Genomic DNA, 115343 nt, shown 5'->3' with positions numbered 1-115343 from the left:
CCCTATGACCAGAATGCCAATAAGGGTCTGGCTCTGCTGGCTTTTATCGGTATTCTCTGGCTGACTGAAGCGATTCATATCACCATTACCGCACTTTTAGTTCCAGTGATGGCGGTGTTACTCGCCATGCCAATGGCCTCTGACGGGGGACTGGTTCCCATCACCACACAAGCCGCTTTGGCCACTTTTGCCGATCCTGTCATTTTCCTGTTTTTTGGTGGTTTTGCGCTGGCAACGGCATTGCATATCCAGAAGCTGGACCGGAAAATTGCCATGTGGATTATCTCCATGTCTGGTGGGCATTTGGGTATTTCTGTACTGGCGATTTTTGTGGTGACGGCGCTGCTGTCCATGTGGATTTCCAATACGGCCACTGCTGCCATGATGCTGCCTTTGGCCTTAGGCTTGCTTTCACATCTGGATGTCAGCAAGGATCGTAAAACTTTTGTCTTTATCCTGCTCGGCATTGCCTATTCGGCCAGTATTGGCGGGCTGGGCACCATGGTCGGTTCCCCTCCGAATGCCATTGCCGCCAAGGCACTCGGCTATGATTTTGCCGACTGGATGAAAATCGGCTTGCCGATGATGTTCATTATTCTCCCCGCCATGCTAGTCAGTTTATATCTGGTACTACGTCCAAAACTAAATCACAAAGTACAATTTGTGACCGAAGATATTCCCTGGACCGGCACCCGTATAGCCACCATGATCCTCTTTCTCTGTACTGCAATTGCCTGGATTTTCAGTAAAAAATTCACCGAAATTTTTGGTATTTCTCAGCCGGATACCTGGATTGCAATTTCGGCTGCCTGTATGGTGGTAATTCTAGGTACCGCAAGCTGGAAACAGATTGCAGAAAATACCGACTGGGGGGTCTTGTACCTATTTGGTGGTGGTCTGACCTTGAGTGCCATTCTGAAGGATTCAGGCAGTTCGCTGGTACTGGGGCAAACTCTGGCCAATGCCTTTGGTGATGCCTCCCCGCTGATGATTATTTTTGTAGTCGCCACTTTTATTATCTTCCTGACTGAATTTACCAGTAATACCGCTTCGGCTGCCCTGCTGGTACCAGTATTTGCCGCAATTGCGGATCAGATGGGCATGCCCAAAGAAATTCTGGTGATTGTCATTGGTATTGGTGCCTCATGTGCCTTTATGCTGCCGGTAGCTACCCCGCCCAATGCGATTGTTTTTGGAACCGGTCATATCCAGCAAAGCGAAATGATGAAAGTCGGTTTTGTACTGAATATTATGTGTATCTTTATTATTTCACTGTTTATTTACTGGTTCTTCCTCTAAACCAAGTCCAATAAAAAAGCACGTTTTGGCGTGCTTTTTTATTGGCAAGTATCGCTGCTTTTTAAGCAAAATCCTTGCTCAAAGCAGATGCATTAAACTCAGATAATTTCTCTAAAATCATCTTATTCAGTTCTGCTTTTGATCTTAAGTTGATTGAGTTCCTGATTCAGTGCAGCAATGATATCGGCACGACTGATAATTCCCACCAGCCGTTGTTGACTGACCACCGGAATATAATTAAAAGAACGTTCAACAAAATAAGGCACCAGATCCTGAATCGGCTGGGTCGGCTGCACCGTGACGACTTTTAAGCTCATAATATGCCTGACCTGATCTTCCCAACTGCTGCGAATATCTGAAGCACGCTTAAACCATTCCACCACGTCATACATGGCCAAAGTACCGACCAGTTTTTCTTCTGCATTGACCACGGGCAGGCTCATCAGGTTCATCTGTTTAAACTTGTCCAGCGCATGATGAATATTGTCATTTTCATGCAGCGTGACCACATCTTTGGTCATAATATCCTGACAAGTAAATTCATGCACCGCGCGCGCATTGGCAATATCCTGTGCTTCCAGAATAATCTTTTGCAGGTCATATTCACTGATATCCAGCAATTCTGTTTGCTGGTCTAGCACGTCCTGAATATCCTGCGGCTGAATGGTAACTTTCTGGGTCGGGGTTGGATCTTTAGAACGGGTATTCAGTTGCGCCTGCTGCGGATAGCTCTTGCCAATCATGCGGTTAAATACAATGGCGATGATCATCAGCAGCAGTGAATTTAAGAGCACCGGATAAAACACAAAGGCATAGCCCAGATCATGTACCGCATTTCCGCCCAAGACCGCAGTAATCGCGACCGCACCACTCGGGGGATGCAAGGAATCTGTGGTCATCATCAGCATAATCGACAGAGCGACGGCGACACTAAAAGCTTCAGTCGGATTGGCCATGAATAATGCACAGGTTACGCCGACCACAGCCGCAATGGTATTCCCCACCATAATATTCCAGGGCTGTGCCAGAGGACTGGCCGGCACTGCAAACAGCAACACCGAAGACGCCCCCATCGGTGCAATATACCAGGCCTTAAAATCACCCAGAATCCACAAACTCAGCAATGAAGATACGGCCAAGCCGATCAGGGCACCGATGCCGCATAACAGACGGTCTTTGAGCGGAAGGACTTTGAAGTTTGGTTTTAAGGTATTGAGCCAGTCTAGATTTGAGTGAAACACAGTCTACCTGATTTACTTTTTATCGATTTTCCGCATTATAGAACCAAGCAGCCTTAAAGGTATATTTGTTTTATATCTTTTAATGTTGCATGTATGCCTACTTTTTAGAAAAAAAATGTCGGCATGATTGCTTATTATCAAAATGGTTTTGAATAGCTAAGGCTTTATGCTTCTGCATATTCCAACAACATCATGACTTACAATGAAGCTGATAAAACTGTTTAAAATCATGTTATTTTGCAGTAATTTCAGTAGGCTTTGATAGCGGATTTTCATCTGATTCAGAGCGAATAATCGGCTCGATTTTAATCAGCTCGACCTCACCATAGAAGGTCGAAAATGCCACATCTCCGGCATCGACGCCAGTGCCAATCCGAATTAAATTTTCTACAGGCGCCAAACGGGTCGGATCAAACAGTACCCACCCACCCTCTAAATAAGCTTCAAAAATGGCGTGAAAATCGGGTAAAAACTTTTCGATTTCGACATAACCGACCACCATGCGTGCTGGAATGCCTAAAGCACGACACAGCGCAATACCTAAATGAGCAAAGTCACGACAGACGCCCGCCCGATGGATGAGCACATCTGTTGCAGTACTAAACTGATCCGTGCTGCCAGAAACATAAAATATATTGTTATAAATCCATTGTTCAATCGCTTTGACCCGCGCATAACCCGGCGTCATCCAGCCAAAGGACCGATTGGCCATTTCTGCAAATAAATCCGAATTACAGTAACGGCTGGCCAGCAAATAAGGCAGCACCGCATCAGGCAAATCCGGAATCAGCACTTCATTCAGATTATGCTGCGCATCTGCATTGATCACCGGATGACGTTCAACTGTCGCGTTATAATGAACTTCAAAGACATCACAAGGTTGGACATGCAGACGTATATAACGATTTTGATGATTTAAATCCTGGAATTCACGCCATACGACAGGCATATTAAATGTCAGTTGTTGTTCAAGAATAGTTTGATCGGAATGATGTGCCGCCTGAATCAGAAAAACAAATTCTGTGGTCTGGACAACCTTATATTTTAAATGACATTGAATTTGATAAGTGGTCATGAATTTCCTTATTTTTAAGCATTATTATATTGTGTGAATATTAAACTAATTTTAGGATGCTAATCGTATAAGATCAGTTGAGCTTTATAACGCTCCGGTTAATCGGATGCCATATATCTGATTTATTCTTGATTTTTAAGTTAGCCTCAATTGGCCAGTAAAGCTGAAATCACGACAGATGCATAGATGACTCTTCTTGTTTAAAGGTATTCTGGATTTTTTCAAAAAAGGTTCCACACATTAACCCTTTGCCACTCCCCTGCAAAGTCCTTATAATTGAGCACAATTTTTCTCTAATTTTAAGTGGATGACCATGAGTCGCGCCATATCGCATATTGATACCTTCCAAGGCTTAATTCTTGCCTTACAAACTTACTGGGCGGAGCAAGGCTGTGTAATTTTGCAGCCTTACGACATGGAAATGGGCGCAGGAACATTCCATACAGCGACTTTCCTTCGTGCTTTAGGGCCTGAAACCTGGAACGCAGCCTACGTTCAGCCGTCACGTCGTCCGAAAGATGGCCGTTATGGCGAAAACCCCAACCGTCTGCAACATTATTACCAATTCCAGGTGGTACTGAAGCCAAACCCGGACAACATCCAACAGCTCTACCTTGACTCGCTTAAAGCGATTGGAATCGATCCACTGGTACACGACATTCGTTTTGTCGAAGACAACTGGGAATCGCCAACCCTCGGCGCTTGGGGTCTAGGCTGGGAAGTTTGGCTCAACGGCATGGAAGTGACGCAGTTCACGTATTTCCAGCAAGTGGGTGGTGTTGAATGCTACCCGGTAACAGGCGAAATTACCTACGGTCTTGAGCGTCTTGCCATGTACTTGCAAGGTGTAGACTCGGTTTACGATTTAGTTTGGACCAAAGGTCAGTTCGGTACTGTGACCTATGGCGATGTGTTCCATCAAAATGAAGTTGAGCAGTCAACTTATAACTTTGAATATGCAAACGTTGAAAAAATGTTTGAGTTGTTCGATTTCTACGAAGCTGAAGCAACACGTTTAATCGAAGCTGAACTGCCATTGCCTGCTTATGAGCAAGTGATTAAAGCATCACACTGCTTTAACTTATTAGATGCGCGTGGCGCGATTTCGGTGACTGAACGTCAGCGTTATATTTTACGTGTGCGTACTTTGGCACGTGCCATTGCAAATAGCTATGTAGCAGCGCGTGCGAAATTGGGCTTCCCGATGGCTGAACCTGAGCTTCGTGATGAAGTTTTAGCGCAGTTAAAAGCACAAGTTGAAGCGGAAGCAAAAGTTGAATCTAAGGAGAGCAAATAATGTCTAAACATACCGTTTTGTTCGAATTAGGCTGTGAAGAACTTCCACCGAAAAGCCTTAAAAAATTACGTGATGCATTGCAAGCAGAAACCGTAAAAGGCTTAAAAGATGCTGGTCTTGCTTTTGATTCTATCGAAGCCTATGCAGCACCACGTCGTTTAGCATTAAAAATTACCAATGTTGATGGCGCGCAAGCTGACACGCAAAAACGTTTCGACGGCCCTGCAAAGCAAGCAGCCTTTGATGCGGAAGGCAACCCAACCAAAGCGCTTGAAGGCTTTATGCGTGGTCAAGGCATCACGGTTGATCAAGTATCGACTTTCCAAGCGGGTAAAGTTGAAAAAGTATGCTTCTTGAAAGACGTGAAAGGTCAAAGCCTTGACGTTTTACTACCACAAATTTTACAAAATGCTTTGGACAATCTTCCAATTGCAAAACGTATGCGTTCTGCGGCAAGCCGTACTGAATTCGTACGTCCCGTAAAATGGGTGGTGTTGTTAAAAGATAACGATGTGATTGATGCAACCATTCAAGATCATAAAGCGGGTAACGTGACGTATGGTCACCGTTTCCACGCGCCTGAAGCGATCACTTTAGCGCATGCTGACGAATACCTTGCGAAGTTAAAAGCAGCGCATGTTGTGGCTTCTTTTGAAGAGCGTCAAGCGATCATCGACCAACAAGTGAAAGCATTGGCGGATGAAGTGAATGCCATCGCAATTGTACCAAGTGATCTTCGTGACGAAGTGACTGCATTGGTTGAATGGCCTGTTGCGCTACGTGCAAGCTTTGAAGAACGCTTCCTTGCTGTTCCTCAAGAAGCATTAATTACGACGATGCAGGACAACCAAAAATACTTCTGTTTGGTGAATAGCGACAATAAACTTCAACCGTACTTCATTACTGTGTCAAACATTGAGTCGAAAGACCCGACACAAATTATTGAAGGTAACGAAAAAGTGGTTCGCCCACGTTTGTCTGATGCTGAATTCTTCTTCTTGCAAGATCAAAAGCAACCGCTTGCGTCTCGTAAAGAAAAACTTGCGAACATGGTGTTCCAAGCAGAGCTTGGTACGCTTTGGAACAAGTCTGAACGTATTGCAAAATTGGCTGTTGCGCTTGCGCCTATTACAGGTGCAAAAGCGGAAGATGCTGAAAAAGCGGCACTTCTTGCAAAATGCGATTTAACCTCTGAGCTTGTGGGTGAATTCCCTGAACTTCAAGGGATCGCGGGTACTTACTATGCGCGTCTTGAAGGTGAAAATGCTGAAGTGGCTGAGTCTTTAGGTGAGCAGTATTTACCTAAATTCGCGGGTGACGTTTTACCGAAAACCAAAACAGGTACAACCATTGCCCTTGCCGACCGTTTAGACACATTGACGGGTATTTTCGGTATTGGTCAAGCGCCTACAGGTTCTAAAGACCCGTTTGCACTGCGTCGTTCTGCGATTGGTATTTTGCGTCTTGTCACTGAAAACGAGCTTGATGTTTCAATTGAAGATTTAATCAAACTTGCACTTGCTGCATACGGCGATGTATTGAAAGATCACGACAAGACTTTAGCTGATGCTGTTGCATTCCTTGAAGGTCGTTACCGTGCCAAATACGAAGATCAAGGCGTTGCAGTTGATGTGATTCAAGCAGTTCAAGCGTTATCGCCTAAATCACCGCTTGATTTTGACAAGCGTGTCAATGCGGTCAATCACTTCCGTGCCTTGCCTGAAGCTGCTGCCCTTGCTGCTGCCAACAAGCGTGTTGCCAATATTCTTGCAAAAGAAGCTGCACCTGAAGGTGAAATTGTTGAAGCAAGCCTGGTTGAAGATGCTGAGAAAGCATTGTTCGCTGAACTTGCGAAAATCACACCTGTGGTTGAGCCGTTATTTGCTGCCAAAGACTACACTGCTGCACTTTCAGCTTTAGCTGCACTTCGTGCGCCAGTCGATGCGTTCTTTGACGGTGTAATGGTGATGGCTGATGATGCAGACCTTAAAGCAAACCGTTTACGTATGCTTGCTCAGCTGCGTGATTTGTTTACGAAAGTCGCTGATATTTCAGTGTTACAGCACTAAGTTCCGATTTAATAAAAAACCCGCTTTAAAGCGGGTTTTTTATTTCATACTTTTCATCAATTTCAGCCATTAAGCTTTTGAAATAGTCATTTTTTTCATTAAGATAAAAATTATATATTCGTCCAGCTCGTTCATCATTGCTCCGCATTGCTTTTCTCATTAACTCGATTGCAACTAGATAATCTTCAATTTCATTAAACCAATATTCACCATGTAATAATCGATTTTCTAAAGATTGTTTTAACGCTAAATATTCTCTCTGGATATTATCTAAAGCTGTATAAGCAAATAGTTTATTCTGCTCATCATAAATACTATGAATTTTTTCAAACCAATAAGAAATTGGCAACAAGCCAACTAATTTTTCATTTTCAAATTTCTTTTTAACTTCATTTTCCATAATAATTATTTCTTTATTCAGTCTTCTCAAGAGAACAATTACTTCTTGAGTAACTCATAAATAGAAATTTCTTCATAAACTGTATCTTCTTTCTTTTTAGAATATCTCAACAAGTCAAAACCAGATTTATTAATTGTGATACGAGAAATAAAATTATTAAATTCATCCTTATCTTTTTCGCTTCTTCCTCCTTCATTATTTAGGATTGTGTGCCCAATCGAAGCATTCCGAACCTTACGGATCTTTTTCAACTCACTATTTGCTTCCCATTGAACTTTGAATACTTCATATAGATGCTTCAAGCTATCTTGTTGAAGAATGAAACATTGTAAAATTCCATAGCAATGAATGTATTTAAGCCCTGTTTCTTTAGGAAACTCCGTTTGCAGATAATCCTTAAAGGCTAAAGATGTGTCTCCTAACACATCTAAAGCACTGCATAGCATCCACCATCTGTGCTTATCATTTAATAATTGGTAATGAAGAACTCCACAATTAATATAATTACGCAGCTGATTTTCTAAATTTTCTATTTGATCTAAAGAGTCTAGTAGATGATCCATACTTATATCTATACGGGTAGAGTATTCTTTAAAATTAGTTTTCAAATCATAGGCAATTTCATCTGAATTGCCTATACTCAACCTAACAACACTCAACAAGAAAGAATCATATGAAATTTAAAGCTCTTATTTTGACGGGTCTTGCGAGTATCGCAGTTACAGCTTGTACATCTGCACCAAAAATCCCGCAGCTTGAAGTTGGCGTCTTACAGGAAGTACAAAACCTCGAAGTATCTCCAGAAACCACCAACAACAAGGCAAAACTGACCAAGTTCCTCGACAAATGCGTGATTGAATTTACCGGCGATCTTGGCAATAACCGTGTCGTTGAACAATGGTCATTTAAAGGCCTTACCCTGATGGATGCAGGTTCAGCAACTTTCCAGCGCGACGGCACCAGCACTGCACAAAAGTTTGATCTACATGCCAAAAATGTACAAAAAAACTTTATTTCACTCCGCCATCACTTTGCCAAAGATGCATTAACTCAATGTGACTAAGCATCCTGCCCTGTTTTTATTCAGAAAATGGGGCAATTCTTTATCTAAAATAAATAAAAACCGGTTTCATATCTCACCGCGCCGTCTTTCATTACAAAAAAGCTAAATTGTACTTCTTGGAAGTGCTCGCGAATCCATCAGATCTTCATTGTTTTCGTGAAATTATCCGCTACACTCAAAATCAAACAAAAGATCGCTATTTGACTACTTCGAGGTCGATCACATTATGATGATGAAAAAAGCTATTATTCTCGGCACTGCATTTTTAATCTGCATTCCGGTATTGACACAAGCTGCAACCGAATCAGAAGCACAAACCAGCAAACCTATTGCGCCATATGGCACCAATCCAAATCTCTTGCATGTCTTTGCCTATAAAGCTCAGGAAGGCGTCATCAATACCGCAGAAAAAGTCGGTGAAGTGACTGAAAAAGGCATTGCCAAAGTCAAACCAGGTGTAGATCGTGCTTGGGGAAATACCAAGGCAGCGGCTTCAGAAACCGCACAAAAAGTCGATCAGGGAGCTACGCAAGCAGCCCAACAAACCAATCAGAAAATCCAGCAAACCAAAGAAGTGTGGCGCGCCAACCCTCAACAAGCAGCACCGATTGTGCAACAGCCTTTGAGTGAATCCTCTGCGCCTCAGCAAACCACAACACCACAGATGCAACCTCAATCCGGTTCCGGCACTGCCACCAGCTATGCAGTGACTGATTTATAAGAAAAGCCCGTCATGGGCTTTTTATTTATCTTTCAGCAAAAAATATTCACTTCAAGAGAAGGGTTAAAAATCAATTCACCTGCCGTATCGGCTGGCCATTTTTAAAAGCTTCAATATTTTCGACCATCTGATTCACAATGCGCTGCCGTGCATCAACACTGCCCCATGCATTATGCGGCGTCACAATCAGGTTTGGGATTGTTGCATCGAGTAGGACATTGCCTTCTTTCGGTGGCTCCACCGTTAAGACATCAGTCGCTGCACCAGCAATCTGACCCTCACGCAGCGCCTGCGCCAAGGCTGCTTCATCGACAATACCACCACGCGCACAGTTAATTAAAAATGCGCTTGGCTTCATCGCTTCGAGTTCAGCATGACTGATCAAATGTCGAGTGTCTTCAGTAAGTGGACAATGCAGACTGAGAAAATCAACTTGAGCAAGCAACTCGGTAAATGGTACACGGGATGCATCTGCTGGACGGTTTGGCAGCGCCGCAATGAGAACTTTCATGCCAAAAGCTTCAGCCAGTTTCGCCACCGCATGGCCCAGTTCACCATAACCGACAATGCCCAGTGTTTTTCCGGCCAGCTCGACAATTGGCGCATCCAGCAAACAGAATTGTGAAGATTTTTGCCACTGGCCTTGTTGTAGCGCACGTTGATAAGACAGAAATGAAGTGGCCAGATTGAGCATTAACATTAAAGTATGTTGCGCAACCGCAGACGTTCCATAGGCCTGACAGTTACAGACCACAATGCCGCGTGCTTTGGCCGCAGCCAGATCGACATTATTGCTGCCGGTCGCAGAAATCAGGATCAGTTTCAGTTCAGGAGATTGCTGAATGGTCGCAGCATCAATCAGTACTTTATTGCTAATAATGACCTCAACCTCGGCCACGCGGGAAGCAATCTCGGCTGCCGAAGTCGTTGGATACAACACAAGCGGATCAAAGGCTGCATGCAGTGCCTGAAAGTCCAAATCCTGTTGGTCTAGAGAAGCATAGTCTAAATAAACGGCTTTCATGGCTGTTCCCTCAATCCTGTTGAACCATTGATCTTTATCATTTAAAACAAGTCATTGAGGCTTTTCAAGCAGTTTCCGCTCTGCCAATCTTAATCTAGCGGTTTATCGAGATGATTGCGCAATGAACGCCGGATTTTATAGATCACATACACCGCCAGAATGATCATGAAAATAATCGATGCACTCATCATAATCACGGCTGGATGTACACTTTCTGCATGTGCCAGATTGGGCAGCGCTAAACCGACCATGAAACAGACTTGTATCATCTGGGCAGATTGCATCATATAGAGACCCCCTGGTTCGTTTCAACTATCGGGAGCAGTACGGGTGGATATTATTTGTACCGCCTACCTCTATATTATGCCTAGCCAATCACATGTCAAGTAATTGTTTTTTATTAAAAAATAAAGCTAGTTTATCTCATTGTGCGTCACAAACTGCGTATTTTTGTCACTTTCATCGATAAAGGCCGCAGCGCCATACTCATTGGTACTTAAATTCAAGTGCTTATAGCTGAACATATAATAATCGCTATAACGTTTCATGAGAATCGGGTGCATGCCCAGACTGAGTTCATCCTGCTCCTTGATCAGTTTCATGACATGCCGGTCATTCATCACCACCAGATAACGCTCATCATTCAAGCTGATGCTCAATAGGCCATTGCCTTTGGCATAAATCGGAATCAGGAATTTATGGTTCAGGGCAATCGCGCCTTCTGCATAACTTTCGATTTTATGACTGATGACATTAAATACCAGACCATGTCCATATTGATCCAGAAGCAACTGACGATTTTCCTGCGGCAAATTGACATGAATGCCGAGCTTGAGCAGGTCATGCTGATCGACCTGTTTATTTTGCAATAATTCTCTTAAGATCACCTGTTTCTGGCTGGCATCAAAAAACTGATTATCCAGTTGCAGATCATTATTTTTCAGGATACGCCCCAAGGCCATACGATGGCGTGGCAAAACATTTTCAATGACTTTGCGATAATAGAACTTGCTGTTTTTCTTGACCCGACGCATTTTCTGGTAAAAATAACTCGGTTCGTAATCATGTACCAAAAAGTCATACAGCAATTCGGAACTGGCCAGAACGGCAATGGCATCATGTCCGGTAAATGGCAAATGCAGCACATGATGCTGCGGAATCAGGGCCTGTAATTTCAGATAATGCGCACGGTCTTCGGCACAATACGGATCATAAACAATAATATATTCGCACGTGCTATCGATATCTTCGGCTTCAACCCGCATTCCTGCATTCAGCTCTGGTTGATAGAACATATTATAGCGGGCATCGTGTACATCATCCGGATTGATCGAATATTGCGGCACCATCGCCACCACGCGCTGCACGCCTAAGGCGCGGGAATACTTGATCGCGGCATAGCCACCCATCGAGCCACCATAGGCAACCCGCTGCTGAAACGGCGCAATCAGTTCAGCCACTGCCTTTAACATGTTCCACATGGAACCTTGCGGGAACCAGGACTTGTGCTTGGGCATAATACCCAGAACATTGAACTCGAATTTCTGTAGCGACTTTTCTGCATTGATGTTGAGGCCCTTGGCACGGGTAATCAAATCGCCAAATGAAAAAATCAATTCTGAAGATGACCCCGGCATAAAAATCGCGCGTATATGCTCATCTTCAAAAACAATCTGCTTGTCCATAACTTTCCCGTGCTGGTAAATCGAACCCTTCCACAACAATTCAATCAATGAATGCTGTCAAAAAAGTGAATATGCTATTTTATATCGATCAAAAAGATTAAAAAGCGCAAAATATGACACAATCATTACATCCGGCAGCAAAACGGGGTTTTAGTGCATCTGCCGAGCTGTATCAGCAAGTGCGTCCCGATTATCCGGCAGAGATCAGTCAGTGGCTGGCCGATACTTTGACTTTGCCTGTCGATGCGCGTCTTTTGGATTTGGGCAGTGGAACCGGCAAGTTTATTCCTTATTTACGCCCGCTCAGTAAAAACATCATCGCTGTCGATCCGGTTGCGGAAATGCTGGCACAATTAAAACTGGCCCATCCGGACATTGAGGCTGTTGAAGGCCTGAGCCATCAACTCCCCTTGCCTGATCATAGCCTGAATGCGGTATTTTGTGCACAGTCATTTCACTGGTTTGCGAATGCAGAGACCTTACAGGAACTCAACCGAGTCCTCAAACCCGATGCTTATCTGGTTCTGGTCTGGAATCAGCGGGATACCCGGGTAGCCTGGGTTCAGGCACTGGCAGAGTGTATCGCCCCATTAGAAGGTGATACCCCGCGTTATCATAGCGGAGCGTGGCGCAAGGTATTTGAACAACAAACCCTGTTTCAGCCGTATGCAGAAATCAGCATGACTCGGCAACAACAGGGCAGTGTGGAGCAGGTGGTATCAAAACGGCTACTCTCGACCAGCTTTATTGCAGCCATGCCAGCATCCCGGCAAGCACAGCTCAAACAACAGTTTGAACAGATTATCTGGGACTATACAGCCAAAGGTATAGAGGAAATGATTGATTTTCCTTATATTACTCATATATACGTATTTAAAAAAACTAATTAAAAACAGGAGTCAATCATGCATAAAATATCAGGAATGACACGCACTGCCCTGTTTGCAGCAGTCATGCTGCTCATGGCATGTGACCAGAAAACATCAGAAAGTACCGAACCGGCTGCAGACAGTACGGCTTCAGATCAGGTGATGCAGGAACTGAAAACCGAGCCGCTGAAAGACTTCCCCAAAACCACTGAGGATCCACATGATATTGCAGTACTGACCGATTATGAGCAACGTTTTCAGGAAATGAGTGCGGAGCTGGAAAAAGAATTAAACAGCATGCGTGATGAAGATAGCTTGAGTCCGGAGTTTATTCAGCAACGCCAGCGCGATCATGTACAGTCAGCCCTGAATATGCTGAAGGATTTAGAACTGAAAACCGAACAGGGCCGTTATATTCAGGGCATGATGTATCAATATTGGCAACATCAGGACAAATTGGTAAATAGTCCTGAGACTCAAACCAAAACAGTGAATGAGGCCAGTGAAAGTGTCAAAGGTTTAGGGAAATATCTGCATGCGCAAGAGCAACTAGAACGCTGGCGTTCGCAATATCCGGATCTGAATGCCAACACAGCACCTGCCCGCCCAGCCAGTTAATTCCATGGAGCTCATTGCTTGCACCCAGCTTGACTAAAATACACAGCGAACATCTAAGCTCAACGGGTGCATACAGGCACCTTGAATAAGCATGATACTGTCCAGGCTTGGTCTGCATTTCAGAATAAGGGCTTTTTCTCCCTCAGCATAAAATGACTTAGCTGGCCTTTAGGAACTGATGCACCCCTTGACCTGCCGCCCGGCCTGTAGCAAAACAGGCTGTCAGCAGATAACCTCCAGTCGGTGCATCCCAGTCCAGCATTTCCCCACAAAGAAATACATACGGATTGGATTTAAGTTGGAGCTGTTCCGACAGCACTTCACGCTTGACCCCACCTGCACAGCTAATCGCTTCTTCAATCGGACGAAAGCCTGTAAGTGGAATGGTCAAATGTTTTATCTGCTTGGCTAATTCAGCAGCATCTTGCCACCAAGTCTTGGCCACCAGTTCACGCACCAAAGCCGCTTTGGCACCATCCAATCCGGCTTTACGCCAAACATTGCTTAAAGACTGCTTCTTAGTCGGCTGTAATTTTTTCGCCAATTGCCCCACACTTTGGTCAGGAAATAAATCCAGACTCAGTTGCATTTGCTGACCTTGTTTTAGCTGTTCGCGTAAACCTCTTCCCTGCTTATAAATCAAACCACTTTCAAGCCCATAATGACTGATCACAATGTCACCCGTGGTTTTTTCACCTTGCCCGACCCAGGCTTCTACACGTTTTAAAGGCTGACCAAAGACTGGCTGCATGAACTTGGACCATGGATATTCCACCCCGGCATTACTGGCCTGAAAAGCCTCAATCTCATCGGGTTTTAACCAGGCTTGCCATGCGCCGTCACTGCCCAGTTCTGACCAGGATATTGCGCCACAGGCCAAAATAATTGCATCAAATTTTTCAGTGCGAAGTTCATTATTTTTTAGATCGTGCAGCTCAAGCTGTTGCTGATGCTGATGCAGTCGGCTGACTTTATGCCGGTAATGAAACTGGATGCCATGACTGGCCAAGCGCTTGAGCCAGGCACGCAGCAAGGGAGCAGCTTTCATCTCTGTGGGAAATACCCGACCGGATGAACCAATATAAGGCTCAATGCCTAGTTCCTGCATCCAGTTTTGAATCCAGACAGCATCCCACTGTTTGACCCATGGCGACAACCAGTCCACCTGATCATAACGCTGCACAAATTGCTCAACCGGTTCCGCATGAGAGATATTCAGGCCGGTTTTGCCTGCCATCAAAAATTTACGTGCAGCAGACGGTTTTTGCTCATAGACGTGCAGCTCATAATCAAACTGACTAAGGACTTCTGCGGCCATTAACCCGGCAGGGCCAGCGCCAACAATGGCAATACGTTTGCTCATCTGATTATTCCGCGATGCTAGCATTCTGCCCTTGCAAAGGCTGGAAATCATCAAACCGTGTCACATAAGCTTCAGGTTTAGTAATAATAAGTTGCTGACACAATTCCCCACGTTCCAGATATTTAATTTCAAAATGGGTGCGTGCTGAATCCTGGGCAATGACTTCTTTAATAAAAGGTAATTTCCACAGTTGTTCTGCCTGCTGTTCTGCTTCTTCGATATAGGCAGGAATATTACTGGCCAGTGTAATGGTTCCACCCGTCTTTAAACGGGAAAGTAAAAACTCAAAAAATGGCATATTGACCCAGCGCTGCGCCGGATTATGCGGTTCCGGATTTGGATACAAAATAAAGAATTGTTCTACCTGCTCTGGATACAATGCATGCACGATCCACGGCAAAGCATCGGCATGAACGGTCTGTAAATTGGCCTGACCTTCAATCCCGTGCTGTTTTTGCATGGCCAGGAATTTTTCGCGGGTACGTTCAATCGCAATCAGTTGAGTATCGGGGTGGGTTTTGGTAAATAACAAAGCATGTTTGCCTTTACCCGCCCCGACTTCGATGCAGACCGCTTCAGGACTGATGCTTTGAAAATCACGGGGTGCATGCATACGCTGTGCTTGAAATTGACGAATCGGCATAATCAGATCAAACTAATAAAAACCGCATAAGTCTACCAAGTGCGGCTATATTTGCCTAATCGAAGCTTTATTTTTCTTTGGAGTTGATCTCATGCCCACTACTTTAAACTGTCCGCGCTGTGGCAAACTGACGACCTGGGAAGAGAATGATTTCCGTCCTTTCTGTTCAGAACGCTGCAAGATGATTGACCTGGGCGCATGGGCCAATGAAGAATATAGCTTGCCCACTCAAGATGCACCGCAGGCGGACACTTCTGAGGATTAGAAGTTCTGTGCAGTAAAAAAATATTTCCGAACTGAAGACTATGTAGAAAATTAGCCAAAAATCACATAAAGTTTATAAAATCACCCTGAAAAGCCAACACGAATTAACACCATTCATCGTGCCTTAGCATTATTGTTCTACTTTAAATCTTCACATTATTTTTAGAGCAATAATATGAGCTATATTATTTTAAAAGTCATATTAGTTGGGGTGGGTCTACTGGCACTTCTCTCTCTGGGAGTCGGTATTTTCCAACAAGATAGCTTGTTTATTGTACTGGGTGTGCTTTTTGCTTTTATGGCTTGGCTAATTCACATGCAAACCCGTCAATTTAGCAGTGATCCATTTTCAAAATAAAAGACCAAGGATACTTGGTCTTTGATTCACGTCGATATTTAACCCGCTTTGCCTGCAACAAAGGGATTATGCTGCTTTTCAAAACCAATGGTGCTGATCGGTCCATGTCCTGAAATAAACTGGGTTTCATCCGGCAGGCTAAAACATTCACGCTGAATTGAATCCAAGAGCTGCTGATGATCGCCACGCGGGAAATCCGTACGGCCAATCGAGCCTTTAAACAGCACATCGCCCGTCCATAACAGGGCATGATTGCTATTATAAAACATCACATGGCCCGGGGTATGCCCTGGCGCGAAACGCACTTCAAATTCTTCATCACCGAGCTTCAGTATTTCCCCCCCTTCCAGCCATTGTGTCACTTCAACTTTTTCTGGAATCGGAAAACCATAACGTGCTGAAACCTCCTGAATCATGTCCAGCCAGAAAGCATCTTCCTTATGTGGCCCAATTACTGGTACATTCCAGGCTTTTTTCAAGGCGCCTACTGCACCTGCATGATCCAGATGTCCATGGGTCAGCCACAAAGCTTTTACGGTTAAGCCCAGAGCTTCGACCTCAGTTTTGAGTTTTTCAGCTTCGCCCCCTGCATCAATCAAAATGGCTTCTTTCGTGTCCGTATCCCAAATGATCGAACAGTTTTGCTGAAAGGCAGTAACCGGAACAATTTTGACTTGTAACATAGGGCAAAAAACCTCGGAAAAATTAATGAGCAAGCGTTTGTGTCAATGCATCCAGATTAGCCTGTAGCAAACTGTTCAGCAATCGCAAATGATCTTCACGGCTATTTAAAGCAGGAATATAACGATAACTGCCTCCCCCCAGAGATTTAAAAGTTTCGGCATTTTCTATGGCCAGTTCCTCAAGCGTTTCCAGACAGTCAGCCGAGAATGCCGGGCTCATCACCTGCACGGATTTCACCCCCTGTTTGGCCCAGTCTTCCAGCAAAACATCGGTATAGGGCTTAATCCATTCCTGTTTGCCAAAGCGTGACTGAAAGCTAATCGCATATTGCTCTGCACTCAGCCCTAACGCCTGTGCAACCAGTTGTCCGGTAATACGACAACGATCGGCATAAGGATCGCCTTTGTCGGCATAAGGCTGCGGAATACCATGAAAAGACATTAACAGTTTTTCCGGCTGACCATGCACTGCCTGATAGTCACGCACGCTTTGCGCCAGAGCCTGAATAAATAAAGGATGTTGATAATAATCCCGAATGATGCTCAAACCAGGCAAATTGCGTTGCTTCACCACCCATTTTGCCAGGGCATCATAGAGAGGTGCAGTCGAAGTAGCAGAATATTGGGGAAATAGTGGAAATAAGATCACATGGTCCTGCGGCTGTTCAGACACTCTGGCCAAAACCTGCTGAATATTCGGATTGCCATAAGTCATTGCTGGCACCACATTCAACTCAAACTGCGGATAGAGCTGGGTCAAATGGGTTTTGACTGTATTGACCTGCTGCAACAGGATTTCACGCATCGGTGAATCCTCTCCCCAGACCTGTGCATAGGCCTGTGAAACCCGCTTAGGCCGAAATGGCAAAATGAATAAACGCAGGATTATTTGCCAAATGGGTTTCGGAATTTCAATCACCCGCTGATCAGACAAAAACTGCTTCAGGAAACGGCGTACTGCTGGAATCGTGGGCGCATCTGGCGTACCCAAGTTGGCCAATATAATCGTCACTTTAGCTTTAGCAGGAGAAGACATTCAGTTTATCCGTCATGGTATCAACCCCTGTACTTTAACAGTTTTTGATTGATTCTCTATATGGATTAATACACTGACTTAGATTGAAAAGTACGATCTAAATCCAGCAAACTGCTGTCCAGTAATTTTTGAGCTTTCGGCGTAATCTGCCAGAGCATGCGCTGGCGGTCATCCCGACCTGATGGCACAATCCAGTCATTCTGGCGCATCTGAATTTTCAAGCTATGCAAGGCACGAATATTCATCTGGGCACGAGCCACGGCATGTGCACGTGGCATTTCTGCCCGTGCATCTTCCAGACCGTTTTCATTTAAATATTCATTCATCCGCTTGGAGAAAAACTCTTCCGGTGTCGGATTGACAAAGGTAGAGCCCAGCAGGGCCAATAATTGCGCCCAAGTCAGCTTCTTCTGAACTTTAATTTCCTTAAAGTTTCCATCCTGATAAGCCTGCATCCGGTATTCAAAAGAAAAGACTTCATGCATGGATACTTTAGGCAGGCTCAGGAACGGATCTATTTCCGCCGTTCCACCATCACGCTCCAGTTGGCTCACTTTAGCCTTGAGCTGATCAATCTCGTCATGCAGCGCCTGGGTATTTTGCGGACGCACCCATCCGGTCACCGGATAACGCTCCAGCATTTGCGGCATATTAAAACGTACTGCCATTTCCAGATCGCGCAAGCTGCGATAAGTAAAGACCTGGTCTACTTCCTGCTGCAGTAATTGACGGAATTCCTTAAACTTTTCCCGCAATTCCGGCTTGGTATCATGTAATGAGCTTTCACGTGATGCCGGATCGTCATGCATAAACACAATAATCGGTTTTTGCTTGGTCACTGCATAGATGTATTCGAGGTGCATATAACCGACACCCGAGACAGACTGTTCCCCATACTGACTGCCTAGCAAAATCACTACATAGTCACAATCATCAATCTGGCGGCGTGAAAAAGCAGTATTCAGCGGCGTACGCTGTTCCAGTCCCCAAGAGAAGAACCCCATACCCACTAATGTTTGAGACAAAATGATACGTTCCGGCTGCATTTCTGCCCCAGAGGTTGAGATGAACACTTGGTATCGTTTATCCAGCATGGGCTATCCTCTTCTCCTGTACATTTGCATAAAAAATGCATGAATTCATGCATTTTGACACAATATGACCACCCCAAAATGAAAAAATATCGTTCTTTTAAAATTATAAAAATGAGTTTTAAACTGCACTCATATTACTGATCTGCCATTTTAAACCGGCAGGAATCAGGTGCTGCAAAACCGGCCGGAGCTGTTCAGCATTCTGCCCACTCACCACCAATTCAATTTTCACGCTTTCTTTACGCTCATGCTCAAATAATAACTCATTTTTAATTAAAATTCGGGCCGTTTGTCTCGCAACTGCGAATCCTGAGTCAATTAATGTCAGCTTTTGACCAAAAATATACTGAATTGACGCTTTTAGGAAGGGGTAATGCGTACATCCCAGTACTAAATAATCAGCGCCTTGATCCACAACTGGTTGTAAAATCTCTATTAATGTCTGTAAACAGGCTTCACTCATCTGCTCTCCAGCCTCAACAAAAGGTACCAGTTCCAGACTGGTCACAGGCAGGACTTTAACCTGAGCCGGTTCGGCAAAACGGGAGATCACATCTTTAATCAGTTGCCCGCGAAAAGTGGCCGGTGTTGCCAAGACCGCAACTGTTTTCGACCGGGTATTCAAGACTGCAGGTTTAAGTGCTGGCACCAAACCGATAATTGGAAAGTTCTCGCCATAATAGTCACGCAAATAATCCAGACTAAAGGCAGAGGCCGTATTACAAGCCACGACTGCCACTTTACAGCCCTGACGATACAGCCATTCAATCGCCTGAGCAGTCAGGCTACGGATTTCCTGATCATCTCTCGGGCCATAAGGCACATGTGCAGTATCGGCATAATAGACAAAGCGTTCATTCGGCAGATGGCGGGCAATTTCCAGAGCCACCGACAAGCCGCCTACGCCCGAGTCAAAAATACCAATCGGCGCATCTGCTGTTGCGTTGGGCATCGGGTCTAATAGCGGAGAAATGGGTTGAATGGCGCTCATAACGGTCTGAATTGCGGTGTCAAAAACTCTAGCGACCAAGCTTAAACCTCAGGTGCTCAAATGCAAGTCTAAATCGCCACTTTTCAAACTTAAAACGGCTTCACCTGCCGGATTTTCATCAAGCTCTCCCATCTCGACCAGATGCAAAAATGCGGCACGCTGGATCAGGGCATTGATTCCAAAACGTACATGCACATAAGGTCGCAACTCATCTTTATATTCACGCATAAAGATCGGATGTTCAGCATCCACAATAATCAGGTCTTGGGTTGTGGTGCCCAGTTGCAAATAGCTCAGTCCATTAATCTCGACCTGATCGACCTGATTGACCAATAAAGGTTCATCTTCCACTTCAATTTCAATCATTTCTACCGGTGTTTTTAGGTAGAATTTTCCCTGCTCTTTCCAAAGGACGGTTGCAAACAGGTCAATCATGGCTTGGCGTTTGATCAATTGACCTTCGTGCCACCATTCTCCATTGGCCAAAACCTTCAGATCCATTGTGCCACAATGCTTTGGCTGCCATTGCTCCAAAGGGGGAATTGACCTTTTGTGACCGCCCTGTGCATCTTTTAAGTATTGCGCGATATCCATTAAATTTTTATCATCAGGAGAAGTTACTTTTTTCGTCAGATGTTTGCTGGGTACTGGCTTATCCATAAAAGAAGACCTTAATGACGGAAAAATAATATGTTTCAGCCAATTGGCTAAAACTCGGTTTAAAACTATACTAGCCCAGATTATCAAAGACACCAGTATTTTTGTGTCTAGGAACCAAGAACACTTATGGCAGCACCCAATCATCCGATTATGGTTGCCACCGAATAGTAATATGAGGAGTCCTACATGGAACACATCGAACGTGAATCGATGGAGTTTGACGTCGTCATCGTCGGCGCAGGCCCTGCGGGTCTATCTGCTGCGATCAAAATCCGTCAACTTGCAATTGAAAACAACTTAAATGATTTGTCCGTTTGTGTCGTAGAAAAAGGCTCCGAAGTTGGCGCACATATTCTGTCTGGTGCTGTGCTTGAACCGCGTGCCATTAATGAATTGTTCCCGGACTGGAAAGAACAAGGCGCACCGCTCAATGTGCCGGTGACTGAAGATAAAACTTTCTTCTTGCTTTCAGATGAAAAATCACAAGAAGCACCACACTGGATGGTGCCAAAAACCATGCACAATGATGGTAACTACGTCATCTCGCTCGGCAACGTGGTGCGCTGGTTAGGCCAAAAAGCTGAAGAACTGGAAGTTTCAATCTTCCCGGGCTTTGCCGCCTCAGACATTCTGTATCATGCAGATGGTACGGTAAAAGGCATCCAGACCGGTGACATGGGCATTGGTAAAGATGGCGAACCGACGCATAACTTTACTCCGGGTTATGAACTGCATGCCAAATATACGATTTTTGCTGAAGGCTGTCGTGGTCACCTCGGTAAACGTCTGATTGAACAGTTCAATCTGGCCAAAGATGCAGATCCACAGCATTACGGGATCGGCATTAAAGAACTCTGGGAGATTGATCCTGCCAAGCACAAACCGGGTCTGGTGATGCACGGCGCCGGCTGGCCATTGAATGAAACCGGTTCTTCAGGCGGCTGGTGGCTGTATCACGCTGAAAACAATCAGGTGACTTTGGGTATGATCGTGGATCTGTCCTACACCAACCCGCATATGTATCCATTCATGGAAATGCAGCGCTGGAAAATCCATCCTTTAATCAAGCAGTATTTAGAAGGCGGCAAGCGTATTTCTTATGGCGCCCGTGCCGTGACCAAAGGTGGCTTTAACTCGTTACCGAAGTTCACTTTCCCGGGTGGCTCACTCATTGGTGATGATGCCGGCTTCCTGAACTTTGCCAAAATCAAAGGCTCACATACCGCAATGAAATCCGGCATGCTCTGCGGTGAAGCGGTATTTGAAGCGATTGCGGCTGGTGTGGAAAAAGGCGGTGATCTGGCGGTTGCACGTGTGGTTGAGGGTGACGATTTCTTTGTTAAGGAACTCACCGCTTATACCGACAAGTTCAACAACAGCTGGCTCAAAGAAGAGTTATACAATTCACGTAACTTTGGCCCGGCGATGCACAAGTTCGGTCAATGGATGGGTGGTGCATTTAACTTTATCGACCAGAACGTGTTCAAAGTACCATTTACCCTGCATGATCTGGTGCAAGACCATGCTGCACTGAAAACCCAAGCCGCTGAAAGCTTCAAGCCAAACTATCCAAAACCGGATGGCAAGCTGACTTTTGACCGTTTATCTTCTGTATTTGTATCGAATACCGTGCATGAAGAAAACCAGCCTGCGCATTTGAAACTGACTGATCCGTCCATTCCGGTTGAAGTAAACCTGCCTAAATGGGATGAACCGGCGCAGCGTTACTGCCCGGCGGGTGTCTATGAAATCATGGAAAATAATGATGGTTCAAAACGTTTCCAGATCAATGCAGCCAACTGTGTGCACTGCAAGACCTGTGACATTAAAGATCCGTCTCAGAACATCAACTGGGTAACACCGGAAGGTGGCGGTGGTCCTAATTACCCTAACATGTAATTAGTATCCGAATATGTAATTCGGCTAGTCCTTGCGCGAGCTCATACCCTAACATGTAATGTTAGGGTAATCTTGCGAATGAGGAATATATTCCGCAAGTTCTCATATCCGAATATTTAAGCTCTCATGAGAACAAAATAAACCCGCTTTCGAGCGGGTTTATTTTCTGGAGAATGACGATAATATTATTTTTAAAATCGAATAAGAACTCTTATCAGATCATAAATTTCAAAAAAATTTCGGCCAATTTAACCGCCCTTTTTCACCAGATAATGAAATTCTTTATTGCCGTTTTCATCCAGTCGCTCTTCCTGCAACAGCAACTCATGTCCCAAGTGCATGCAAAATTTTGGAATATCCCAAGAGGTTGAATTATCGGTAGCAAACACCTCAACTACATCACCGGCTTTAGATTTACGAATGGCCTGATGCAACATCATGACTGGCTCAGGACAGCGTAAACCTCGGGTATTTAATTGCAGGCTTGGGATAATTTCAGTTGGGGACATCGATAGACTCAAGAGTGGAAGACTGAAAATATTTTAGCATAATCCCGCTCGGGCATTGCGGCTTTGCCAAAGTACACACGACTAAACGCAGCCCTGACTGATACGATCATGCCTGCACATCATATTTACAATAGACAAGCGTATTTTCTGCGGTATGATAAAACCACGTTTTTTTAGATATTAAGAGTCTTCAGGAAAAATCATGCACGAGGAATCAGGCCCGTCGTGGGGTATGCGCGGCTTACGTAAATGGCTGGGAACTGCACCCGAAACTCGCGACGAACTGCTAAAATTAGTACAAGATTCACGTCGATTTTTAGAACCCGATACTGTTGCCATGCTTGAAGGTGTACTTGACCTTCCGGCAACCAAAATTCGCGAAGTCATGACGCCTCGCACGTCGATGATCAGCTTACAGGAAGATGACCAACTGCTGGATATCCTGCATGTGTTGGTCGAATCTGCGCATTCGCGTTTTCCGGTCTTTTCCTCCGATCAAACCGATAATGTGGTCGGCATTCTATTGGCCAAGGATTTATTGCCTTTTCTGACCGAACCAACCTCCAAAGTCGATATTCGCGCACTGATGCGTCAACCCTTATTTGTGCCAGAGAGCGCCCGTTCCGATCAGGTGCTGCGGATGCTGAAAAACACCCAGACCCATATTGCCGTGGTGATTGATGAATACGGCACCACCTCGGGTCTGGTCACGCTGGAAGATATTCTGGAAGAAATTGTTGGTGAAATTGAAGATGAACATGACAATGCCGATGAAGAGGCGCAGTTCATTGTTCCGGATAACGATCCAAACACCGCCAATACCTGGATAGTACAAGCTCTGACCCCGATTGAGCATTTCAATAATATGCTGGATGCGAATTTTTCTGACGATGAAGTGGAAACCATGGGTGGCTTGTTATTACAGGAAATTGGTCTGGTGAACGATCTTGAAGGCCAGACCATTGAACTGGAAAACTGGCAATTTACCATTCTTGAAGCAGATTCACGCTCTATTCACCTAATTCGAGCCGTGCGCCAATGAGAGCGTATTTCGACAAGCTGTTGAGCTCTGATCAACAGCAAAAACCGTTGCCGCTGATCTATCCTGTTTTAATTGCCTTATTTGCAGGTGCTATCTTCAGTTTGGCACTGGCTCCCTATCATTACTGGTGGCTGGCTATCCTGTCTCCAGCACTGCTCTATGCCTGCCTGCGTGGACGTAGTGCCAAACAGGCCTTTGGAATTGGCTGGGCCTATGGAATTGGCCTATGGTTTGTGGGTGCATTCTGGCTGTATACCTCTATTCATGTCTATGGCGATACCAGTGCATTTCTCAGTGTTGTAATGATCTTGATCATGGCACTGGTGATGGGCCTGTTTAGCGCCGTTCAAACCTTTGTCTATCGCCGCTTTTTCCCGGAGACCCCTTTGACCTTTGCCCCGCTTTGGGTTCTGTTTGAATGGTCTAAAACCTGGGTCTTTACCGGTTTCCCGTGGTTGTTTGCCGGCTATGCTTTTACCGAACGCTACCTAGATGCCTATGCACCTCTGTTTGGGGTGTTTGGAGTATCTTTTGTGGTGATTATTCTGGCCTGTGCACTGGTCGAAATTCTGAACCGACGTCTGTTCTGGGTGGTTCCTGCTGCAATTTTACTAATCGGTGCCTGGGGCGCGGCTCAATTGAGTTTTGTGCAACCAAAGAATGAAAAACCGCTTACGGTTTCTCTGATTCAGGGCAATATTCCGCAAGATCTGAAATGGCTGACTGAATATCAGGTAAAAACTTTATTGATTTATGCCAATCTGAGCAAGACCGAATGGGGCCGTGACCTGATTGTCTGGCCAGAGTCCTCGATTCCGATGTTCCAGACCGATATTGAAGCTTTTCTCGAAGCGATGAAAGTACAGGCTGAAAAATCCGGTACTGCATGGGTCACCGGCATTCCGTATTGGGACTTACCAGAATCACAAGCTGCGGGTTATCCGAAATATTACAACAGCATTATGGCCACGGGTGATGAGTCGGAGGGTTTGTATAAAAAGCAGCGCCTGGTGCCCTTTGGTGAATATATTCCGCTGTCAGGCTGGTTAAGCTGGGTATTGCCAGGTCTACAGAATGATCCCTCTATGAGCGGCTTTACCCGTGGGGCGGACAATCAAAAGCCCTTGAATGTGAAAAACCATCCTTTAGGTTCCGCAATTTGTTATGAGGTTGCTTATCCAAACTTGACACGCCGCAATGCCAGTCAAAGTGACTTTTTAGTTACGGTCTCGAACGATGCCTGGTTTACCGGCACGGCAGGACCTTTGCAGCATCTACAAATGGTGCAAATGCGCGCCAAGGAAAATGGCCGCTGGTTTATCCGTGCCACCAATACCGGCGTGACCGCCTTTATTGACCACAATGGCCATATTGTGAAAAAAGCCCCGATGGATCAGGAAGCGGTACTGCGGGGTGAACTTCCAGCCATGCAAGGCGAAACACCTTATATGAAACTCAGTGATTGGCCGGTGATGATCTTTTCAGTTTTACTTTTGCTGGTGGGATGGCGCTTCCGTCCCCGTAAAGTGGATGTCAGTTTTAAGTCGAGAAGATAATTTCTTCAAGTCCCTCTTTTACAAAGGGAGATTTAGGTGAATTCCTAGATATAACATCTTATCAATCTCTCCTAAGCTCCCTTTACGAAAGGGACGGACACTCAAGGCAATAAAAAACCGAGGTCAATGCCTCGGTTTTTTATATTTCAAATTTTAGAACTGAACTGCTAGATAAGAAATCATACTGGCGAGGGATAACATTGGAAGATAGCGGTAAGTTTGCACCATCATATTTTCGAATACAGACATCTGCCGTTGTTTTAATTGCAATACCGAGGCTTTCAATGCCGACCAGAAGCACAATGCAAATAATGAACTCATCAAACTGATGGCAAAAAAACCTACCATAATCTGGCTGCTACCCTCGGTAGTCTGCCATAAATGCAGAATGCCCTGACTAATCGGTAACATGCTTAAAACCAAAAGAATAGATTTCAGCATCGACCAATGAAATTGGTTTATTTCATCCCCTAAGATTAATGCTTTCATATTCTTCTCCGTTGGCTCGTCAAGTGCCGTTCAGATCATTATGAGCCTTTTTGGGTAAATAGAAAGTCTATATTTATTCATATTTTATGATAATTGTAATAGATAAATATGGGAATAATTCTTATTATAACTCGCATATACAACTCATTAATTAATTACAATAAATATCAAAAACTTAGATTATAATTTATAATTAAGCGTTATTATCACTTCACTTAGTATTGAAAACATCTATTAAGTGAAGTGATATATTCCATCTATTGAGAGTTTATATTGATTCTCAATCAAGGCTGATAATAAATATCAGCATCGGTGCCTTCACCACCCGACTGACCATCTGCACCGAATGAATACAGATCAAAAGTACGACCATTGGTGCCCGGCATCACATATTGCAGATCATTATCCCAACTGTCTTTAGGATAGCCGCCCTTGACATAGCCGCCCGGCAACCAGTTTTTCGCAGTCGCAGGCTGGTTCACCAGTGCATCCAGACCACCTTCCTGCATGCTTGGATATTTGCCATTGTCCAGCTTATATTGGTCCAGTGAACCAGCAATACTCTGTAACTTGATCACAGTGGTATCCACTTTGGCCTTTTCACCGCGTCCCATCACGTTCGGTACAATCAGTGCAGCAAGCACACCGAGAATCACAATCACCACCATCACTTCGATTAAGGTAAAGCCCGTCTGTTTATTTAATTGATTCCTTTTCATTCAATCTCTCTCATTCATTTACATCATTCACAACATTCAATTTAATTTTAATACCACAGGAATTTTAACTTGATTCTGTTTAAATCATATTATTCATATTGACGATTGGCAGCATCACCGCAATCACAATGACCAAAACAATACTGGCCATTAGCACCAGCATTAAAGGTTCCAATAAGGCCAGTAAAGTCGAAATCAGCGTGGTGACTTCCCGATCCTGCATCTGTGATGCACGCTCCAGCATGCGATCCAGTTCGCCCGAGGCTTCGCCACTTTTGATCATTTGTACCATCATCGGCGGAAAATAACCACTGCGCTCCAGCTGGGTTGCCAGGTTGCCGCCTTCGGTGACTTTTTCCGCTGCCAGATTGACCGCATCACGAATCACCCAGTTATTACTGACTGCAGCGCCAATCCGTAGGGCATCGACCAGAGGCACGCCTGACTGGGTCAAAATGGATAAGGTACTGGCAAAACGTGCGGCATTAATCCCGCGTGATAATTTTCCAAATAAAGGCAGTTTCAGGGTTAAACGGTCGAAGGCATAATGCCCGGCTGTGGTTCTTAAGAATCGTATCAGCAGGGAGATGCCCAAGAAACCGCCAACCAAGAGAAATGGCCACGCAATACGAATAAAATCACTGGCTTTCATCAAGGCGACCGTAATCCACGGTAAGGCATCTTTGCTTTGATCAAAAGTCTTGACGATATCTGGCACCACATAAGTCATCAGCCCCATCACGATGGCAAAAGACATCAGCATCAAAATAATTGGATAGACCATCGCGCCTTGAATTTTTTTCTGCATGGCAAAACGGTTTTCGGTATAGTCAGCCAATTGATCCAGAATCAGATCCAGATGCCCGGAACGTTCACCGGCCGCAATGGTGGCAATATACAATTCTGGAAACCGCCCGGACTGTTGCAGACCCTGCGCCAGACTATGCCCCTCCAGAACCTTGGAACGCACCGACATCAGCAGATTTTGTACATGTACTTTTTCGCTTTGCTTGCCGACGGCGCGGATGGCTTCTTCCAGCGGAATCGCGGCGGCGACCAGGACAGATAATTGCCGGGTCATTAAGGCCAGATCATAAGCGGTAATGCTTTTTTCAAACCATTTCCGCCGATCATGTTTGTCTTTTTTCTCGACAGGATCAACAGAGACCGGAATAAGTGCTTTATCCCTTAACTGTTGCCGGATCTGACGTGCAGAATCCCCCTCCAGCACGCCTTTTTGCTGCTTTCCTGAAGCATCAAGCGCAATAAACTGATATGCAGGCATTGTAATGCTCTAATTTTCCAAAATTTTGCTTAACGCTGTTGCGTCAGACCACCGAAATCATTCATATTCTTTGATATAAATTATCTGCTCACTCTACCATAATCGAACTTTAAGCACGACGAAATTTCTTCAGGATATCCAGCGCCAGATATGCAAAATTCTCATACCGATTCTAGTCCACTTTATCGCGTACGCGTTGCTGTACCTGTGCATGTATTCGATTGTTTTGATTACAGTATGAATGCAGAACAATTTGAGCAGGCCCAGGTCGGCGCACGCGTATTGGTGTCTTTTGGACGACAGAATCTGGTAGGGGTGATTATCGAAAAGCTCTCCGCAGATACTCCGGTCGACCCACGTTTTAAACTCAAGCCTGTCACTGAATTGCTGGATGAACGTGCCATCATAGACCCTAAAGCTTTAAGTTTGTTGACATGGTCGGCACAGTATTATCAGTTTCCGATGGGTGAAGTGGTGCACAGTGCCCTGCCAACGCTGTTACGCCAAGGTAAGCCTTATAACCTGCTGGCTCGCACCTGGAAACTTCTGAACCCTGATGCTGAAGCTAAAATACGCCGTTCGGAAAAGCAGCAGGAAGCCTACCGGATTTTAAAACTGCATCCGGTTGGCACCACTGAAAATGTATTGAATTTGGCCGGAATTGAAACTGCGACCTTAAAAGCACTGGAGAAAAAAGAGATTTGTATCTGTGTGCTGGAGCCACAAGATTTCAGTCCACAGCCGATGCAATTGGCGCAAATGCCGCTGACCGCTAATCCTGAACAGAAACATGCCATTGATCAGGTATTAAAGTATCGCAATCAATATCAGGCTTTTTTACTGGATGGTCTGACCGGCAGTGGTAAAACCGAAGTCTATCTACAAATCATGCAACAGGTGCTGAAACAGGGCAAGCAGGTTTTGGTGCTGGTGCCGGAAATTGGTCTGACCCCGCAAACGATTAGCCGTTTCCAGTCGCGTTTTCAGTGTCATATCGCGCTATTGCATTCAGGCCTAAATGATACAAAACGTCTGCAAGCCTGGCAGGCAGCAGAGACTGGCAAAGCTTCAATCATCCTCGGCACACGTTCCGCCATCTATACCCCCATACCGAATTTGGGTCTGATCATTCTGGATGAAGAACATGATTTGTCTTTTAAGCAGCAGGAAGGTTTCCGCTATCATGCCCGCGATGTGGCGCTGTACCGCGGCCATTTACAGCAATGTCCAGTGCTGCTGGGATCAGCGACACCAAGTATCGACAGTTATGCGCTGGTTGAACATGGCAAAATGCTGGTGCTGGAGCTGAATCAACGTGCCGGCACAGCCTTAATGCCGAAAATCCATATTCTGGATTTAAAGGTGGCACAGAAAAAGCATGGCATCAGTCTGCAACTGATTCAGGACATCAAAAAGCGTCTGGAGAAAAAAGAACAGGTACTGATCTTTTTAAACCGCCGTGGCTATGCCCCCGTCCTGCTTTGTGGCAGTTGTGGCTGGCAGGCACAATGTCCGCACTGCGATGCCAATTTTACTGTGCATCGCCAGCCTTATCAGCATCTGCATTGCCATCACTGTGGCACCATTCACCGAATGCCGGAGCACTGTCCGCAGTGTCAGCATCAGGAACTGGTCACACTGGGTATGGGCACTGGCAAGGTCGAAGAACATCTGAATGAACTTTTTCCAGATCATGAAGTGATTCGGGTCGATCGCGATTCCACCAGCCGGGTGGGTAGCTGGCAAAAAATCTATGACAAGATTCAAAAAAGTGAACCCGCGATTCTGCTCGGCACCCAGATGCTGGCCAAAGGGCATCATTTTCCTTATGTGACGCTGGTGGCGATTCTGGATATTGATTCCGGTCTGCTCAGTGTGGATTTCCGTGCCACCGAACGTACCGCACAACTGATCGTTCAGGTCGCAGGCCGGGCTGGACGTGGTGAACACAAAGGCGATGTCTATTTGCAGACGCTCAGACCGGATCATGCCCTGCTGAATACCTTGGTCAATGAAAATTATCGTGTGTTTGCCCAGCAGACCTTAAAGGAACGGCAAATTGCCCAGATGCCGCCTTATCGTTATGCCATCCTGATTCGCTGCGAATCCAAGGATCAGGCACAAAACACCGAATTCTTACAGAAACATGCGGCATTCCTCAGGCAATATCCTGATCTGGCGCTGGACATCTGGGGGCCCATTCCTGCGCCGATGGAACGTAAGGCTGGGCGCTATCAGTCGCATATGGTGCTTTTGTCAGCAGATCGTCCACGTTTGCATTACTATGTGCGCAGCTGGTGGCAGAATATGCTGCAGGACAAACCTTCCAGCATGAAGCTGACGCTGGACATTGACCCGCAAGAACTCAGCTAAGAGAATTGCATCTGAGTCCATGTCCGGGACATACGCATCAACGTCTGGATCAAGCATAAAATTTAGGACAGGAAAATGTCGATACTGTTACAAATAACACTGGTTTTGGTGGTCGCACTTTTAATAGTGCCACTGAGTAAAAGGCTCAGACTACCAAGCGTACTGGGCTATCTGTTAACAGGACTGATCTTAAGTCCCGGTATTTTGCATCTGATTCAGACTCCAGACCTGATGAACAGTTTCATGAACGTCAGCCTGTTGGCACTGCTGTTCTGGATCGGGCTGCAACTCAGACCACAACGCATCGCCCAGATCAGTCAATCTCTGTGGATGACGGCTGCTTTGCAGGTACTAATGAGCACCTTGATTTTTAGCCTGCTGGCCTGGATTTTTCTACAACAAAGCCTGCTGGCCAGTATTGTGATTGGACTTGCTGGCAGTCTATCAGCCATGACCTTGGTGATTCAACAACTCCACAATCAGGAACAGTTTGCCACCAGCTATGGTCAACAGACCTATTCAATCCTGCTGCTGCATGCCCTGCTGGCCATTCCTGTGATTGCCGCCATTCCTTTATTTAGCGGAATTCCCTCGACCGAACACGGAGTGGCTTATTTTGCCGCAATGATCACCACTTTTACCGGCTTGTTCCTGTGTAATCGCTATCTGATGCAGCCACTATATCGCTGGATTGCTAAAAGTGGCAGTCACGAACTGCACACGATTGTGGCGATTGCGGTAACTTTGGCACTGCTGCTCTTGATGAATACGCTTGGACTGAATCTGTTTCTTGGCGCTTTATTTGCCGGGATTTTACTGGCAGATTCAGATTTCCGGCCCGCGGTAGAAAGCACCATTCGGCCTTTTCAGGGCTTATTGATTGGCTTAGCTTTTATGAGTCTGGGTATGTCACTGCAACTGCCCGATCTGTTGAATTTCCTCTGGATCATTTTAGGTGGCACTTTCACTTTAATCTTGGTCAAATTTGCCATGACTTTGGCCTTGGCACGTTATCATCAAAATAGCTGGCGCAACAGTAGCTTGCTGGCAGCCAGCCTGGCACAAGGTGGCGAGTTTGCCTTGCTGGCGCTGGTGATTGCGGTATCCGACCAGATCATTGCAGCTAATCTGCTGTCTCCCTTGCTCTGGATGGTGAGTTTCTCATTATTACTTAGCCCGGCATTTTACTGGTTATTACACAGTCAGGTTTTACCGCGTCTGGATCAAAACAATCATCTGGCTGCGACCTTTGAAACCGATTCCAGTCCTCAAGCCAGCCCCCCTATTTTGCTGATTGGATTTGGCCGCTTTGGACAAATTATTGCCCGGATTTTACTGCAACAACAGCATGCATTTAGTGTCATGGACAGCAATGTGCCAGCCACTGAACTGCTTGCGCAGTATCAAATTCCTTTCTATCAGGCCGATGCGACAGAGCCAGAAACTTTGGCACATGCAGGAATTGCGATGGCCCAGCAAGTGATTATTGCCATTGATGATATTGAAGATTCGATGCTGATCGTGCGGTATATCCGGCTGAATTATCCTGAAACTTGTTTATGGGTACGCGCACGTGATCGTCATCATGTGCATCTGTTACAGGATTTAGGTGTAGAAAAAATCTGGCGTGAAAACTACTTTTCAGCACTGGAAATGAGTCAGGCTTTGTTAAGCCAGTTGAATACTGCTCCGGAAGAAAGTCAGCAACAGATTGAATACTTCCGCGCACATGATGAAAAATTACTCAACAGTCAATACCATCTAGATTCGGATCAACACGCAAGTTATGAACATCACCGCAGTAGCTTGGCAGAACTCGAACATCTGTTTGCGCAGGATCAACGCAACAAAGTTCAAAAAACAGATACACAGCCGCAACAGGATACAAACGGCGCAGGAATTGATGCGTTAAGAGATGATCTGTCATAACTTGTGTTTTACAATAATGACACCATTAAAGCAGGGTTATGGAGAATTTTATGTCTGATTTACGCCAACGCTTTTTTATTGAAGATAGCCCTGTTCGTGGTGAAGTGGTGCATCTTGAAGAAGCTTTACAAACCATTTTAGCGCAACGTGACTATGCACCTGCGGTCAAGATTCTGTTGGGTGAAATGCTCACTGCGACTGCACTGCTTGCCAGCACCTTGAAGATTAAAGGGCGTATCAGCCTGCAAATTCAGGCATCAGGCACATTTAAATGGGCAATGGCTGAATGCAACCACTTGGGTGAAGTTCGCGCTTTGGCGGACTATGAAGAAGATCCGCACTTTCTGGTGGGTGAAGATAGCAGCACCATCTTAAAGTCACTGGTTTCTCCAGTGCTGTTTATCAATATCGAACCAGAATTTGGTGAGCGTTATCAAGGTATTGTGCCGCTGGACAAAGAAAATCTGGCTGGCTGCCTCATGCAGTATTATGACCTGTCTGCACAGATTCCAACGCGCATTGTACTGGCAAGCGACCATCAGCGCGCCGGTGGTTTACTGATTCAGCTATTGCCACGGAATAGTGAAGAAGAACAGCGCCGTGTTGATGAAGATTTATGGCCGCGTCTGACCATGCTCACTGAAACCTTGAAAACTGAAGAACTAATCGGCCTGCAAGCCACTGACATTCTTTACCGTTTATATAATGAAGAAGAAGTGCGCTTGCCAGAAACTGAAGCCTTGAAATTTGGCTGCACCTGCTCTAAAGAGCGCTGTGCAGTGGCCTTACAACAGATTGGCGTAGAATCAATACGTGAAACACTGGAATTCCAGAATCCGATCAAAATGGATTGTCAGTTCTGTAATAGCCAATATACCTTTACAGCCGAAGAGGCCTTAGGTCTATGTGGTGAACATCTAAGCTAAACGGTGCTAAGCATGAGTTTAAAAAAGCATTCCTCAGGAGTGCTTTTTTATGTTTTAAAATTTACATGACGAAGCTCAACAGAGCATATTTACCTCCAGTAGAAAACCTGCCTATTCACTGAATCAGATCCTCAGATAAACCCCACCTCAAAATCCCATTTAAATTATAAGACTATTCACATTAACAAAGACCAAATAATCATCGTTTTAAAAAAATTATGAGAATACAATCACATTTTATAGTATTGATTTAATTATGCTTTTAAAATAAATTAGAGTAATAATTCTAAAATGAATACAGTATCAAATTTAACAGGTATGTTATGAAAAAATTATTGAACACTCTAGTGATGGGGATAAGTTTGGCTGCGGTTTCTAGCTTGGCCTTTGCCTATGAAGATCCGTTAGTGGGTAAATGGAAAACCATTGATGATCAATCAGGCTATTCTCGTGCGGATGTAGAAGTTCGTAAGAAAGCGGATGGTAGCTATGAAGGAATAATTGTCGCAACACGTAGCTTGCCTGGCGCAGAGAAAATGGGTATCTGTCATAAATGTCCAGGTCAGCTCAAAGATAAACCGTTTATAGGCCTGCCGTTTATCTGGGATTTTAAAGCAGATCCGAAAAAGCCACGTGAATACCATGACGGCAAAGTGCTTGATCCGATCAGTGGCAAAATTTACAAAGGCAAAGCACGCCTAAGTGCCAATGGCAAACGTCTAACCTTGCGTGGTTATGTCGGTGTCTCAGTAATTGGCCGCAGTGTAACCTGGATAAAACATTAATTTCAGAAAGATTTTCAAAGCCTCTGTATCAGGGGCTTTTTCTTTGTCATGTTTTGAAACAATAAGGTACAAATAAAAACTGTTTTGGCGCAGCTAAAGTCATAATAATGGATCGAAGACGGTTATTTTTTATCCATTTATGATGATCAATCTTCAGCCTTGTTTAATTCTGTCATCAGGTCTGCTTTGCTGTCCTCATAGGGCAGCGTATATTCAACACAGGAAAGTGTTTGAACACACTCGGTCAATAAAACATAAAACTATAAAAACAGCGTTCACTTTCACCTTCTCTTATTCGCGCGTTCCTGATGCATTGAATACCGGAACATACCGATTTTTTTCTCGTGATCATTTGAGTCATCACTCTGAGTCTGCATATCCGAAGAATAGAAAGCGTTTTACTTCAGTACCTTTTCATTCTCTCAATTTTGCACACTTGGCTGTTTAAGGAGTAGAGCCATGACTACAATTCAGTACCAAGAAAGCTTTTCACAGGACTATACCCCGTCAGAAATTATGGACGATCACTCATTTGACCTCATCCACTTCGCAGAAGCATGCGGACAAAGTCCGGAATGGGTCATGCAATTGATTGAACATGGAATTCTGCCCGATCGTTCTCCTGTCACGCCAGCCAGCACTTTCCTCGGTGAGGATATTTCGCGTGCACAACGCGCCTATCGCCTGCAACGCGATTTTGATGCGTCATTTACCGCAGTCGCGATGATGCTGGACCTCATCGATGAAGTGCAGGAGTTACGCCGCGAGGTCAAACATTTGCATTTTAAGTAAGTCCTTTGATGCTCTGTCTATCTGCATCTTTCGCTGCAGGTCAGGGCATATTTATTTTTAATTTGATGATTAGAGTATAAAAAGCGCTATGAAAACCAAAGATTGTAATAAAAAAATGAAATACATGTTTCCCGAATACCGCGACTTGATTGTGCAACTTCGCGAGGAAAATCCATACTTTGCCAAATTATTTGAGGAACATAATGAGCTGGACAGGAAAATTAGTCAGCTTGAACTCGACCCGGTCAATCATATCAACAATGATATTGAAGCGATCAAGCGTAAAAAGCTAAAATTGAAAGATGAAATTTATCGTCTGCTAAAAAGTTCTGAAGCCGATCCCCTGACCTAAGATCAACTGCTTAATACAGACTCAGATCGTGCGACAATCGTTGACAGCCTGTGGGCGATTCAAACATTTTGGCCAGATGTGCGGAGATTTTCCGAAGCATAAAAAAAGCCCTGAACAGCCAAAGTAAGCACTTTGATCAAGCTCAGGGCTTTTGATATTTCATTCCCATGAGCTAACTCATGGGAATATTCAGATGATTAAACTTGTTCGATGTCTTTCATGGTCAATTTGATACGGCCACGGTTGTCAACGTCTGCAACCTGTACCTTCACTTCTTGACCTTCTTTCAATACATCTGCAACGTTCGCAATGCGTTCGTTCGAGATTTGAGAGATATGAAGTAAACCATCAGTACCCGGAAGAATATTCACGAACGCACCGAATTCAACGATACGAATCACTTTACCCACGTAAATTGTACCTGGTTCGATCTCAGCAGTTAATGCTTGAATCTTCGCAACTGCAGCAGCTGCTGCCGCTTTAGTTTCACCGAATACGCGAACTGTACCGTTATCTTCGATATCGATTGCAGCTTTCGTTTCTTCAGTAATCGCACGAATCGTCGCGCCGCCTTTACCGATTACATCACGGATTTTGTCCGGGTTGATGTTGATCACTTGGAATGTTGGTGCATGCATCGAAATTTCAGGACGAGCGCGTGAAATTACTTGGTTCATCTCATTAAGAATGTGCATACGACCGGCATAAGCCTGGTTCAATGCAGACTCCATGATCTCTTCAGTAATCCCTTCGATCTTGATGTCCATTTGCAGTGCAGTAATACCGTTTGCAGAACCTGCGACTTTAAAGTCCATGTCGCCAAGATGATCTTCATCACCCAGGATGTCAGAAAGAACTGCGAAACGCTCGCCTTCTTTCACTAGACCCATTGCAATACCCGCAACTGGTGCTTTAAGTGGCACACCTGCATCCATAAGTGATAGAGAAGCACCACATACAGAAGCCATTGAAGATGAACCGTTCGATTCTGTGATGTCAGATACGATACGGATCACGTACGGGAAGCGGTCAGCTGCAGGAAGAACCGCTTGAACACCACGGCGCGCTAGACGACCGTGACCGATTTCACGACGCTTAGGACCAGATTCACGACCAGTTTCACCTACAGAGTATGCAGGGAAGTTGTAGTGAAGCATGAAGTTGTCAGTTTTAGTACCTGCAAGAGTATCAACCATCAACGCATCACGGGTATTACCCAAAGTTGTTGTAACCAATGCCTGAGTTTCACCACGTGTGAACAATGCAGAACCATGAGCACGACCTAATACGCCCACTTGTACATCGATTGCACGAACAGTTTTAGTATCACGACCATCAATACGTGGCTTACCAGACAAGATGTTGTCACGAACCGTGCGGTATTTAAGATCTTCGAAGAGTTCGTTTACTTCGTCAGCAATACCTGTTTCATCTTCTTCAGGAACGAACTGTGCCACTGCTTCTGCGTGAAGTGCATCAAGCGCCGCATAACGGTCTTGTTTCACAGCAATTGTGTAGGCTTCAGAGATTTTCGCTTCGAATGCATCTTTTAATTGACCAAGAAGCGCTTCATTTTTGCTTGGAGCAACCCAAGTTGACTCAACTGCGCCAGCTGCTGCAGCAAATTCTTTGATCGCTTGAATCGCGATTTGCATTTCGTCATGACCGAACAATACAGCGCCCAGCATTTGGTCTTCTGAAAGTTCTTTCGCTTCAGATTCAACCATCAATACTGCAGCTTCAGTACCTGCAACAACCAGATCAAGATCAGACTCTTTTAACTGTTCGTGGTTCGGGTTCAGGATGTATTCACCGTTGATCAAACCAACGCGAGCGCCGCCGATTGGACCACGGAAAGGCGTACCTGCAATCGACAATGCAGCAGAAGTACCCAGCATTGCAGCAATGTCAGCATCCATGGTTTTGTCAGATGAAATTACTGTTGCAGTCACTTGAATTTCGTTGAAGTAACCTTCTGGGAACAATGGACGAATTGGACGGTCGATCAGACGTGAAATTAAAGTTTCAGCTTCAGACTGACGGCCTTCACGCTTACCATAACCACCCGGGATACGGCCTGCAGCATATTGCTTTTCTTGGTAGTTAACAGTCAATGGGAAGAAGTCTTGACCGGCTTTTGCTTTAGGTTGCGCTACAACAGCAACAAGAACCTGTACGCCGCCCATGGTAATCACAACAGTGTTTGCTTGACGTGCAACGCGACCTGTTTCAAGAATCACGTTGTGTTGACCGAATTGGAATTCTTTACGAATAATATTAAACATCGACATGTTTTATTTTTTCCTAGTTCTTGTGAACAATTATTCTAGTGGAGACCCCTAAGGTTTGGCATTCACGACCATATAGACGAACAAATGACAAAGCTTAGAAGCCGACCTCACCAGATTAAATACTATTTTTAAACACAAAGAAGGAGCGAAACATTCGCCCCTTCCACTGGCCTAGCCAAAAGCTAAACCGACTTTAGTTTTCAGCAATAAAGCACAAAGCATGCAATAACCCGAAAATAAAGTTTAAATCGAATTAACGACGTAAACCTAAAGCACCGATCAATGCTACATAACGACCGTGGTCTTTACCATTTAGGTAGTCAAGCAGCTTACGACGTTGGTTAACCATACGGATTAGACCGCGACGGCTATGGTGGTCGTGTTTGTGCTCTTTGAAGTGACCTTGTAAGTCATTGATTTGAGCAGTCAAAAGAGCTACTTGAACTTCTGGTGAACCAGTGTCGTTTTCAGCGCGTGCGAATTTAGCAATGATCTCTGCGCGATCTGCGTTAGTTAAAGCCATTCGATTTCTCCGAGATGCTTATATATTTTGATAAAAATCAATGTAATGAGAATTCAAAACTTTGACTGCCGTGCATCACTACAGCAAGTTGCATATTTTAAGGGAAAATGCGCCAAATTGCAAAAATAGATCAGCACTTTTAAATGTTTTCAATCGGTGATTTATTTAAAGCGAAGCTGTTGTCCATTGATCCTGAGTTATTCAAGATCTGTACTGTTTTAAGCGAGATCATCTAGACCACTTAAATAGAGAAATCGACCTAAGCAATTAGAACGCTTTTTCTATTGTTTTAATGTACCGTCGTCTGTCTGAATAAAAAATAGATAAAAAAAAGCCCGAGTTTAGTCGGGCTTTTTGGCGCTGTAGTTCTTTCTCTTATCATTATTATTTATTGTGTTTTTTATAGCGTTTTACGCTTGTTATTATTTTCAAACATCCTGTTGAAAAATCACCTTCCTTGTGTGGTAGATTTTGCCATATTCTACAAAGACAAGTAGAGGCATTTAGCGTATCTTGCTGTAAGCTATTTCGTACAATAACTAGCCTAAAAGTTGCATAATATTACATTAATACCACTTTATTTAACCTAATTCGCTTAAATCCAGCCATTCCACAACAATATCCAACTTTAGAATTAAGGTAAATATCTAGTATTTTGAAATATAAATTAATTAAATATAAAAAAGCCTTGTAGTCTCTCCCAAAACTACAAGGCTTAGCGGCTGTAAGTTTCCTCTTTTTACTTACCTCACTGTAAGTTCGCTGTCTACTGACATTCTTTTTATAATTATACGATTATGCTCAACTTTCCGTGTTGAGTTATTTTGTAGAACCAATCTTCTCAAAAACTGAGCAAAAGCTCTATGCGTCAATTTCCTGAATCCTTGTAAGCTTTTACCTACAAGATTTGATTATTTTTGCCAATTAAATTACTGGATTGTTCAATGATTTTTTGGCTCAAACCACTTTTTCGGGTGGTTCTGACACAAAGTGCTTGTATAAAAGCATCACAATCCACCAATAAACTGACCACTTTTTTGGCTCGAGTAATCGCGGTATAAATCAACTCTTTGCTCAATAGATTTTTTGCATATTGATCCAGCACCACTGCCGTATGGGAAAATTCTGAACCTTGAGATTTGTGAATAGTCAGCGCAAAAGCGGTTTCAATACTTTTAGGTAAACGGGTCGCCAATACCCATTTTTCCAGACTTGGGAAATACACTTCAAACTGACGCTGACCAGACTGCTCACGTAAAAAACAAATGCCAATATCACCATTGGACAGACCCAACTGATAGTCGTTATAGCTCATCATGACAGGGCGTCCAACATACCAGTCGCCCTGTTTCAATTGGCCTTGCGCTGCTAAAAAGCGTTGCTCAATCTGCAGGTTGATCTTGAGCAGACCCAGATCACCAGAACGGATTGCGGTTAAAATCCGGTAATCATCAAAAGTTTTGACCACCTGTTGTACGTACTGCTCAAAATCAGCTGAGTTTCGTTCTGTTTTTATGGCCTGTACATAAGCCTGATAACCATACATCAGCTGATCATAATACTGATTCAAACTATGCGCGGTCTGTTCGGCGCCAGCGAGCAGGTATTGCAGCTGCAACTGGTCGATTTCAACCTGATTCAAATCGATCGCCTGTAACTCACTAGCCGGCACAATCTGCTGCTCAAATTTCTGCAAGACGTGAGAAGACTCATGATTCTGCTGGATAAACTCCGCCATTGCACCAATCCTGGCTCCAGTCGCAAAACGTCGCGTGGTGATTAAATTGACCCGGTTATCCTCCAGAGTCACCACTTGCTGTAAATCTGCCAGTACCGTTCCGACATCCACAGAGGCCAGCTGGTCTGCATCACCGAGTAAAATCAGCCGTGCATGAGGCGGTACGGCGGCTAGCAACATCTGGGATAGGTTTAAATCCAGCATCGAGGCTTCATCGACCACGATCACATCATAGGGCAAAGGCTGTTTGGCATGAAAGCGTGGCTGTCCGCGAGTACCTAGACCCAATAAGCGATGCAGGGTCACCGGTTGCAACTGTTTTAATGCTTCTAGCTCAAACTGTTGTAACGCTTCACTGTGCAAGGCTTTTTGCAGTGCTTCTTTCATGCGCTGTGCGGCCTTTCCGGTAGGTGCTGCCATGGCAATCCGGATATTTGGCAAGGCTTCATGCAGGACCGCAATCATATGCGCCAAGGTATAGGTTTTACCGGTACCCGGACCGCCGGTAATAATATTCAGCGCCTGCCGCGCAACCATTTCCAGTGCCAGTTTCTGCTGTGGATCTGACAATAAATTGCGATCACGTTCGGATAAATCAATAGCGGCCACCGGTTGGGCTTTAATCCGAGCAATATGTGAGGCTACCGCCTGTTCCAGTTGCCAGTAGCGGTACAGATATAAATGCTGATCTGCACAAATAAATGGTGCAATTCCTGCACTCTGTTGACGGCGGTCTAAAACCAGATTATGCAATAAGGCAACCTGCTGAGGATTAACTTCGATACAGCTATCTCCCGCTTGCATCGCTTCAAGCAGTTGCTCGATCAATAATTTTGCTGCCGGATCAAATGCAGCTGTACTGAATGGAAGCTGACACAGATAGTCAATCCAGGCCATTAAATCGGAATGTTGCTGTGACACGTGATTCTGCTCATTTTCCACACAGTTATCCTCAAAGTTATCCACAGGATAATTTCATGTTTAATCTATACATATTTTATAAAACAGTAAAATCATGCTGATTTTTTCTGCTCAAAATAGCCCAATATTTGATCCAGTTTTTCTATGAATTCAGAGTCCGGTTGCCAATGATAAGCTCCTTGCTGCGCCTGTCCATTCATCCCGCGCAAATACAGATAGGTTGCGCCGCCCAGATGCTGTGTGATCGAATAAGTCTGCATATTGGCACTCAGGTACCGATGCAGCGCCACCAGATACAGAGCGGCCTGCAACCAGTAACTGGACTGGCTCATATTCTGCTGAATCGCCTCAGCACTATAGTGCTGCTGATCAGGTCCGAGGAAGTTACTTTTATAATCGGCAATATGGTAGCGCTGGCCATCGAAATACACCAGATCGATGGAACCGGTCAGATATCGCGCCGATTTGGCCTCATTAAAATCGCTCATGACCATGTCATGTTCGAGAAAAAGCTGATGGATTTGCCGAATCTGCAAAGGGGCATCGGTCAAAGACAGATAAAAAGGGAATTCTGACAGATACTGTTTAGCCTCCAGCTGTGCCAACGCAAAATCTGCCTGGATCGGAGTGGCCAGAATTTCATGTACCCAGTCATGCATCAGGTTCAGCAAAATATCTTCTGTAATTTCGTCCAGCAATCCCTCAAAAGCAGTCTGGAAAAGACTGTCCACATCCAGCGATTCAGTGCTTGTAGAGCGTGCGAGTTGGGCTACTTCCTGTTCAAAAAACTGGATAAAGCTGTCATCATCCAGCTCGGTGAAATAACGCTCAAACTGGCTTAAAAAAACCACCAAGGCTGATCGGTCTTGCTGTGCCGATTGAAATAACTGTCGCCATTGTTGACGATAAGCTTCGCTCTGATCATGCAGGCGAATGCCACTCAGCAATTTATAGTTCAGGCTGGACAAAACGCGTTGTATACTCTGTTGCAACTCATCTGCTTTGAAATTTGCCTGCGCTGCGGCTTGAAACAGGGTACGCAGATTCACCGCTGCGGCCTGATAATGCGGCGCAAAGGTCTGCTCCAGCACAGTACGCAACTGGAAGGCCTGTTCAAATTTTTCTTTCAGTTCTTGCCAGATTTGCGGTGCAGTATTTTTAAAACGACGGCGAATTTCCAGATTCCAGTAACTGCTGTCCTGAAAATTGATATGTTCAAAAATACTGTGCAAGAAAGTCCCGGCCACCGTACCTTTGGGGAAATTCAGCTTGATCCAGTCCAACGGTGTGACAGCCGGCTGATCTGCTAAAGCATTCAGATTGATTTCATCCGCTGCACTATCCGGGTGTTCCTGTGCATTGACCAGATCATCCTGCAAAACTGGCGCATGTGACTGGTGTTGCGACAATGCGGTAAAACTGGTTTTGGTGCGTGGATAGAACTGTCGCTCTGGCAAAGGTTGCGCCAGCATGTCGATCTTATGATGGTGTGACTGCTCGACCAGACGTGCCGGTTCCTGAGACAGCGGCTGCTCGACCAGAGATAAAGCATGTTCGAAGATGGCATCGCCCTGGCCACGCCAGAACGCCAAGCCCGAATCGGATTGTGCAGCGTGGTCTTGTAACATGGCATACACCCGATGACTGGCACGGGTCAGCGCCACATACCAAAGCCGGTGATTTTCCGCTGCATTACGCGCTGCATTCTGTAAAATCGCCTGCTCGTGCAAATGCTTATGATTGACTGCAATCACCCGGGATTGTTCTAAAATACTTTCAGACAGTGTGCCACTTAATGAAAAGTTCAAGTTGCCTTTATTTACATCAAAAGCAGCATCTGCGCCCAATAAAAATACCACTTTAAATTCCAGCCCTTTAGAGGCATGGATGGTCATCAGCTGTACCCCATGATCACCAGACAGCTTGCGTTCTTTTTCACTGTCTTTGCCTGAAGGGGACTGTAACTGACGCAAATACCAGTGATAGAGTTTTTGGGCACCCTGATAATATTCACTTTGCTGGCTCAGAATTTCAGTCAGATGACGCAAATTCACAACCACCCGTTCATTATCCAGACTTTGACTGGCCACCAGATGAGTCCAGACCTGAAACAGGTTTAAGGCATAATTCCATGCCGTGAGAAAACCTTTTTCGAACCACATTTCCCGAATTGCATCCAGATCGGCAATATAGCGACTGAGCCCTTCACTCTGCGCCTGTAACTCAATCAGTTTTTTCAGGTTGAAGCCCAGCAGGCGGGTCAGTAAGGCACGTTTGACCTTGGATTCATTAAAAGGATCCATGATTGCAGTCAAGACGGCCGCGACATCCTGCGCAATAGCACTGGCAAAAACACTTTGTTTGGACTCTTTATAACAAGGAATACCCATACGCTGTAGGCGCTGCTTGACCTGTTCCAGGGCAAAATGTCCAAACCCCAGTACTGCAATATCATCGGCTTTCAGGCTTTGAATACTGTTCTGCTGCTGAAAATATAACTGCTGTTGAGCAGACTGATTGAGGAGTGCACGGATTTTCCAGGCCACCTGATCGGCTTCTACATCCGACTCACCTAACTGAATCCAGCGTAAGGGCTGCGGATTGCAGACAGCGCTATCGATGAGATCCGGATGTGGCCGACTACCGGCCTGAATCAGGGTGTACTGCACCTGTTCACCAAAATCCATCTGGCATTGAAATAAAGCATCGACCACTTCGACCAGCGCTTTGACCGAACGATGGTTCTGCATCAGGGTATATTCGCGGCCCTGCTTCTGCCGCACGTCAGCATGTGCCTTGTTATAGGTCAGCATGTCGCCACCACGGAAACCATAAATCGCCTGTTTCGGATCGCCGACCATAATCATGCAGCCGGATTGAACCCGGCTGGCATCCCGCCAGATCTTGGCCAGCAGGTCATCCTGATCCTGATTGGTGTCCTGAAATTCATCCACCAGAATCAGCGGATAACGTGCCTGTACAAACTGGGCAAAGCGCTGACCCTGCTGTCCTTGCAGTGCTTCCGCCAGTGTGCGGATTTGCTGGGAAAAAGTCGTTTCACCCTGCTGTTGCAGGGTTTGTGGCAAACGAGTCTGCACACTTTGAATAATATGAAATTCCAGATAGGTCGTGAGCTGCTTCAACTGCTCATCCAGATCCTGTTTGACCTCACACAGTACATCAATTGCCACGATCAGGCTGTGTTGCAAAATCAGCTGCTGCTCCGCTTCCGGACAGCTCTTGTTAAAAACCTGAGTGGTCGGCTGGAAATCAGTTTTTTTACGGCGTAAATGGCACAGATTCAGTAAAATCGGTTGCAATTCTGCATCAAAGAAACTCATGCCACCCTGAGTTTGCAGGGCTGCACTCCAGGTCATAAAGTTTTCACAAACGTCGGTTAACTTGGTCAAAAAACTCTTGTGAAAATACTTCGGACTTTCCTGACAATAGCGCCGCATGACTTCGAGATCATGCTCATGAATATTCAATAATTGGGTAATACAGGCTTCTAATTTACCTAAATCACATTCAGCCGGCTCGACCTTCTGGAATTGCTGCTTGCTAAAATTCAGGGCATCCCGAACCAGCCCGGTATAATGCTCGACCGGTTTCAGCAGATTCTGCACATACAAATGATTGACCATATATTGGGGCTGCTGCTGAATCCAGTCACGCAGCACATCATGAATCAGTTGCTGGATATATAAATCCTGATCTTCGGTCAGTTCTGCACGTTCAATCTTGCCACTTTCAAAAGCAAATTCACGTAACAGTTTCTGGCTAAAGCTGTCCAGCGTCCCGACAAACAGTTCATCCAGCTGGTTCAGTACCAGACGCAAGCGGCGACGGGCATAGTCCATCCGTGTGCCATAATCTTTCAATACCTGCTGAAATAAAGGATCAGTTTCGCTCTGAATCTTCGCTGCAATTTCCACAGAATTGAGCTGCTGATGACGCTGGATATAGGCCAAAGTTTCTTCGACCCGCAGCCGTACCCGGTTTTTCAGTTCGGCCGTTGCCTTGCGGGTGAAGGTGGTTGCAATCACCTGATGCGGATAATACTGATCCAGAAAAATCCGCACCATCAAACTGGATAAAGTATAGGTCTTGCCGGTGCCTGCCGAGGCCTCAATCCAGTGTAAGCCCCGGAACGTCATGTCCTGAATCGGATTGGTAGAAATGGCTTTTTGCATCTGCTGCTTTAACACGGTCATATTGCTATTTCACCCATTCCAGATGTTGGTGAATCGGCGCATACAGAGCATGGGCGAAATCATGACAGCAGCGCTGCAAGGCCAGATCCGGGTCCTGATCCTGCAAAATAAACTGCCAGTCCTGATGCAACAGGCTGGATTCATCCGAAGCCAAAGGCTTGGCACTTTCATAGCTATTATTCCAGGCTTTTAGCAGTTCCGGCATTTCCACAATGGTCATTTTGCCCTGTTCATTTTCGGCCCACTGCCACTCTTTTTTCATCAACAATTCCGCTGGCAACACCAGCGGCTGCTGTTGACCAATTTCCCAGGCTTTGAACCAGAACTGTAAATATTCTCGCGCTTTAGTTGAACTCAAGCCGGAAAATTTCAGGGTCTTATTACTGAAAATCACAATACGTTCCAGTTCTGGTGAGCGTGCATCATCATTTAAGTAAGCCAGCCATAACAGATATTCCAGCCAGATCTGGGCACGGCGTTTTTCCGAGGCCGAAGAGGATTGCAGACTTAACCAGTAACTGCTGTGCGAGGCTTGTGGTACGCTGATATGAATGATCAGTTCAGGACTAAATTGCAAGGATTGCTGGGTCACCGGCGTCAGTTCTTTGCCGAGCTGTAGCAAACGTTCTTGCAACAACTGCTGTTCCTGCTGACTGCTGAGCCAGGTGGCTTGCTGGGTTTTGCCTACTGGCAAACGGTCTAGCATCAAGCTCGGCTCAATCTGCTGATCTTGTTGTAATAGAAAATCCCGCACCTGATATTGTTCCAGCTTGTTTAATAACAAGGGCTCACGGGAACTCGGCAAATCTGCATAGCGAATTGTGGAAATTCCGACACTTTTCAGAAATAAACGCGCCGGGAAAATCATGTCCCGAATCCACTCATCGCCTTTTAGCACCCGCAGTTCTTTTTGTTCAACTGCCGGATAATGCGCATTGATCCAGCTGCTGCGCTTGCCTTCGGCGCTGCGGATATATTCTGCCACCGCAAACCACTGATCCCGATAACGCGGTGTTTGCACATCTGCAAATCCGGCTGGATCAAAAGGCTGCAAGGGATGTACATGATAAAGCTGCTGGATATGTTTAGCCACTGACAGACCATTGATTTCCACCACAGAATCGACCTCGGCATCCGGCTGTTCCGACTGACAGATGAATGCGATATGCTGAATCAGTTCCTGCAAGGCAGTGGATGGATCGCGAGCCTCGCCATCGTCCAGATCAAAGCCATTATAAAACAGCCATAAATTATCCTGCGCCAATAGCAAGGCATCCAGAAAAGCACCCTGCTCATCATCCAGACGCGAACGATCACCGAGTTGCGGCTTCAGGCTGCGCATCAAATCAAACGGCACCTGCTGATTCCGGCTCGGAAACTTACCACTATCCAGATTTAGCATCACCACCAGCTGATAAGGGAGCGGCCGGATCTGGCCAATCTGGCTAAAAGTGATCTGTCCGGTTGGTTCAGCCTGATCCAGCTGCATTTCTAGCGTATTCTGAATTTCTTCCAGCACATAAGGCAAAGGCAAACTCAGTGCCACCAGCTCCTGACTGGCATGTGAATCATCCTGCTCATGATAATCGGCCAGGGTCAGCATCCGCATCTGCTTGTCGATAATCTCGGCCACAGTTTTGAGCGATTCCACCCCGGCATCACGAAATTCATTCAGATCGGCGCGCAAATATTTCAGCCAGGTTTTCACCGGCGTGCGCTGTCCGGTCTCATGCAAAGTCAGCCAGTCACGGCGCTGCACCAGATCCTGATAAATCTGGATCAGGGTTGAAATCAACGGGAAATCACTGGTCAGAACCTTGGCATAACTCAAGGTATCCTCAAACATTGTATGTTCAGGAATGGCCAGGCCCAAAGCCAGACGGTCTAGCGCGAATTTAAAACTAAAACGGTAATCATCATCGCCTACGCTCAGGCTTTGCTGTAAATGCTGCTGGTCCAGACCGCGCTTGAAGCCAGCCTCCGTCAGCAACTGCAACATCCGTTCTACCTGACTATAGTCCAGAGCATAACGTTGCTGGGTGGCATTCAGGCTGAGCCAGTCGGCAAAGTCCTCAATACTGAAACGGCGACGTACCCACTGGATCCGGCCCAGTACCGCGCGCCAGGCATTGCTAACATCCAGACGCGACACCCCGGCAATCTGGATCGGTAAATACAGGTTATCTTTCTGCAACCGTTGGCTGCCGATCTCACGCTCACGTGGTGGCGGGGCAAAGACACTGCGAATCGCCGGTTCCAGTTCTTTCAGATTCGGACTCAGCACCAGAATGTCGCTCGGTTGCCGTGGCTGCTGTTCCGTGCCTTGTGCCAGCCAGTGAATGAGCTGTTCTTTGAGTACTTCCAGCTGACGCAACGAGGAATGACAGACATGAATCTGCACCGAATCATCGGCCGGACTTAAAGCATATTGATGCTGTTCAGGTTCGAGTAAATATAAAATATCTGACTGGATTTTTGCCAGCAGCTTGTCCTGATAGTCATCGACAAAAACATCGGCCCAGAGACCTTCTTCTCCCGAAGACAGTTTGGAGAGTAAAGAGAAATGATCCCGCGCCTGCTTGCCAAATCGGGTCAACAGCGGATGCCGCGATTCACGATCTTCGGCATTAAAGTTAAGCTGCTTGATTCGAAATTCTTTCAGTTCAGCATCATTCGGTTTACGTTGGCGAGTTTTTTCAAAGCGCTGAATAAAGCGCTCTTCGCGCTGTAAATCAAATCTGGCTTTCCAGTCCGGATCGACACTGTCGGCCCAGTATTCCTGCGAGGGGTTAAAATGAAAGATATAAATGTCTATGTATTGCCCTAGACGGCGTAAAAAATCCAGCTGGCTGGGCGGAAGTTCCAGCAGGCTAAATACCACTATCTGTGCCGGCAAGCGTTTCAGGGCTTCGCTTCGGGTTTCCGGATTCTCCAGCCGTTCCCAATACAGGCGCTCAATCTCCAGAATTTTGGCATAATCATCCTGAAATACATGCTGCCACAACCAGCGTTGCCAGGCTTCCAGCTCACGCGCCTGAATTTTGACGAAATCGGCCACCTGCATTTCGTGACCATTTTCATCTTTGGGACTATAAATCATCTGCTCGATATCCAGCGCAATATCCTGTCCCCAGGCCTCTAGCCAGTTGGTCGGGCAGCTGCAGCTTTGCGGTGGACAGTTACGTGCACAATAACCGCGATAATCCATATAATGGCTGAACAGGCGCGATACCTGCTCGGCCACCCAGTACAGCATGCTCTGTTTTTTCAGCTGTTTTTCCGTGCCCTGCTCCAGCCGGTCGGCACTGTCGTAAATCCGCTTTACAATTGAATACAGCGGATGATCGACGTCTAAGGGAATATGTTCTGGCAGAATACATTTACGCAGTGCCTGAAACACGCGCCATTTGATGATAATACGCGGAATATTGGCTTCTCGAACCTGTTCGACTTCTTTAGGCGCATTCAGCACCCACTGATAAGACGTCCACTGAAAGGCACGAATCCGGTGATGGAACTGGCTATTGGCACTGATGCCTTTCTTCTCGGCAATTTTTTGAGTCAACCAGCTTTCTACGGCCGGAGACGGCACAATAAAATGCCGGGGCTGTAACACTTCAAACGGATGCCGGGCAGTTTGATTGACAATACGCAGCATACTATCCAAAAGCACATCAATGCGTTGACTCTGAATAACATGGATTGTCATCGTTTCCCCTGAACTGCTGAACTAGTTTTACTACAAAATGATAAAGATTAGTTACTATACATCTCGAGCGCTGTATGACACTTTAAAATCACACTTCAGTCGAAAAATTTCTTTGAAAAAAGCATCTTAATGATGCTTTCATAGAAAAAAACAACATAGAGCTTAGGTAGTGCCCATGAAATTAGATAAAATTCCTGAACGTATCGATCCAAGCTTAGATTTGGAACAAATTCGTGCCGAGTGCCTGGAACTCACCAAAAAACGTGCCTACTATTCTGCGGGTGCCGCCATTATTCCAGTGCCGTTTATGGATGTCGTCATTGACATCGGCATCTTGTCGCAATTGATTCCCGAGATCAATGCCCGCTTCGGACTGGCGCCTGATCAGATCAGTGTCTATGATCCCAAAACCCGTCAGGTGCACTGGAATGAGCTGCGTAAACGCGGCGTAGAATTTTCTGGTCTGGTGGTCGCGCGAACTGCTGTCAAAAAATCTTTGAACAATGTTGCAGCGAAAGTGATCACAAAGCAAGTGACAAAATTCATTCCCCTGGGTGGTCAATTGATTGCCGCCAGTCTGGGCTATTTTGTCATGAAAAAAATTGCCGAAGCCCATGTCGAGGAATGCTACCGTGCGGCTAAAAATATCCAGCAAAAACAGGTCGCTCAAGGTTAAGCACATTTGAGCTCAATATTTTAAACAGCTGAGCCCGTGCTACTTCAGGCAGATTATTCTGCCTGAAGCTGTTTTAAAATGGCCTTTAACACCTCGACCCGTGCGGTATTTTTATCATCGGTCGCAATAATATGCCAAGGCGCATAATCGGTCGAGCTACGTTCAAACATGTCGGCTGCCGCTTTCAGATAATCCTCCCAACGTTCCCGGTTACGCCAGTCATCCTCAGTAATTTTAAAACGCTTATGCGGTGTATCTTCGCGTGCCTTGAAACGTGCGGCCTGTTCATCTTTGGAAATGGCCAGCCACAGTTTGATCACCACGGTTTGATGCTTGACCAGACTTTGCTCAAAACGGTTAATTTCCGCATACGCACGTTGCCATTCTGCGGCACTGGCAAAACCTTCTATCCGCTCTACCAGCACCCGCCCATACCAGGAACGGTCAAAAATACAGATATCATCATCGCTTTGCAGTTTGGTCCAGAAGCGCCATAAATAGGGACGGCTCAGCTCATATTTTTCTGGTGCGGCAATGGTATGAATTTCATATTCACGCGGATCCAGTTTTTTCACAATGCGCTTGATCGCGCCGCCCTTTCCAGCAGCATCCATGCCCTCAAACAGAATCACCACATTCCGCGGATCGGACCGCATCGCCTTGGCCACCTTAGCTGTTAATTTTTTCAGCTCCGGCTTGTAATCCTCTGCCTTGGCTCGAGTTTCGGCAGGATGTTTTAACAGTTCGGGAATCTTGGCCTGTTTCCATCGTCCACTGGCTCTGGCCGGATGATTGGGGCAATGCTTGAGAGCACCCAGAATATGCTGGGCAAATTGCTGGTCACGCTGCTGTTCATCTTCACCCTCAATAATGAACCAGTCTTCGGTAAAATGCTGACGCAAGCGCTGCAAGGTGTCGTACTGTTTTCTGTCGCGCCAGTCCAGACCATGCAGCTGATGCCAGTGCGCTTCACTCGGATCCATGGCATCCAGCCGTTTTTGCAGGGCTTTCCAGGACAGGTCAAACCAGACCTTGACCACATCGACATGATTATTTTTCAGGTCCTGTTCAAAGGCTTGCATCTCTTGCAGATAATGATTGAACTGTGCATTAGTGATCGGATCTGAAGCTTGCATAGCCCTGCTCAGCAGGTCGCTGTACCAGTTGCCAAACAAGACCATGATCTGTCCTTCGGCCGGAATAAAGCGCGCATAAGGCTGCCACAAAGTCTGTTTAGGCCCGGCCACTTGCGGTGCATCTGCTTTCACGCGCAAATAGCGCGGATCGACCCATTCACGCAGTTGCTTGACCGCTTCACCCTTACCGGCCAGCTCAATCCCGTTGACCAGAATCAACAGGCTTTTGGCATTTTTCTGGCCGCGTGTTTTTTTTAAATCATATTGAGCATCAATCAGCTCGACCGATAACTGATCTTCATCCATTAACTGAAATTGTGGTTGTTCCATGCGTATCTTCAACCCTGATGTTTTATTCTGTTTGCAGTATAACGATGAGTTTTGGCGCAAAAATAGCTCTGGCAACGTTTTTCACACGATTAAATTGGCTATTTAAACAACAGATTGACAGACAAATGCCCGATCTCTGTTCAATTTGTCATAGCAGGATTGCCCGGCAGCCTCTAAGATTCTTGCATTCTCAAACTATAATTGAAATCTCATGTCCAAACTTGCCGTTCTCGATGATCTGTTAGCGCATTATTATCAGCTGAGCTATCATACCCAACCGGACATTCTGAGCCGTTTACAGGATGTACAGGCCTGGCAGAAAGTTCGCATGCAGCGAACTCATCGCGCGCATTTTGCGGAAAAACCCAATCAGTTGATGGCCGAATATTTCCTGAACCGTCTCTATGGTGGTGCCGAATTTGATGCACTGGCAGCACAGATTGCCCGGCTGATGAAATATGCCCATAAAGCAGAAAAAGTGATTCCTGAAAATGCCATCAAAACCGGGACATTGGGTGTAGAACTGGCGATTCTAGCGGTACAGCTGGATGAGCAGGTCGCGATTCAGTTATTACAGGATTATCATCCGCATGAAACACTGACCGATGAGATGATGCGCCTGACCTATCTCAAACTGGATCAGGGTCAGGCACGGTTAAAACAACTGGCCTTGCTGGATCAGCTCGGTATGAGTCTGGATAAATACATGCGCTCCTTCGTGGTCTATGCGGCCTTCAAGATGTGTAAAGGCGCGGCCAATAAATATAACTTTCAAGTGATGTATGCGTTTATGCAGGATGGTTTCCTGGCCATGAAGCCGCTGAAATCGGCAGAAAAATTTGTCCGTGAATTTACCGCAACCGAACGCCAGATTATTGAGAAAGTGCATTCTGGCGATGCGTTGCCATTTCAATAAATAGCAGCGCAGTATTTCTGCCAAGCACACATTTTTCTGTATATTATTCATAACAATTGCATCATGATTGCTGAATAAGCCTTTAGAATCTGTCATGATGCAGACAATGCAAGATTAACCCGATTGATATGTTAGGAGTGACTCCAATGTCGAATGAAAATACAACGCCTACCCCTACCCCTGAGTCGGCACAACAGACAGACAAAGTGAGCCCATTCTTAACTGAACCTCTTCCACAAGGTACGCCGCAAGGTCAGCAACAATCCCTCGAACAACGCCTGACTGATACGCCAGTCACAGGCTCGGTGCCGAAATATAACCTGCCACGCGGTGCCAATACCGGCAACGTGGGTTCAACCACACATTTTGGTTATCAAACCGTAAACAGCGAAGAAAAGGCCCAGAAAGTGGCTGAAGTGTTCCATTCGGTGGCCAGCAAATACGACATCATGAATGACCTGATGTCTTTCGGGATTCACCGTCTGTGGAAACGTTTTGCAATCAATATGTCCGGTGTACGCCGTGGCCAGCAGGTGCTGGATATTGCCGGCGGTACCGGTGACCTGGCCAAAGTGTTTAGCCGTGAAGTGGGCCCGACCGGTCATGTGGTGCTGTCTGATATTAACGAATCGATGCTGAATGTCGGTCGTGACCGTCTGATCGATGCCGGCTGTACCAATGTCGATTTCGTACTGGCCAATGCTGAAACCTTAGAACCATTTGCAGACAACAGTTTTGATCTTTTGACGATTTCTTTCGGTCTGCGTAACGTGACTGATAAAGATGCCGCACTTGCATCGATGTATCGCGTACTCAAGCCAGGTGGTCGTTTACTGGTGCTGGAATTCTCTAAACCGGTATTTGAGCCATTCTCTAAGCTTTACGATCTGTACTCATTCACAGCCTTGCCAATCATGGGTAAAATCATTGCCAATGATTCTGAAAGCTATAAATATCTGGCTGAATCGATTCGTATGCATCCAGACCAGCGCACCTTAAAAGGCATGATGGAAAATGCCGGCTTCCAGAATTGTGACTATCACAACCTGACTGGCGGGATTGTTGCAGTTCACCGCGGTTTTAAACTTTAAGGTTCATTCCCTATGTGGTCAATTCTGGCACTCGGTGCTGTTGAACGCGTGATTCACCATGTCATTGATCTGGATGCGATTACCCGCATCCAGTTAAATGCCTTGTCTGGTAAAATGCTGCGGGTGGTGATTGCTTCGCCGCAGCTTTCGGTCGATGTGTTTTTTGATAAAGACAAGCTTCGTCTGGAGCCGACCGCGACTGGTCATAGTGAAGCATCTTCAATCTTTGAACAGCGTCCATTTGATGCTGGCTCATCTACAGTCACCGAAGCGACTGCAACCTTGCAGGTCAGCAATGTGGTGGAATTACTCAAGCTGCTGCTGTCCGATGAAGTCGGCAATATTCCACTGCAAGGTGACTACAAGTTATTGCAGGAAATCCAGCGCATCATGCAACAGGCCGAGCTGGATCTGGCGGCGCATTTAAGCCCCTGGATTGGCCCTGCACTGGCACATGAAATTGGCAAATTGCAACTGCTCCCTCAGCAACTGAAACGCACGTTGCAAAGCCAGCTGTTCTTTGCCGAAGATGCCCTAAAAGAAGACAGCGGTCTGTTTGCCCCACGCTGGCAAATGGATGACCTGAATCAGGACACCCGGATCCTGAATCAAAATCTAGATCGGGTTGAAGCGAAAATCCAGCAGCTTCATACCCAGATCGATGCTTCAAATCACTCTACTCAAGACTAGGTACGCCGCTTTATGATTCCGCATGTTTCACGTTTACTCGAACTTTGGCGCATCGCCGCGCACTATCGACTCGACACGTTGTTTCCTGCGGAAGAATTACCAGAAAAAGCCCGGCATATTCTGTCTCTGATCCGCATGCATCCGGCGGCCTGGTCCAGTCGTGAACGTAAAAACCCGCTCAAGCTAAAACTGGCTTTAGAGGAAATGGGTCCGCTGGCCATTAAAATGGGTCAGTTACTCTCTACACGTCGCGACCTGATTGCACCTGAACTGTTACAGCAACTGGTCTTGCTCCAAGATCAGGTCAAGCCCTTTGACAATGACGTGGCCAAGATGCGCATCCAGGAATCACTGAAAGCCGATGTGAATACCCTGTTTGCCCGTTTTGACACCCAGCCTCTGGCTGCTGCCTCGATTGCACAGGTTCATACCGCTGCCCTGCATGATGGCCGTGAAGTGGTGGTCAAGGTGACCCGTCCGAATATTCGCCAGCAGATTTTGCAGGATTTTGAAATTCTGCAATGGCTGGGGGACTTTCTGGAAAAACGTCTCGAAGCAGCGCGTGCCTTACATTTATCTGAAATCATTCAGGATTACCGCCAGATCATTTTAAATGAGCTGGACCTGACCCTGGAAGCGGACAATACCCGCCGCATGCGCCACCACTTTACCGGCTCGAGCATGATGTACGTGCCGGAAGTGTATATGGACAGCAAAGATGTGCTGGTGGCTGAGCGCATTACCGGAGTACCGATTTCAGATATCGCGACCTTTGACCGACTCGGCATGGATCGTGCCGATCTGGCGCGTAAAGGCCTGACCATCTTCTTTACCCAGGTATTCCGCGATAACTTCTTCCATGCCGACATGCATCCGGGCAATGTCTTTGTCGAAACCATCAATCCGAGCAATCCGCGCTTTATTGCGCTGGACTGCGCGATTATGGGTGAGCTGTCCAAACACGACCAGATGACCGTAGCACGCATGCTGCTGGCGGTCATGAACAGCGACTTCATGCAACTGATTCAGGTGGTGCATCAAGCTGGCTGGATTCCACCGGGTACCGATCAGGATGCTTTGGCTCGTGAAATGCGCCGCAGTGTCGGGCCGATGGTCTCTAAACCAATGCATGAGCTGGATTTTGCCGGTATTTTGATTGAAGTGATGGACATTGCCCGTCGTTTCCATCTGGAAATTCCACCGCAACTGATGCTGCTACTCAAAACACTAGTGCATGTCGAAGGCTTGGGAACCGACCTGTATCCGGAACTGGATATCTGGAGTCTGGCCAAACCGATCCTGACGGACTGGATCAAGGCACAAATGAATCCGCAGAAAAACCTGAAAGAACTGGGACAAAAAATTCCGGATTTGCTATTAGGGGCACAGGATCTACCAACCTTGATGATTGATAGCCTGAACGGTCTGAAAAACCAGTCAGCCTGGCATGCCAAACAGCTCAATGAACTGCAAAGCATGCGCCTGCAAATGGAACTTCAGCAAAAACGTAGCTGGATGTTTGGCAGTATCATGGCCATTCTGCTGTCGATTGCGATTATTTCACCATGGTTTGTGTCGGTGCTTCTGATTGTGCTAGCGAGTGTTCTTGCCGTCTGGCGAATTGCGAAATAATTTTTTAAATAGCCTGATTCGTCAGGCTTTTTTATGCTTAAATTATTGAAAAAATAAAACAAGAATATCCAAATGAAATATAGTTTTTTATGGGCACTGTATCGCCAGAATAGACAAAAAACCTTTCTCACTGCACTACTTTACAGCTTCCCAACATGGATAGATATTTTTTTCTATATCAACCAAACAGCCCATTGGCTGGCATGGTCCTCTGCTGCCAATACCACATTCTACCTCCTGATTCATAGTGACTATTTCTGGCTCATTGTCAGCTTTAACCTGCTTCCGTTGTTATTTCTATTCTGTCTACGACAAACACAGCTAATACTAGCTTTAAAAATATGGATAGGTATTGCAGGTAGTTTCTTTCTAATTCATGCTTTTTACTGGCCAAGCTATCCTATAACCACGCTTTTGATTATTTCATTTAATCTACCTTTTTTAAATTTACGCAATAAAGAATTCATGCACACTTACATCAACCCGATGCCATGACTCTCAAGTCACCTTAGGACATATCTTGCCATTGGGTCTAAAGACGCATCGATTAAAATAAGCACACACTTGGCTGGTATGGGTTGAATCATGGTACAGATTTTACAAAAACGGGCGCCTGCGCTGACGATTCGTGCTGGCCATCTGGCACGTGAGCTGATTCTGCAACAAGGATTACAACCTGAACAGGTCGATATTATCCCCGGTGCTGCAGGTGGCCCAAAAGGAATCGGGATTCAGGGTCTGGATCAGGCAATTTTTGGCGAGTTTTTCCCACGTGCCCCACAACGGCGTACTCTCGTTGGTTCCTCGATTGGTAGCTGGCGTTTTGCCAGTATGGCTGCACATGGGGCTCAACAGGGAACCGAGCGTTTAGCTGAGCTGTATACCAACCTTTATTTCCATAAAAAAATGACCCGCCAGGAGGTCAGCGAAGTTTGCCGCGGCATGCTACTCGACCTGGTACAAGGCAAGGAAAATGATCTGGTCAATCATCCGGATTATCATCTCGCTGTGATTTCAATTAAAGCCAAGCACATTTTCCAGAGTGACAAAGCGCTGCCTTTACTGGCTTCTGTAGCCGGAATCGTCGGAACGACTGCTGTTGCACGTAAACACAGCCGTCATTTTATGCAGCGTGTGATTAGCCAGCCGAATATGGGGGAACAATTTCAAATCGCGGAAGATGGATTTACTACACATTATCATGCCCTGACCGAGCAGAGTGTATTGTCCTGGCTGATGGCCTCGGCGTCGATTCCCGGGGTAATGGCAGCGGTGAACAATATTCCGGATGCACCGCAGGGTTATTACCGCGATGGTGGCCTGATTGACTATCACATTGACCTGCCCTTTCAGAGCAAAGGCATTGTGCTCTATCCACATTTTACTGACAGCATTACCCCCGGCTGGTTTGACAAGTTATTTAAACGTACCTCAAATCCGGAAAATCAGGCACGCACCTTGTTGCTTTCTCCATCGCAGGACTATCTGCAAAGTTTGCCTTTAGGCCGCTTACCGGATCGTAAGGATTTTACCCTGAAGGGCCTAGATCAGGCAGAGCGGATCAAATTATGGAAAGCCTGTATTGCTGAAAGTCAGCGTTTAGGCGATGAATTTTTGGAACTGGTCGAGAAGCAAAATTTTGCTGAGGTCATGAAAGGCTTGTAATTGACCGAGAGTGCCCGATTATTTGTATAATTGCCTTCATTTTGTGAACTGTTGAGATTTATGCAGAAGTTTTTAGTGGTCCTGCAATACCTGTGTCTGGCCTTTGCCGTCTATCTGACTTATAGCGTGAGCATGTCGCTGTATAACCAAGATTTTGTCCTGATGGAGCTGGTCGCTGATATTGGTACGATTCTGATCTGTATTGACTTGGGCGTGTTTTTATTTAGCAGTAAAACCAAAACAGGCATTACCATGGAAGAATATGCCAAACGACTGGAACAGCCACCGTCGAAACTGGTTTATGTGACACGAAAAATGGGGCATCTGGGTATTTTGCTGATTATTACCAGCTGGATTGTACCGATGATCAATTCATAAAAATCAGATATAAAAAAACCTCCCGATGGGAGGTTTTCTTTTAGCAATTAAAGATTACTTTGAACCTTTAATCCCTGCTTGTAATAACAATGCGCCTAAACCACCAATTTTTTGCTCTTGTGGTTTAGCCACTTGAGGTTTCTTGCCCTGAGGACGCTCACCTTGCGGACGCGCTTGCTGTGGACGTTTGCCTTGAGGCTTACGCTCACCGCGCTGTTCATTGTTTTCACGACGTGGCTGACGTGGTGCTTTTGCCGGCGCTTCAGAACCTTCAGGACGCATCGATAAGTTCACACGATTACGTTCAGCATCCACATTCAAGACCCGCACTTGCACGATTTGACCCGGTTTCACCACTTTATGCGGATCCGCGACAAATTCATTGGCAAGTTCAGAAATATGTACCAAACCGTCTTGATGCACACCGACATCGACAAATGCACCGAAGTTAGTGACATTGGTCACCACACCTTCAAGCTGCATGCCTTCAGACAATTGCGCAACTTCAGTAATGTCATCACGGAACTTCGCCGTACGGAATTCTGGACGCGGGTCACGACCCGGTTTTTCCAGTTCGCTTAAAACATCTTTGATAGTTGGCAGACCGAACTTCTCATCTGCAAATTCTTCAGCATTGACCTGACGAATGATTTCAGTATTGCCAATGATATCTTTCACTGTCGTCGCTTTCGCTTCAACAATTTTAGATACAAGTGCATAAGATTCTGGATGCACTGCAGATGCATCTAATGGCTCAGAACCATCTTGAATACGCAAGAAGCCTGCTGCCTGCTCAAAAGTACGCTCGCCTAAACGTGGCACTTTCTTCAAGGACTGGCGATTATCAAAACGGCCATTTTCCTTACGGAATTCCACAATTTGCTGTGCAATCGATTTATTCAGACCTGCGATATAACCCAAAATCGCCGCAGATGCCGTGTTGACATCGACACCCACCGAGTTCACACAGTCCTCTACCACTGCTTCAAGGGTTTTCGCCAGACCAGTCTGATTCACATCATGTTGATACTGACCCACACCAATCGATTTCGGATCGATTTTTACCAGCTCAGCCAATGGATCCTGTAAACGGCGTGCAATTGACACTGCACCACGAATCGACACATCCAGCTCTGGCAGTTCTTGTGATGCCAGTTCTGATGCTGAATATACCGAGGCACCTGCTTCAGACACAGATACACGCGTCAGTTTAAGATCGCTGTTCGCAGCCATCATTTCAGCCACTAAAGCTTCAGTTTCACGGCTTGCCGTCCCATTACCCACTGCAATCAGGTCAACATTGAACTCGCGGCATAAACGTGCCAGTTCAGCCAATGAACCTGCTTTATCATCTTTGGGTGCAAATGGATAAATCGTGCTGTGCGCCAGCACATCACCCGATGCATTCACCACAGCCAGTTTCACACCGGTACGGATACCCGGGTCAACGCCCAGAGTGGTGCGCGCGCCTGCAGGAGCAGAAAGCAGTAAATGACGCAAGTTTTCAGCAAATACGTTCATGGCTTCTGTTTCAGCAGCCAGACGTTTTTCAGTCAGCAATGAATGTTCAATGCTTGGACGCACTTTGCCAAGCCAGAACAGTTTTGCAGTTTGCTTCAAGAAGTCCTGACGTGCTTGCGGCTGAATCGTGTCTAAATTGTATTCAGTCTCAATGCGTGCCAATGGTGCAGCATCTTCGCCATCCACTTTCAGGCCCAGGACGTTTTCTTGACGGCCACGCAGCATCGCCAATAAACGATGTGAAGGCACTTTGTTCAGGTTTTCAGAGAAATCGAAATAATCACGGAATTTTTTACCGACTTCTTTCTTTTCTTCAGAAGCAACCAAACTTTTCAGCACTGCAGTTTTGGCAAAAGTGGCTTTCAGTTCAGTGGTCAGCGCGATATTTTGTGCCCAGTCATCAATCAGGATATGCTGGATCGCATCAAGCTGGCTTTCAGTATCTGGATAATCGTCATGGCTAAAACCGGCCAATGCGTCGCTTGGATCTACCGCTTCAGCAAAAATTTTCTCGGCGATTGGGCCTAAACCGGCTTCCTTGGCCTTAAATGATTTACTGGTACGTTTTGGACGGTACGGTGCGTAAATTTCTTCTAATGCATTTTTGGTTTCAGCTGCATTCACACGCGCCAACAAATCATCAGACAATTTATCTTGTTCTTTGAGTGATTCAATCACCTTGTCACGGCGCTCATACAAATCACGCAAGTATGATAGACGCGTATCGAGTTGACGTAATTGCGTATCGTCTAAGCCTTGCGTTACTTCTTTACGGTAACGTGCAATAAAAGGAACACTGGCACCTTCATCAATAAGCTTGATGGCAGCTTCAACTTGGTTTGGACGTACGGCAAGTTCTTTTGCCAACTGCTGAACTAAGTCAGTCATCGTGTTTGATCCCACAAGGATAAGTACTAAATGGCATGATTATAAAGACCGGGCCTATAAAATCCACCATTGTTTTTATTAATTTGTCTCAACTTTATATTATGAAGTGCGACAGTTTTCAGCTTTTCTGAATATAGTTTGCATGAACTTTGCTTTTTATCTCGCTCCAAATCATATTTTTTGTCCATTTAGATGTATATATTTGGTATCTATGTCTTGATTTTAACTGCAATATTTGGTGCTTTAGAGCATAGTCAATTAATATCAATGAATCGTATACTCAAAGCATATTTCATTTTTTGTTTATGACGACAATAAAGAATAAAGGAGCATCTCATGAGTTTAGTTGTACCTGCTGAAAAAGCCGATGCCGTACATACCGAAACAGACCGAGTCGAACGCATCTTGGTTGTTGATGATGATGTTCGTCTGCGTACCCTATTGCAACGTTTTCTCGAAGATAAAGGCTTTGTGGTGAAAACTGCACACGATGCCACGCAGATGGATCGACTTTTACAGCGGGAACTGTTTTCTCTGATCGTGCTCGACTTTATGCTTCCGGTCGAAGACGGTTTAAGTATCTGTCGTCGTTTACGCCAATCCAATATCGATACGCCTATTATTATGCTAACCGCGCGCGGCAGCGATTCTGACCGTATTGCAGGGCTTGAAGCCGGTGCGGACGATTACCTGCCTAAACCGTTTAATCCGAATGAATTGCTGGCGCGTATTCGTGCGGTATTGCGTCGTCAAGTGCGTGAAGTACCGGGCGCACCGAGCCAGCAAATGGAAGTGGTCTCATTTGGCCCCTGGTCACTGGATTTATCAACCCGTACATTGACCCGTGAAGGTCAAGTCGTGACTTTAACCACAGGTGAGTTTGCGGTATTGAAAGCTCTGGTTCAGCATCCACGCGAACCGCTCACCCGTGACAAGCTGATGAATCTGGCGCGTGGTCGTGAATGGGGTGCCATGGAACGTTCGATTGATGTTCAGGTGTCACGTTTACGCCGTCTGGTTGAAGAAAATCCGGCGCGTGCGCGTTATATCCAGACCGTTTGGGGGGTGGGTTATGTGTTTGTTCCAGATGGTGCGGAGTAAATTAATACCTTGATTCATGACGGAGTCTGATGGTTTAAGCTCATTTATAGGGTTTAACCTGCGGTTCGCCTTACTTTTGTTTCGACAAAAGTAAGCAAAACCATTGTCATCCGCAAAACTCGACAACCTCCGTCATTCAAGCAATTCTCTCGCAGAAACATCATTGACCATCTTGAGTCGTGCCTCAAACAGTTGCGGATGACCTTAACGTGTATCCAACTACGGGGGAAGCCTCCCCTTTTGAGCAAAAGGACGCAGTGTGAAACTCGACCCCATCGACCCACAAAAATTTACCGATTTTGTTACCTACTCAGAAAAAAAACGCACCCGTGGGGAACGCTTTCTGGACAAGATCAAACCGCGTTCTGCCGCCATGCGTACCACAGTTCTGGTGGTCTTTGTGGTCTGTTTCAGCCTGTTCATGTCTTTGTGGTTCTTCTGGCGTACCTTATTTTTACCTGAAATCCAGCAACATGCGCGCTATCTGGCCATGGAACTGGAAATTCTCAATAATCCCGATCTGCGCCTGTATCATAAACAGCAGGAAGTCGATATTGATACCTGGTTAAAAAACCGCGTTGGTATTGAATATGTGACCAATCCGGCAGAGTATCCCACTGTCCGGGAAAAAGTGATTGCAGAATTTTTTACCCGGCAGATCGAAACCAAGCTGGCCAAAGAACTACGTATTGAAGAAGCCACAGTCTATTTCCAGTTTAAACCAAGCCCGCGCATCTGGATTCAGACCCCTGAAATGAATGGTCACTGGGTGCAAGAGCCTTTAAAAACCTATGCCAATTATAGTAATGAGCTGATTCTGGGCTGGTTACTGGGCACGCCGATTATTGTCGGCATTATTATCCTGACCTTGGTGCGTCAGCTCAACCGTCCTTTACGCCGCTTGCAGAATGCCGCCAACAGTTATAGCCGCATTGGTTCAGCACCTTATCTGGACACCAATCATGGCCCACTGGAAATCCGTCAGGTCAATCATGCCTTTAACCAGATGATTTATACCTTGGACCAGACCGAGCGGGAACGCCGCATCATGCTGGCCGGTATTTCACATGACTTGCGCACGCCTTTAACGCGGATTCGTCTCAGTGCCGAAATGATGCCCGATGAAGACTTTCTCAAAGAAGGTCTGATTTATGATGTGGAAGATATGGACGCGATTCTGGATCAGTTCATTTCCTATATGCGCGATGGTTCCGATGAAGAACCACAGGACACCAATGTCAATGTATTGCTTCAGGAACTGGTCAAGCAGTTTAAACCGCTCGACATCCGTTTCAGTCCGCAAGAAATACCGATGATTCAGGCGCGCAGCATGTCGCTAAAAAGACTGATTGGCAACCTGATCAATAACTCAAAACGCTATGGTTCAGAACCGATTGAAATCTCTGCACATGTCGAGGAAAACCAGCTGTTAATTTGTGTTGCAGATCATGGCGAAGGCATTCCGGAAGATCAGATTGAAGCGCTGATGCAGCCTTTTGTACGGGGAAATTCAGCACGAACCGTCCAAGGCAGTGGCTTGGGACTGGCTATTGTGAAACGGATTGTCGATATTCATCAAGGTCAATTACGCATTCATAATCGCCCTGAAGGTGGACTTGAAGCCATCATCTCACTCCCCTTGAATCAGCTTAACCCAGAGACGCCTCCCCCAGCCACCACACTTGATAAAATCCGCCAAACACTGACTGATCGCTTTTAAGAAACGATCAGTCAGTGAGCAAATGATTTTGTAGTTTTTCTATACAATTCATTTTATATTTCATTAATTCAATCACTTAAAAATCATCATTTTTTATTATACCTACATTTAGCTAAAAAATTAGACCTTAGCCTAACACCTATGCACAATACATTTTTTGAGCGGTACAATCCGTCTCATAGTTTAAGAATTAATGAGAGTTAAAATGTCTTTAGATCGTATCCGTTTAGCCTCCCTACACAACAAAGTCATCAGTCCAGAACAAGCGGCTGAATTCATCAAAGATGGCATGACTGTGGGTATGAGTGGCTTTACTCGCGCGGGTGAAGCGAAGGCGGTTCCTTTAGCTTTAGTTCAACAAGCAAAAGCAAATCCATTAAAGATCACGTTAATTACTGGTGCATCACTAGGAAACGATCTAGACAAACAACTGACTGAAGCTGGCGTACTGGCACGTCGTTTACCGTTCCAGGTCGACAACACTTTACGTAAGGCGATCAACAACGGCGAAGTGATGTTCATCGACCAACATTTGTCTGAAACTGTTGAACAAATGCGTAACCAACAGCTGAAAAAACCAGATGTTGCGATCATTGAAGCGGTTGCAATCACTGAAGATGGCGGCATCATTCCAACCACATCTGTAGGTAACTCTGCAAGCTTTGCAATCTTTGCTGAAAAAGTAATTGTAGAAATCAATACCAACTTAAGCCCGGCATTTGAAGGCTTACACGATATCTATATCCCGTCATACCGTCCAACGCGTCAAGCGATTCCTTTGACTCAAGTGGATGAGCGTATCGGGACACATGCGATCAATATTGATCCAGCAAAAATTGTCGGTATCGTATTCAACAATGACTTGCACGACTCACCATCTACAGTGACTGCACCAGATGATGAGACGCAAAGCATCGCCAATCATTTGATCGCTTTCTTTGAAAAAGAAGTGGCTGAAGAGCGTCTACCGAAAAACTTAGGTCCATTACAGGCGGGGATTGGCTCAATTGCCAACGCAGTATTGACCGGTCTGAAAGATTCGAACTTCGAAGACTTGATCATGTACTCAGAAGTACTACAAGACTGTACCTTTGAGTTGATTGATGCAGGCAAAATGAAGTTTGCTTCAGGTTCTTCGATTACCCTGTCTGCTAAATATGGCGAGAAAGTATTTAACAACCTGGAACAATACAAAGACAAACTGGTATTACGTCCACAGGAAATTTCGAACCATCCTGAACTGGTACGTCGTTTAGGTATTATCGGTATCAACACGGCACTTGAGTTTGATATTTACGGTAACGTGAACTCGACTCACGTCTGCGGTACCAAAATGATGAACGGTATTGGTGGTTCAGGTGACTTCGCACGTAATGCGCACCTGGCGATCTTCGTGACCAAATCTATTGCGAAAGGTGGCGACATCTCTTCTGTAGTGCCTTTTGCTTCACATATCGACCATGCGGAACACGATGTAGATATTCTGGTAACTGAACAAGGTTTGGCAGATCTTCGTGGTTTAGCGCCACGTGAGCGTGCCCGTGCAGTGATTGATCACTGTGCACACCCCATGTATCGTGATGCCCTGAATGATTACTTTGACCGTGCTTCTGCAAAAGGCGGCCATACGCCTCATCTGCTTCGTGAAGCGCTGTCTTGGCATTCAAACTTCGAAGAAAATGGTCACATGCTGGCTGTTGAAGCTGCAGTAAAAACTGCATAATTGACTGCATTCGAAAAACGCCCTACGGGGCGTTTTTTTATGGGATTTTTATCTTTCTTGAATAGCCATAAGCAGACTCTCTGGACAAAATCATCAGGCTATCATTCATATTCTCGTCCAATCTTCATGCTGCCAATATGCTGTAGAAATCCCCTTCTGATGCTCAAGGACTTTAAATTCTGATTCTTCACCCTCATACTTAAACACAAGAGTAAATTAGAGACATGACATGCGCGTAGATATCTGGTCAGATGTGGTTTGCCCCTTCTGCTATATTGGTAAAAAACGTTTAGAAGCAGCTGCACAAGAAGCAGGCATTGAACTTGAAGTGCATTGGCACAGTTACCAGCTCGACCCTGAAGCACCAGTGCGCCAGGAAGTGTCCAATTCTGAGCGTCTGGCACAAAAATATGGTCGTAGCGTAGCTGAAGTCGAAGAAATGCAGCGTAATATTGCCGAGATGGCCAAAGCTGAAGGCATTGAATTTAACTGGGAAGGTGCCAACTCAGGCAATACTTTCAATGCGCATCGTATTATTCATCTGGCGCAAAGCAAAGGTTTGGGTACTGATGCACAGGAAGCTTTCTTCTATAGCTATATGACGCAAGGCTTGGCCATTGGAGAGCGTGAAACACTGGAAGATGTCGCAGCACGTATTGGCCTGAATCCGGTCGAGGTCGATGATTTACTGGACTCTGATGAATTTTCCGATTTTGTCAAATTTGATCAGGAAGTGGCACAGGATCAGCTCAAAGTGACTGGTGTACCTTTCTTTGTTTTTGATCAACGTGTGGCCTTGGCAGGCGCGCAGCCTAAAGACGTGTTCTTGCAGGTTTTTGAGAAAGCGCTGGAGACTGCAGCAGAAAATCCGGCTGAATAATACTCAACAGAGAGTTGCAATACGCCTAGGCAATCGAACTCAGAAAATTTATAAAAACATCCCCATTTCAGATGGGGATGTTTTTTGCATGTCATTTACACTCATTGACTTAGTCGACCAGAAAACTAATTTTTAAATTTACACGATATTCCGTGATTTTATTTTCTTTGATGACCACCTTCTGTTCATTGATCCAGGCACCTTGTACATTTTTGATGGTTTCTGTGACTTTTTGAATACCGGTTTGAATCGCATCTTCAAAGCTTTTCGTACTGCTTGAATTAACTTCCACCACTTTTGCAATTGCCATAATGAAACTCTCATTGTAAACATGAATGAAAATCCATCTTAGTTCATTCCCACAGGATTGCAGCAGCGCGTAAACAAGCGACAGCAAAAACTTACATGGATTGAACAAAGCTTTCATCTGAGCAGATGAAAATCTGTTGACCTTATTTTGGCAGTTCATGATATTCAAATTTCCATTGTGACTAACAACCATAAAAGCCCCGTAAACAGCCGAAACCCAGACTAGAGCAAATACACTAATATATTGTTTTGTAGAATAATTTTTCTAATTTTTAGGTGCTGCTTTTGCCGAATCTATCATTTTCTATTCAGCCTTATTTGCTATGATTTCACCCGAATCAAGTTTAAATACTCTCCCCTCTGTTCAAGTTGTTGAACACCCTGATATTAAAGGTCGTCCCATGAATGCTCTTAAATTTGCTTTCGCAGCAACTGTTATGGCTTTTTCTGTTCAAGCATCAGCGCAAATGGCACAAGTGGTTTATCTGCCAGACTTTCCGGCAAGCAAAGCACCTGCTGAAACTGTAAATACAGAAACTGCAACGCCGGCAACTGAAAAAACTGCTTAATACCCAACAAGTTTTTATGCAAACAGGCTGATTGATTCAGCCTGTTTTTTTATATCGATTTAATTTAGCTGCTCTCTGAAGAAAATCTGTATTTTAAAAATTATCGATCATTTCATATTTTGTTATTTTCCATTGATATTGATCGCTTTTTTGTCATTAAATTTACTAGTTTATAAATATAAAACAGTTAAAATAAATCACTATTTCATGTGATCTACGCATATAATTGTAGCAATATAAAAATACTGATAATACAAAAGCATTGTTATGAACAGACTTCAGGCATTGGTGCAGGGCAAAATTTCACCTCAGTCCATTTCTATTGATTTTCTGATTGAAATGGCAGAACGCCATACAGATCCTCATTCTGCTGAATACAAATTAATCGAGTTGGCGCTGAATATGGTGCTGGCCCAAACTTTGGATAAAGCGCTAAAACATATCTAGAGATATAAAATGAATGCTTTAAAAAAAGCACACTTAGTCAAGGAATTACATGAATTGATCCAGCAACTGGAGCATCAGGCTCTACCTCTGTACGACGTGGCCCGTTTCAAAAAAAGAATTCGTGATATCTTTAATCTTTGTGATGAACCTATTTTTAAAAATCAGATTTTAGCGTTTAAAGCCCAGACCCAGCCTGAACTTGCTGCCTATCAATTTTCTGCCAGTACCCCCTATCATCTAAGTTTTCGTGGTTATTTCACCGAGATTCCAGCTCTGGAAAAGGCACTGTATACCCAGCCAGATATAGGCTGGGCAGTTCTACATCATCCTGAGCGTGGCTGGCAGGTCTGGCTAATTCCGGCACCGAAGCATCCTGCACTAAACAGTGAATGGAATGAGTTACAACAATGTTCTATCTGGCTGTCACAGCAACAATTGACAACCGGTCTGCAAGCGGCTCCTCCATTGACTGTACCGGCCTTATCCCTGAATGAAGCAGAAGCCAGCTTAAAAGCGGCGGCCACGACTCGATATCATCGTGGCCGACAAAAAGCAAAAATCAACTCATTAAGCTTAAATCATTCAGATGAACCACACATTCAGATACAGGCCACGTCTGAGTATCTAGATCATCCATTACCCACTGAAACTGCGATTGTGCAGGAAAAAATTATTGTCCCAGAAGTGATCGATTTTCCCACCGAGATTCAACTGGGAGACGTGATTGCACAGGTTCAGCCTTTGACTCCGGAAGATACCAATCTCCAGCGGCTTTGTGCTTTAGAATTGGAGCCTGATGTCGGGCATCCAGCCTATCTGGATATTGTGCTGTACTATGCCGCAGAAGATCACTGGCAGGCACGCCAAGTTTATTTGGTGGAGCAGCTGAATCGGCAAGGCCAGTTTATTAAATATCTGATGCTTTTGGGTGCATCAAGTCAATTACAGGCGCACTATTGTATTGAGCATTGGTTGAGTCAGCATCAGTATCAGGCTGCTGCGATTAAATCGCTGTCGTGGCCTCAATTAAGTACAGGTTTCACGCAATTGCATCTGTTGTCAAAAGCCTATTTGCAACAAGCAGAAATAGTCTGGACACAACCCGATTATTATCCTTATATTCCGGCAGATTCGATTCAGAAACAAAAATTTATCTCATTTGAGGAAGCCCTTGCGGATTTCTCTACACCGATACTCTTATTGCAAGAACATCAGCGAATACGCGTGATTCATGGTGAAAAACGCCTGTCTCTCGCAGAGGATGAACTGGCCTATCCATCTATCTTGCTGCAACGTGATCAACAGCTAAACTGGCAAAAAATTCACACGATTATTTTAATGATGTCGCAACCCATTCAGGTCATGGAGCTTTATCAGGCAATTCAGACTCAAATCATTGAATAATTGCTGTTATTTTGTAGCTTTAACTTGCTTTTTATCGCTATATTTAAGAAAACTACAGCTGAATAAAAGAATACAAGAGTAATAAATATCTCATGCAAATAAATCGAATTACTCAGATCTTCCTGCTCTCTCTTGGCGTGGGAATCAGCAGTAGCATGTCTTGGGCAAATTCAGTAAAAGATGCTTCTTCAGACCAGGAAAAAAGCTCGGAGAATGTTGAGCCGGCACGTTCAGGACTGCTGGATCAAATTCCGCGTTTGATTGATGCAACACCAACCATTCTTCCAGAGCAGTCGAATACCGCCATCGTCCCGCCAACGTTAGAAACGGAAAATCATTCATGGGCCGATCAGAAACAGAAAGGCATCCGAGAATGGGCAGATCGTACTGCGCATAAAATTGATAACTGGTTTGGTGAAACTGATCCGGATCAGCCGGCTGCCGCCACACTGCGTGTCATTTTGGATAATCGCTGGGATGAATATGAGGGTTATGAGATTAAGCCCCGTATCCGTGGCAGAATCAAACTTCCCACTTTAGAGCAAAAGCTGAGTCTGGTCTTCGGTGATGACAGTCTGGACAATGAATTAGACAGTAATGTCGCGATTACCAATGAAAATCCGGCAACATCTGGAGATAAGCGTCTCGATACCAAGCGCGCACGCCAGGATAACAGCTCATTCGCCTTACGCTGGTCGGAATGGTCAGACCGGATTCCTTTTGAAACCGATCTGGATCTGGGTTTACGCTCCGGAGATGATATTTACCTGCGCGTCAAAGCCAGTAAAGATTGGACACTGGAAAATGACTACTTTTTTCATGCCGAACAGATTTATCGCTACGGGATTCAAAGTGAAAACTATTTGCGTACCAATCTGGAACTGATCCATGCCCGTCCCAATCAGGCATTTTTTTCCAATCAGCTCAGTCTGACCTATGCAGATGATCAAGATGATGATCTGACCTGGGACAACTATACCTTTAGGCAACATCAGTTTTTTCAGGACAACCGTTTTAGCTATGGTATTTATACTGGCGGTTATCTAAATGACAAGGATCTGCGTCTGAATCGCTGGGGACCGTATGTGTCCTGGAGACAGCCTTTTTTACGTGAATGGTTTTTTGTCCAGACCGACCTCAACTATCTGAATGATCATCGCGAAGATCGTGATCACTATGTTGGTGCTTTGGTGCGTTTAGAGGCATTGTTTTAAACTCAAGCGCGGTGCAAAGCTAAAAAATCCCTCCGTAGAGGTAATGCTGATCAGTTAAGGAGTTTAGAAATAGACTCTTTAACTTTTTAGTCGTTCACGACGGAGTCTTAAATTTATAAATCAAATACTTAAAAATAATTTGTTACTTTGGTTTCGCCCAAATGAGAAGCGAAGCTTCGCAAGGAAGGCATCTTGCGAAGCAACACTCCTCACCGCAAAACTCGTCAACCACCATCGATTAGTAAATTTGTCGCAGAAACAATCATTTTTAAATCTTGCAGTGCAATACACCTCATGCCTTAAACAGTTGCGGATGACTTTTCTATCTATCAGATATAATCATGAATTTGAAAAAGAAAATGCCAGTCAATTCCTTAACTGACTGGCATTACTCCGTAGAGGGATTTTTTAGCTTAGAGCATCATGTATTAAGCAAGCAACAAGCTATTGATACGCTTCACATACTCAGCAGGATTTTCTGGTAATCCGCCTTCTGCAATCACCGCCTGATCAAAGATCACATTGGCCAGATCGTCAAACTGCGCTGAGCCATCCAGTTTTTTCACCAAAGGATGTTCCGGGTTGATTTCCAGAATCGGCTTCATATCCGGTACAGGCTGACCTGCATCTTTTAGCATACGGATTAATTGTGGAGATAGTTCCCCTTCTCCAGTCACCAGACAGGCCGGTGAATCGACCAGACGCGTAGTCACGCGCACTTCTTTGGTCTTGTCTTTGAGTGAATCAGTCAGCTTCTCGACCACCGGTTTAAACTGGGCTGCGGCTTCTTCAAGTGCTTTTTTCTCTTCAGCATCCTGAAGATCGCCCAAATCAACTGCACCCTTAGACACGTTTTGCAACGGCGTGCCATCGAACTCATTCACAAAGTTCATCGCCCATTCATCTACGCGTTCGGTCATGAGCAGAACTTCAATGCCTTTCTTCTTGAACAGTTCCAGCTGCGGTGAATTCTTTGCAGCATTCAGGCTGTCTGCAGTCACATAATAGATGGCTTTCTGGCCATCTTTCATGCCTGCTTTATAGTCTGCCAATGACGTGCTGACTTCATCATTGTTCGAGGTTGCATAACGCAGCAGTTTCAAAATACGTTCACGGTTGGCAAAATCTTCACCCAGGCCTTCTTTCAACACTGAAGCAAATTCCTGATGGAAAGTCTTGAATTTTTCCTGATCTTTTTCATCTTCAGATTTGGCCAGATGATCCAGAATCGTCAGGATACGGCGGGCATTCCCGTCACGGATGGTTTTCACATCGCGGCTTTCTTGCAGTAACTCACGGCTGACGTTCAGTGGTAAATCGGCACTGTCTACCACGCCTTGTACAAAGCGCAGGTAATTCGGAATCAGATTATCCGCATCATCCATAATAAAGACGCGTTTCACATACAGCTTGATGCCGGCTTTTGATTCACGGGTGAAAATGTCATGTGGGGCTTTGCTTGGAATATACAATAACTGGGTATATTCAGTACTGCCTTCCACCCGGTTATGCGCCCAAGCCAATGGCGCCGTGAAATCATGGCTTAAGTTTTTATAGAACTCGACATATTGTTCTTCAGTAATTTCAGACTTGCTCCGTGTCCAGAGTGCGCTGGCCGAGTTAATCGCTTCCCACTCATCAGTCTTGACATACTGGCCACCTTTCGGTGTTTCACCTTCAGCCGCTTCTTCCTCCTGCCAGACTTCTTTTTGCATCTGGATTGGCAGGCTGATGTGGTCTGAGTATTTATTAATAATTTGCTTAACCTTATGGCTTTGCAAATAGTCCAGCGCATCGTCACGCAGATGCAGAATAATATCGGTACCACGACCTGCTTTTTGAATTTGTTCAACTTCAAATTCACCAGTACCGCCACTAATCCAGCGTACACCTTCAGATGCATCTGCACCGGCACGACGTGATTCTACCGTGATCTTGTCTGCCACAATAAAACCTGAATAGAAACCGACCCCAAACTGGCCAATCAGCTGGGCATCGGCCTTCTGGTCACCGGTCAGTTTAGACATAAAGTCTTTGGTGCCCGATTTGGCAATGGTGCCTAAATTATCAATAGCTTCCTGTTCGCTTAGACCAATTCCGTTATCTGAAATGGTAATGGTCTTATTCTCTGCATCAAGGCTGACACGAACACGTAAATCCGGATCATTTTCATAAAATTCGGGATGATTGATCCCTTCAAAACGCAATTTGTCACAAGCATCCGAGGCATTCGAAATCAGTTCGCGCAGAAAAATTTCAGGGTTTGAATAAAGCGAATGGGTCACGAGATGTAGTAACTGAGCCACTTCAGCCTGGAAACTATGTTTTTGTGCGTTAGACTCACTCATTAATCACTCCTTTTATTTTAAATACAGGTCAATACTGTTGCCTATATGAATGGAGTGAGTTCCTCAATTTTCAATAGTCAGTGGTATATTTTTTCACAAGATATTTTTGAGCACTTGATCTGGCAGGGTTTTAATCTTTGCCAGACCGACTGTCAGACTTAATAAGGCCCAAGCTTATAAATGCGCTGAAACTGCAAGTCCAGTTGCTGTTGACGCATATTATAGACTTGGTTCAGGCAAGAGACCGATTCCAGACACTGGTCGCGAAACTGCAACCATTTGACCTGATCGCGCTGTATCACTGAACGCGTGCCCATGGGAACCATACGCCGTAAGATATGATAGCTGGTACTCATTTTGACATCGGCATCATTAAGCAGACGATGTTCACAAATGGCTTTTTCGGTCACGGTTTCAGCTTTCTGACAATCAAAACTTGCGGCATAGGCAGGTGCGACCAACAGGCCGCAGAAGATCACAATACTCTTCATTAAAAATCTCATGCTGATCTTCCTTATTATTCAATTATTAAGTCGTATTCAATTAATATTTACTTTATTCGTTTTAATATATTTGAACATTGCCAATCTGCTCAATTTCAATAGGTTATAAATCGTTGTTATTTTGAAAAAAAAGCCTCATACAAGATGAGGCCTTTGGAAAATCAATCCAGAAATATGAAAGCTTAGAATTTATAGCTATAGCCGACTGTATATACCCAAGGATTTACCTTTAATTCACCCAAGTCGACTTTTGTACCATCAGGCGTTGTCAAAGTAAGATCTGTTTCAACTTGAGCGTAGCGAACATCTGCAAATACACCCCAGTTTTTAGCATCGGCTGGCTGGAAGTTAAAACCAACCTGACCGGCTACACCATAAGCGACATCTGCATCAAGCTTATGACCTGGTAATGCAATTTCCTCATCCCAAGGAACCACTACGGTTGCACCAATACCGACATAAGGAGTAAAGCGAGTTGAATTTTTAAAGTTGTATTTAGCAGTAATCGTTGGTGGTAAGTGCTTAAACTCAGCTGTTTTCTCACCAAAAGCTTCAGTTGCAACATCATGCGTAAATGGCGTTGCTAAAAGAACTTCTACTGACAGAGGTGAATTTTCAAAAAAATACTCAACAGATGGAGTAAAACCAATTTCATTACTTACTTCTGCTTTTCCAGCAATATTCAATGTCCCGTTGTCGTCATTCTGTGGCGCCAATACAGAACCACCGACTTTCACTTGCCATTGACCTGCCATCGCAGATGCAGAAAGACCCATTAATGCAATTATAGCAACTTGTTTTAACATTTTAAAATACCCCACTGGAAGATTATTTATTAAGAATTTAAATATTAATTTAATGATAAACGTGGAGGGATTTAATATGCAATAGAGATTATAAAACTAAATTATAAATATTATTTAAGTTATTGTTTTTATATATTATTTATTTTAAATATACTAAATTGGTTGGTTTTAATACCAACTAATCTAATCAGATTTAAATAAGGTTATTTAAAGAAATAAACTCATTTTTATATTTAAAACTATTAAAACATGTATTTTAAATATATATTATAAAGCTATTTAAAATACTCCTTGAGTGAATTTAATATTCACTCAAGTCCGTATAATTAAATTACAGCACCATCGCCGCAATCCAGCCAAAAATCATCAGCGGGATATTAAAATGAATGAAAGTTGGAACCACACTGTCTTTCATATGGTCATGCTGACCATCCATATTCAGACCGGATGTTGGGCCTAGAGTTGAATCTGACGCTGGAGAGCCGGCATCGCCTAAAGCCGCCGCAGTCCCGATAATGGCAATGGTCGCAGCCGGGCTGAAACCAAACTGGATACACAGCGGAACATAAATAATCGCCAGAATAGGAATAGTCGAGAAAGACGAACCAATGCCCAATGTGATCAGCAAACCAATCAACAGCATCAGAAATGCGGCCAGTGCCTGACTATTACCAATCCAGTTTACTGATGCTTCAACCAAGGTTGGTACCTGATTAGTCGCTTCAATCACCGCGGCAAAGCCTTGTGCCGCAATCATGATAAAGCCAACTAGCGCCATCATGCGCATACCGGTAATGATCACATCATCCGCTTCTTTCCATTTAAAGATCCCGGCACAACTCAGGATCGCGACACCGACCAGACCAGCCAGAATCATCGAGTCTGAATAAAGCTGTACCGCCAATGTGGCAATAACTGCAAGACCTGCCATCCAGATGGTAAATTTGGCAATCTGCGGTTTAACCTGCTCAGCCACACCCAATTCAGCGGAAATACTTTGCTGTTCCTGGACATGAATATCTTGATATTGACGTGGTTTGCGATAGCTAATAAAGATCGCCACCAATAAGCCTACAAACATCCCGAATACTGGAATTGCCATCGCAGATGGAATCTGGTCATAGCTAATTTCAAATCCGTATGGCTTACCAAAGGTATTGATGTTATGACCCAGAATGTCATTCAGGAAGATTGCACCAAAACCGACTGGAATCAGCATATAGGTTCCCACCAGACCAAATGTCAGCAAACAGGCAATCAAACGACGGTCGAGCTTTAAATGGTTAAATACAGTCAATAATGGTGGAATCAGGACTGGAATAAAGGCGATATGTACCGGAATCACGTTCTGGGAAAATACCGCAGCAATGGCTACTGTAAAAAAGATCAGATATTTCACCCGGTTTTGTGCTTTAAAATCAGCCTCACCTTTTAAGGTGTTGATCATTTTATACGCCAACAAATCCGGCAAACCTGAACGTGCCAACGCCAAAGCAAATGCACCTAAAATACCGTAAGCCAAGGCAATTTTGGCACCGCCGCCCAAGCCATTGTTAAACGCGTCCAAGGTTCCCTGAAGGCCAAGACCTGCCAGTAAACCACCCGTAACAGCACCAATGACCAGGGCAAAAACCACAGGTACACGTGCCAATGAGAGTCCGAACATGACTCCAATAGCAGCAAGAATTGCGAACATAATGAATCGGAATAGAGAGAAAGCGGCTATTTTATCAGAAAATTCGGATAAAAATTCCGCCACTTTTCCTTTCAGCAGTCATGTTCAGTGCTGAGGCTGATTAGACGACTTCAGCAGATTGACGCTGAATAAAGTGATCAATTAATTGAGCCACTTGTTCTGGCTGGCTCAGAATTGCCCAGTGATTGGCGTCCAGTTCCACTTTAGAGAAATTATCGACCCATTTTGCCATCTCATCGACCAGATCAGGCCCGACAAACTGGTCATATTTCAGTACAATCGCTTGTACCGGACAGATGGCAAAGCGCTGCCGTGGTCGGGCCAAACGCGGTAAAAAATTGGCCCGATACAGGTTTACCCCATACTTGCCATCTTTGACGATCTTCGGGTTCAGCGGCAGATCGTCCCGTCTTTCTAATTGCCGGACAATCTTGGCCCAGCGCTGCGGATTAAAAAAATTCCAGGCCAAGGGGGCTAGTAAAGGCAACTGAAATACCGCGATATACCAGGACTTGCTCATTTGCTTTAAAAATTTTGCTTTGTCTTGATTGAACTGCTCGCGCATCCAGAAAGCAGCATGATCCAGACAAGGGCCAGACAGCGTGCTATAAGACAGAATTCGGCCTTTGAATCTTAAATCTGTGACAGATTCCCAAGACTGAATTGAACCCCAGTCATGCGCTGCCAGATGAAAACCACGATTCGGCAATACCTTACTCACTACCTCTTCCAGATCCTGACTTAAGCGTGCCAGGCGGTAATCCGAAATTTTTTGAGGAATACTGGACTCACCTGCGCCACGTACATCATAGCTCACAACAAAATAATCCTGACTCAAATAAGCAATGACTGGCTCCCAAACCGCTTGATGATCAGGATAGCCATGAACCAGTACCAAGGCCGGCTGTTCTGGTTGTCCATAAGTTTTGACACAGAGACGCTGCTGATCCGTGGTATCGACCCATTGCATGTGCATTTCCATCTTTTGATCCTGTTTTTATTATTGACCACTTAGTTTATAAATCGGCATGATTGATCAATGCCAGCGCATTTTTGTTGCTCTAGTATGCATAATCACAGCCGCAAAAAGAATGTCAGTATGAGCCTATTCCAGAAAATTCAAAAACTGCCTCTGGTTTCAAAATTTATTCTGAACCGCTATGCCCCTTATCGTGGTGCAGGCATTGAAATTAATAAGATTGATTTTAATCATTATCACGTTCGGGTCAAAATGCCGCTGACCCGTAAAAACCAGAATATTGTCGGTGTGCATTTTGGTGGCAGCCTGTATTCGATGGTCGATCCCTTTTACATGTTATTGCTGATGCATCATTTGGGGCCGAAATATCTGGTCTGGGATAAAGGCGCCAGCATTCAGTTTTTGGCACCGGGTCGCGGCACAGTGGTGGCGGACATTCGGATTTCTGCTGAAGAAATTGCCACGATTATCAATCTGGCAGCCGATAATGCGCCAGTGTATCGCCATTACCAGCTCAATATCTATGATGAGGCTGGCGTTCGAATTGCCGAAGTACAAAAAACGGTTTATATCCGGCGCAAACAAAGCAAAGGAAAAATTCAAAAAACTGGATAAGGTAAAAGCGCCACATGGGCGCTTTTAGATCTGAATCGATTTAAAGTCAGTGTAGACTTAACGACGGCGGTTATCCTGTTCGATCGCAGCACCTGCGCCACCACCGATTGCACCACCAATCGCAGCACCAGCATTCCCACCGAATATGCTTTTACCTACAGCTGAGCCTACAGCACCGCCGACACCACTATAGGTCGCATTACGGTTTGAGCCACCTTGGGACTTACTTCCCACGGCTGCGCCTGCACCACCACCGACTGCAGAACCAAGACCACCCCCGACACTATTACCTACACCACCACCGACTGCACCACCTAAGGCGGCAGCACCGATACGCTGCTCATTGGCAGACATACTTTCACAACCTGCCAGCATAAAGGTGGAGAGAGTTGCAACTGCCATCACACCCATTAATTTTTTCATGACTTTGGCCTTCCTTTTCATACTTTAATTCAGCTTATCTTCATTTTATAAAACTAAAACATGGAGCGTGTTACTTCTCTCGGTATTCCTGCTGAGTTTTGTAAGTATCAATGGATTATTCCGCTGTTTAGCCTTTAATTAGCTTTTAATTTTTATGTATTTAAGACAAAAAAAGACGCCCGAAGGCGTCTCTTTTTTAGCTTTAACTTGAATTAGAATTCTTCGTTAAATGCCTGACTTAAAGCTTGATCAACATCAGAGAAGTCATTGTGCAGTTCAAATTCTGCAGCTTCTGCTTCTTGACGACGACGCTCGAGATGGTAAGCCAAACCTGTACCCGCTGGGATCAGACGACCTACAACCACGTTTTCTTTCAGACCGCGTAAGTCATCTTCTTTACCTGTTACAGCCGCTTCAGTTAACACACGTGTGGTTTCCTGGAACGATGCAGCAGAGATGAACGAGTCAGTCGAAAGCGACGCTTTGGTAATACCCATCAATAGACGTTCAAACTTCGCAGGGAACTTGTTTTGTGCAAGAACTGCTTGGTTTTCCTGTACAACACGGATGTAATCCACTTGTTCGCCTTTGATGAAGCTGGTATCGCCACCATCAGTGATATCCACTTTACGCAGCATTTGACGTACGATGACTTCAATGTGCTTGTCGTTGATTTTTACACCTTGCAGACGGTATACGTCCTGAACTTCGTTCACGATGTAGTTGGTCAGCGCCACTTCACCTTTCAGACGTAAAATGTCATGCGGGTTCTGTGGGCCGTCAGAAATGGTTTCACCACGGTTCACATGTTCGCCTTCGAACACGTTAATGGTACGCCATTTCGGAATCAGCTCTTCGTAAATCTCAGAGCCATCATCCGGTGTAATCACCAGACGGTTCTTACCTTTGGTTTCTTTACCGAAGCTCACAATACCCGATACTTCTGCAAGGATTGCATGCTCTTTCGGCTTACGTGCTTCGAACAAGTCAGCTACACGCGGTAGACCACCGGTAATATCACGGGTACGTGAAGATTCTTGTGGTACACGACCAATAACGTCACCGACACCAATCGTTTCGCCATCACGGACAGAAAGAATGGTGTTTTGTGGCAAGAAGTAGAACTGTTCAGTGCCTTCAACTGTGTCTAACACTACAGCAGGACGCAAATCTTTACCTGACGCAGGACGTGAAGTCACTGGCAAGATTTCGATGGTTGACATACCTGTTGCATCATCAGTTTTCGAAGTCACGGTCACGCCATCAGCGATCTGGCTGAAACGCACTTTACCTGCAACTTCTGTTACCAATGGATGTGTATGCGGATCCCAAGTCGCCACGATACCGCCTGCTTCTACAGCTTCGCCATCTTTTAGCAAGATAGATGCACCGTAAGGCAGTTTATAGCGCTCACGCTCACGACCTAAATCATCCGCGATACCGATTTCACCTGAACGTGAAGTCGATACCAAGTGACCTTTGGCATGTTGTACTGTTTTCACGTTGTGGAAACGCACTGTACCCTGGTTACGAACTTGTACGCTGTTTGCAGCAGACGTTCGGCTTGCAGCACCACCCACGTGGAAGGTACGCATAGTTAACTGTGTACCTGGTTCACCAATCGATTGAGCTGCCATGACACCAACAGACTCACCCGGGTTCACCTGATGACCACGCGCTAAGTCACGGCCGTAACATTTCGCACATACACCGAAAGTAGACGCACAGTTTACAACCGAACGTACTTTAATTTCGTCGACACCTTGGCTTTCGATAAACGTTGCCAGTTTCTCGTCAATTAAAGTATTACGTGGAAGCAGAACTTCGTCTGTACCGACACGTTTCACATCTTCAGCAACCACACGACCCAATACTCGTGCACCCAAGTTCTCGATGACATCGCCACCTTGAATGAATGGTGTCATTACTAGACCGTCGAAGGTGCCACAATCTGGCTCGGTAATCACCAAGTCTTGCGCAACGTCTACCAGACGACGCGTCAAGTAACCAGAGTTCGCAGTTTTCAGTGCTGTATCGGCCAAACCTTTACGCGCACCGTGTGTCGAGATGAAGTACTGTAGTACAGTCAAACCTTCACGGAAGTTCGCTTTAATAGGCGTTTCAATGATCGAGCCATCCGGCTTCGCCATCAAACCACGCATACCCGCCAACTGACGAATCTGAGCTGCCGAACCACGGGCACCCGAGTCAGACATCATGTAGATCGAGTTGAATGATTTTTGCTTCTCGTCTTCACCCTGTTTGTTTTTAACAGTCGTGAAAGACAAGTTGTCCATCATCGCTTTAGCAACCTGGTCATTGGTACGCGCCCAAATATCGACCACTTTGTTATAACGTTCGCCGGCAGTTACGAAACCTTGTTCGAACTGTTGTTCGATTTCACGAACTTCAGCTTCCGCTTTACCAATAATGACTTGTTTTTGTGGTGGAATAACCATGTCTTCCATACCGACAGATACACCTGAACGCGTCGCCTGACGGAAGCCTAGGTACATCAATTGGTCAGCGAAGATAACAGTATCTTTCAGACCCAATTTACGGTAGCAAGAGTTAATTAACTTAGAGATGTTTTTCTTGGTCATCTCAACGTTAATTTGCTGGAAATCCATACCTTCAGGCACAACTTCCCAAAGTAGGCAGCGACCAGGTGTGGTATCTACAATAATGGTTTGATGTTCACGGTTGCCATCTTCATCGATGACAGTCTGGTGTACACGTGCTTTAACGCGAGCGTGTAGATCAACCTGACCTGTTGCCAGTGCACGGTTTACTTCGTGAGTATCCGCGAACACCATGCCCTCACCTTTGGCATTGATTGCATCACGCGTGATGTAATACAAGCCCAAGACAACGTCCTGAGACGGCACGATGATTGGCTCACCGTTCGCTGGAGACAAGATGTTGTTGGTCGACATCATTAACGCACGCGCTTCTAACTGCGCTTCAAGTGTTAATGGTACGTGTACCGCCATTTGGTCACCATCGAAGTCGGCGTTAAACGCAGCACACACGAGTGGGTGTAGACGGATCGCCTTACCTTCAATCAGGATCGGTTCAAATGCTTGAAGACCTAGACGGTGAAGTGTTGGCGCACGGTTCAACATCACTGGATGTTGACGGATCACGTGAGCAAGAACGTCCCAAACTTCTGGCGTCTCGCGCTCAACCATTTTCTTCGCAGCTTTAATGGTGGTTGCTTGACCAGATGCCTGTAGTTTCGCGAAAATGAATGGCTTGAACAGTTCAAGTGCCATTTTCTTCGGAAGACCACATTGGTGCAAACGCAGGTTTGGACCAACGGTAATGACCGAACGACCTGAGTAATCGACACGTTTACCCAATAAGTTCTGACGGAAACGACCTTGCTTACCTTTGATCATATCTGCCAAAGATTTAAGCGGACGCTTGTTCGAACCGGTAATTGCACGACCACGACGACCGTTGTCCAACAATGCATCGACAGACTCTTGCAACATACGTTTTTCGTTACGTACGATGATGTCTGGCGCTGCAAGGTCAAGAAGACGTTTTAAACGGTTGTTACGGTTAATCACACGACGGTAAAGATCGTTCAAGTCAGAAGTCGCGAAACGACCACCTTCAAGTGGTACCAACGGACGAAGGTCTGGTGGCAGAACTGGAAGTACAGTCAACACCATCCATTCTGGCTTGTTGTTCGAATCGTTGAATGCTTCCATCAACTTCAAACGCTTAGAGGCTTTTTTCAGCTTGGTTTCTGAAGTTGTCACAGGAATTTCTTCACGAAGACGCGCAATTTCAGCTTCAAGATCGATGTCTTTCAACAAGTCTTGAACCGCTTCTGCACCCATTTTCGCTGTGAATTCATCACCATGCTCTTCCAACGCATTGAAGTATTCTTCATCGTTCAGAAGCTGGTATTTCTCAAATGGCGTCATACCGGGATCGGTAACCACATAAGATTCGAAATACAATACGCGTTCGATATCACGTAGCGTCATGTCTAATAATAGACCGATACGGCTCGGCAATGATTTCAAGAACCAGATGTGTGCAACTGGAGAAGCTAGCTCGATGTGACCCATACGTTCACGACGAACTTTCGCAGTTGTTACTTCAACGCCACATTTTTCACAAATGACGCCTTTGTATTTCATACGCTTGTATTTACCACACAAGCATTCGTAATCTTTTACTGGACCAAAGATTTTGGCACAGAATAAACCATCACGTTCAGGTTTGAACGTACGATAGTTAATGGTTTCTGGCTTTTTAACTTCACCGTGAGACCATGACTTAATCATTTCTGGTGACGCAAGACCAATACGGATGCGGTCAAACTCTACAGGAGCATGACCGTCTGAATCCGTCTTTTTGCGCATGATATCGAGCAAGTCTTTCAATTTTTTTCTCCGTGTGTCGAGGAGATTTTCACTTCTCGACTGGGTCACAAATATTGTTTTTAACTGAATTGGGAATCCCAAGAATCCCCCTAAATCCCCCTTTATAAAGAGGGACTTTCCCCTCTTTCTTAAAGAGGTGAGAAGCATTGCTTCGCAAGGGAGATTCAATGGAACTAATTAGTCACCATTTTTCAGTTCAATGTTGATACCTAAAGAACGGATCTCTTTGGTCAATACGTTGAACGATTCAGGCATACCCGGGTCCATATAATGGTTACCATCTACAATATTCTTGTAGATACGGGTACGGCCTTCAACGTCATCCGATTTCACAGTCAGCATTTCTTGTAGCGTATATGCTGCACCGTAAGCTTCTAGTGCCCAGACTTCCATCTCACCGAAACGCTGACCACCGAATTGTGCTTTACCACCCAGCGGCTGTTGCGTGACTAGAGAATAAGAACCAGTTGAACGCGCATGCATCTTGTCATCAACTAAGTGGTTCAGTTTCAGCATGTACATATAACCTACAGTTACTGGACGGTCGAAACGCTCACCAGTACGACCATCATATAATACTGTCTGACCAGTACTTGATAGACCTGCAAGTTGTAACAATTCTTTGATCTGACCTTCTTCAGCACCATCGAATACAGGTGTTGCCAAAGGCACACCAGCACGCAAGTTACCAGAAAGTTTCAAGATTTCTTCATCAGTCAAACTGTCAAGATCTTCTTGCTCGCCACCAACTTTGTTATAAATCTTGTCCAGGAAATCACGAAGCTCAAGTATAGTACGCTGTTCTTTCATCATCTTGTCGATTTGATCGCCAAGACCTTTGGCAGCCATACCTAAGTGAGTTTCAAGAATCTGACCCACGTTCATACGCGATGGTACGCCCAGCGGGTTCAGTACGATATCAACAGGTACACCATTGGCATCGTGTGGCATGTCTTCTACCGGCAAGATGTTTGATACAACACCCTTGTTACCGTGACGACCGGCCATCTTATCACCCGGCTGGATGCGACGTTTTACCGCAAGATAAACTTTAACTACTTTCAATACGCCAGTGGTCAGCTCATCGCCTGTAGAAAGTTTGCGTTTTTTCTCAGCAAATTTCTCGTCAATTTCGAAGCTCTTCTCTTTCAAGAACACTTGAATTTGCGTTAGACGTTCAGCGATTGCTTCATCAACCGGTTGAATTTCAAGAAGATCAACAAGCTCTAAACCAGACAACACGTCTTCAGACAGTTTGTCGCCACGTTTAGTGGTACCGCCACCATTCGACTCTTGACCGTTCAACAAACGAATTACACGTTCACGTGCTGCTTCTTCAAAGATCTTGAACTCTTCTTTCAAGTCTTTACGGTAAGCATCAAGCTGAGCTTTTTCAATTGCTTGAGCACGTTCGTCTTTTTCAAGACCATCACGTGTAAACACTTGAACATCAATCACAGTACCTTTGGTACCAGATGGAACGCGTAAAGATGAATCTTTAACGTCAGCTGCTTTTTCACCGAAGATTGCACGAAGCAATTTTTCTTCCGGCGTTAGCTGCGTTTCACCTTTAGGCGTCACTTTACCAACAAGAATATCACCTGCTGTTACTTCAGCACCGATGTAAACAATACCTGATTCATCAAGTTTAGAAAGCGCTGCTTCACCCACATTCGGGATATCGGCCGTGATTTCTTCAGCACCAAGCTTAGTATCACGTGCGACACATGACAATTCCTGGATATGAATCGAGGTTAAACGGTCTTCTTGAAGTACACGCTCTGAAAGTAAGATCGAGTCTTCGTAGTTGTAACCGTTCCAGGTCATGAATGCGACGCGCATGTTTTGACCAAGCGCTAGCTCACCGCCATCAGTCGATGGACCATCAGCTAATACGTCACCACGACCCACTTTATCACCCAGGTTCACCAGAACTTTCTGGTTGATACAGGTGTTTTGGTTTGAACGGGTGTATTTGATCAGGTTATAGATATCTACACCTGCCTCACCTGCGATCATCTCTTCTTCGTTCACACGAATGACTACACGAGATGCATCAACAAACTCGATACGACCACCACGCTGAGCGATCACACATACACCAGAGTCATGTGCTACGTTCGCTTCCATACCCGTACCTACGAGTGGTTTGTCAGCGATTAACGTAGGAACAGCCTGACGTTGCATGTTTGAACCCATCAATGCACGGTTGGCATCATCGTGTTCAAGGAACGGAATCAGTGACGCAGCCACAGATACAACCTGCTGAGCAGATACATCCATATGCGTTACTTTTTCCGGCGGCATGCGTACGAAGTCACCTTGGTGACGTACAGATACAACTTCTTCTAATAAATTACCATCAGCATCTACTGCAGAATCGGCCTGTGCAATCACAGTACCCACTTCTTCAATCGCAGACAGGTATTCAATGTCCATGGTTACACGGCCATCAACTACTTTACGGTAAGGCGTTTCCAGGAAACCGAAGTTGTTCGCTTTAGCATATACAGAAAGCGAGTTGATCAAACCAATGTTTGGACCTTCCGGCGTTTCAATTGGACATACACGACCGTAATGCGTTTGATGTACGTCACGTACTTCAAAGCCCGCACGTTCACGCGTCAAACCACCGGGACCAAGTGCTGATACACGACGCTTGTGCGTGATTTCAGACAACGGGTTGTTTTGATCCATGAACTGAGACAACTGGCTTGAACCAAAGAATTCTTTGATTGCAGCAGCAACAGGCTTCGCATTGATTAGATCTTGCGGAGACAGGTTGTCTGTTTCAGCTTGAGATAAACGTTCTTTAACAGCACGTTCTACACGAACCAGACCGACACGGAATTGGTTTTCTGTCATTTCGCCCACAGAACGAACACGACGGTTACCCAAGTGATCGATATCGTCGACTTCACCTTTACCGTTACGGATTTCAACTAATGTTTTCAATACATCAGTGATATCTTCGTTCGAGAGAATACCTTCAACTTCACGCGACTTCTGGTCTGTACCCACTTCATAAGGACGACCCAAACGACGGTTGAACTTCATACGACCGACTGGAGACAAGTCATAACGCTCAGAAGAGAAGAACAGGTTATTGAACAGGTTCTCAGCTGCTTCTTTGGTTGGTGGCTCGCCCGGACGCATGACTTTGTAGATTTCGACCAATGCTTCTTCACGAGTGGTCGTAGTATCTGCACGTAGAGAATCTGCAACGAATGAACCACGGTCGATATCATTGGTGAACAGAACATTAAACTGCTTCACGCCGCCTTCTGCAATTTTCACCATGACTTCATGGCTCAATACGGTATTTGCAGCAATCACGTCGCCATCTTTTAATGCGATGTCTTCAGCCGTGATACGCTCATACAAATACTCATCAGGCACTGCAAGTTTTTCAAGACCTGAAGCTTCCATCTGACGTACATGACGCGCGTTAATACGTTTACCTTGTTCAACGATTGCCTTGCCATCTTTATCCAAGATGTCAAATTGTGCCATTTCGCCGCGCAGACGTTCCGGCACCAAGTCAATTTGATAGCTACCCATGTCAAGATATACAGGGACTTTCTCGTAGAACATGTTGAGAATGTTTTCGTTGCTATAACCCAGCGCACGCAGCACCACAGTCGCAAGTAATTTACGACGACGGTCAATACGTACATAGACCAGGTCTTTGGCATCGAATTCAAAATCTAACCATGAACCACGGTAAGGAATGATACGCGCTGAATAAAGGACTTTACCACTTGAGTGAGTCTTACCTTTATCGTGGTCAAAGAATACGCCTGGTGAACGGTGTAATTGAGATACGATTACACGCTCGGTACCATTAATTACAAAGGTCCCGTTATCCGTCATCAATGGCATTTCGCCCATATAGACTTCTTGTTCACGTACGTCTTTAATTGACTTCGTTTCACGATCTTTCAGGATCAAACGAATTTTTACACGCATTGGTGCTGCATAAGTTGAGCCACGAAGAATACATTCGCGTACATCAAACTCAGGCTTACCAAGACTATACTCAACAAATTCTAAAGCAGCATTGCCAGAATAACTTTCTATAGGAAAAACTGAACGAAATGCGGCTTGGAGACCGATATCTTCGCGGTTTTTTGGTGATTTGCCATCTTGTAAGAACGTTCTGTACGAGTCGACTTGAATCGCGAGCAGGTACGGAGCATCCATAACGCTAGGCAATTTACCAAAATTCTTACGGATCCGTTTCTTTTCGGTATATGAGTATGCCATCTGGAGTCCTCGGAAAGTGTAAACCAAGCCCGCCTGCAGAACGGGCTCAGAAGGAATTACGCTGGCCGATATGGCCACCACTCTTTACAAATGCTGCAATTTTTAGTGGTATTAAAACGCTTATCAATATTTTTTTACTGAAAAATATTGGTAAACGTTTGTTCATTATGTTTATTTTTAATTTGTATGATTTTTATATCATGCAAACAAAAATCGAGCCGATTATTGTAACGCAAAAAGGCTGATGACCCAAGAGCCATCAGCCAATTTTTGGAGCTGATTATAAAAAAACCGGCTCCCTTAAGCTATTACTTAAGAGTAACTGTAGCACCAGCTTCTTCAAGTTTCTTCTTAAGTTCTTCGCCTTCTTCTTTAGAAACGCCTTCTTTAAGAACTGTAGGAGCGCTTTCAACCATGTCTTTAGCTTCTTTCAAGCCAAGGCCAGTTGCTTCACGAACTGCTTTAATTACAGCAACTTTGTTTGCGCCAAAAGAAGTCAATTCAACATTGAATTCAGATTGCTCTTCAGCAGCAGCAGCAGCAGGACCAGCAGCAACAGCTACAGCAGCAGCAGAAACGTTGAATTTCTCTTCGAAAGCAGAAATAAGTTCAACAAGTTCAAGAACAGTTTTTTCAGCAACTGCGTTTAGGATTTCTTCGTTTGTTAAAGCCATGAGATTAACTCCAAATGGGTATTGAATGATGTGTGTGTAAGTTTGAGCTTAAGCAGCTTCTGACTCGTTTTTCTCTTGAAGCGCTGTAAGTAAGCGGCCCAATTTCGAAATAGGAGCTTGAAGAACGTTTGCAAGCATAGTAAGCGCTTTTTCTTGGTTCGGAAGATTCGCGATAACGCTAACTTCTTCGCCTTGATAAAGTTTGCCATCAAATGCAGCAGCTTTAAGTTCAAATGCTTTATTAGTTTTAGCGAATTCTTCGAACAAACGTGCAGCAGCACCCATGTCGTCTTCAGAAGTCGAGAAAGCTAAGATTGTTGGGCCAACAAGGTTGTCGTTCAAGATATTGAATTGAGTATCTTGAAGAGCGCGTTTAGCCAAAGTGTTACGCACGATACGTGTGTGAACACCTAGTTTACGAGCTTCAACGCGAAGAGCAGTTAATTGCTCAACAGTTAAACCTTGATAGTCAGCAACAACAGCGGCAAATGCAGTAGAAGCAACTTCAGTTACTTCAGCTACGATCTGTTTTTTGCCTTCGATAAGAAGAGCCATTGTAAAACCTCCTAACGGTGATTTATGTACTTACGCGAAGTACACTCCCAATTCGTTAATCCATCACTGGACTAACACGCGGAGGATGAACAAATCACACCACCGCGTCTACGCAGGCTGGACGATTAAGAGCGAAGCATAAAACTCCCCTCGCCCGCGGTCTTTGACGCTGATAAATTTTCATTTATCAATTCAAAGTTTGCCTAAGTTTGCAAAATACGACGGAGCGTTTCTTGCGTAAGTTTTAAAGCAGTGCTTTAAAACTTACTCAGGGCTTTAAAATTCTGTATAAGTCGAGACTTATTTAGAAACGTTTGCTACATCAACGATCAAACCAGGACCCATAGTTGAGCTCAAAGTGATCTTTTGAATGTATACGCCTTTAGAAGTCGCAGGTTTCAAACGTTTCAAGTCAGCAACAAGTGCTTCAACGTTTGAACGAACAGCTTCAGCAGTGAAACCTACTTGACCGATCGCAGCGTGGATAATACCTGCTTTGTCTACGCGGTAACGTGCTTGACCAGCTTTTGCATTTTTAACTGCAGTTGCTACGTCAGGAGTTACCGTACCCACTTTAGGGTTTGGCATTAAGCCACGTGGACCAAGGATCGTACCAAGTTTACCTACAACGCGCATTGCATCTGGAGCAGCAATTACAACGTCAAAGTCAAGGTTACCCGCTTGGATGCTTTCAGCAAGATCATCGAAACCAACAACGTCTGCGCCTTCAGCTTTAGCAGCTTCAGCAGCAGCGCCTTGAGCGAATACAGCTACACGTACAGTTTTACCCGTACCTGCAGGAAGTGTAGTCGCGCCACGAACAACTTGGTCAGATTTACGAGGATCAACACCTAGGTTTACCGCGATATCCAAAGATTCTTTGAATTTAGGAGCTGGAAGGCTCTCTAAAACTGCAACAGCTTCTTCTAGCGTGTAAACTTTGTGCGCTTCTACAGCAGCTACGATCGCTTTTTGACGTTTAGTTAATTTAGCCATGTCTTAAAGCTCCACTTCCAAGCCCATAGAACGCGCAGAACCAGCAATGGTACGTACACGTGCGTCTAAATCAGCACCAGTCAAATCTGGTTCTTTAGTAGTCGCGATTTCTTCGATTTGAGCACGAGTCAACTTACCAACTTTAGTTTTGTTAGGTACAGCTGAACCCTTCTGGATACCAGCAGCTTTCTTAAGAAGAATAGCAGCAGGTGGAGTTTTCATGATGAATGTGAACGACTTGTCGTTGTACACAGTGATCACGACTGGAATTGGTAGACCAGCTTCAACTTTTTGTGTCGCAGCATTGAATTCTTTACAGAATGCCATGATGTTCACACCACGTTGACCTAGTGCAGGACCAATCGGTGGAGATGGATTCGCTTTACCAGCTGGAACTTGCAGCTTGATATAGCCGTCAATCTTCTTAGCCATTTCAAATTACCTCTGGGTGCAAACGCCGGTGAAGGCTCCCCAATGATTTCAAGTAACGATACCGTTACAACAACAATGCCTGATTTGCACGCAAATCAGGCGTTTTCAACCCAAACCAATTAAACTGATTTTTCGACTTGACGAAATTCCAGTTCAACTTGAGTTGGACGGTTAAATACATTAATGGTCAACGTCAAACGTGACTTTTCGTACTGAACTTCTTCCACCACACCTTTAAAGTCTGTGAATGGACCGTCAACTACGAGTAATTCTTCGCCTGGTTCAAACATCGTCTTAGGACGAGGTGCTTCACCAGTATTGCGTACACGCGCAAGAATCGCATCGGCTTCTTTTTGCGTAATTGGCGCCGGTTTTTCCGCCGTACCACCAATAAAGCCTAAAACTTTCGGACATTCTTTAACAATGTGCCAAGTGTCGTCATTCATTTCCATTTCGACTAGAACATAGCCAGGAAAGAACTTGCGCTCTGATTTACGTTTCTTGCCATCCTTCATTTCTACCACTTCTTCGGTAGGAACCAGGACTTCACCAAAGCTATCGGCAACAGCGCTACGCTGGATTCGATCATTAAGCGAACGCATTACTTGTTTTTCATAACCTGAATAGGCATGAATAATGTACCAACGTTTCATAGCTCTCTTACCCGATAATAAACTTGATTAACCAGCCTAAAATATAATCGAAACACCATAAAACAATGGAGGTAATTACGACTACAACAAGAACTTGCCAAGATGTGGACACAGTCTCTTGCTTGGTAGGCCAGGTCACTCGACGGAGCTCGATTCGTGCATCTTTCAGCAGACGAATAAAGCCTTTGCCTTGATGGGTGGCGTATAATAAACCGAATGCTGCAACGATACAAGCCAAAATCACCCCAACACGCACCCAAATATCATTCGCAGGGGCCCAGTATGCTGGTAAATATTGGTTTACCATCATTGCACCAACCAATAAAATCAAGGCGATAACCCATAGAACCATGTCTAATGGAGAACCAGAACTTACATCTACTGCAGGATTATTTCTTTGAGGAATTGCCGCTTCGCCTAATGCGTCGCGTGATTTTTCATTCGACATTTTTGTACTCGTCGTAGGTTTCGCGACTTATTATATGACCAATTTTGCCGACATCAAGCGTCTTTTTCAAAACTTGGCAGGTCAGGAGGGACTCGAACCCCCAACATTCGGTTTTGGAGACCGACGCTCTACCAATTGAACTACTGACCTGCAAAATAACAAGTTGGAGCCGAAACCCCAACCCGTTTATCTTATTCTATGATTATGCAGTTACTTTAGCAACTACACCAGCACCCACTGTACGACCGCCTTCACGGATCGCAAAACGTAGACCTGGGTCCATTGCGATTGGGTGGATTAGCTCTACTGACATCTCAACGTTGTCACCAGGCATAACCATTTCCACGCCTTCTTTAAGCGCGATCGCACCAGTTACGTCCGTAGTACGGAAGTAGAACTGTGGACGGTAACCGTTAAGGAATGGAGTGTGACGACCACCTTCTTCTTTAGAAAGTACGTATACTTCCGCATCGAATTTAGTATGTGGCTTGATCGCACCTGGTTTAGTCAATACTTGACCACGTTGTACGTCTTCACGCTTAGTACCACGTAGAAGAACACCACAGTTCTCGCCTGCACGACCTTCGTCAAGCAATTTACGGAACATTTCAACGCCAGTAACTGTAGTTACTTGAGTATCACGGATACCAACGATTTCAACTGATTCGCCTACTTTAACAATACCAGTCTCTACACGGCCAGTTACTACTGTACCACGACCAGAGATTGAGAATACGTCTTCAATTGGCATAAGGAATGGAAGGTCGATTGCACGTTCTGGCTCTGGAATGTAAGAGTCAAGTGCTTCAACCAGTGCAACAACAGCGTCTTCGCCATACTGACCAGCTTCACCGTTAAGTGCAGCAAGTGCAGAACCGCGGATTACTGGAGTGTCATCGCCCGGGAAGTCATAAGTAGAAAGAAGTTCACGAACTTCCATTTCAACCAGTTCAAGAAGCTCTTCGTCGTCTACAAGGTCGCATTTGTTCAAGAATACAACGATGTAAGGTACACCTACCTGACGAGAAAGCAGGATGTGTTCACGAGTCTGTGGCATAGGACCATCAGTCGCAGCACATACAAGGATCGCGCCGTCCATCTGAGCAGCACCAGTAATCATGTTTTTAACATAATCGGCGTGGCCCGGGCAGTCTACGTGAGCGTAGTGACGAGTTGGAGAATCGTATTCTACGTGTGAAGTATTAATTGTAATACCACGTGCTTTTTCTTCTGGTGCAGAGTCGATTGCAGCGTAATCACGCGCTTCGCCACCGAATTTCTTCGCACATACAGTTGCAATCGCAGCTGTTAAAGTTGTTTTACCATGGTCGACGTGACCAATTGTGCCCACGTTAACGTGTGGCTTATTACGTTCAAACTTAGCCTTAGCCATGTTAATACTCCTCGTTTACGTCGAACACAATTCTGAGTAAAACCCAGTTCCGACATGTCGTTTTAAAAAACCAAATACCAAATACTTGAAAAGCAGACTAAATAGCCTGCTTCTGAAATATTGTGCAATAAAAATTGCTAAACTGTAATCTGGAGCTCTTATCGAGATTTGAACTCGAGACCTCTCCCTTACCAAGGGAGTGCTCTACCACTGAGCTATAAGAGCAAATATTAGCACTTCAATGGAGCGGGAGACGAGGGTCGAACTCGCGACATGCAGCTTGGAAGGCTACCGCTCTACCAACTGAGCTACTCCCGCACGATGTTGGTACAAACCACTTATTGAAGTATTAAAATTGGTGGTGAGGGAAGGATTCGAACCTTCGAAACTTTCGTAGCGGAGTTACAGTCCGCCCCCTTTGACCGCTCGGGAACCTCACCATTTTACACTTACATCAGTGCTGTTCTTTACTCAACCCTTGAAACTCTCCAAGATGGTGCCGGCACACGGATTCGAACTGTGGACCTACTGATTACAAGTCAGTTGCTCTACCAACTGAGCTATGCCGGCGTTTCTTAGTGTTTCGTACGTTTCGTATCGGAACGGTGTGCAGTTTAGCAAAACTCACAAACCATGCAAGTGTTTTTTTCAAAAAAAACCTCAAAAACTCATAAAATCAAACCATTTGATGATAATTCAACCGCTTTGATCACTGCGCGAGCTTTTATTTGGGTTTCATTCCATTCAGATTCGGGATTTGAGTCGGCAACCAGTCCTGCTCCGGCCTGAACATAGACTTTATTTTCACGGATCACACAGGTACGAATCGCAATCGACATGTCCATTTCGCCGTGCCAGCCTAAATAACCGACAGCGCCTCCAAAAATTCCGCGTTTTACCGGCTCAACTTCGTCAATAATTTCCATGGCACGAATTTTTGGTGCACCTGAAAGCGTACCGGCAGGGAAAGTTGCCTTAAAAACATCCAAGGCATCGACATCGTCACGCACTTCACCCTGTACATTCGAGACAATATGCATGACATGCGAATAACGTTCGATCACCATTTGATCAGTCACTTGAACTTTACCAATTTTTGCAATGCGTCCGACGTCATTGCGACCCAAGTCAATCAGCATGACATGTTCGGCAATTTCTTTTTCATCAGAGAGCAAGTCTTGCTCAAGGGCCAGATCTTCTTCCTTGGTTTTGCCACGTGGTCGTGTGCCTGCTAAAGGACGCACTGTGGCAATGCCATTTTCCAGACGTGACAGAATCTCTGGCGAAGAACCGACAATATGGAACGGTGTATTGTTTTCCAAGGTTTGCCCTTGTACCAGAAACAGATACGGCGAAGGATTCAGATGACGTAGCGCACGATAGACCTGCAAAGGATCACCATCGAAATCTGACACCATACGATGCCCGGGCACCACCTGCATCACATCGCCGGCACGAATATATTCTTTGACCTTTTCAACCGAGGCAATAAAGTTGTCATGTCCGGTTAGAGATTCAAAATGTGGCGGACTATGTTTTTCAGCTTTCAGGCTAATCGGTGTTGCCAGAATATTTTCCAATTCATTCAATTGTTCATGTGCTTTTTCATAAGCAATCGGGTCAGCTGCATCGGCATGCACAATCAGAAATAAGGTATCTTTTAAATTGTCAAAGACAATGACGGTTTTAGACAACATCATCCAGATATCAGGCAAGCCAACCGGATCTGCTTCAGGCACATTTTTGAGTTTTGGTTCAATATAACGCACGGCATCATAACCAAAGTAGCCCACCAGACCGCCAGTGAAGCTTGGCAATGCAGGCAAGTCCTGTTGGGTCGGCACTTTAAACTGAGCCTGAAAGTCACGAATATAGTGAAAAGGATCTGCACAGTGCTGCTTTTCAATCGAGCCGTCCGCATGCTGTACCGTCAGTTCACCGGCATTACAGGAAAATACCGTAGATTCGCCCAGCCCAATAATCGAATAGCGTGCCCAGTTTTCTCCACCTTCGACAGATTCAAACAGATAAGCCTGCTGATGCTGCTTAAGACGCGCGAAAATAGAAAGTGGGGTATCCGTATCGGCCAGACGCTGACGGTACACTGGAATCAGGTTATAGCCTTGTGCAGCAAGTTGCTGGAATTGTGCTTGTGTGGTCATGCGGTTTTTCTCTTTAAATTGGGTTTACTCAGTGTATAAATAGACTTGAACTGAGCGACGCCATCGAAAAACCTGATCACTATTCATTTTATTTTCCTAACACCCTAATTAAGCAAGCAATTCACGTAGATCATCTACAATTTCTTGAGGATGACAGTCTGCTATATTTTCACCGTGATTATAGCCGTAGCTCACCACAATACAATCAATCCCGGCGCGACGTGCAGCCTCCACATCATTGGAAGAATCCCCGATCAGTAATACCTGTTCTTTCGTTACACCATACTGTTCGACACAGTGCAATAATTGACGCGGATGCGGTTTACGTTCGCTAAAACGGTCGCCACCAATGGTCTCGGCAAAATAATGTGCCATATCCAATGTCTCTAAAATAGCACAAGCAGGAAGCTCCGGCTTATTGGTGACGCAGATCAGGGTTTTGCCCTGCGCTTTGGCCCAGTCGAGAAACTTCAGAATCCCGGGAAATGGAACGGTGTCGACACAAGGATCGACATTATAAATATCCAGAAAAGTATTCAGCAGCTCCTGATGCTGTGCGGGTGTAACTTCACCGACCAGATGTAGCAATACACTTTCACAAAATATCGAGGTGCCCTTGCCCACCCAGGTACGAACCTGCTCTTCCGTGACCAAAGGCAATTGCAACACATTCAGGCTCATATTCATGGCACGATACAGGTCATGCGCCGAATCAACCAAAGTACCATCCAGATCAAACAAGATCAGTTCACGCTGTTCTAATTGTGCAATAGACATCCCGACCCTCTTTTATATTATTCGCAGCCACAAAAAAGGCATGCGCTGTGCATGCCTTGATTGTAACCAATCATCGGCTTATTTGAACATTACCCAAGCCATAATTGCCAAAATAATCAATACAATCACTGAAATCAAACCAACAGACACATTTTTCTGGGTTTCTTTTTCCTGCTCTACCCGTGACACAGGCTGCTCAACCGGCATTGGCGTAGGTTCTGGTTTCACTGCAGCAAGATCGACGCCTTCAGGAATCGGCGCTGGTTTTGGAATCCCGACATGGGTTGGCATGCCATCTCGGGTCAGCTGGACTGAGGCATCTCGCTGTGTCAGTTCCGGTATACCCTGCTCATTCATTTGTTGTGCTGGCGTTGGTTCAGTCACTTCAACCTGTGCCACGACTTTTTCTGCCGTGGCTTCTATTTCTGCTGGAACTTCTACCGCAGCCACAGGCGCCAACACGGAAAATTTCAGGCTGGCAAACTGAACGATATCATCCTGTTTTAATAAGGTTTCCTGTGCAATCTGCACATCATTGACGAAAGTGCCATTCGATGATCCTAAGTCCTGTACCCAGAGCGCATCATCTTTGAGCAAGAAAGCAGCATGTTTGCGCGAGATCTCTGCGGCCTGCAACACAATGTCTGCGGCCTGATGACGTCCCACCAGCATATCACGGTCAATGCTAATCTCTTGCCCTGTCAAGTCACCTGTAATCGCGTGTATTTTCCAAGTCATGAATTTACTTCTCTTTTCTCTTTGACATTATCATAACATGCTGTTTGTTCATGCTACATCACTTAGCTTTTCGGTCTAAGTGTTGTGGTGGTCACGGTATTTTTACGCTTTTCGACGTGTTGTCCGGGTTGTGACTGCAACACAGGCTCAATCGCGACAGGCGTGACTACCACAGCAGCTGGCTGAGTCGGCACTGGAGCCGTCGGCACAGTTTGATAAGACGAATTTTGTAAAGGTGTTTTCGAAACCGGAATACGCTGTTGATAGACATCACCGACCTGTTCAGGCAGCTTGGCAAAATTACCATCAGCATCCAGGGCCAGTTGCAGACTATACAGTTGGCTATAACGTTGCTGGGTCAGTTTACTGACTTCATTTTTATCCCCCACAATCGTTGGATGGATGAAGATCAGCAGATTACGTTTCTGATTAGATTTACCTTCAGAACGGAATAAACGCCCAAGACCAGGGATTGCGCCCAGACCCGGAACTGCCTGACGGCCATAACTGGTGTTATCCGAAATCAGACCACCCAGCACAATGGTTTGCCCATTTTCGGCCAGAATCGAAGTTTTAATCGCACGCTTGCTGGTCACCAGATCCTGCGCTTGTCCACGATCCCGATTAACAGCCGATACTTCCTGCTCCACTTCCAGACGCACCGTACCATCTTCACCAATATGCGGCACCACTTTTAAAGTGACCCCGACATCTTTACGTTCAATCGTGGTATAGGGATTGGCCACCCCAGCAGCGCCAGTTGAAACCGAGCCTGTCACAAAGGGTACGTTTTCACCGACCACAATATAGGCTTCTTCGTTGTCCATGGTCACAATGGATGGCGTAGACAACAGATTGGACTTGGTGCTTTCTTTTAAGGCTTGAATCAGCGCACCATACAGACGGCGTGAACCATCACTGCCTTCACGATAATCACCAAGCACCAACGAAGTCCCAGCTCCCACGGTACTTGCAGCACCTGCACCACCGCCGGTGAGATAACCGGCTGCCACATTTTTTAGGCTGGTACCAAAATTATCAAAGTTAATCAGCCCGATACCGCTACTGATATCTCCCAAGGCCCATTGCACCCCAAGCTGATCGGCATCTGTACCTTCTACTTCGATAATGGCAGCTTCAATCAGTACCTGTTGACGGCGAATATCCAGCTGATTAATTGCTGATTCGATTTCCCGCATCAATTGTGGATCGGCCTTAACCACCAAAGAGTTTTGCGTGGCATCGGCAATAATACTCACCCCGTTTGCGCTAAAGCTGCTAATTCCACCCTGCTCGGCGTTCATGCCGGTATTCAACTGAATAGCGGAGGAAGTATTATTTCCGCTGGTGTTGCTACTGTTGTTATTGCTTAAACTGTTATTCGAACTCAGGGAAGATGAACCCGAAGACGTACCAGTGGAATTTGAACTACTGTTCACCGCCTGCCCTGTCACCAGTCCCTGCAAGATCTCTGCCAGATTCTTGGCACTGGCATATTTCAAACGAAAGACTTTCAAGCCGCCCAGACGGTCTGCCGCCGGCACATCCAAAGTTTCAATCATTTGACGCAGCCGCTTACGCGTTGTCGGATCACCTTTAATGATAATCCGGTTGGTGCGGGTATCTGCGATGACACGTACCCGCGAACCACGCACATCTTTGGCTGCACCCGTGGCTGTCATGGACTCGATCAGCTCGATCATTTCCTCGGCCTGACTCGATTGCAGACTGACCGCTTCCATATCATTTTGACCGGTGCCATCCAGATTACGAATGATGGTTTCCAGCTGATAAATATTATTGGCCCGATCCGACACGATCAGCGCATTGGTGCCCGGCACTGCTGCCAGATGGGCAAATTGCGGCATCAAAGGGCGCAGTGCTGGAATCAGATCATTCGGATTGGTATTTTCCAGCCACAATACCCGAGTCACGATCTGGTCACCACTGGCACGGCTTCTGGCATCATAGGGAATGCCCGAGCTTTTGACATTGCTGTCCGGTACTAGCTTGATGGTATTGCCTGAAGGAATCGCCACCACACCATTGACATTGAGCACACCTAAAAACAGGTCATAGACTTCATTTTTATTCAGTGCTTTATTGGAAATAACGGTAACATTACCACGCACTCGCGGATCGACTGCGAAGTTCTTGCCGGTAATGTCAGCCACTTCATTAATGAATGCGGTGAGGTCAGCATCCCGCAGGTTGATTTTCCAGGTTTGCGCATAACCCGCCGTACTGATCATTGCTACGAGCGGGGCGGCCACACAGCATGCCCATGCTGATCGATTATTATTAAATAAAGCCATAAACTTTTGTGTTTCCTAACCCTATGCGTGATGACACATCACTTCAAATCTTGTTGTATGGTCATCGTCTGATCACCACGTTTTATTTCGAGTTTGACCTGACCTTCACGTCGAGCCTGTTCCAGTAATTGCGCCTCGGTTTGCCCCTGCGATAGCGTCTGACCGTTTAAAGATAAAATCCGGTCTCCCGGTCTTAAACCGAGTCGATTACGCAGTGCAGCTGGTGTCCGGGAAGTGATTTCAAAGCCTCCATCCGACGCACTGACCCCCATATTCTGTAAATACTGATCCTTGTTTTCCTGCATCTGCTGGATTGCCCGACCGATTTCATTTTGCGCTGAAGGCAGATTTTGTGCTTCAGCTGCGCTATTCATAATCGAAGATGGAGCAGACATCGTATTAGATGCTGGGGTTGCCGGCACGATCGGCTGATTCAAGCCATTTTCCAGACCCTTGAATAACACTTCATGAGTGGCACCGGTTGCTCTGCGCAGAATGACCCGATCCCAATAGACCTCGGCCAGCTCAAAACCACTACTGCCCAGCATTTCTCCAACGCGATAACGATCCACCTGATCATTGACTTTCAGCACCGCAGAAGAGTTATAGCTTGGACTGGCAACCACCACGCCTTGCAAAAGAATATTGGCAGCTTCTGCTCCTGCCGCTGTTTGTCCACTTTCCTGAAACAGCGAAAATGCACTGATATTGGGGATTTGCGCCTGTTGTGAACCCAGTTCCACCCGATCCAGCTGCATAGCTTGAGGTGGTGCAATCAGCAACCAGAACATGGCCGCCAGTTTCCAGCATAAATATAGAATCAACAACAGCAACACGACAGGCGCAACACGATTGGCCTGTTTCAGATCGATATTTTTTAGATCGCCAAGAGAAATGGCCATTAGTTCAAGCCTCCCATTAGGGGTTGGCGGGTACTAATCACATAAGTATCCAGGCCAGCTTTACCTTCATAGGAGGGTGCATTCATTAAAAAGCGCTGGGTAAGCTGAATATCGAGCATCAGACTGGGATCAAGCTTTATATTCAGCATACGTTGCTCTCGGTTATCCCGAACGTCGAGTAAGAGCTGTCCGCTCTCATCTGCCAGTTGTCCGGTCATGGCCGGTACATTCATACGTTCCTGACGCTGGGCAAAGCTATAAATCAGCTCACCACCCGCCCATTGCATTTGCCCGGTCACCTGACTGAAGCCTTGTTCCTGTTTATATTTAAAATCCAGCTCTTTAAACTGAATAGCAGTCGCTGGCCATTGCCAGTCTGCCACTTTTTTTAAGGTTTCCGGCGCGAGCTGACCCTCAAGATTTTTGACGATCAAGGCTTTATTCAGCCCATAGCCCATGATCCCTGAAAGCTGAGTATTGCCGCTATGCAATTCAACATCTGCCCCAACTCGCAGCAACAGCAAGTCCAATGGCCGTACTTTCCAGTTCAGGCTGCCCCGCAAATTACCTTTTTTCCAGTCAGCACTGCCCTGCCAGATATTCCCGTTTACATTGTGCAAGGCCTGATTATTTTTATAAAATTTTGAAATCAACCAGGCAGCTGGCACTTGCAGGATCACAAAGATAAAAAACGCCACAAGCGCAAGGATGAACCATTTTAAAGTTTTAGGTTTATTGCTCATCCCACCACGACCAATATCTCAAGTCTAAATCCCCATTTATAATGTTTTCCTTATACAGACACATTATGCACACTTTTTTCCCAACGCCAATTCATAGATATAAAAAAACCAAGCAATCATGCTTGGTTCAGCAATCTTAGACTGTCTGTATGACAGCCTAATGACGAGATCAAATCGAGGCTTAGATCAAGAAATCTTCAAGCTTGGCACCTTTGTCCAGCTCTGCCACCAACCAGCGCGGCTGCTTGCCACGACCCGTCCAGGTATCATCTGGGTTGCTTTTGCTACGATAACGTGGCTCCACTGATTTACGTGATGATTTCTTGCGTTTAGACGCGCCAAATTCAAGTAACTGTTCAACCGTCATACCTACTTTGTCAGCAACGGCCAAGATTTGCTGATAAGCATCTTCGATCTCTTGGTCTTTTTTTGAAGCAATCAGTGATTCTGCTTCGGCTTGTAAACGCTTTAACTCTTCTACTGATAAATGAGTAATATCTGGCATAATGCTCTCCGATTAAATAATATTATTTGTTTTGTTAAATAATACCCCATCATATTTATATTAAATAAAACATTCAATATAAATATTTAAATCAATAACAATAAAGTTTAGAAATAATGACAAAATTAAATAATCAATTCATTTTTTAGATTTCATGTCCGGCTGTTAATTCAAGTGCTTCGATTTTCTTTCGGATATATTCTGGAATTTGAGTTTTCTGCAGGGTTTTTTGATCAATACAAACAATAACCGCTTCAGAAGTTGCCACTATACTTTGCTGTTTTTCACTCCATAATAAATAATGCATGCGGAATGCACTATTTCGAATCTCTTCAATACGTGCTGCAATTTTTAAATGATCTGGAAAAACCACCGGTTTTAAATAACGGCACTGATTTGAAGAGACCACCGTAGAGACCGATTCATTCAGTAAATCCAATGCATTCAGATAAGCCAGACGTGCATTTTCTATATAACGATAATACATGGCATTATTCACATGACCCAATGCATCCATGTCTCCCCATGCCACGCTCTGTGCATAAACCACTGGATATTTTTGTAATTCTGACATGATGATTCTCAAATTTTAATTTCGATAAAGTTTACATTGGATTCAAATACTGCATTTAACTGCTGGAGCAAGTCTTCACGGTCTTGTAAGGCCGCTTTAATTCTCAAATAACTCATACGAATATCATCAGGATATAAGTCAAGCAAATGCTGGGCTTCCTCTGTATAACCGGTGGCCTGTAACACATGCCATTTTGCAAAACTCAAAATCGGTAATGCCGGATACTTGGTTTCCCAATGCGAAATCTGCTGTGCAATATGATCATAATCCGGGTTCTGCCGTAACAATTGCTGTTGAAACCACAAATAAAATACATCCTGATTAAATTGTTGCTCTAATAAATGAATTGCCATTGTTTCATGTTCGGCACTCATTTCAGGTATTCTGAATAATAATTTCAACCATAATAACTTGACTGTATAGTCACGATCAAATACTTGCTTTTTTAAATCTAAATAACGCTGTTGTAAATAAATTAAATCATCTTGTGTGGCTTGATCATAGGCCAATAATAATTGTTCAAGCCATATTTTTTTTACTTCTTGTTCTAAATGTCCATATTTAGTCGAGCGTAAATATAACCAGGGAAACTGTATGGCAAATACGCCCCATAATGTGGTGAGTCGCTGTTCATAGGCTAGTTTCACCTGTATTAACCATGGTGATAATTCATGCTGATTTAAAAATTCTAAATGAGTCAGTGCTTGCTCACCGTGCTGTTGCGATAAATAAATTTCAATTCGCTGCAATTCTGCCAACTCAAATGCCATCGGGTTAGACTGATTTAAAGCAGTCAAGGCATCTGTATATTGCTGTTGCCCCCAAGATAATCGTGCATCAATAATATGTTTGAGTAAGCCCGACTTGCTAAAAGACTGCTGAATAAAATCCCGTTGATCCTGAGCTGCATTTAATAACCAGATTACAGCCAGTTGTTCATAAGGATGTAAATGGGCAAAACTAAATACGGTTTCATTTTTACGCTGTTCACGGCTGCGATACTGTTTGATCGCGTACCAGAGGCAATGGATCAAAAAACTGAACGTGACCAGTGAGGCCGCCAAAAACCACAATGTGGTTTGTAACTGCCACTCACGCCAATATAAATAGACATAGCCGGCCCCATGCCCATAACTCAGGATGCTCAGCCCCGCTATACCCAGTAGGCAGATAAATAAATAGGCCAGCAAAATCTGTTTCATAAGCAATTAGCCAACTAAGGTGCGTGTATTTAATAAAGGCGTTGGAGTGACCGGTGTGGCCTTGATTTGATGCAACTGCTGAATCCAGTACTGACTACGTGCATCCGGTAATTGCTCCAAGACATCAATCACCGCATTCAACGCTTGCTGAAAGGCGACAGATTGATCTTGCTGCAACGTATTTTGTGCAATGAGCAAGCGCAACTGAGCTTCTTTCAATACCAGATGCCGTTGCATTAATACGGTACTCGGCTGCTCTGCAGCTTCGATCTGAATCCAGCGCTGCCAGAAAGAGCGTTGAGTTTCCAAACTTTGAAGATGCGGAGCCTGAATTTCTTTTTCAATTTCAGCATCCATCTGCATCAATACTTCTTTTAATTTATTTTGCTGCACCAAGCGACTATTGACGAATTTTTTCAGCATGTCCTGATCTTTCGCAATCACTTGCTGCAGACTACTGACCAAGGCGGGCGCCAAGACATACTCATCCAACTCATTCTGCAGGTGGTTTAGTTTTTCAATGGCGGTGGCATATTGTTGCTGTTGCAGGGCAAATTCAATCAGATCCAGCTGCTGTTGTACGAGAGCAATATCATTCTGCGTGTCAGCAGTTAGCACTGCAGCTGCTGCCTGAGCTGAGGGAGTGCCTGCATTTTGCTGCTGGGCGGTAAACTGGCGTTTTAATGCCACAAACTGATCATTGAGATTGGCATTTTGCTGCTGCAACTGTTTAACACCTTGATGAAGTCCAGTCTGCGCTGCATTGAGAACATAAAGGTCATAGCTGAGTTTGATGAGCCACACCACACTCAAAATGAAAAATACAATAAATAGTTTCTTCATGCGTTCCCTAGTATCAGCCTCATTTTTTGCAAGATCGTATTCGTCTCTAAATCATCAATTTGCACAAATTCAAACCCTGCCTGATGCTGCTGTTGATATTCCCCAAGAAGAGTGGCCAAACGCGGCCCCAAAACCAAATAACGGGCCTGATGCATTAAATCCGAATTATTCTGCATTAATGTCAGCCAGTTTAACCAGCTTGCTTCACTGCTGATTAGCACGGCAAAGCGCTGCTGCGTCTCAAGCAATGCCAGGTTTTCTGCCAAAATTATTGCTGTGCTTGCGGGGCATTGCCGCCGATATAAAATAAAATTCAAAATTTTGATATTATTTGCGCGCAGATGATCCATCATAAATTGACGACCACCTTCTCCGCGCCAGAAGGCCACAGCTGAGCCAGCAGGCAGTTGCCTTAACACGGGTAATTGCAACATGCCTTCCGAAGTTTCAAGTTCAGGCACATGACTTTGAATACCATAACCAGCCAGCGCCTGCTCAGTGGCTTTACCCACCGCCACCCATTGCACATCTGCCAAGCGCGATAAGATAATTTCCGCCTGCTGCAAATATTGCATGCCAATCTGGGCGGCAGTCGGACTGACCACCACAATGATTTTGGCCTGATCCAGCTGGCGATACAAGCGTAACAGCTCGTCGGAATAAGGCTGTGCATGCAATTCCAGCAAAGGCAATTCTAGTACAGAAATCTGCGCTGCCTGTAACTGCTGAGTCAAACTCGCAGCACGCTCACTCGGACGGGTATTAATCAGTAACATCAGTTTGAATAAAGTGCTTTCAGCAACTCGCCTGCACCTTGATCGAGTAAATTTTTGGCCAATTCCACCCCTAACTGTTCAGCTTCTGCAATTTTTCCAGTGTGCTGTGCACGCAGCAAAACCGTTCCATCAACACTGCCAACGCGACCTTCGATTGAAATCGCATCATTCTGGAGCGTGGCATAGCCGGCAATCGGCACCTGACATCCGCCTTCCAGATAGGCATTAAAGGCACGCTCAGCACGCACGCAGGCATCCGTTTCTGCATGTAATAATGGCTGAATCAAGTCTAGTACCGCCTGATCATGGGTACGGCATTCCAGCCCCAGTGCACCTTGACCTACGGCCGGTAGACTGATTTCAGGAGTCAGAGTATGACGAATACGTTCTGCCAGACCTAAACGTTTCAAACCGGCACTGGCCAGAATAATCGCATCATACTGACCGGCATCCAGCTTGGACAAACGTGTACCGACATTACCGCGCAAATCAATGATTTCGAGATCAGGACGCTGTTTTAAAATCTGGGTTTTACGGCGCAAACTGGAAGTGCCCACTTTGGCGCCCTGTGGCAATTCATCAAAGCTGGCATAGGTATTCGAGACAAAGGCATCCAGTGGATCTTCACGCTCACAGATCACCGCAAGGCTCAGCCCTTCCGGCAATGCCATCGGTACATCCTTCATGGAATGTACGGCCAGATCGGCACGGCCATCGAGTAAAGCAGCTTCTAATTCTTTTACAAATAGACCTTTACCACCAATTTTGGCCAGCGGCGTATCTAGGATTTTATCGCCCTGTGTAACAAAAGTGACTAACTCGACCTGCAAACCAGCGTGCAAATCTTGTAGGCGCGCACGGATATGTTCCGCTTGCCAAAGCGCAAGTGGACTTTGTCGAGTTGCAATTTTTAGGGTCTTCATAAATTTCAATAACAGTAAATGAGAACAATAGTCTAAACTTAACCTGCTCACTTTAAAATGCAAGTGAATTTATACAAGTTTCAACTGAATGCTCTCATTGATTCCTGCTATAGCTTTTGAATCCGATCCCTTAAAAATGGCAAATGTCGCCGACTGACCGCTAAACGGTCGTCCAGCTCACGACAACGCACCTGATACTGACCTGAACTGACCACTTCCAGACCATCCAGATAATTCACCGAGATCAAGGCATTACGATGAATCCGGATAAACTGGTTCCCAAACTCCTGCTCTAGCTCCTTTAAGGTTTCATCAATCAGTACACTGCCGTTTTTATGACGTACAGTGACATATTTCTGATCCGCCAGAAAATAATAGATATTTTCAACTGGCACCAATTCGACACCACGATAGGTCTTTGCCGCAATCTGCTGGCGGCTGATATTGATTTCGTCCATATTTTCTTTTTGTTTTAGTTGGCTCATCTGAGCTTGGGTAAGTTTAGTTAAGTGCTCCAAAACCTGTGCCAATTCCTGTTGCATCACGGGTTTAAGCAAGTAGCCTTCGGCATTTGATTTAAATGCATCCAGCGCATGTTGGTCATAGGCCGTACAAAAGATAATTGCCGGCATCGGGTCCAGCTGACGCAAATACTGCGCACAAGCAAGGCCATTCATTTCAGGCATTTGAATATCTAATAGTATGACATCGGGTTCGTATTGGTGAGCCAGATCAATCGCTTGACGACCATGACTTGCAGTCGCCACCACATCATGCCCCAGCTGAGAGACTAAACGTGATAATCGCTCGACAGCCAAAGGCTCATCATCACAAATCAGGATGTCCATTGCTCCTCCTTACCCAGTTAACATGATCAAATACATGATAAAGCTAACTGCGATTTCTTTGATTTATTTTTATTTATATTGATATCGCACTACCGTCGTAAACATCCCTTCGCCGGCAAAGGTTTGAAAGGTCATACTGGGTCCGTAATAAGCTTGCAGACGCTGTCTGACATTTTCTATTGCAATACCATGCCCCTTTTTTAAAGTTTTATTATCCTGCGTATAAGGGTTAGTAATGATGATATTAATTTGATTTTGCAATATTTCAACCAATATGCTTATCGTACTCTTTGTGAGAATTTTTTCAACTCCATGGAAAATACTATTTTCTAACAAGGGTTGTAAAGTTAATAATGGGATTTGTACTTGTGAGTATAAGTCTTTGTTTTCTAACTTCCATTCGATTTGCAGGCGTTCACCCAAACGGATCTGCTCAATCTCCAGATAGCGCTGGCACAGATCAATTTCCTCTTGCAGACTGACCAGTTTCAATTCCTGAAAACTGGCACGAAATAAGCGGGACAGATTCAGCAGCATCTGTTCGGCTTTATCTGGATCGATGCTGATCAGGCTAATCACACTGTTCATACTATTGAACAGAAAATGCGGTTGAATCCGCGCTTGCATGGCCTGAATCCGGGCATTCAGTTCACTATGCTGTTGCTGTTCCCATTGTTCACGCAAATACAGGTAGCGAAAACAAAACATACCGAGCAAAACACCCAAACTGAGATGTAACCCAACCTGATCCAGGGCAATTGCCAGGTTTAAGCCCTGAAAATTAAAATTCATTCCAAAATGTATCACAACATTCAGACTGATGGTGGTCAGCACCACAATGGCCTGTAGTAGCAAAAAACCGGAAATGAGCGCCAGCTTAATCCCCATATGCTGAAAGGCCTGATGGAATAATTCCACCAGTGCTGCAAAACATAACAGTACCCAGTTGATATACAGCATATATTGCAGCAGATGCATCGCATTTAAAGCTTGCCACGACTGTGCTTCTGCGAGCGCTAGAATCATGGCCAGAATATTGCCGCCGACAAACAGTTCCAGCAAATAGCGAAGATTGCCAATCTGGCTAAAAAAATAGGAACTTTGTGTTTGCCCATTTATCGATGCGAAAGATTGAGCAGATGTGACTTCGGCAATAGGCTTTGAATTTGTTATACTCTTTTTCGTTCTACTGCTTTTAATCTGATTGAGCCGACATGACCACATCTTCTAATTCCTCTAATCCATCACAAGCCCAGACTTCGGGTATGTGGGGTGGTCGTTTCTCTGAAGCGACTGATGCTTTTGTTGCTGAATTTACAGCATCTGTTCAATTTGACCAACGTTTTTATAAACAGGATATTGCAGGCTCGATTGCCCATGCAACCATGCTGGCCAAAGTAGGCGTACTGACGGCACAGGAACGCGATGACATCATCGAAGGTCTGACTGCCATTCAAGCCGATATTGAAGCAGGTAAGTTCGAATGGCGCATTGACCTAGAAGATGTGCACATGAACATTGAGTCGCGCCTGACTCAGCGTATTGGCATCACAGGCAAGAAATTACACACTGGCCGTAGCCGTAATGACCAGGTCGCAACTGACATTCGTCTTTATGTACGTGATGAAATTGATGCGATTTTAAAATTACTCGAAAAATTACAAAAAGGTATTTTAAGCCTGGCGGCTAAAAACACCGATACCATCATGCCGGGCTTCACCCATTTACAAACCGCTCAGCCGGTGACTTTTGGTCACCACTTAATGGCCTGGTTTGAAATGCTGGTACGCGACTCTGAGCGTCTGATTGATTGCCGTAAACGTGTCAACCGTATGCCACTGGGTTCTGCTGCACTTGCAGGAACCACCTATCCGATCGAGCGTGCTTACACCGCTGAGCTGTTAGGTTTTGAAGCCGTTGCTGAAAACTCTTTAGACGCAGTATCGGATCGTGACTTTGCAATTGAATTTAATGCTGCTGCCTCGTTAATTATGATGCACTTGTCTCGTATGTCTGAAGAACTGATTCTATGGACTTCAGCGCAGTTCAAATTCGTGAATATTCCGGATCGTTTCTGTACGGGCTCTTCAATCATGCCACAGAAGAAAAACCCGGATGTGCCTGAACTGGTACGTGGTAAAACCGGCCGTGTCTATGGCGACCTGATGAGTCTGCTGACCCTGATGAAAGGCCAGCCGCTGGCGTACAACAAAGACAATCAGGAAGACAAAGAACCCTTGTTTGATGCGATCGATACGGTACGTGGTTCATTGATGGCATTTGCCGACATGATTCCTGCACTGGTTCCAAACATTGCTGAAATGCGCGAAGCAGCGCTACGTGGTTTCTCTACTGCGACTGATCTGGCAGATTACTTGGTGAAAAATGGCGTTGCATTCCGTGATGCGCACGAAATTGTCGGCAAAGCTGTAGCACTGGGTGTTGCAGAGTCGAAAGATTTGTCTGAGCTGACACTTGAACAACTTCAACAGTTCTCTGACCTGATTCAGGCCGATGTATTTGAAAAAGCGTTAACACTTGAAGCATCTGTGAATGCACGTAACCATATTGGTGGAACTGCACCTGCGCAAGTCGAAGCTGCTATTGCCCGTGCTTATACTCGCTTAGAAAATCTTTACGCTTAACTTTTTTAGCTTAAATTCGGAGTATTGATATGTCTCGACAAGTATTTTGCCGTAAGTATCAGGCTGACATGGAAGGCCTAGACTTTGCTCCATTTCCGGGTCCAAAAGGTCAGGAACTGTTTGACACCGTGTCTAAACAGGCTTGGCAGGAATGGTTAAAACACCAGACGACGCTGATTAATGAAAAGCGTTTAAACGTGTTTGAAGCAGATGCGAAAAAGTTCCTTGAAGAACAACGTGAGAAGTTCTTGAACAATGATGAAACATTGGAAAAAGCCGAAGGGCTGAAGCCTGAGGCGTGATTAAGCGGAGCACTGCTCCACCACGCCGCAAGACAAGCGCTGAAAAGCGCGCGTAGGCTTGAATCAAAAAGAATCCCCAATAATGGGGATTTTTTTATATGCTGCTCTAAAAATTACGCAAGACAAACACCGAAGGTGTGCATAGGTTTTAATATGAAAAGCTTCTAAATGGGGCTTTTCTTTTATAAATAGCACTGCTCTGCCCTTGCGCAAGACGAGAAGCTATGCTTCGAGTGGGAAAAAGAAAGCGCTGCTTTAAGTTTTACGTAAGACAAGCAGCTATGCTGCGCGTAGGCTTTAATCTAAAAGAATCCCCAACTATGGGGATTTTTTTATATGCTGCTCTAAAAATTACGCAAGACAAGCGAAGTGGACTGTTCCCACTATCCGATTTCACTTATCTCGTCAGCTTATTTTCAGCCTAAAACTGCTCAGCTTTGTATCAAAATACTGAATTGTAAAAGTAATATACAGAGTAATCACAAAACACAACATTCTGCTACAAGAAGCCACATGATTTAAAAATCTGTCTCTCTATAATAGGCTCTAAGAAGATGAGATATCTTTGAATAACTATAACAACAAGCAACAAATACCCCGATTTCATCCCAGTCCTTCCCCCAAAGGCTGGGTATTTTTTTGTCTGTGATTTACTGAATCCCTTGATAGTTGAAGCGCATAAAAAAAGCCCCTTTTTTAGGAGCTTATTTTTTCATTTTGATTAAGGCTGTTTCAGATATGGCCAAGCAGCTTTCAGATAAATGAACATCGACCATAAGGTCAGGATCACTGCGGTATAAAGCAAGGCATAAGCCAGCATTTCTAGCGGTGGCCAATTCAACAGGAATACGGTGATAGCGATCATCTGAAACGCTGTTTTGTATTTACCTACCGTTGAAACTGCAACATTGGTTCGCGCACCGAGTTCTGCCATCCATTCACGTAACGCTGACACGGTAATTTCACGCGAAATAATTACAATCGCGGCAAAAGCCATCGACATGGAAGGCTGCCATTGCACCAGTACAATCAGTGCCGCTGCAACCATCAACTTGTCTGCAACCGGATCGAGAAAACGTCCAAAAGCAGAAGTCTGGTTTAATGTTCGTGCCAGATAGCCATCAAACCAGTCCGTCACGGCAGCCACCACAAAAATCGTGGTTAAAATAATATGCCGCGTCATATCGGACTGATCAGCATCAAAGCCCATTGCAGGCGGCCAGTAAGCCACCAATAAAAATACCGGAATAAGAGCGATACGCGCCAAGGTCAAGATATTTGGAATATTCAGGATACGACCTGTAGTCATAGACACCGCCAATTGTTCCCCTCATGTACGATGAAAATGCACACTTTTTTAGAGGTTTGATCCATCATTAATAGGCTTCACTTTATACGAATTGACTGGCAGTGTCACTAGGCAAACACCGTCACTGTTTGTCTTGCCATCGCAATCAGGCGATTTTCGGCATCCCAGAGATAGGCATGCTCCGTGGCATAACCATCCGCAGCATGATCCGTAAATACTTTATATTTAAACCAATCATGCAGTTGATGTTGAACCGGATGCACATAGGTCACCGTCCAGGTCAGACTGCTGGCTGGCGCCATGCGTTTAAACATCGGTAACACCCCGGGTGGCCAGATATCAAAGATAGCCATCAGGTCTGCGACCAGAAACTCACGGTTGCTATGCTTTTCGGGATGAAAACGGCACCAGCCGCCAAAGTCCGGACGGGAACTGGCACTGCAAGGCAGATTGACATCCGCCCAGGCCACTTCAAAATGGTCATAACAGTCTGGCATGCCATAGTCAGCAGGAATCTGAAACAGCTGCTCTGGACTCGCATAGTCGGGGGCTTGAGCTTGTTGCTGCACCTGAATGGAGGAATCACGGGAAATACCAAAGCTGGCAATCAGAATACTTTGCACCGCATCGTCTTGCCATAAACGCACTTCAATGGTGGTCACCGACTTGCCCTGCCGCAGAATTTCAGCAGTCAAGCGCACTTTGGCTTGCTGAATCGGACCAACAAAAGTCACACTGCAACTGAGTAAATGTTGGCTTGGATCATTAATCTGAGTGACTGCCTTATGCATCATCATTGCGGCAGCCAGGCCACCATATAAGGTACGCCCCTGTAGCCATCCTGGTGGAAATTCTACCCATTCCTGTTCGGCAATTTGTGCATAAAGCGCATGCAAAGACATGTTGATCCCTCAGTGATTCTTGATGCCCAGTATATTCGGCAAAATTCGTACTGATGTGAATGCCCTGTGACCCATGCGTCAATGCGCACTTTTGCCCTTGCATTTGAGTCTGGAGTTATTCATGCAACACTTTATAGATCATCCGGGCCATGACGGAACCGAGTCCCGGGACCAGTTGCAGATCTTTTTCCGACGCTTTCAGCACACCCTGAATCCCGCCAAAATGGGTCAGCAAATCCCGACGGCGTTTTGGCCCAAGCCCCGGAATGACTTCGAGAACCGATGAACCGCGTTTTTTATCGCGTTTGGCACGATGCTTGGTAATGGCAAAGCGATGCGCTTCATCGCGCACCTGCTGAATCAGATGCAGTGCTTTATGATCTTCCGGCAACTGAATCTTGTTGCCATCAGTAAAATGCAGGGTTTCCAGCCCCGGTTTACGTCCTTCACCTTTGGACACTCCAACCATAAAGGCATCCAGTCCCAGCTCCTGCATCACTTCCATCGCCATGTGTAACTGCCCCTTGCCGCCATCAATCAGCAACAAGTCCGGCAGCAAGGCTTTTTTATAGCGACGGGTCAGCGCCTGACGCATGGCGGCATAGTCATCGCCCGCCTGAATATCATGAATGGAAAATTGACGATAATCACGTTTGCGTGCACCACCACTGTCAAATACCACACAGGAGGCAACCGTATCCTCGCCCATGGTATGCGAAATATCGAAGCACTCGATCCGGTCTACCGGACGGCCGATCACCTGCTCCAGCTGATGGAAACGGTCATTCAGCTCAAAATGATTGGCCAGCTTGCCCTGAATCGCATGCTGTACATTCATTTGTGCCAGTTCCAGCCATTCCGCGCGGGTTTCTCGTACCTTGGACTTGATCTGGATTTTCTTGTCAAAATGCTGCGACAAGGCAGCTTCCAGTTCCTTGTGATCGGCCACTTCGACATTGACAATCAGCTCGGCCGGAATTTCATCCGCCACCTGAAAATAGAAATTGGCAATAAAATCGGCAAGCATCTGCCCCAGATCATCACTGAGCATATCCGGGAAATAGCTTTTTCCGCCGAGCATTTTACCGTTGCGCACATGCATGATCTGCACACAGGTCACCCCGGCCTGATAAGCAATCGACAGGATATCGGCTTCGCCTTTGAGCTTATAAATCGCCTGCTGTGACTGCACATCTCTTAACAGTGCCATCCGATCGCGATAGAACACGGCTTTTTCAAATTCCAGAGCTTCGGCTGCCGCTTCCATTTTTGCGATCAGTTCCTGATTCAGCTCCTTGGTATCGCCCTGCAAAAAGCGAATCGAGTTATCCACATCTGCTTTGTAGTCTTCCGGAGAGATAAATCCGACACAGGGCGCAGAACAGCGCTTGATCTGGTATTGCAGACAAGGACGGGTTCGGTTGGCAAAAAAGCTGTTTTCACAGGAACGCACATTAAACAATTTTTGCAGCACCACCAAGGTATCCCGGGCGGTATAGGCACTCGGATAAGGCCCAAAAAACTTGCCGACCTGATGCTTGCCCTTGCCGCGCCCACTGGCCAGTCGTGGATAAGGTTTATCTGCGGAAACAAAGATATAGACATAAGATTTATCATCGCGCAGCATAATGTTATACGGCGGATGATGCAGCTTGATCAGGTTCTGTTCCAGCAACAAGGCTTCGGTTTCAGAGCGCACCACCAAGGTCTGAATATCATAAATCCGCGCCACCAAGGCCTGGGTTTTGGGATGATCCAGCGTTTTGACAAAATAGCTGGAGACCCGGTTTTTTAGATTTTTGGCTTTCCCCACATACAACAGTTCGCCGTCTTTGCCATACATCCGGTAGACCCCGGGCAGGCTGGTCATATTGGCCAGAATTTTCTCGATATGAGGACGTGCGTTTTCGTTCACCTAAAGCCTATTTTTTACATGCAATCTGCAGATATATGTGATGATTATTCGGTTATTTTCAAGCGAAAACACAAAATTCCCCTCAACTTGACACCCAATTTAAAACTATAGCTCAGCCATCTTTGCAATCTATAGCTTTCTCCGCATGATCTGATTGCTAAAAGCTCTAAATTTCAACCTTTAACTTTGCTATGCTCGAAGGGTCTAGTTTTGAGATGATTCGCATGACCATGCAGCAATCGGGCATCCATATTGTTCAACCATCCAGCTCCACCCATCACCCATCTGAGCGTGATCGCCGGATTGGCAAACCGCGTTTTCATTTCGAGCCGAATCACGTGATGCAATTGCTGCGTGAACGGATGATTGGACAGGATGCCGCACTGAATGAAATTGAAAAAATGCTGCATGTGGTCAAGGCCGATTTCTCCAGTCCGGAGCGTCCACTCTCGGTCACCTTGATGCTCGGCCCAACCGGCGTGGGTAAAACTGAAACCGTGCGTCTGATTGCCGAAGCGATTTATGGTCGTCCGGATGCTTTCTGCCGGATTGACATGAATACCCTGGCACAGGAACATTATGCCGCGGCACTCACCGGTGCGCCGCCAGGTTATATCGGTTCTAAAGAAGGTCACAGCCTGTTTGATGAAACGGCGATTGCCGGCAGTCATACCCGTCCCGGCATCATGCTGTTTGATGAGCTGGAAAAAGCCAGTAACGAGGTGATTCGCGGTTTGATGAATGTGCTGGATACTGGCCGATTGACCCTGACAGCCGGAACCAAAACTATTGATTTTCGTAACTGCATGATTTTTATGACCAGCAATGTCGGCGCACAGGCGGCACAGCAATATCTGGATAAACTCAGCTACCTGCCACAGCAAATGCAGGCACTGTGCCTGAAACATGTACCCACCCAGCGCATTATTGAAAAAGTCATGCAGCGTAAATTCGATCCTGAATTTCTAAACCGGATTGACCGCAGCCTGCATTATCAGGCGGTACAGCATGATGCCCTGCCGCGTCTGGTCGAAATTGAACTGGAAAAACTCAATAAACGCCTGCAACATCAAAACCGACAGGTACATTTATCGGATGCAGCCAAAGCCTATTTCTATCAGGGCTATGATATTCGTTACGGCGCCCGGCATTTGGGCCGCAAGCTGCGTACCGAACTGGAACCGGTTCTGGCGCTGTATTTTTTAAGCCAGCCCGAGCAGTTCAGTCTGCATCTGGACTGTGTCGATGGACAATTTGTGGTTCTGCCTGAGCAAGCAAAAGCTTAAATCATGCAGACTCAATATCCGGTTTATTTGCTTGAATCGCTTGTCTAAAAGTGGTCGGATCTTTAGGTGAAACCAATACAAATTTCTGCACGCCGTCTTCCGTATAGTCAATCCGCAGACGCTTTAAGGACAAGGCCGGTGCAATAATGGAATGATCCGTCGGCTGAATGGACTGGATGGCGCTCAACGGAATCTGCCAGCTCAACCACAGGCTTTTAATGCTCAACACCCCATTTTCCAGCACATAGCGCGTACTCCACAGCGGCCACCACAGAATAATAATGGTCAGAATGTAGATGGCAGTGTGCAGTGGATATTGCTGCAGGGTGCCTTTGGCCTGCATGGTCAGCAGCAGTTGCAGTAACAGGCCACTCATACAGATCAGAAAAGCGACCAGCCACCAGTCTTTTTTGGAACGAAATACCTGCATCGAGATCCCCATATCTATGTGCCTAATCATCATAAACAATTCTGTGCCAGATGACAGAGGTCATATCCAACAGAAGCACTGTTATTTCAGGCCTAGCATCAACATAGGCATGCTGGGGCTGAAATCCTCAGAAAACCCTCGACTAAAACAATCAACTGCAGTTTTATTGCGGCTGATCCGAAAATATCTATACATGCCTGCACGCCCTGTACTGAGCGAGATTCAGCCCTGATTTCCCTTGTTCCACAGGCCGATAATTGACTGAATTGACCAAATAGCGGTAAAGCCTGCCCTTGAATATTGTCCACCCTGCTCCATATCAGTCAGGCTGATCAATGAAAAATAATGAATTGAAACAGAATCTTTGGTTCATCGGGCTATAAGAAACTGAAAGGAAAAATTATAACCGGTCGGATCAAGCCGGCAGAAATTGATGACCATTGCGTCACGGCTTGATACAACTTGTTATGTTCTTTTTGGATATAGTTATCGTAAGATTAGCGAAGTCAAAAAGTGCGCGGGACATGCGCACTTGCTTCACAACATCAACTTAGAAGTCCTCCAAAATAAAGGAGATCAGGGCATGATCCACGCTGGCAATGCCATTACCGTCCAAATGCTTGAGGACGGGATTGCAGAATTCCGCTTTGACTTACAAGGTGAGTCCGTTAACAAATTCAACCGTGCAACGATTGAAGATTTCAAGGCTGCGATTGACGCAGTTTCCGCAGCAGACATTCAGGGTTTAATCGTTACTTCAGGTAAATCTACATTTATTGTAGGTGCTGATATCACTGAATTCGGCGACAACTTTGCTCAGGGTGAACAAGCGATTGTTGACTGGGCAATGCCAGTACATGAAATTTTTAACAGCTTCGAAGACCTCGACATTCCTAAAGTGGCGGCCATTAACGGCATGGCACTGGGTGGCGGTTTCGAAATGTGCCTGGTATGTGACTACCGTGTCATGTCAGAACAAGCGCAAGTAGGCCTGCCTGAAATCAAGCTGGGTATCTTCCCGGGCTTCGGTGGTACAGTACGTTTAAGCCGTCTGATCGGTATCGACAATGCTGTAGAATGGATGGCCATGGCCAACCCGAAAAAGCCTGCTGCTGCACTAAAAGACGGTGCTGTAGATGCGGTGGTTGCTGCTGAAAAACTTAAAGATGCTGCACTTGATCTGGTCAAACAGGCGATTCATGGCCGTTTAGACTGGAGAACCAAGCGTCAGGAAAAACTGGATCCGGTTAAACTCAGCCCGATCGAACAGATGATGGCGTTTAATTCATCGAAAGGCATGGTTCTGGCCAAGGCCAATCCGGCTCAATATCCGGCGCCAAAATTACTGCTTGATTCATTACAGGCCGGTGCAAGCTTGCATCGTGATGACGCGTTAAAAGTTGAAGCTGAAGGCTTTGCCAAAGCTGCAGTTACGCCACAAGCAGGTGCATTGATCGGTTTGTTCCTGAACGACCAGATCGTGAAAAAAACCTCGAAGCGCTATGAAAAAGGTGCGCATCCGGTGAACCAGGCGGCGGTACTTGGCGCTGGGATCATGGGTGGTGGTATTGCTTATCAGGCGGCGAGCAAAGGCACACCAATCATCATGAAAGATATTGGTAATCCACAGCTTGCATTGGGTATGTCTGAAGCGAACAAACTGTTGACCAAACAGGTTGAACGCAAAAAAATGACACCAGCGAAAATGGGTGAAACGCTTGCACGTATCCGTCCGACTTTAAGCCTGGAAGAGTTTAAAGAAGTGGATATCGTGATTGAAGCGGTAACTGAAAACCCTAAAATCAAAGCTGCTGTACTTGCTGATACTGAAAAATCAGTACGTGAGAACACCATCATTGCTTCAAATACGTCTACGATTTCGATCACGCGTCTGGCTGAAAGCCTGCAACGTCCTGAGAACTTCGTGGGGATGCACTTCTTTAACCCGGTACATATGATGCCTTTGGTTGAAGTGATCCGTGGCGCGAAGACCTCTGACGAAGCCATTGCAACGACTGTGGTACTTGCTCAGAAAATGGGTAAAACACCAATCGTGGTGAATGACTGCCCGGGCTTCCTGGTCAACCGCGTATTGTTCCCTTACTTCGGTGCATTTGACCTATTGCTTAAAGATGGTGCTGATTTCCAGCAAATCGATAAAGTGATGGAAAAATTCGGCTGGCCGATGGGCCCTGCTTACCTGATGGACGTTGTCGGTATTGATACTGGCGTGCATGGTGCAGAAGTGATGGCTGAAGGCTTCCCGGATCGTATGAAACCGGACTTCAAAGGTTCGATTCAAACCATGTATGAGAACAAACGTCTGGGTCAAAAGAACGACGTGGGTTTCTACAAGTATGAACTTGACCGTAAAGGCAAAAAAGCCAAAGTGGTTGATCCAACTGCATATGAGCTTGTGGCCTCTGTTGCAACTGTGGAAAAACGTGAATTTGACGCTCAGGAAATCATTGACCGTATGATGCTGGCTTTCTGTAACGAAACGGTTCGTTGCCTGGAAGACAACATTGTCGCGACTGCTTCTGAAGCAGATATGGCAATGATCATGGGTGTCGGTTTCCCTCCATTCCGTGGTGGTCCATGCCGTTACATCGATCAAACCGGTGTAGCTGAGTATGTTGCGCTTTGCAATAAGTATGCGCACCTTGGTAAAGCTTATGAAGCGCCAGAAATGTTGCGTGAAATGGCTGCTAACAACAAAAAATTCTACGGTTAAGGAGCAACGTGAATGGCTACTTTAAATCCACGTGACGTTGTCATCGTCGATGGCGTACGTTCAGCAATGGGTAAAACCAAAAACGGTATGTTCCGCAATGTACGTGCGGACAGCCTGTCTGCTGAACTTGTCCGTGCCCTGATGGTACGTAACGAATTCGACCCGAATGAAGTTGAAGACGTGATCTGGGGCTGTGTCAACCAGACTCTGGAACAAGGGATGAACATTGCCCGTAATATCGCATTACTGGCAGACTTGCCGAAAACTGTGGCTGGTCAAACCGTGAACCGTTTGTGTGGTTCGTCTATGCAGGCGATTCATACTGCGGCTGCGCAAATTGCCACCAATCAGGGTGATATCTTCATCATTGGTGGTGTCGAGCACATGGGTCACGTTGGCATGATGCACGGTATCGACCTGAACCCGGAAGCGTCTAAGCATTATGCCAAAGCGTCCAACATGATGGGCTTGACTGCGGAAATGCTGGGTCGCATGAATGGCATTAGCCGTGAGGAACAGGATGCCTT

The 115343-nt window shown here is 45.4% G+C and carries 100 protein-coding genes and 5 tRNA genes (2 of these 105 cut by a window edge); 41 read left to right on the top strand and 64 right to left on the bottom strand.

Features of this window, described 5'->3' with window-relative positions:
• Window positions 1-1299, top strand: partial view of a DASS family sodium-coupled anion symporter gene (locus FTU90_RS02360; protein ID WP_005172903.1) — the 3' portion only. It extends 114 nt beyond the left edge of the window; only the last 1299 of its 1413 coding nucleotides appear in the window; its start codon lies beyond the left edge, outside the window; it ends in the stop codon at window positions 1297-1299.
• Between the two features lie 122 nt (window positions 1300-1421).
• Here the strand turns inward: FTU90_RS02360 and FTU90_RS02355 are convergent, their stop codons facing one another.
• Entirely contained in the window at window positions 1422-2540 is a 1119-nt protein-coding gene (locus FTU90_RS02355) for an HPP family protein (protein ID WP_180049812.1), read from the bottom strand.
• Between the two features lie 232 nt (window positions 2541-2772).
• Window positions 2773-3615 (bottom strand): transglutaminase family protein, encoded by an 843-nt coding sequence (locus tag FTU90_RS02350; protein WP_179999123.1) that lies wholly within the window; start codon window positions 3613-3615, stop codon window positions 2773-2775.
• Between the two features lie 313 nt (window positions 3616-3928).
• On the opposite strand from FTU90_RS02350, the gene glyQ reads away from it, so the two are divergent.
• The gene (glyQ, locus tag FTU90_RS02345) at window positions 3929-4912 is read left to right on the top strand and encodes a glycine--tRNA ligase subunit alpha (protein WP_005095400.1); all 984 of its coding nucleotides are present in this window, start codon (window positions 3929-3931) and stop codon (window positions 4910-4912) included.
• Window positions 4912-6981, top strand: coding sequence for a glycine--tRNA ligase subunit beta (gene glyS, locus FTU90_RS02340; protein ID WP_180049810.1), 2070 nt, complete (start codon window positions 4912-4914; stop codon window positions 6979-6981). Before glyQ ends, glyS begins: the two co-directional genes overlap by 1 nt.
• 25 nt (window positions 6982-7006) lie before the next feature.
• On the opposite strand, the gene FTU90_RS02335 is transcribed toward glyS, so the two are convergent.
• A complete protein-coding gene (locus FTU90_RS02335) occupies window positions 7007-7381 on the bottom strand; it encodes a hypothetical protein (protein ID WP_180071895.1) in 375 nt (124 codons plus the stop codon).
• A 38-nt stretch (window positions 7382-7419) separates the two neighbouring features.
• Complete coding sequence (locus tag FTU90_RS02330; RefSeq protein WP_180071894.1) at window positions 7420-8043, bottom strand: hypothetical protein; 624 nt, start codon at window positions 8041-8043, stop codon at window positions 7420-7422.
• A gap of 11 nt (window positions 8044-8054) precedes the next feature.
• On the opposite strand from FTU90_RS02330, the gene FTU90_RS02325 reads away from it, so the two are divergent.
• Both FTU90_RS02325 and FTU90_RS02320 read left to right on the top strand, forming a co-directional pair.
• On the top strand, window positions 8055-8444 hold the full coding sequence (locus FTU90_RS02325; RefSeq protein WP_005095392.1) for a hypothetical protein: 390 nt from the start codon (window positions 8055-8057) through the stop codon (window positions 8442-8444).
• Window positions 8445-8670: 226 nt separating this feature from the next.
• Window positions 8671-9165 carry a hypothetical protein gene (locus FTU90_RS02320; RefSeq protein ID WP_005095391.1) on the top strand — a complete coding sequence of 165 codons (495 nt, stop codon included), beginning with the start codon at window positions 8671-8673 and terminating at the stop codon, window positions 9163-9165.
• A gap of 70 nt (window positions 9166-9235) precedes the next feature.
• Here FTU90_RS02320 and FTU90_RS02315 read toward each other — a convergent pair whose 3' ends face one another.
• The 3 genes from FTU90_RS02315 to FTU90_RS02305 form a co-directional block, all read right to left on the bottom strand.
• Window positions 9236-10189, bottom strand: a complete 954-nt coding sequence (locus tag FTU90_RS02315) for a 2-hydroxyacid dehydrogenase (RefSeq protein WP_159138697.1) — start codon at window positions 10187-10189, stop codon at window positions 9236-9238.
• A gap of 89 nt (window positions 10190-10278) precedes the next feature.
• Complete coding sequence (locus tag FTU90_RS02310; RefSeq protein ID WP_005172920.1) at window positions 10279-10476, bottom strand: hypothetical protein; 198 nt, start codon at window positions 10474-10476, stop codon at window positions 10279-10281.
• Window positions 10477-10602: 126 nt separating this feature from the next.
• Window positions 10603-11874: a hypothetical protein gene (locus FTU90_RS02305; protein ID WP_159516193.1), complete on the bottom strand. Its 1272-nt coding sequence runs from the start codon at window positions 11872-11874 to the stop codon at window positions 10603-10605.
• Between the two features lie 113 nt (window positions 11875-11987).
• On the opposite strand from FTU90_RS02305, the gene FTU90_RS02300 reads away from it, so the two are divergent.
• Together FTU90_RS02300 and FTU90_RS02295 are read left to right on the top strand one after the other, a co-directional pair.
• A complete protein-coding gene (locus FTU90_RS02300) occupies window positions 11988-12764 on the top strand; it encodes a class I SAM-dependent methyltransferase (protein ID WP_074383957.1) in 777 nt (258 codons plus the stop codon).
• A 15-nt stretch (window positions 12765-12779) separates the two neighbouring features.
• Window positions 12780-13361 carry a hypothetical protein gene (locus tag FTU90_RS02295; protein ID WP_005095379.1) on the top strand — a complete coding sequence of 194 codons (582 nt, stop codon included), beginning with the start codon at window positions 12780-12782 and terminating at the stop codon, window positions 13359-13361.
• 157 nt (window positions 13362-13518) lie between these two features.
• Here FTU90_RS02295 and FTU90_RS02290 read toward each other — a convergent pair whose 3' ends face one another.
• A complete protein-coding gene (locus FTU90_RS02290; RefSeq protein WP_180071893.1) occupies window positions 13519-14724 on the bottom strand; it encodes a TIGR03862 family flavoprotein in 1206 nt (401 codons plus the stop codon).
• A gap of 4 nt (window positions 14725-14728) precedes the next feature.
• Window positions 14729-15373 carry an SAM-dependent methyltransferase gene (locus FTU90_RS02285; protein ID WP_171063366.1) on the bottom strand — a complete coding sequence of 215 codons (645 nt, stop codon included), beginning with the start codon at window positions 15371-15373 and terminating at the stop codon, window positions 14729-14731.
• Between the two features lie 85 nt (window positions 15374-15458).
• Here FTU90_RS02285 and FTU90_RS02280 point away from each other — a divergent pair, with 85 nt between their 5' ends.
• Window positions 15459-15632: a DNA gyrase inhibitor YacG gene (locus FTU90_RS02280; RefSeq protein ID WP_005095374.1), complete on the top strand. Its 174-nt coding sequence runs from the start codon at window positions 15459-15461 to the stop codon at window positions 15630-15632.
• 174 nt (window positions 15633-15806) lie between these two features.
• Window positions 15807-15989 carry a hypothetical protein gene (locus tag FTU90_RS02275; RefSeq protein ID WP_005095373.1) on the top strand — a complete coding sequence of 61 codons (183 nt, stop codon included), beginning with the start codon at window positions 15807-15809 and terminating at the stop codon, window positions 15987-15989.
• A 38-nt stretch (window positions 15990-16027) separates the two neighbouring features.
• Here FTU90_RS02275 and FTU90_RS02270 read toward each other — a convergent pair whose 3' ends face one another.
• The 5 genes from FTU90_RS02270 to FTU90_RS02250 all read right to left on the bottom strand — a co-directional run bounded on the left by FTU90_RS02270 (window position 16028) and on the right by FTU90_RS02250 (window position 20453).
• Window positions 16028-16672 (bottom strand): MBL fold metallo-hydrolase, encoded by a 645-nt coding sequence (locus FTU90_RS02270; RefSeq protein ID WP_100534671.1) that lies wholly within the window; start codon window positions 16670-16672, stop codon window positions 16028-16030.
• A gap of 22 nt (window positions 16673-16694) precedes the next feature.
• Window positions 16695-17708: a ferrochelatase gene (gene hemH / locus FTU90_RS02265; protein WP_005172935.1), complete on the bottom strand. Its 1014-nt coding sequence runs from the start codon at window positions 17706-17708 to the stop codon at window positions 16695-16697.
• Between the two features lie 65 nt (window positions 17709-17773).
• Window positions 17774-18802, bottom strand: a complete 1029-nt coding sequence (locus tag FTU90_RS02260) for a DUF4062 domain-containing protein (protein WP_005095369.1) — start codon at window positions 18800-18802, stop codon at window positions 17774-17776.
• Between the two features lie 118 nt (window positions 18803-18920).
• Window positions 18921-19793 carry a glutamate racemase gene (murI, locus tag FTU90_RS02255; RefSeq protein WP_100355488.1) on the bottom strand — a complete coding sequence of 291 codons (873 nt, stop codon included), beginning with the start codon at window positions 19791-19793 and terminating at the stop codon, window positions 18921-18923.
• 48 nt (window positions 19794-19841) lie between these two features.
• Window positions 19842-20453 carry a DUF1285 domain-containing protein gene (locus tag FTU90_RS02250; protein WP_005095365.1) on the bottom strand — a complete coding sequence of 204 codons (612 nt, stop codon included), beginning with the start codon at window positions 20451-20453 and terminating at the stop codon, window positions 19842-19844.
• A 186-nt stretch (window positions 20454-20639) separates the two neighbouring features.
• On the opposite strand from FTU90_RS02250, the gene FTU90_RS02245 reads away from it, so the two are divergent.
• Window positions 20640-22352, top strand: coding sequence for an electron transfer flavoprotein-ubiquinone oxidoreductase (locus FTU90_RS02245; RefSeq protein WP_180071892.1), 1713 nt, complete (start codon window positions 20640-20642; stop codon window positions 22350-22352).
• A 248-nt stretch (window positions 22353-22600) separates the two neighbouring features.
• Here the strand turns inward: FTU90_RS02245 and tusA are convergent, their stop codons facing one another.
• Complete coding sequence (gene tusA / locus FTU90_RS02240; protein WP_004729361.1) at window positions 22601-22861, bottom strand: sulfurtransferase TusA; 261 nt, start codon at window positions 22859-22861, stop codon at window positions 22601-22603.
• A gap of 202 nt (window positions 22862-23063) precedes the next feature.
• On the opposite strand from tusA, the gene FTU90_RS02235 reads away from it, so the two are divergent.
• Window positions 23064-23903: an HlyC/CorC family transporter gene (locus FTU90_RS02235; RefSeq protein WP_005095361.1), complete on the top strand. Its 840-nt coding sequence runs from the start codon at window positions 23064-23066 to the stop codon at window positions 23901-23903.
• Window positions 23900-25459, top strand: a complete 1560-nt coding sequence (lnt, locus tag FTU90_RS02230; RefSeq protein WP_180071891.1) for an apolipoprotein N-acyltransferase — start codon at window positions 23900-23902, stop codon at window positions 25457-25459. Before FTU90_RS02235 ends, lnt begins: the two co-directional genes overlap by 4 nt.
• A 153-nt stretch (window positions 25460-25612) precedes the next feature.
• Here lnt and FTU90_RS02225 read toward each other — a convergent pair whose 3' ends face one another.
• The 3 genes from FTU90_RS02225 to gspF all read right to left on the bottom strand — a co-directional run bounded on the left by FTU90_RS02225 (window position 25613) and on the right by gspF (window position 27952).
• A complete protein-coding gene (locus FTU90_RS02225; RefSeq protein ID WP_100355491.1) occupies window positions 25613-25948 on the bottom strand; it encodes a hypothetical protein in 336 nt (111 codons plus the stop codon).
• A gap of 284 nt (window positions 25949-26232) precedes the next feature.
• A complete protein-coding gene (gene gspG / locus FTU90_RS02220) occupies window positions 26233-26667 on the bottom strand; it encodes a type II secretion system major pseudopilin GspG (protein WP_005095357.1) in 435 nt (144 codons plus the stop codon).
• Between the two features lie 79 nt (window positions 26668-26746).
• A complete protein-coding gene (gene gspF / locus FTU90_RS02215) occupies window positions 26747-27952 on the bottom strand; it encodes a type II secretion system inner membrane protein GspF (RefSeq protein WP_074383949.1) in 1206 nt (401 codons plus the stop codon).
• Window positions 27953-28102: 150 nt separating this feature from the next.
• On the opposite strand from gspF, the gene FTU90_RS02210 reads away from it, so the two are divergent.
• The 6 genes from FTU90_RS02210 (at window position 28103) to FTU90_RS02185 (ending at window position 35109) form a co-directional block, all read left to right on the top strand.
• On the top strand, window positions 28103-30325 hold the full coding sequence (locus FTU90_RS02210) for a primosomal protein N' (protein ID WP_180071890.1): 2223 nt from the start codon (window positions 28103-28105) through the stop codon (window positions 30323-30325).
• 75 nt (window positions 30326-30400) lie between these two features.
• Window positions 30401-32254, top strand: coding sequence for a cation:proton antiporter (locus tag FTU90_RS02205; RefSeq protein WP_159138689.1), 1854 nt, complete (start codon window positions 30401-30403; stop codon window positions 32252-32254).
• Window positions 32255-32304: 50 nt separating this feature from the next.
• Window positions 32305-33180 (top strand): Hsp33 family molecular chaperone HslO, encoded by an 876-nt coding sequence (locus tag FTU90_RS02200; RefSeq protein ID WP_005095347.1) that lies wholly within the window; start codon window positions 32305-32307, stop codon window positions 33178-33180.
• Window positions 33181-33503: 323 nt separating this feature from the next.
• Window positions 33504-33965: a DUF2147 domain-containing protein gene (locus FTU90_RS02195; RefSeq protein WP_005095344.1), complete on the top strand. Its 462-nt coding sequence runs from the start codon at window positions 33504-33506 to the stop codon at window positions 33963-33965.
• Between the two features lie 459 nt (window positions 33966-34424).
• Entirely contained in the window at window positions 34425-34757 is a 333-nt protein-coding gene (locus tag FTU90_RS02190; protein WP_005095341.1) for a chaperone modulator CbpM, read from the top strand.
• 88 nt (window positions 34758-34845) lie between these two features.
• Entirely contained in the window at window positions 34846-35109 is a 264-nt protein-coding gene (locus FTU90_RS02185) for a YdcH family protein (protein ID WP_005095339.1), read from the top strand.
• A gap of 197 nt (window positions 35110-35306) precedes the next feature.
• On the opposite strand, the gene pnp is transcribed toward FTU90_RS02185, so the two are convergent.
• From pnp to FTU90_RS02160, 5 genes are all read right to left on the bottom strand, one after another.
• Window positions 35307-37394, bottom strand: coding sequence for a polyribonucleotide nucleotidyltransferase (gene pnp / locus FTU90_RS02180; RefSeq protein ID WP_171063368.1), 2088 nt, complete (start codon window positions 37392-37394; stop codon window positions 35307-35309).
• Between the two features lie 259 nt (window positions 37395-37653).
• Window positions 37654-37923 (bottom strand): 30S ribosomal protein S15, encoded by a 270-nt coding sequence (rpsO, locus tag FTU90_RS02175; protein ID WP_004637724.1) that lies wholly within the window; start codon window positions 37921-37923, stop codon window positions 37654-37656.
• A gap of 898 nt (window positions 37924-38821) precedes the next feature.
• Window positions 38822-40603 carry an exodeoxyribonuclease V subunit alpha gene (recD, locus tag FTU90_RS02170; protein WP_159138688.1) on the bottom strand — a complete coding sequence of 594 codons (1782 nt, stop codon included), beginning with the start codon at window positions 40601-40603 and terminating at the stop codon, window positions 38822-38824.
• 71 nt (window positions 40604-40674) lie between these two features.
• Window positions 40675-44796, bottom strand: coding sequence for a UvrD-helicase domain-containing protein (locus FTU90_RS02165; protein ID WP_159138687.1), 4122 nt, complete (start codon window positions 44794-44796; stop codon window positions 40675-40677).
• 4 nt (window positions 44797-44800) lie between these two features.
• Window positions 44801-48505 (bottom strand): exodeoxyribonuclease V subunit gamma, encoded by a 3705-nt coding sequence (locus tag FTU90_RS02160; protein ID WP_180071889.1) that lies wholly within the window; start codon window positions 48503-48505, stop codon window positions 44801-44803.
• Window positions 48506-48680: 175 nt separating this feature from the next.
• Between FTU90_RS02160 and FTU90_RS02155 the strand changes: the two genes are divergently transcribed.
• On the top strand, window positions 48681-49181 hold the full coding sequence (locus FTU90_RS02155) for a hypothetical protein (RefSeq protein WP_005095328.1): 501 nt from the start codon (window positions 48681-48683) through the stop codon (window positions 49179-49181).
• A gap of 53 nt (window positions 49182-49234) precedes the next feature.
• On the opposite strand, the gene FTU90_RS02150 is transcribed toward FTU90_RS02155, so the two are convergent.
• On the bottom strand, window positions 49235-50653 hold the full coding sequence (locus tag FTU90_RS02150) for a phosphate--AMP phosphotransferase (protein ID WP_159138701.1): 1419 nt from the start codon (window positions 50651-50653) through the stop codon (window positions 49235-49237).
• A 205-nt stretch (window positions 50654-50858) separates the two neighbouring features.
• On the opposite strand from FTU90_RS02150, the gene FTU90_RS02145 reads away from it, so the two are divergent.
• The 7 genes from FTU90_RS02145 (at window position 50859) to FTU90_RS02115 (ending at window position 57019) form a co-directional block, all read left to right on the top strand.
• A complete protein-coding gene (locus FTU90_RS02145) occupies window positions 50859-51563 on the top strand; it encodes a hypothetical protein (RefSeq protein ID WP_100329316.1) in 705 nt (234 codons plus the stop codon).
• A 146-nt stretch (window positions 51564-51709) separates the two neighbouring features.
• A complete protein-coding gene (ubiE, locus tag FTU90_RS02140; protein ID WP_005095322.1) occupies window positions 51710-52654 on the top strand; it encodes a bifunctional demethylmenaquinone methyltransferase/2-methoxy-6-polyprenyl-1,4-benzoquinol methylase UbiE in 945 nt (314 codons plus the stop codon).
• 12 nt (window positions 52655-52666) lie between these two features.
• A complete protein-coding gene (locus FTU90_RS02135) occupies window positions 52667-53344 on the top strand; it encodes an SCP2 domain-containing protein (RefSeq protein ID WP_159138685.1) in 678 nt (225 codons plus the stop codon).
• Between the two features lie 12 nt (window positions 53345-53356).
• Window positions 53357-54976 (top strand): AarF/ABC1/UbiB kinase family protein, encoded by a 1620-nt coding sequence (locus FTU90_RS02130; protein ID WP_005095319.1) that lies wholly within the window; start codon window positions 53357-53359, stop codon window positions 54974-54976.
• A 72-nt stretch (window positions 54977-55048) separates the two neighbouring features.
• A complete protein-coding gene (locus FTU90_RS02125; protein WP_159138684.1) occupies window positions 55049-55471 on the top strand; it encodes a hypothetical protein in 423 nt (140 codons plus the stop codon).
• A gap of 90 nt (window positions 55472-55561) precedes the next feature.
• Window positions 55562-56641 carry a patatin-like phospholipase family protein gene (locus FTU90_RS02120; RefSeq protein WP_159138683.1) on the top strand — a complete coding sequence of 360 codons (1080 nt, stop codon included), beginning with the start codon at window positions 55562-55564 and terminating at the stop codon, window positions 56639-56641.
• Between the two features lie 60 nt (window positions 56642-56701).
• Complete coding sequence (locus FTU90_RS02115) at window positions 56702-57019, top strand: hypothetical protein (protein ID WP_180071888.1); 318 nt, start codon at window positions 56702-56704, stop codon at window positions 57017-57019.
• A 54-nt stretch (window positions 57020-57073) separates the two neighbouring features.
• Here FTU90_RS02115 and FTU90_RS02110 read toward each other — a convergent pair whose 3' ends face one another.
• The gene (locus FTU90_RS02110; protein WP_180071887.1) at window positions 57074-59428 is read right to left on the bottom strand and encodes a Tex family protein; all 2355 of its coding nucleotides are present in this window, start codon (window positions 59426-59428) and stop codon (window positions 57074-57076) included.
• A 336-nt stretch (window positions 59429-59764) separates the two neighbouring features.
• On the opposite strand from FTU90_RS02110, the gene ompR reads away from it, so the two are divergent.
• The 4 genes from ompR (at window position 59765) to FTU90_RS02090 (ending at window position 64852) form a co-directional block, all read left to right on the top strand.
• On the top strand, window positions 59765-60529 hold the full coding sequence (ompR, locus tag FTU90_RS02105; protein WP_004278590.1) for a two-component system response regulator OmpR: 765 nt from the start codon (window positions 59765-59767) through the stop codon (window positions 60527-60529).
• Between the two features lie 259 nt (window positions 60530-60788).
• The gene (locus FTU90_RS02100) at window positions 60789-62249 is read left to right on the top strand and encodes an ATP-binding protein (RefSeq protein WP_005172991.1); all 1461 of its coding nucleotides are present in this window, start codon (window positions 60789-60791) and stop codon (window positions 62247-62249) included.
• Between the two features lie 205 nt (window positions 62250-62454).
• Window positions 62455-63972 (top strand): acetyl-CoA hydrolase/transferase family protein, encoded by a 1518-nt coding sequence (locus FTU90_RS02095; RefSeq protein WP_005095307.1) that lies wholly within the window; start codon window positions 62455-62457, stop codon window positions 63970-63972.
• Window positions 63973-64201: 229 nt separating this feature from the next.
• Window positions 64202-64852, top strand: a complete 651-nt coding sequence (locus tag FTU90_RS02090; protein ID WP_005095305.1) for a DsbA family oxidoreductase — start codon at window positions 64202-64204, stop codon at window positions 64850-64852.
• 109 nt (window positions 64853-64961) lie between these two features.
• On the opposite strand, the gene FTU90_RS02085 is transcribed toward FTU90_RS02090, so the two are convergent.
• Window positions 64962-65162, bottom strand: a complete 201-nt coding sequence (locus FTU90_RS02085; RefSeq protein WP_005095303.1) for a dodecin family protein — start codon at window positions 65160-65162, stop codon at window positions 64962-64964.
• Window positions 65163-65562: 400 nt separating this feature from the next.
• On the opposite strand from FTU90_RS02085, the gene FTU90_RS02080 reads away from it, so the two are divergent.
• The 4 genes from FTU90_RS02080 (at window position 65563) to FTU90_RS02065 (ending at window position 68795) form a co-directional block, all read left to right on the top strand.
• Complete coding sequence (locus FTU90_RS02080; RefSeq protein ID WP_171063334.1) at window positions 65563-65730, top strand: hypothetical protein; 168 nt, start codon at window positions 65563-65565, stop codon at window positions 65728-65730.
• 267 nt (window positions 65731-65997) lie between these two features.
• Complete coding sequence (locus tag FTU90_RS02075) at window positions 65998-66177, top strand: hypothetical protein (protein WP_005095300.1); 180 nt, start codon at window positions 65998-66000, stop codon at window positions 66175-66177.
• 9 nt (window positions 66178-66186) lie between these two features.
• Window positions 66187-67581: a hypothetical protein gene (locus FTU90_RS02070; protein WP_180071886.1), complete on the top strand. Its 1395-nt coding sequence runs from the start codon at window positions 66187-66189 to the stop codon at window positions 67579-67581.
• 92 nt (window positions 67582-67673) lie between these two features.
• Window positions 67674-68795 (top strand): hypothetical protein, encoded by a 1122-nt coding sequence (locus tag FTU90_RS02065; protein WP_180071885.1) that lies wholly within the window; start codon window positions 67674-67676, stop codon window positions 68793-68795.
• A 428-nt stretch (window positions 68796-69223) separates the two neighbouring features.
• On the opposite strand, the gene htpG is transcribed toward FTU90_RS02065, so the two are convergent.
• The 5 genes from htpG to FTU90_RS02040 all read right to left on the bottom strand — a co-directional run bounded on the left by htpG (window position 69224) and on the right by FTU90_RS02040 (window position 75130).
• Window positions 69224-71143, bottom strand: coding sequence for a molecular chaperone HtpG (gene htpG / locus FTU90_RS02060; protein WP_074383935.1), 1920 nt, complete (start codon window positions 71141-71143; stop codon window positions 69224-69226).
• Window positions 71144-71301: 158 nt separating this feature from the next.
• Complete coding sequence (locus FTU90_RS02055; protein ID WP_005095291.1) at window positions 71302-71646, bottom strand: lysozyme inhibitor LprI family protein; 345 nt, start codon at window positions 71644-71646, stop codon at window positions 71302-71304.
• Between the two features lie 182 nt (window positions 71647-71828).
• Window positions 71829-72452, bottom strand: coding sequence for an OmpW family protein (locus FTU90_RS02050; RefSeq protein WP_180071884.1), 624 nt, complete (start codon window positions 72450-72452; stop codon window positions 71829-71831).
• 331 nt (window positions 72453-72783) lie between these two features.
• Window positions 72784-74148: a Na+/H+ antiporter family protein gene (locus FTU90_RS02045; protein WP_005173021.1), complete on the bottom strand. Its 1365-nt coding sequence runs from the start codon at window positions 74146-74148 to the stop codon at window positions 72784-72786.
• A 100-nt stretch (window positions 74149-74248) separates the two neighbouring features.
• The gene (locus FTU90_RS02040) at window positions 74249-75130 is read right to left on the bottom strand and encodes an alpha/beta fold hydrolase (RefSeq protein ID WP_180071883.1); all 882 of its coding nucleotides are present in this window, start codon (window positions 75128-75130) and stop codon (window positions 74249-74251) included.
• A 117-nt stretch (window positions 75131-75247) separates the two neighbouring features.
• Here FTU90_RS02040 and FTU90_RS02035 point away from each other — a divergent pair, with 117 nt between their 5' ends.
• Entirely contained in the window at window positions 75248-75742 is a 495-nt protein-coding gene (locus FTU90_RS02035) for a DUF4442 domain-containing protein (RefSeq protein WP_218208693.1), read from the top strand.
• Window positions 75743-75799: 57 nt separating this feature from the next.
• On the opposite strand, the gene FTU90_RS02030 is transcribed toward FTU90_RS02035, so the two are convergent.
• The 3 genes from FTU90_RS02030 to rpoB form a co-directional block, all read right to left on the bottom strand.
• Entirely contained in the window at window positions 75800-76165 is a 366-nt protein-coding gene (locus FTU90_RS02030) for a hypothetical protein (protein WP_005095281.1), read from the bottom strand.
• A 212-nt stretch (window positions 76166-76377) separates the two neighbouring features.
• Window positions 76378-80568 carry a DNA-directed RNA polymerase subunit beta' gene (gene rpoC / locus FTU90_RS02025; RefSeq protein WP_005095279.1) on the bottom strand — a complete coding sequence of 1397 codons (4191 nt, stop codon included), beginning with the start codon at window positions 80566-80568 and terminating at the stop codon, window positions 76378-76380.
• Window positions 80569-80745: 177 nt separating this feature from the next.
• Window positions 80746-84834, bottom strand: coding sequence for a DNA-directed RNA polymerase subunit beta (rpoB, locus tag FTU90_RS02020; RefSeq protein WP_180071881.1), 4089 nt, complete (start codon window positions 84832-84834; stop codon window positions 80746-80748).
• Between rpoB and FTU90_RS02015 the strand changes: the two genes are divergently transcribed.
• Window positions 84828-85079 (top strand): hypothetical protein, encoded by a 252-nt coding sequence (locus tag FTU90_RS02015; RefSeq protein WP_034608820.1) that lies wholly within the window; start codon window positions 84828-84830, stop codon window positions 85077-85079. The genes rpoB and FTU90_RS02015 overlap by 7 nt on opposite strands.
• Window positions 85080-85142: 63 nt before the next feature.
• Here the strand turns inward: FTU90_RS02015 and rplL are convergent, their stop codons facing one another.
• From rplL to FTU90_RS01885, 26 genes are all read right to left on the bottom strand, one after another.
• Window positions 85143-85508: a 50S ribosomal protein L7/L12 gene (rplL, locus tag FTU90_RS02010; RefSeq protein WP_005095274.1), complete on the bottom strand. Its 366-nt coding sequence runs from the start codon at window positions 85506-85508 to the stop codon at window positions 85143-85145.
• Between the two features lie 48 nt (window positions 85509-85556).
• A complete protein-coding gene (gene rplJ, locus FTU90_RS02005) occupies window positions 85557-86063 on the bottom strand; it encodes a 50S ribosomal protein L10 (protein ID WP_005095272.1) in 507 nt (168 codons plus the stop codon).
• Between the two features lie 300 nt (window positions 86064-86363).
• Window positions 86364-87059 carry a 50S ribosomal protein L1 gene (gene rplA / locus FTU90_RS02000; protein ID WP_005095271.1) on the bottom strand — a complete coding sequence of 232 codons (696 nt, stop codon included), beginning with the start codon at window positions 87057-87059 and terminating at the stop codon, window positions 86364-86366.
• 3 nt (window positions 87060-87062) lie between these two features.
• Window positions 87063-87491, bottom strand: coding sequence for a 50S ribosomal protein L11 (gene rplK / locus FTU90_RS01995; protein WP_158310898.1), 429 nt, complete (start codon window positions 87489-87491; stop codon window positions 87063-87065).
• 119 nt (window positions 87492-87610) lie between these two features.
• Entirely contained in the window at window positions 87611-88144 is a 534-nt protein-coding gene (gene nusG, locus FTU90_RS01990) for a transcription termination/antitermination protein NusG (RefSeq protein WP_004278615.1), read from the bottom strand.
• Between the two features lie 7 nt (window positions 88145-88151).
• Window positions 88152-88592 (bottom strand): preprotein translocase subunit SecE, encoded by a 441-nt coding sequence (secE, locus tag FTU90_RS01985; protein WP_005095267.1) that lies wholly within the window; start codon window positions 88590-88592, stop codon window positions 88152-88154.
• Between the two features lie 74 nt (window positions 88593-88666).
• A tRNA-Trp gene (locus FTU90_RS01980) sits at window positions 88667-88742 on the bottom strand.
• 52 nt (window positions 88743-88794) lie between these two features.
• Window positions 88795-89985 (bottom strand): elongation factor Tu, encoded by a 1191-nt coding sequence (gene tuf, locus FTU90_RS01975; protein ID WP_005095265.1) that lies wholly within the window; start codon window positions 89983-89985, stop codon window positions 88795-88797.
• A gap of 150 nt (window positions 89986-90135) precedes the next feature.
• A tRNA-Thr gene (locus tag FTU90_RS01970) sits at window positions 90136-90210 on the bottom strand.
• Window positions 90211-90227: 17 nt separating this feature from the next.
• Window positions 90228-90303 (bottom strand) — tRNA-Gly (locus FTU90_RS01965).
• A 38-nt stretch (window positions 90304-90341) separates the two neighbouring features.
• Window positions 90342-90425 (bottom strand) — tRNA-Tyr (locus tag FTU90_RS01960).
• Between the two features lie 54 nt (window positions 90426-90479).
• Window positions 90480-90555, bottom strand: a tRNA-Thr gene (locus FTU90_RS01955).
• Between the two features lie 98 nt (window positions 90556-90653).
• The gene (trpE, locus tag FTU90_RS01950; RefSeq protein ID WP_005095263.1) at window positions 90654-92147 is read right to left on the bottom strand and encodes an anthranilate synthase component I; all 1494 of its coding nucleotides are present in this window, start codon (window positions 92145-92147) and stop codon (window positions 90654-90656) included.
• A gap of 108 nt (window positions 92148-92255) precedes the next feature.
• The gene (gene gph, locus FTU90_RS01945) at window positions 92256-92924 is read right to left on the bottom strand and encodes a phosphoglycolate phosphatase (RefSeq protein WP_100329455.1); all 669 of its coding nucleotides are present in this window, start codon (window positions 92922-92924) and stop codon (window positions 92256-92258) included.
• A 78-nt stretch (window positions 92925-93002) separates the two neighbouring features.
• The gene (locus FTU90_RS01940; protein WP_005095259.1) at window positions 93003-93662 is read right to left on the bottom strand and encodes an FHA domain-containing protein; all 660 of its coding nucleotides are present in this window, start codon (window positions 93660-93662) and stop codon (window positions 93003-93005) included.
• A gap of 62 nt (window positions 93663-93724) precedes the next feature.
• Window positions 93725-95977, bottom strand: a complete 2253-nt coding sequence (gene gspD / locus FTU90_RS01935) for a type II secretion system secretin GspD (RefSeq protein ID WP_180071880.1) — start codon at window positions 95975-95977, stop codon at window positions 93725-93727.
• A 38-nt stretch (window positions 95978-96015) separates the two neighbouring features.
• The gene (locus tag FTU90_RS01930) at window positions 96016-96879 is read right to left on the bottom strand and encodes a type II secretion system protein N (RefSeq protein ID WP_074383927.1); all 864 of its coding nucleotides are present in this window, start codon (window positions 96877-96879) and stop codon (window positions 96016-96018) included.
• Window positions 96879-97622: a type II secretion system protein N gene (gene gspN / locus FTU90_RS01925; protein WP_180001408.1), complete on the bottom strand. Its 744-nt coding sequence runs from the start codon at window positions 97620-97622 to the stop codon at window positions 96879-96881. Before gspN ends, FTU90_RS01930 begins: the two co-directional genes overlap by 1 nt.
• Window positions 97623-97803: 181 nt before the next feature.
• Window positions 97804-98130, bottom strand: a complete 327-nt coding sequence (locus tag FTU90_RS01920; RefSeq protein WP_167381258.1) for an H-NS family nucleoid-associated regulatory protein — start codon at window positions 98128-98130, stop codon at window positions 97804-97806.
• A gap of 142 nt (window positions 98131-98272) precedes the next feature.
• On the bottom strand, window positions 98273-98701 hold the full coding sequence (locus FTU90_RS01915) for a thioesterase family protein (RefSeq protein ID WP_180071879.1): 429 nt from the start codon (window positions 98699-98701) through the stop codon (window positions 98273-98275).
• Between the two features lie 8 nt (window positions 98702-98709).
• Entirely contained in the window at window positions 98710-99903 is a 1194-nt protein-coding gene (locus tag FTU90_RS01910; protein WP_180071878.1) for a heme biosynthesis protein HemY, read from the bottom strand.
• 6 nt (window positions 99904-99909) lie between these two features.
• Window positions 99910-100746, bottom strand: coding sequence for a hypothetical protein (locus FTU90_RS01905; RefSeq protein WP_180039589.1), 837 nt, complete (start codon window positions 100744-100746; stop codon window positions 99910-99912).
• Window positions 100743-101522, bottom strand: coding sequence for a uroporphyrinogen-III synthase (locus tag FTU90_RS01900; RefSeq protein WP_180071877.1), 780 nt, complete (start codon window positions 101520-101522; stop codon window positions 100743-100745). The genes FTU90_RS01905 and FTU90_RS01900 overlap by 4 nt, the downstream gene beginning before the upstream one ends.
• Window positions 101522-102445: a hydroxymethylbilane synthase gene (gene hemC / locus FTU90_RS01895; RefSeq protein ID WP_100354892.1), complete on the bottom strand. Its 924-nt coding sequence runs from the start codon at window positions 102443-102445 to the stop codon at window positions 101522-101524. Before hemC ends, FTU90_RS01900 begins: the two co-directional genes overlap by 1 nt.
• 107 nt (window positions 102446-102552) lie before the next feature.
• On the bottom strand, window positions 102553-103293 hold the full coding sequence (locus tag FTU90_RS01890) for a LytTR family DNA-binding domain-containing protein (RefSeq protein ID WP_005095238.1): 741 nt from the start codon (window positions 103291-103293) through the stop codon (window positions 102553-102555).
• A gap of 69 nt (window positions 103294-103362) precedes the next feature.
• Complete coding sequence (locus FTU90_RS01885) at window positions 103363-104517, bottom strand: sensor histidine kinase (RefSeq protein WP_074383921.1); 1155 nt, start codon at window positions 104515-104517, stop codon at window positions 103363-103365.
• Between FTU90_RS01885 and argH the strand changes: the two genes are divergently transcribed.
• Window positions 104508-105938 carry an argininosuccinate lyase gene (gene argH, locus FTU90_RS01880; RefSeq protein ID WP_171294103.1) on the top strand — a complete coding sequence of 477 codons (1431 nt, stop codon included), beginning with the start codon at window positions 104508-104510 and terminating at the stop codon, window positions 105936-105938. The genes FTU90_RS01885 and argH overlap by 10 nt on opposite strands.
• Window positions 105939-105967: 29 nt before the next feature.
• Window positions 105968-106240, top strand: a complete 273-nt coding sequence (locus FTU90_RS01875) for an oxidative damage protection protein (RefSeq protein ID WP_180038640.1) — start codon at window positions 105968-105970, stop codon at window positions 106238-106240.
• A 721-nt stretch (window positions 106241-106961) separates the two neighbouring features.
• On the opposite strand, the gene pgsA is transcribed toward FTU90_RS01875, so the two are convergent.
• The 3 genes from pgsA to uvrC all read right to left on the bottom strand — a co-directional run bounded on the left by pgsA (window position 106962) and on the right by uvrC (window position 110366).
• Window positions 106962-107549 (bottom strand): CDP-diacylglycerol--glycerol-3-phosphate 3-phosphatidyltransferase, encoded by a 588-nt coding sequence (gene pgsA / locus FTU90_RS01870; RefSeq protein WP_180071876.1) that lies wholly within the window; start codon window positions 107547-107549, stop codon window positions 106962-106964.
• 107 nt (window positions 107550-107656) lie between these two features.
• Window positions 107657-108451, bottom strand: coding sequence for a thioesterase family protein (locus FTU90_RS01865; RefSeq protein ID WP_180071875.1), 795 nt, complete (start codon window positions 108449-108451; stop codon window positions 107657-107659).
• 115 nt (window positions 108452-108566) lie between these two features.
• The gene (gene uvrC, locus FTU90_RS01860; protein ID WP_180071874.1) at window positions 108567-110366 is read right to left on the bottom strand and encodes an excinuclease ABC subunit UvrC; all 1800 of its coding nucleotides are present in this window, start codon (window positions 110364-110366) and stop codon (window positions 108567-108569) included.
• A gap of 224 nt (window positions 110367-110590) precedes the next feature.
• Here uvrC and FTU90_RS01855 point away from each other — a divergent pair, with 224 nt between their 5' ends.
• Window positions 110591-111652, top strand: coding sequence for an AAA family ATPase (locus FTU90_RS01855; protein WP_180071873.1), 1062 nt, complete (start codon window positions 110591-110593; stop codon window positions 111650-111652).
• Between the two features lies 1 nt (window position 111653).
• Here the strand turns inward: FTU90_RS01855 and FTU90_RS01850 are convergent, their stop codons facing one another.
• Window positions 111654-112082 carry a PH domain-containing protein gene (locus FTU90_RS01850; RefSeq protein WP_035337533.1) on the bottom strand — a complete coding sequence of 143 codons (429 nt, stop codon included), beginning with the start codon at window positions 112080-112082 and terminating at the stop codon, window positions 111654-111656.
• Window positions 112083-112665: 583 nt separating this feature from the next.
• Here FTU90_RS01850 and fadB point away from each other — a divergent pair.
• Window positions 112666-114816: a fatty acid oxidation complex subunit alpha FadB gene (fadB, locus tag FTU90_RS01845; RefSeq protein ID WP_180071872.1), complete on the top strand. Its 2151-nt coding sequence runs from the start codon at window positions 112666-112668 to the stop codon at window positions 114814-114816.
• A gap of 12 nt (window positions 114817-114828) precedes the next feature.
• On the top strand, window positions 114829-115343 hold the start of the coding sequence (gene fadA, locus FTU90_RS01840) for an acetyl-CoA C-acyltransferase FadA (protein ID WP_005095215.1). It continues 658 nt past the right edge of the window; only the first 515 of its 1173 coding nucleotides appear in the window; it begins with the start codon at window positions 114829-114831; the stop codon falls past the right edge of the window.

Source organism: Acinetobacter sp. YH12200 (genome assembly GCF_013418175.1).
In the GTDB taxonomy this organism is placed as follows: Bacteria; Pseudomonadota; Gammaproteobacteria; order Pseudomonadales; family Moraxellaceae; genus Acinetobacter; species Acinetobacter pseudolwoffii.
This window is presented reverse-complemented; position numbering and strand designations above follow the sequence as displayed.

Bases quoted from the DNA above. Each gene is read 5' to 3' on its own strand.
- tuf (WP_005095265.1), bottom strand. From the start codon at position 89,985: ATGGCTAAGGCTAAGTTTGAACGTAATAAGCCACACGTTAACGTGGGC.
- FTU90_RS02320 (WP_005095391.1), top strand. From the start codon at position 8,671: ATGATGATGAAAAAAGCTATTATTCTCGGCACTGCATTTTTAATCTGC.
- FTU90_RS02245 (WP_180071892.1), top strand. From the start codon at position 20,640: ATGGAACACATCGAACGTGAATCGATGGAGTTTGACGTCGTCATCGTC.
- FTU90_RS01930 (WP_074383927.1), bottom strand. From the start codon at position 96,879: ATGGCCATTTCTCTTGGCGATCTAAAAAATATCGATCTGAAACAGGCC.
- FTU90_RS02015 (WP_034608820.1), top strand. From the start codon at position 84,828: ATGCCATCTGGAGTCCTCGGAAAGTGTAAACCAAGCCCGCCTGCAGAA.
- hemH (WP_005172935.1), bottom strand. From the start codon at position 17,708: ATGTCTTCTCCTGCTAAAGCTAAAGTGACGATTATATTGGCCAACTTG.
- rpsO (WP_004637724.1), bottom strand. From the start codon at position 37,923: ATGGCTTTAACTAACGCAGATCGCGCAGAGATCATTGCTAAATTCGCA.
- FTU90_RS02160 (WP_180071889.1), bottom strand. From the start codon at position 48,505: ATGACAATCCATGTTATTCAGAGTCAACGCATTGATGTGCTTTTGGAT.
- FTU90_RS02275 (WP_005095373.1), top strand. From the start codon at position 15,807: ATGAGCTATATTATTTTAAAAGTCATATTAGTTGGGGTGGGTCTACTG.
- tusA (WP_004729361.1), bottom strand. From the start codon at position 22,861: ATGTCCCCAACTGAAATTATCCCAAGCCTGCAATTAAATACCCGAGGT.
- FTU90_RS02295 (WP_005095379.1), top strand. From the start codon at position 12,780: ATGCATAAAATATCAGGAATGACACGCACTGCCCTGTTTGCAGCAGTC.
- rplL (WP_005095274.1), bottom strand. From the start codon at position 85,508: ATGGCTTTAACAAACGAAGAAATCCTAAACGCAGTTGCTGAAAAAACT.
- FTU90_RS02050 (WP_180071884.1), bottom strand. From the start codon at position 72,452: ATGTTAAAACAAGTTGCTATAATTGCATTAATGGGTCTTTCTGCATCT.
- FTU90_RS02165 (WP_159138687.1), bottom strand. From the start codon at position 44,796: ATGACCGTGTTAAAGCAGCAGATGCAAAAAGCCATTTCTACCAATCCG.
- murI (WP_100355488.1), bottom strand. From the start codon at position 19,793: ATGAGCGCCATTCAACCCATTTCTCCGCTATTAGACCCGATGCCCAAC.
- FTU90_RS02235 (WP_005095361.1), top strand. From the start codon at position 23,064: ATGCACGAGGAATCAGGCCCGTCGTGGGGTATGCGCGGCTTACGTAAA.
- FTU90_RS02305 (WP_159516193.1), bottom strand. From the start codon at position 11,874: ATGGACAAGCAGATTGTTTTTGAAGATGAGCATATACGCGCGATTTTT.
- FTU90_RS02335 (WP_180071895.1), bottom strand. From the start codon at position 7,381: ATGGAAAATGAAGTTAAAAAGAAATTTGAAAATGAAAAATTAGTTGGC.
- FTU90_RS02250 (WP_005095365.1), bottom strand. From the start codon at position 20,453: ATGGATAAGCCAGTACCCAGCAAACATCTGACGAAAAAAGTAACTTCT.
- FTU90_RS02190 (WP_005095341.1), top strand. From the start codon at position 34,425: ATGACTACAATTCAGTACCAAGAAAGCTTTTCACAGGACTATACCCCG.
- FTU90_RS02315 (WP_159138697.1), bottom strand. From the start codon at position 10,189: ATGAAAGCCGTTTATTTAGACTATGCTTCTCTAGACCAACAGGATTTG.
- htpG (WP_074383935.1), bottom strand. From the start codon at position 71,143: ATGAGTGAGTCTAACGCACAAAAACATAGTTTCCAGGCTGAAGTGGCT.
- FTU90_RS02225 (WP_100355491.1), bottom strand. From the start codon at position 25,948: ATGAAAGCATTAATCTTAGGGGATGAAATAAACCAATTTCATTGGTCG.
- FTU90_RS02055 (WP_005095291.1), bottom strand. From the start codon at position 71,646: ATGAGATTTTTAATGAAGAGTATTGTGATCTTCTGCGGCCTGTTGGTC.
- FTU90_RS01850 (WP_035337533.1), bottom strand. From the start codon at position 112,082: ATGCAGGTATTTCGTTCCAAAAAAGACTGGTGGCTGGTCGCTTTTCTG.
- gspD (WP_180071880.1), bottom strand. From the start codon at position 95,977: ATGGCTTTATTTAATAATAATCGATCAGCATGGGCATGCTGTGTGGCC.
- FTU90_RS02300 (WP_074383957.1), top strand. From the start codon at position 11,988: ATGACACAATCATTACATCCGGCAGCAAAACGGGGTTTTAGTGCATCT.
- FTU90_RS02070 (WP_180071886.1), top strand. From the start codon at position 66,187: ATGAATGCTTTAAAAAAAGCACACTTAGTCAAGGAATTACATGAATTG.
- FTU90_RS01905 (WP_180039589.1), bottom strand. From the start codon at position 100,746: ATGAAGAAACTATTTATTGTATTTTTCATTTTGAGTGTGGTGTGGCTC.
- FTU90_RS02040 (WP_180071883.1), bottom strand. From the start codon at position 75,130: ATGGAAATGCACATGCAATGGGTCGATACCACGGATCAGCAGCGTCTC.
- FTU90_RS01915 (WP_180071879.1), bottom strand. From the start codon at position 98,701: ATGTCAGAATTACAAAAATATCCAGTGGTTTATGCACAGAGCGTGGCA.
- FTU90_RS02075 (WP_005095300.1), top strand. From the start codon at position 65,998: ATGAACAGACTTCAGGCATTGGTGCAGGGCAAAATTTCACCTCAGTCC.
- FTU90_RS02125 (WP_159138684.1), top strand. From the start codon at position 55,049: ATGAAATATAGTTTTTTATGGGCACTGTATCGCCAGAATAGACAAAAA.
- secE (WP_005095267.1), bottom strand. From the start codon at position 88,592: ATGTCGAATGAAAAATCACGCGACGCATTAGGCGAAGCGGCAATTCCT.
- FTU90_RS01940 (WP_005095259.1), bottom strand. From the start codon at position 93,662: ATGACTTGGAAAATACACGCGATTACAGGTGACTTGACAGGGCAAGAG.
- FTU90_RS02155 (WP_005095328.1), top strand. From the start codon at position 48,681: ATGAAATTAGATAAAATTCCTGAACGTATCGATCCAAGCTTAGATTTG.
- rplJ (WP_005095272.1), bottom strand. From the start codon at position 86,063: ATGGCTCTTCTTATCGAAGGCAAAAAACAGATCGTAGCTGAAGTAACT.
- ompR (WP_004278590.1), top strand. From the start codon at position 59,765: ATGAGTTTAGTTGTACCTGCTGAAAAAGCCGATGCCGTACATACCGAA.
- FTU90_RS02205 (WP_159138689.1), top strand. From the start codon at position 30,401: ATGTCGATACTGTTACAAATAACACTGGTTTTGGTGGTCGCACTTTTA.
- FTU90_RS02130 (WP_005095319.1), top strand. From the start codon at position 53,357: ATGATTCCGCATGTTTCACGTTTACTCGAACTTTGGCGCATCGCCGCG.
- FTU90_RS02030 (WP_005095281.1), bottom strand. From the start codon at position 76,165: ATGAAAAAATTAATGGGTGTGATGGCAGTTGCAACTCTCTCCACCTTT.
- FTU90_RS01865 (WP_180071875.1), bottom strand. From the start codon at position 108,451: ATGTCTTTGCATGCGCTTTATGCACAAATTGCCGAACAGGAATGGGTA.
- FTU90_RS02095 (WP_005095307.1), top strand. From the start codon at position 62,455: ATGTCTTTAGATCGTATCCGTTTAGCCTCCCTACACAACAAAGTCATC.
- fadB (WP_180071872.1), top strand. From the start codon at position 112,666: ATGATCCACGCTGGCAATGCCATTACCGTCCAAATGCTTGAGGACGGG.
- glyQ (WP_005095400.1), top strand. From the start codon at position 3,929: ATGAGTCGCGCCATATCGCATATTGATACCTTCCAAGGCTTAATTCTT.
- FTU90_RS02310 (WP_005172920.1), bottom strand. From the start codon at position 10,476: ATGATGCAATCTGCCCAGATGATACAAGTCTGTTTCATGGTCGGTTTA.
- pnp (WP_171063368.1), bottom strand. From the start codon at position 37,394: ATGTTTAATATTATTCGTAAAGAATTCCAATTCGGTCAACACAACGTG.
- argH (WP_171294103.1), top strand. From the start codon at position 104,508: ATGACCACATCTTCTAATTCCTCTAATCCATCACAAGCCCAGACTTCG.
- FTU90_RS02145 (WP_100329316.1), top strand. From the start codon at position 50,859: ATGTCCAAACTTGCCGTTCTCGATGATCTGTTAGCGCATTATTATCAG.
- FTU90_RS02065 (WP_180071885.1), top strand. From the start codon at position 67,674: ATGCAAATAAATCGAATTACTCAGATCTTCCTGCTCTCTCTTGGCGTG.
- FTU90_RS02195 (WP_005095344.1), top strand. From the start codon at position 33,504: ATGAAAAAATTATTGAACACTCTAGTGATGGGGATAAGTTTGGCTGCG.
- FTU90_RS02080 (WP_171063334.1), top strand. From the start codon at position 65,563: ATGAATGCTCTTAAATTTGCTTTCGCAGCAACTGTTATGGCTTTTTCT.
- nusG (WP_004278615.1), bottom strand. From the start codon at position 88,144: ATGAAACGTTGGTACATTATTCATGCCTATTCAGGTTATGAAAAACAA.
- gspG (WP_005095357.1), bottom strand. From the start codon at position 26,667: ATGAAAAGGAATCAATTAAATAAACAGACGGGCTTTACCTTAATCGAA.
- FTU90_RS01910 (WP_180071878.1), bottom strand. From the start codon at position 99,903: ATGAAACAGATTTTGCTGGCCTATTTATTTATCTGCCTACTGGGTATA.
- FTU90_RS01885 (WP_074383921.1), bottom strand. From the start codon at position 104,517: ATGTGGTCATGTCGGCTCAATCAGATTAAAAGCAGTAGAACGAAAAAG.
- FTU90_RS02270 (WP_100534671.1), bottom strand. From the start codon at position 16,672: ATGTTACAAGTCAAAATTGTTCCGGTTACTGCCTTTCAGCAAAACTGT.
- lnt (WP_180071891.1), top strand. From the start codon at position 23,900: ATGAGAGCGTATTTCGACAAGCTGTTGAGCTCTGATCAACAGCAAAAA.
- FTU90_RS02115 (WP_180071888.1), top strand. From the start codon at position 56,702: ATGCAGAAGTTTTTAGTGGTCCTGCAATACCTGTGTCTGGCCTTTGCC.
- rplA (WP_005095271.1), bottom strand. From the start codon at position 87,059: ATGGCTAAATTAACTAAACGTCAAAAAGCGATCGTAGCTGCTGTAGAA.
- rplK (WP_158310898.1), bottom strand. From the start codon at position 87,491: ATGGCTAAGAAGATTGACGGCTATATCAAGCTGCAAGTTCCAGCTGGT.
- ubiE (WP_005095322.1), top strand. From the start codon at position 51,710: ATGTCGAATGAAAATACAACGCCTACCCCTACCCCTGAGTCGGCACAA.
- FTU90_RS02185 (WP_005095339.1), top strand. From the start codon at position 34,846: ATGAAAACCAAAGATTGTAATAAAAAAATGAAATACATGTTTCCCGAA.
- FTU90_RS02120 (WP_159138683.1), top strand. From the start codon at position 55,562: ATGGTACAGATTTTACAAAAACGGGCGCCTGCGCTGACGATTCGTGCT.
- FTU90_RS02210 (WP_180071890.1), top strand. From the start codon at position 28,103: ATGCAAAATTCTCATACCGATTCTAGTCCACTTTATCGCGTACGCGTT.
- gspN (WP_180001408.1), bottom strand. From the start codon at position 97,622: ATGAGCAATAAACCTAAAACTTTAAAATGGTTCATCCTTGCGCTTGTG.
- FTU90_RS02350 (WP_179999123.1), bottom strand. From the start codon at position 3,615: ATGACCACTTATCAAATTCAATGTCATTTAAAATATAAGGTTGTCCAG.
- glyS (WP_180049810.1), top strand. From the start codon at position 4,912: ATGTCTAAACATACCGTTTTGTTCGAATTAGGCTGTGAAGAACTTCCA.
- FTU90_RS02135 (WP_159138685.1), top strand. From the start codon at position 52,667: ATGTGGTCAATTCTGGCACTCGGTGCTGTTGAACGCGTGATTCACCAT.
- FTU90_RS02200 (WP_005095347.1), top strand. From the start codon at position 32,305: ATGTCTGATTTACGCCAACGCTTTTTTATTGAAGATAGCCCTGTTCGT.
- rpoB (WP_180071881.1), bottom strand. From the start codon at position 84,834: ATGGCATACTCATATACCGAAAAGAAACGGATCCGTAAGAATTTTGGT.
- FTU90_RS02090 (WP_005095305.1), top strand. From the start codon at position 64,202: ATGCGCGTAGATATCTGGTCAGATGTGGTTTGCCCCTTCTGCTATATT.
- gph (WP_100329455.1), bottom strand. From the start codon at position 92,924: ATGTCTATTGCACAATTAGAACAGCGTGAACTGATCTTGTTTGATCTG.
- FTU90_RS02280 (WP_005095374.1), top strand. From the start codon at position 15,459: ATGCCCACTACTTTAAACTGTCCGCGCTGTGGCAAACTGACGACCTGG.
- FTU90_RS02260 (WP_005095369.1), bottom strand. From the start codon at position 18,802: ATGCTGGATAAACGATACCAAGTGTTCATCTCAACCTCTGGGGCAGAA.
- FTU90_RS02325 (WP_005095392.1), top strand. From the start codon at position 8,055: ATGAAATTTAAAGCTCTTATTTTGACGGGTCTTGCGAGTATCGCAGTT.
- gspF (WP_074383949.1), bottom strand. From the start codon at position 27,952: ATGCCTGCATATCAGTTTATTGCGCTTGATGCTTCAGGAAAGCAGCAA.
- FTU90_RS01900 (WP_180071877.1), bottom strand. From the start codon at position 101,522: ATGTTACTGATTAATACCCGTCCGAGTGAGCGTGCTGCGAGTTTGACT.
- FTU90_RS01875 (WP_180038640.1), top strand. From the start codon at position 105,968: ATGTCTCGACAAGTATTTTGCCGTAAGTATCAGGCTGACATGGAAGGC.
- trpE (WP_005095263.1), bottom strand. From the start codon at position 92,147: ATGACCACACAAGCACAATTCCAGCAACTTGCTGCACAAGGCTATAAC.
- FTU90_RS01890 (WP_005095238.1), bottom strand. From the start codon at position 103,293: ATGGACATCCTGATTTGTGATGATGAGCCTTTGGCTGTCGAGCGATTA.
- FTU90_RS02045 (WP_005173021.1), bottom strand. From the start codon at position 74,148: ATGTTCGCAATTCTTGCTGCTATTGGAGTCATGTTCGGACTCTCATTG.
- FTU90_RS02110 (WP_180071887.1), bottom strand. From the start codon at position 59,428: ATGACTGACTTAGTTCAGCAGTTGGCAAAAGAACTTGCCGTACGTCCA.
- FTU90_RS02085 (WP_005095303.1), bottom strand. From the start codon at position 65,162: ATGGCAATTGCAAAAGTGGTGGAAGTTAATTCAAGCAGTACGAAAAGC.
- pgsA (WP_180071876.1), bottom strand. From the start codon at position 107,549: ATGACTACAGGTCGTATCCTGAATATTCCAAATATCTTGACCTTGGCG.
- FTU90_RS02290 (WP_180071893.1), bottom strand. From the start codon at position 14,724: ATGAGCAAACGTATTGCCATTGTTGGCGCTGGCCCTGCCGGGTTAATG.
- hemC (WP_100354892.1), bottom strand. From the start codon at position 102,445: ATGAAGACCCTAAAAATTGCAACTCGACAAAGTCCACTTGCGCTTTGG.
- FTU90_RS01855 (WP_180071873.1), top strand. From the start codon at position 110,591: ATGACCATGCAGCAATCGGGCATCCATATTGTTCAACCATCCAGCTCC.
- FTU90_RS02035 (WP_218208693.1), top strand. From the start codon at position 75,248: ATGAGCCTATTCCAGAAAATTCAAAAACTGCCTCTGGTTTCAAAATTT.